Origin of the sequence: Streptosporangium sp. NPDC001559, assembly GCF_042893955.1 — a bacterium.
Classification (GTDB): Bacteria; Actinomycetota; Actinomycetes; order Streptosporangiales; family Streptosporangiaceae; genus Streptosporangium.
On sequence record NZ_JBIAVG010000010.1, the window covers coordinates 57060 to 167886 of the forward strand.

Annotated in this window: 110 protein-coding genes and 1 tRNA gene (2 of these 111 only partly in view); 54 read left to right on the top strand and 57 right to left on the bottom strand. The window is 70.7% G+C overall.

What is annotated here, in order from left to right; genetic code table 11:
- Positions 1–40: the 3' portion of a hypothetical protein gene (locus ACFYY8_RS22410; protein ID WP_390043799.1), read on the top strand. Its footprint begins 584 nt before the window's first position; the window shows 40 of its 624 coding nt (coding positions 585–624); its start codon lies beyond the left edge, outside the window; its stop codon occupies positions 38–40.
- Positions 41–66: 26 nt separating this feature from the next.
- Here the strand turns inward: ACFYY8_RS22410 and ACFYY8_RS22415 are convergent, their stop codons facing one another.
- Positions 67–555 carry a MarR family winged helix-turn-helix transcriptional regulator gene (locus ACFYY8_RS22415; RefSeq protein WP_390043801.1) on the bottom strand — a complete coding sequence of 163 codons (489 nt, stop codon included), beginning with the start codon at positions 553–555 and terminating at the stop codon, positions 67–69.
- An 83-nt stretch (positions 556–638) separates the two neighbouring features.
- Between ACFYY8_RS22415 and ACFYY8_RS22420 the strand changes: the two genes are divergently transcribed.
- From ACFYY8_RS22420 to ACFYY8_RS22465, 10 genes are all read left to right on the top strand, one after another.
- A complete protein-coding gene (locus tag ACFYY8_RS22420; RefSeq protein WP_390043803.1) occupies positions 639–980 on the top strand; it encodes a rhodanese-like domain-containing protein in 342 nt (113 codons plus the stop codon).
- A gap of 31 nt (positions 981–1011) precedes the next feature.
- A complete protein-coding gene (locus tag ACFYY8_RS22425) occupies positions 1012–1587 on the top strand; it encodes a YceI family protein (RefSeq protein ID WP_390043805.1) in 576 nt (191 codons plus the stop codon).
- A 1074-nt stretch (positions 1588–2661) separates the two neighbouring features.
- The gene (locus tag ACFYY8_RS22430) at positions 2662–3537 is read left to right on the top strand and encodes an aminotransferase class I/II-fold pyridoxal phosphate-dependent enzyme (protein WP_390043807.1); all 876 of its coding nucleotides are present in this window, start codon (positions 2662–2664) and stop codon (positions 3535–3537) included.
- On the top strand, positions 3527–4042 hold the full coding sequence (locus ACFYY8_RS22435; protein WP_390043809.1) for a DUF6190 family protein: 516 nt from the start codon (positions 3527–3529) through the stop codon (positions 4040–4042). Before ACFYY8_RS22430 ends, ACFYY8_RS22435 begins: the two co-directional genes overlap by 11 nt.
- Before the next feature lie 14 nt (positions 4043–4056).
- Positions 4057–4878, top strand: a complete 822-nt coding sequence (locus ACFYY8_RS22440; protein ID WP_390043810.1) for a dihydrodipicolinate synthase family protein — start codon at positions 4057–4059, stop codon at positions 4876–4878.
- The gene (locus ACFYY8_RS22445; protein ID WP_390043812.1) at positions 4875–5717 is read left to right on the top strand and encodes an iron-containing redox enzyme family protein; all 843 of its coding nucleotides are present in this window, start codon (positions 4875–4877) and stop codon (positions 5715–5717) included. The genes ACFYY8_RS22440 and ACFYY8_RS22445 overlap by 4 nt, the downstream gene beginning before the upstream one ends.
- Complete coding sequence (locus ACFYY8_RS22450) at positions 5714–5995, top strand: Rieske (2Fe-2S) protein (RefSeq protein ID WP_390043814.1); 282 nt, start codon at positions 5714–5716, stop codon at positions 5993–5995. The genes ACFYY8_RS22445 and ACFYY8_RS22450 overlap by 4 nt, the downstream gene beginning before the upstream one ends.
- A complete protein-coding gene (locus ACFYY8_RS22455; protein WP_390043815.1) occupies positions 5992–7056 on the top strand; it encodes a methyltransferase domain-containing protein in 1065 nt (354 codons plus the stop codon). The genes ACFYY8_RS22450 and ACFYY8_RS22455 overlap by 4 nt, the downstream gene beginning before the upstream one ends.
- Positions 7057–7072: 16 nt before the next feature.
- A complete protein-coding gene (locus ACFYY8_RS22460) occupies positions 7073–10879 on the top strand; it encodes a multicopper oxidase domain-containing protein (protein WP_390043817.1) in 3807 nt (1268 codons plus the stop codon).
- Positions 10876–11598, top strand: coding sequence for a DsbA family protein (locus ACFYY8_RS22465; protein ID WP_390043820.1), 723 nt, complete (start codon positions 10876–10878; stop codon positions 11596–11598). Before ACFYY8_RS22460 ends, ACFYY8_RS22465 begins: the two co-directional genes overlap by 4 nt.
- A 233-nt stretch (positions 11599–11831) precedes the next feature.
- On the opposite strand, the gene ACFYY8_RS22470 is transcribed toward ACFYY8_RS22465, so the two are convergent.
- The 14 genes from ACFYY8_RS22470 to mtnA form a co-directional block, all read right to left on the bottom strand.
- The gene (locus ACFYY8_RS22470) at positions 11832–12566 is read right to left on the bottom strand and encodes a polyphosphate kinase 2 family protein (protein ID WP_390043822.1); all 735 of its coding nucleotides are present in this window, start codon (positions 12564–12566) and stop codon (positions 11832–11834) included.
- A 42-nt stretch (positions 12567–12608) separates the two neighbouring features.
- Complete coding sequence (locus ACFYY8_RS22475) at positions 12609–13007, bottom strand: hypothetical protein (RefSeq protein WP_352012019.1); 399 nt, start codon at positions 13005–13007, stop codon at positions 12609–12611.
- A gap of 68 nt (positions 13008–13075) precedes the next feature.
- A complete protein-coding gene (locus ACFYY8_RS22480) occupies positions 13076–13705 on the bottom strand; it encodes an ATP/GTP-binding protein (protein WP_390043824.1) in 630 nt (209 codons plus the stop codon).
- Positions 13686–14075: a DUF742 domain-containing protein gene (locus tag ACFYY8_RS22485; RefSeq protein WP_390043826.1), complete on the bottom strand. Its 390-nt coding sequence runs from the start codon at positions 14073–14075 to the stop codon at positions 13686–13688. The genes ACFYY8_RS22480 and ACFYY8_RS22485 overlap by 20 nt, the downstream gene beginning before the upstream one ends.
- A complete protein-coding gene (locus ACFYY8_RS22490; protein WP_390043828.1) occupies positions 14072–14500 on the bottom strand; it encodes a roadblock/LC7 domain-containing protein in 429 nt (142 codons plus the stop codon). Before ACFYY8_RS22490 ends, ACFYY8_RS22485 begins: the two co-directional genes overlap by 4 nt.
- A 98-nt stretch (positions 14501–14598) precedes the next feature.
- Entirely contained in the window at positions 14599–17025 is a 2427-nt protein-coding gene (locus ACFYY8_RS22495) for a nitrate- and nitrite sensing domain-containing protein (RefSeq protein WP_390043830.1), read from the bottom strand.
- A gap of 327 nt (positions 17026–17352) precedes the next feature.
- On the bottom strand, positions 17353–19083 hold the full coding sequence (locus tag ACFYY8_RS22500) for a prenyltransferase/squalene oxidase repeat-containing protein (protein WP_390043832.1): 1731 nt from the start codon (positions 19081–19083) through the stop codon (positions 17353–17355).
- Positions 19080–19979, bottom strand: a complete 900-nt coding sequence (locus tag ACFYY8_RS22505; protein WP_390043834.1) for a terpene synthase family protein — start codon at positions 19977–19979, stop codon at positions 19080–19082. The genes ACFYY8_RS22500 and ACFYY8_RS22505 overlap by 4 nt, the downstream gene beginning before the upstream one ends.
- Positions 19976–21358 carry a cytochrome P450 gene (locus ACFYY8_RS22510; protein WP_390043836.1) on the bottom strand — a complete coding sequence of 461 codons (1383 nt, stop codon included), beginning with the start codon at positions 21356–21358 and terminating at the stop codon, positions 19976–19978. Before ACFYY8_RS22510 ends, ACFYY8_RS22505 begins: the two co-directional genes overlap by 4 nt.
- A gap of 414 nt (positions 21359–21772) precedes the next feature.
- Positions 21773–22750 (bottom strand): methylmalonyl Co-A mutase-associated GTPase MeaB, encoded by a 978-nt coding sequence (gene meaB, locus ACFYY8_RS22515; RefSeq protein ID WP_390043838.1) that lies wholly within the window; start codon positions 22748–22750, stop codon positions 21773–21775.
- Complete coding sequence (gene scpA, locus ACFYY8_RS22520; protein ID WP_390043840.1) at positions 22734–24914, bottom strand: methylmalonyl-CoA mutase; 2181 nt, start codon at positions 24912–24914, stop codon at positions 22734–22736. Before scpA ends, meaB begins: the two co-directional genes overlap by 17 nt.
- Complete coding sequence (locus ACFYY8_RS22525) at positions 24911–26677, bottom strand: methylmalonyl-CoA mutase subunit beta (RefSeq protein ID WP_390043842.1); 1767 nt, start codon at positions 26675–26677, stop codon at positions 24911–24913. The genes scpA and ACFYY8_RS22525 overlap by 4 nt, the downstream gene beginning before the upstream one ends.
- A 194-nt stretch (positions 26678–26871) precedes the next feature.
- Positions 26872–27648 (bottom strand): N-acetylmuramoyl-L-alanine amidase, encoded by a 777-nt coding sequence (locus ACFYY8_RS22530; protein WP_390043844.1) that lies wholly within the window; start codon positions 27646–27648, stop codon positions 26872–26874.
- Positions 27649–27801: 153 nt separating this feature from the next.
- Complete coding sequence (gene mtnA / locus ACFYY8_RS22535; RefSeq protein WP_390043846.1) at positions 27802–28782, bottom strand: S-methyl-5-thioribose-1-phosphate isomerase; 981 nt, start codon at positions 28780–28782, stop codon at positions 27802–27804.
- 46 nt (positions 28783–28828) lie between these two features.
- Between mtnA and ACFYY8_RS22540 the strand changes: the two genes are divergently transcribed.
- The 3 genes from ACFYY8_RS22540 (at position 28829) to ACFYY8_RS22550 (ending at position 32119) form a co-directional block, all read left to right on the top strand.
- Positions 28829–30343, top strand: coding sequence for a protein kinase (locus tag ACFYY8_RS22540; protein ID WP_390043848.1), 1515 nt, complete (start codon positions 28829–28831; stop codon positions 30341–30343).
- A 46-nt stretch (positions 30344–30389) separates the two neighbouring features.
- A complete protein-coding gene (locus tag ACFYY8_RS22545) occupies positions 30390–31502 on the top strand; it encodes a DUF5925 domain-containing protein (RefSeq protein ID WP_390043850.1) in 1113 nt (370 codons plus the stop codon).
- 128 nt (positions 31503–31630) lie between these two features.
- Positions 31631–32119, top strand: coding sequence for a hypothetical protein (locus ACFYY8_RS22550; protein WP_390043852.1), 489 nt, complete (start codon positions 31631–31633; stop codon positions 32117–32119).
- Between the two features lie 74 nt (positions 32120–32193).
- On the opposite strand, the gene ACFYY8_RS22555 is transcribed toward ACFYY8_RS22550, so the two are convergent.
- From ACFYY8_RS22555 to ACFYY8_RS22600, 10 genes are all read right to left on the bottom strand, one after another.
- Entirely contained in the window at positions 32194–32517 is a 324-nt protein-coding gene (locus ACFYY8_RS22555) for a hypothetical protein (RefSeq protein ID WP_390043854.1), read from the bottom strand.
- Between the two features lie 312 nt (positions 32518–32829).
- The gene (locus ACFYY8_RS22560; RefSeq protein WP_390043855.1) at positions 32830–33030 is read right to left on the bottom strand and encodes a hypothetical protein; all 201 of its coding nucleotides are present in this window, start codon (positions 33028–33030) and stop codon (positions 32830–32832) included.
- A 534-nt stretch (positions 33031–33564) separates the two neighbouring features.
- Positions 33565–33756: a hypothetical protein gene (locus ACFYY8_RS22565; RefSeq protein WP_390043857.1), complete on the bottom strand. Its 192-nt coding sequence runs from the start codon at positions 33754–33756 to the stop codon at positions 33565–33567.
- Positions 33757–34204: 448 nt separating this feature from the next.
- Positions 34205–34945 carry an ABC transporter permease gene (locus tag ACFYY8_RS22570; protein WP_390043859.1) on the bottom strand — a complete coding sequence of 247 codons (741 nt, stop codon included), beginning with the start codon at positions 34943–34945 and terminating at the stop codon, positions 34205–34207.
- Between the two features lie 68 nt (positions 34946–35013).
- Positions 35014–35898: an ABC transporter ATP-binding protein gene (locus ACFYY8_RS22575; RefSeq protein WP_390043861.1), complete on the bottom strand. Its 885-nt coding sequence runs from the start codon at positions 35896–35898 to the stop codon at positions 35014–35016.
- Between the two features lie 12 nt (positions 35899–35910).
- Positions 35911–36213, bottom strand: a complete 303-nt coding sequence (locus ACFYY8_RS22580; RefSeq protein WP_390043863.1) for a winged helix-turn-helix domain-containing protein — start codon at positions 36211–36213, stop codon at positions 35911–35913.
- Positions 36210–36836: a hypothetical protein gene (locus ACFYY8_RS22585; RefSeq protein WP_390043864.1), complete on the bottom strand. Its 627-nt coding sequence runs from the start codon at positions 36834–36836 to the stop codon at positions 36210–36212. Before ACFYY8_RS22585 ends, ACFYY8_RS22580 begins: the two co-directional genes overlap by 4 nt.
- 194 nt (positions 36837–37030) lie before the next feature.
- Positions 37031–37792 carry a hypothetical protein gene (locus tag ACFYY8_RS22590; RefSeq protein ID WP_390043866.1) on the bottom strand — a complete coding sequence of 254 codons (762 nt, stop codon included), beginning with the start codon at positions 37790–37792 and terminating at the stop codon, positions 37031–37033.
- A gap of 132 nt (positions 37793–37924) precedes the next feature.
- The gene (locus tag ACFYY8_RS22595; protein ID WP_390043868.1) at positions 37925–39061 is read right to left on the bottom strand and encodes a hypothetical protein; all 1137 of its coding nucleotides are present in this window, start codon (positions 39059–39061) and stop codon (positions 37925–37927) included.
- A gap of 412 nt (positions 39062–39473) precedes the next feature.
- Positions 39474–39839, bottom strand: coding sequence for a winged helix-turn-helix transcriptional regulator (locus ACFYY8_RS22600; protein ID WP_390043871.1), 366 nt, complete (start codon positions 39837–39839; stop codon positions 39474–39476).
- Positions 39840–39905: 66 nt separating this feature from the next.
- Here ACFYY8_RS22600 and ACFYY8_RS22605 point away from each other — a divergent pair, with 66 nt between their 5' ends.
- On the top strand, positions 39906–40553 hold the full coding sequence (locus ACFYY8_RS22605) for an NADPH-dependent F420 reductase (protein ID WP_390043873.1): 648 nt from the start codon (positions 39906–39908) through the stop codon (positions 40551–40553).
- A 56-nt stretch (positions 40554–40609) separates the two neighbouring features.
- Here the strand turns inward: ACFYY8_RS22605 and ACFYY8_RS22610 are convergent, their stop codons facing one another.
- Positions 40610–41518, bottom strand: a complete 909-nt coding sequence (locus ACFYY8_RS22610; RefSeq protein WP_390043875.1) for an SDR family NAD(P)-dependent oxidoreductase — start codon at positions 41516–41518, stop codon at positions 40610–40612.
- A gap of 148 nt (positions 41519–41666) precedes the next feature.
- Here ACFYY8_RS22610 and ACFYY8_RS22615 point away from each other — a divergent pair, with 148 nt between their 5' ends.
- Positions 41667–42518 (top strand): helix-turn-helix transcriptional regulator, encoded by an 852-nt coding sequence (locus ACFYY8_RS22615; protein WP_390043877.1) that lies wholly within the window; start codon positions 41667–41669, stop codon positions 42516–42518.
- 73 nt (positions 42519–42591) lie between these two features.
- On the opposite strand, the gene ACFYY8_RS22620 is transcribed toward ACFYY8_RS22615, so the two are convergent.
- Entirely contained in the window at positions 42592–43185 is a 594-nt protein-coding gene (locus ACFYY8_RS22620) for a TetR/AcrR family transcriptional regulator (protein ID WP_390043879.1), read from the bottom strand.
- A gap of 1 nt (position 43186) precedes the next feature.
- The gene (locus ACFYY8_RS22625; protein ID WP_390043881.1) at positions 43187–43573 is read right to left on the bottom strand and encodes a hypothetical protein; all 387 of its coding nucleotides are present in this window, start codon (positions 43571–43573) and stop codon (positions 43187–43189) included.
- Between the two features lie 91 nt (positions 43574–43664).
- Here ACFYY8_RS22625 and ACFYY8_RS22630 point away from each other — a divergent pair, with 91 nt between their 5' ends.
- The gene (locus ACFYY8_RS22630) at positions 43665–44942 is read left to right on the top strand and encodes a M20/M25/M40 family metallo-hydrolase (protein ID WP_390043882.1); all 1278 of its coding nucleotides are present in this window, start codon (positions 43665–43667) and stop codon (positions 44940–44942) included.
- Between the two features lie 4 nt (positions 44943–44946).
- On the opposite strand, the gene ACFYY8_RS22635 is transcribed toward ACFYY8_RS22630, so the two are convergent.
- From ACFYY8_RS22635 to ACFYY8_RS22645, 3 genes are all read right to left on the bottom strand, one after another.
- Complete coding sequence (locus tag ACFYY8_RS22635; RefSeq protein ID WP_390043884.1) at positions 44947–45387, bottom strand: ATP-binding protein; 441 nt, start codon at positions 45385–45387, stop codon at positions 44947–44949.
- A gap of 141 nt (positions 45388–45528) precedes the next feature.
- Complete coding sequence (locus ACFYY8_RS22640) at positions 45529–46344, bottom strand: DUF1206 domain-containing protein (protein WP_390043886.1); 816 nt, start codon at positions 46342–46344, stop codon at positions 45529–45531.
- 37 nt (positions 46345–46381) lie between these two features.
- Positions 46382–47311, bottom strand: coding sequence for a Ppx/GppA family phosphatase (locus ACFYY8_RS22645; RefSeq protein WP_390043889.1), 930 nt, complete (start codon positions 47309–47311; stop codon positions 46382–46384).
- A gap of 198 nt (positions 47312–47509) precedes the next feature.
- Between ACFYY8_RS22645 and ACFYY8_RS22650 the strand changes: the two genes are divergently transcribed.
- Positions 47510–48475 (top strand): NADP-dependent oxidoreductase, encoded by a 966-nt coding sequence (locus ACFYY8_RS22650; RefSeq protein ID WP_390043891.1) that lies wholly within the window; start codon positions 47510–47512, stop codon positions 48473–48475.
- Positions 48476–48555: 80 nt separating this feature from the next.
- On the opposite strand, the gene ACFYY8_RS22655 is transcribed toward ACFYY8_RS22650, so the two are convergent.
- The 6 genes from ACFYY8_RS22655 to ACFYY8_RS22680 form a co-directional block, all read right to left on the bottom strand.
- On the bottom strand, positions 48556–49437 hold the full coding sequence (locus tag ACFYY8_RS22655) for a carbohydrate ABC transporter permease (RefSeq protein WP_390043893.1): 882 nt from the start codon (positions 49435–49437) through the stop codon (positions 48556–48558).
- On the bottom strand, positions 49434–50339 hold the full coding sequence (locus tag ACFYY8_RS22660; protein ID WP_352011987.1) for a sugar ABC transporter permease: 906 nt from the start codon (positions 50337–50339) through the stop codon (positions 49434–49436). The genes ACFYY8_RS22655 and ACFYY8_RS22660 overlap by 4 nt, the downstream gene beginning before the upstream one ends.
- Before the next feature lie 81 nt (positions 50340–50420).
- On the bottom strand, positions 50421–51686 hold the full coding sequence (locus ACFYY8_RS22665) for an extracellular solute-binding protein (protein WP_390043896.1): 1266 nt from the start codon (positions 51684–51686) through the stop codon (positions 50421–50423).
- 746 nt (positions 51687–52432) lie between these two features.
- Positions 52433–53251 (bottom strand): phytanoyl-CoA dioxygenase family protein, encoded by an 819-nt coding sequence (locus ACFYY8_RS22670; RefSeq protein WP_390043898.1) that lies wholly within the window; start codon positions 53249–53251, stop codon positions 52433–52435.
- A gap of 167 nt (positions 53252–53418) precedes the next feature.
- Entirely contained in the window at positions 53419–54438 is a 1020-nt protein-coding gene (locus tag ACFYY8_RS22675) for a coiled-coil domain-containing protein (RefSeq protein ID WP_390043900.1), read from the bottom strand.
- 220 nt (positions 54439–54658) lie between these two features.
- Positions 54659–55018, bottom strand: coding sequence for a BlaI/MecI/CopY family transcriptional regulator (locus ACFYY8_RS22680; protein WP_390043902.1), 360 nt, complete (start codon positions 55016–55018; stop codon positions 54659–54661).
- Between the two features lie 478 nt (positions 55019–55496).
- On the opposite strand from ACFYY8_RS22680, the gene ACFYY8_RS22685 reads away from it, so the two are divergent.
- The 4 genes from ACFYY8_RS22685 to ACFYY8_RS22700 are packed head-to-tail and all read left to right on the top strand — an operon-like array spanning position 55497 to position 59967.
- A complete protein-coding gene (locus ACFYY8_RS22685) occupies positions 55497–56702 on the top strand; it encodes an ABC transporter substrate-binding protein (protein ID WP_390043904.1) in 1206 nt (401 codons plus the stop codon).
- The gene (locus tag ACFYY8_RS22690) at positions 56695–57552 is read left to right on the top strand and encodes a branched-chain amino acid ABC transporter permease (protein ID WP_352011981.1); all 858 of its coding nucleotides are present in this window, start codon (positions 56695–56697) and stop codon (positions 57550–57552) included. The genes ACFYY8_RS22685 and ACFYY8_RS22690 overlap by 8 nt, the downstream gene beginning before the upstream one ends.
- Entirely contained in the window at positions 57539–59257 is a 1719-nt protein-coding gene (locus ACFYY8_RS22695) for an ATP-binding cassette domain-containing protein (protein ID WP_390043905.1), read from the top strand. Before ACFYY8_RS22690 ends, ACFYY8_RS22695 begins: the two co-directional genes overlap by 14 nt.
- A complete protein-coding gene (locus ACFYY8_RS22700) occupies positions 59254–59967 on the top strand; it encodes an ABC transporter ATP-binding protein (RefSeq protein WP_390043907.1) in 714 nt (237 codons plus the stop codon). The genes ACFYY8_RS22695 and ACFYY8_RS22700 overlap by 4 nt, the downstream gene beginning before the upstream one ends.
- 58 nt (positions 59968–60025) lie before the next feature.
- Here ACFYY8_RS22700 and ACFYY8_RS22705 read toward each other — a convergent pair whose 3' ends face one another.
- Positions 60026–60586 (bottom strand): MarR family winged helix-turn-helix transcriptional regulator, encoded by a 561-nt coding sequence (locus tag ACFYY8_RS22705; protein ID WP_390043909.1) that lies wholly within the window; start codon positions 60584–60586, stop codon positions 60026–60028.
- A 307-nt stretch (positions 60587–60893) separates the two neighbouring features.
- On the opposite strand from ACFYY8_RS22705, the gene ACFYY8_RS22710 reads away from it, so the two are divergent.
- A complete protein-coding gene (locus ACFYY8_RS22710) occupies positions 60894–61601 on the top strand; it encodes an SDR family NAD(P)-dependent oxidoreductase (RefSeq protein ID WP_390043911.1) in 708 nt (235 codons plus the stop codon).
- 10 nt (positions 61602–61611) lie between these two features.
- On the opposite strand, the gene ACFYY8_RS22715 is transcribed toward ACFYY8_RS22710, so the two are convergent.
- Both ACFYY8_RS22715 and ACFYY8_RS22720 read right to left on the bottom strand, forming a co-directional pair.
- Positions 61612–62310, bottom strand: coding sequence for a dienelactone hydrolase family protein (locus tag ACFYY8_RS22715; RefSeq protein WP_390043912.1), 699 nt, complete (start codon positions 62308–62310; stop codon positions 61612–61614).
- A gap of 37 nt (positions 62311–62347) precedes the next feature.
- Positions 62348–63010 carry a phosphoribosyltransferase gene (locus ACFYY8_RS22720; protein ID WP_390044352.1) on the bottom strand — a complete coding sequence of 221 codons (663 nt, stop codon included), beginning with the start codon at positions 63008–63010 and terminating at the stop codon, positions 62348–62350.
- 407 nt (positions 63011–63417) lie between these two features.
- On the opposite strand from ACFYY8_RS22720, the gene ACFYY8_RS22725 reads away from it, so the two are divergent.
- Positions 63418–64176 (top strand): BTAD domain-containing putative transcriptional regulator, encoded by a 759-nt coding sequence (locus ACFYY8_RS22725; protein ID WP_390043914.1) that lies wholly within the window; start codon positions 63418–63420, stop codon positions 64174–64176.
- Between the two features lie 60 nt (positions 64177–64236).
- Here ACFYY8_RS22725 and ACFYY8_RS22730 read toward each other — a convergent pair whose 3' ends face one another.
- Positions 64237–65634, bottom strand: coding sequence for an MFS transporter (locus ACFYY8_RS22730; protein WP_390043915.1), 1398 nt, complete (start codon positions 65632–65634; stop codon positions 64237–64239).
- A 138-nt stretch (positions 65635–65772) separates the two neighbouring features.
- Here ACFYY8_RS22730 and ACFYY8_RS22735 point away from each other — a divergent pair, with 138 nt between their 5' ends.
- The 12 genes from ACFYY8_RS22735 (at position 65773) to ACFYY8_RS22790 (ending at position 78755) form a co-directional block, all read left to right on the top strand.
- Positions 65773–66360 (top strand): TetR/AcrR family transcriptional regulator, encoded by a 588-nt coding sequence (locus tag ACFYY8_RS22735; protein ID WP_390043917.1) that lies wholly within the window; start codon positions 65773–65775, stop codon positions 66358–66360.
- 370 nt (positions 66361–66730) lie between these two features.
- Positions 66731–67876 (top strand): four-carbon acid sugar kinase family protein, encoded by a 1146-nt coding sequence (locus tag ACFYY8_RS22740; protein WP_390043919.1) that lies wholly within the window; start codon positions 66731–66733, stop codon positions 67874–67876.
- Between the two features lie 30 nt (positions 67877–67906).
- Positions 67907–68506 carry an isochorismatase family protein gene (locus tag ACFYY8_RS22745; RefSeq protein ID WP_352011967.1) on the top strand — a complete coding sequence of 200 codons (600 nt, stop codon included), beginning with the start codon at positions 67907–67909 and terminating at the stop codon, positions 68504–68506.
- 20 nt (positions 68507–68526) lie between these two features.
- Positions 68527–69420 carry a polysaccharide deacetylase family protein gene (locus tag ACFYY8_RS22750; protein WP_390043922.1) on the top strand — a complete coding sequence of 298 codons (894 nt, stop codon included), beginning with the start codon at positions 68527–68529 and terminating at the stop codon, positions 69418–69420.
- 1 nt (position 69421) lies between these two features.
- Positions 69422–70342 (top strand): polysaccharide deacetylase family protein, encoded by a 921-nt coding sequence (locus ACFYY8_RS22755; protein WP_390043924.1) that lies wholly within the window; start codon positions 69422–69424, stop codon positions 70340–70342.
- The gene (locus ACFYY8_RS22760; protein ID WP_390043926.1) at positions 70339–71259 is read left to right on the top strand and encodes a hypothetical protein; all 921 of its coding nucleotides are present in this window, start codon (positions 70339–70341) and stop codon (positions 71257–71259) included. The genes ACFYY8_RS22755 and ACFYY8_RS22760 overlap by 4 nt, the downstream gene beginning before the upstream one ends.
- 2 nt (positions 71260–71261) lie before the next feature.
- Entirely contained in the window at positions 71262–72926 is a 1665-nt protein-coding gene (locus ACFYY8_RS22765) for an ABC transporter substrate-binding protein (protein ID WP_390043928.1), read from the top strand.
- Positions 72927–72991: 65 nt separating this feature from the next.
- Positions 72992–73999 carry an ABC transporter permease gene (locus tag ACFYY8_RS22770; protein ID WP_390043930.1) on the top strand — a complete coding sequence of 336 codons (1008 nt, stop codon included), beginning with the start codon at positions 72992–72994 and terminating at the stop codon, positions 73997–73999.
- Positions 73972–74904, top strand: coding sequence for an ABC transporter permease (locus ACFYY8_RS22775; protein ID WP_390043932.1), 933 nt, complete (start codon positions 73972–73974; stop codon positions 74902–74904). Before ACFYY8_RS22770 ends, ACFYY8_RS22775 begins: the two co-directional genes overlap by 28 nt.
- Positions 74905–74909: 5 nt before the next feature.
- Positions 74910–75941, top strand: a complete 1032-nt coding sequence (locus tag ACFYY8_RS22780; RefSeq protein WP_390043934.1) for an ABC transporter ATP-binding protein — start codon at positions 74910–74912, stop codon at positions 75939–75941.
- Positions 75938–77086: an ABC transporter ATP-binding protein gene (locus tag ACFYY8_RS22785; RefSeq protein WP_390043936.1), complete on the top strand. Its 1149-nt coding sequence runs from the start codon at positions 75938–75940 to the stop codon at positions 77084–77086. The genes ACFYY8_RS22780 and ACFYY8_RS22785 overlap by 4 nt, the downstream gene beginning before the upstream one ends.
- 73 nt (positions 77087–77159) lie before the next feature.
- Entirely contained in the window at positions 77160–78755 is a 1596-nt protein-coding gene (locus ACFYY8_RS22790; protein ID WP_390043938.1) for a PucR family transcriptional regulator, read from the top strand.
- 238 nt (positions 78756–78993) lie between these two features.
- Here the strand turns inward: ACFYY8_RS22790 and ACFYY8_RS22795 are convergent, their stop codons facing one another.
- Together ACFYY8_RS22795 and ACFYY8_RS22800 are read right to left on the bottom strand one after the other, a co-directional pair.
- Positions 78994–79371, bottom strand: a complete 378-nt coding sequence (locus ACFYY8_RS22795; protein WP_390043940.1) for a peptidase inhibitor family I36 protein — start codon at positions 79369–79371, stop codon at positions 78994–78996.
- Positions 79372–79563: 192 nt separating this feature from the next.
- A tRNA-Pro gene (locus ACFYY8_RS22800) sits at positions 79564–79640 on the bottom strand.
- Positions 79641–79739: 99 nt separating this feature from the next.
- Between ACFYY8_RS22800 and ACFYY8_RS22805 the strand changes: the two genes are divergently transcribed.
- From ACFYY8_RS22805 to ACFYY8_RS22820, 4 genes are all read left to right on the top strand, one after another.
- Positions 79740–80162: a hypothetical protein gene (locus tag ACFYY8_RS22805; protein ID WP_390043942.1), complete on the top strand. Its 423-nt coding sequence runs from the start codon at positions 79740–79742 to the stop codon at positions 80160–80162.
- Positions 80163–80332: 170 nt separating this feature from the next.
- Positions 80333–80938, top strand: coding sequence for a hypothetical protein (locus ACFYY8_RS22810; RefSeq protein WP_390043944.1), 606 nt, complete (start codon positions 80333–80335; stop codon positions 80936–80938).
- A 6-nt stretch (positions 80939–80944) separates the two neighbouring features.
- Positions 80945–81511 (top strand): hypothetical protein, encoded by a 567-nt coding sequence (locus ACFYY8_RS22815; protein ID WP_390043946.1) that lies wholly within the window; start codon positions 80945–80947, stop codon positions 81509–81511.
- A gap of 2 nt (positions 81512–81513) precedes the next feature.
- Entirely contained in the window at positions 81514–81693 is a 180-nt protein-coding gene (locus tag ACFYY8_RS22820; RefSeq protein WP_390043948.1) for a hypothetical protein, read from the top strand.
- A gap of 209 nt (positions 81694–81902) precedes the next feature.
- Here the strand turns inward: ACFYY8_RS22820 and ACFYY8_RS22825 are convergent, their stop codons facing one another.
- Positions 81903–82358 (bottom strand): ATP-binding protein, encoded by a 456-nt coding sequence (locus ACFYY8_RS22825; protein ID WP_352011952.1) that lies wholly within the window; start codon positions 82356–82358, stop codon positions 81903–81905.
- 121 nt (positions 82359–82479) lie between these two features.
- Positions 82480–83256 carry a SigB/SigF/SigG family RNA polymerase sigma factor gene (locus ACFYY8_RS22830; protein WP_390043950.1) on the bottom strand — a complete coding sequence of 259 codons (777 nt, stop codon included), beginning with the start codon at positions 83254–83256 and terminating at the stop codon, positions 82480–82482.
- 191 nt (positions 83257–83447) lie between these two features.
- On the opposite strand from ACFYY8_RS22830, the gene ACFYY8_RS22835 reads away from it, so the two are divergent.
- Positions 83448–83819 (top strand): STAS domain-containing protein, encoded by a 372-nt coding sequence (locus tag ACFYY8_RS22835; protein WP_390043952.1) that lies wholly within the window; start codon positions 83448–83450, stop codon positions 83817–83819.
- Between the two features lie 29 nt (positions 83820–83848).
- Here ACFYY8_RS22835 and ACFYY8_RS22840 read toward each other — a convergent pair whose 3' ends face one another.
- Entirely contained in the window at positions 83849–84553 is a 705-nt protein-coding gene (locus ACFYY8_RS22840; RefSeq protein WP_390043954.1) for an ANTAR domain-containing response regulator, read from the bottom strand.
- Positions 84554–84686: 133 nt separating this feature from the next.
- Here ACFYY8_RS22840 and ACFYY8_RS22845 point away from each other — a divergent pair, with 133 nt between their 5' ends.
- The 3 genes from ACFYY8_RS22845 to ACFYY8_RS22855 all read left to right on the top strand — a co-directional run bounded on the left by ACFYY8_RS22845 (position 84687) and on the right by ACFYY8_RS22855 (position 88554).
- Positions 84687–86546, top strand: coding sequence for a SpoIIE family protein phosphatase (locus ACFYY8_RS22845; RefSeq protein ID WP_390043956.1), 1860 nt, complete (start codon positions 84687–84689; stop codon positions 86544–86546).
- Positions 86547–86694: 148 nt separating this feature from the next.
- Positions 86695–87846 carry a glycosyltransferase gene (locus tag ACFYY8_RS22850; protein ID WP_390043958.1) on the top strand — a complete coding sequence of 384 codons (1152 nt, stop codon included), beginning with the start codon at positions 86695–86697 and terminating at the stop codon, positions 87844–87846.
- A gap of 90 nt (positions 87847–87936) precedes the next feature.
- Positions 87937–88554, top strand: coding sequence for an FMN-binding negative transcriptional regulator (locus ACFYY8_RS22855; RefSeq protein ID WP_390043959.1), 618 nt, complete (start codon positions 87937–87939; stop codon positions 88552–88554).
- A gap of 10 nt (positions 88555–88564) precedes the next feature.
- Here the strand turns inward: ACFYY8_RS22855 and ACFYY8_RS22860 are convergent, their stop codons facing one another.
- Entirely contained in the window at positions 88565–88981 is a 417-nt protein-coding gene (locus ACFYY8_RS22860) for a VOC family protein (RefSeq protein ID WP_390043961.1), read from the bottom strand.
- Between the two features lie 57 nt (positions 88982–89038).
- Here ACFYY8_RS22860 and ACFYY8_RS22865 point away from each other — a divergent pair, with 57 nt between their 5' ends.
- The gene (locus ACFYY8_RS22865; protein WP_390043963.1) at positions 89039–89503 is read left to right on the top strand and encodes a MarR family winged helix-turn-helix transcriptional regulator; all 465 of its coding nucleotides are present in this window, start codon (positions 89039–89041) and stop codon (positions 89501–89503) included.
- Positions 89504–89576: 73 nt separating this feature from the next.
- On the opposite strand, the gene ACFYY8_RS22870 is transcribed toward ACFYY8_RS22865, so the two are convergent.
- A complete protein-coding gene (locus tag ACFYY8_RS22870; RefSeq protein ID WP_390043965.1) occupies positions 89577–90644 on the bottom strand; it encodes a PucR family transcriptional regulator in 1068 nt (355 codons plus the stop codon).
- Between the two features lie 93 nt (positions 90645–90737).
- Here ACFYY8_RS22870 and ACFYY8_RS22875 point away from each other — a divergent pair, with 93 nt between their 5' ends.
- Positions 90738–91664, top strand: coding sequence for a proline dehydrogenase family protein (locus tag ACFYY8_RS22875; protein ID WP_390043967.1), 927 nt, complete (start codon positions 90738–90740; stop codon positions 91662–91664).
- Complete coding sequence (gene pruA / locus ACFYY8_RS22880) at positions 91664–93289, top strand: L-glutamate gamma-semialdehyde dehydrogenase (RefSeq protein ID WP_390043969.1); 1626 nt, start codon at positions 91664–91666, stop codon at positions 93287–93289. Before ACFYY8_RS22875 ends, pruA begins: the two co-directional genes overlap by 1 nt.
- Positions 93290–93376: 87 nt before the next feature.
- Here the strand turns inward: pruA and ACFYY8_RS22885 are convergent, their stop codons facing one another.
- Together ACFYY8_RS22885 and ACFYY8_RS22890 are read right to left on the bottom strand one after the other, a co-directional pair.
- Complete coding sequence (locus tag ACFYY8_RS22885; protein ID WP_390043971.1) at positions 93377–94765, bottom strand: MFS transporter; 1389 nt, start codon at positions 94763–94765, stop codon at positions 93377–93379.
- A gap of 96 nt (positions 94766–94861) precedes the next feature.
- Complete coding sequence (locus ACFYY8_RS22890; RefSeq protein WP_390043974.1) at positions 94862–95503, bottom strand: TetR/AcrR family transcriptional regulator; 642 nt, start codon at positions 95501–95503, stop codon at positions 94862–94864.
- Positions 95504–95554: 51 nt separating this feature from the next.
- On the opposite strand from ACFYY8_RS22890, the gene ACFYY8_RS22895 reads away from it, so the two are divergent.
- The gene (locus ACFYY8_RS22895; protein ID WP_390043977.1) at positions 95555–96859 is read left to right on the top strand and encodes a M14 family zinc carboxypeptidase; all 1305 of its coding nucleotides are present in this window, start codon (positions 95555–95557) and stop codon (positions 96857–96859) included.
- A gap of 65 nt (positions 96860–96924) precedes the next feature.
- Here ACFYY8_RS22895 and ACFYY8_RS22900 read toward each other — a convergent pair whose 3' ends face one another.
- The 3 genes from ACFYY8_RS22900 to ACFYY8_RS22910 all read right to left on the bottom strand — a co-directional run bounded on the left by ACFYY8_RS22900 (position 96925) and on the right by ACFYY8_RS22910 (position 99223).
- On the bottom strand, positions 96925–97974 hold the full coding sequence (locus ACFYY8_RS22900) for a hypothetical protein (RefSeq protein WP_390043979.1): 1050 nt from the start codon (positions 97972–97974) through the stop codon (positions 96925–96927).
- A 178-nt stretch (positions 97975–98152) separates the two neighbouring features.
- A complete protein-coding gene (locus tag ACFYY8_RS22905) occupies positions 98153–98416 on the bottom strand; it encodes a hypothetical protein (RefSeq protein WP_390043981.1) in 264 nt (87 codons plus the stop codon).
- A 30-nt stretch (positions 98417–98446) separates the two neighbouring features.
- Positions 98447–99223 carry a L,D-transpeptidase gene (locus ACFYY8_RS22910; RefSeq protein ID WP_390043983.1) on the bottom strand — a complete coding sequence of 259 codons (777 nt, stop codon included), beginning with the start codon at positions 99221–99223 and terminating at the stop codon, positions 98447–98449.
- 90 nt (positions 99224–99313) lie between these two features.
- On the opposite strand from ACFYY8_RS22910, the gene ACFYY8_RS22915 reads away from it, so the two are divergent.
- Positions 99314–100000 carry a response regulator transcription factor gene (locus ACFYY8_RS22915; protein WP_390043985.1) on the top strand — a complete coding sequence of 229 codons (687 nt, stop codon included), beginning with the start codon at positions 99314–99316 and terminating at the stop codon, positions 99998–100000.
- A complete protein-coding gene (locus ACFYY8_RS22920; RefSeq protein WP_390043987.1) occupies positions 99997–101814 on the top strand; it encodes a sensor histidine kinase in 1818 nt (605 codons plus the stop codon). Before ACFYY8_RS22915 ends, ACFYY8_RS22920 begins: the two co-directional genes overlap by 4 nt.
- Here ACFYY8_RS22920 and ACFYY8_RS22925 read toward each other — a convergent pair.
- From ACFYY8_RS22925 to ACFYY8_RS22940, 4 genes are read right to left on the bottom strand one after another with little or no spacing between them, the layout of a single operon-like run.
- Positions 101811–102578 carry an SDR family NAD(P)-dependent oxidoreductase gene (locus ACFYY8_RS22925; protein WP_390043989.1) on the bottom strand — a complete coding sequence of 256 codons (768 nt, stop codon included), beginning with the start codon at positions 102576–102578 and terminating at the stop codon, positions 101811–101813. The two genes, ACFYY8_RS22920 and ACFYY8_RS22925, sit on opposite strands and share 4 nt — an antisense overlap.
- Complete coding sequence (locus ACFYY8_RS22930) at positions 102575–103402, bottom strand: aldose 1-epimerase (protein ID WP_390043991.1); 828 nt, start codon at positions 103400–103402, stop codon at positions 102575–102577. Before ACFYY8_RS22930 ends, ACFYY8_RS22925 begins: the two co-directional genes overlap by 4 nt.
- Positions 103399–105219, bottom strand: coding sequence for an ABC transporter permease subunit (locus ACFYY8_RS22935; protein ID WP_390043992.1), 1821 nt, complete (start codon positions 105217–105219; stop codon positions 103399–103401). Before ACFYY8_RS22935 ends, ACFYY8_RS22930 begins: the two co-directional genes overlap by 4 nt.
- Positions 105220–105234: 15 nt before the next feature.
- The gene (locus ACFYY8_RS22940; protein WP_390043993.1) at positions 105235–106629 is read right to left on the bottom strand and encodes an extracellular solute-binding protein; all 1395 of its coding nucleotides are present in this window, start codon (positions 106627–106629) and stop codon (positions 105235–105237) included.
- 275 nt (positions 106630–106904) lie between these two features.
- Between ACFYY8_RS22940 and ACFYY8_RS22945 the strand changes: the two genes are divergently transcribed.
- The 4 genes from ACFYY8_RS22945 to ACFYY8_RS22960 all read left to right on the top strand — a co-directional run.
- Positions 106905–108065, top strand: coding sequence for an ROK family protein (locus ACFYY8_RS22945; protein WP_390043994.1), 1161 nt, complete (start codon positions 106905–106907; stop codon positions 108063–108065).
- Between the two features lie 156 nt (positions 108066–108221).
- Positions 108222–109448 (top strand): ROK family protein, encoded by a 1227-nt coding sequence (locus tag ACFYY8_RS22950; protein ID WP_390043996.1) that lies wholly within the window; start codon positions 108222–108224, stop codon positions 109446–109448.
- A gap of 138 nt (positions 109449–109586) precedes the next feature.
- Positions 109587–110777 (top strand): CaiB/BaiF CoA transferase family protein, encoded by a 1191-nt coding sequence (locus ACFYY8_RS22955; protein WP_390043998.1) that lies wholly within the window; start codon positions 109587–109589, stop codon positions 110775–110777.
- On the top strand, positions 110774–110827 hold the beginning of the coding sequence (locus ACFYY8_RS22960) for a carboxyl transferase domain-containing protein (protein ID WP_390044000.1). 1365 nt of this gene lie beyond the right edge of the window; the window shows 54 of its 1419 coding nt (coding positions 1–54); it begins with the start codon at positions 110774–110776; its stop codon lies beyond the right edge, outside the window. The genes ACFYY8_RS22955 and ACFYY8_RS22960 overlap by 4 nt, the downstream gene beginning before the upstream one ends.

Here is a 110827-nt window from a genome sequence, read left to right on the forward strand (position 1 = left end):
CCTCCGTGACCGCTTCGCCCCCTCGGACCTGGACCTGTAACCACCCCGACCGCGGCCGGCGGCCGGTCACGGCCTTGGCGTTCTTGCGGGGTCCAGGCGCCAGTAGACCTTGTTGTCGTACCGGGCGACCTTGAGCAGGGCTTTGGCGATCGTCTCGGCCTCCTCCTCTGTGAGGTGCGCGGCGAAGTGGCGGTGAATACCCTGCAGGTACACCGGGGCCGTTTCGCGCAGGGCCGTACGGCCGGCGTCGGTGATGACGGCCCACACCATTCGCTTGTCCGTGGCATCCGGCCTCTTGCATGTCAGGGCCGCCCGGGCCATGTCGTCGACCAGGCGGCTGACCCGCGTCCGGCTGAGCACGACGCGTTCGGCGAGTTCGTGCATGCGCAGGCCCTGCTCGCCGGCGGCGTTCAGTTCCAGCAGGACGTCGTACCAGGTCAGGGGGATCTGGCCGTCTCGTTGCATCTCGCCCTCGATGGCGCGGACGGCCGCGTTGTGCGCCAGCAGCAGCGCTCTCCAGGCTTGGAGCCGTACATCGTCCCTGTGACCGTTCACAGCCGAAGTGTATGCCGTACTTGTGTGCGTGCGCACACACTGGTTAAAGTGTGTGCGCACGCACAGATTTGAGGGGACACGCCATGGCAAAGATCATCACGCGCGACGAGGTCAGGAAGAAGATCGACGGTGGCTCGGTCACCCTCGTGGAGGCGCTGCCCGCCGTCTACTACGAGGACACACATCTGCCCGGAGCGCTCAACCTGCCGCACGACCAGGTGGACGAACTCGCCGCCGCCCTGCTGCCCGACAAGCGCGCCGAGATAGTCGTCTACTGCTCCAACTCCCCCTGCCGCAACTCCGGCATCGCCTCGCGGCGCCTCACCGAGCTGGGCTACGAGAACGTCTACGACTACGACGAGGGCAAGGAGGACTGGGTCAACGCCGGTCTGCCGACCGAGTCGGGCCCGTCGGCCAGGGACTGACAGATCCACCTCACCGTCACAGGAGACGACAATGAGTGACACGACTTCACCCACTCGCGAGATCAACGGAGTACGGCTGCCCGCCGCGGGGAGATGGCGGGTCGACCCCGGGCATGCCGAGGTCGGCTTCGTAGGCCGCCACTTCATGCTCACCAAGGTGCGCGGGCGCTTCACCGGCGTCGACGCGGTGATCGAGATCGGCGAGCGTCCCGAGGACAGCCAGGTCAAGGCGGTCATCGACGTGGCCAGTCTCAACAGCGGCGACACCACGCGGGACGACCACCTGCGCTCCCCCGACTTCTTCGACGCGGAGAAGTTCCCCAAGATCACCTTTGTCTCGACCTCGGTGACCTGGGATGGGACCGGCGGAACCCTGACGGGCGATCTCACGATCAAGGACGTGACGCGGCCGGTCACGCTGGCGGTCGAGTATCTCGGGTACGCCCACGATCCGTGGGACAACCACCGCACGGTCTTCTCGGCCTCCGGCAGGGTCAACCGCGAGGACTGGGGTCTCACCTGGAACATGGCCCTGGAGGCGGGCGGCGTCGTGGTCTCCAAGGAGATCGAGCTGGTGCTCGAACTGGAGGCCCTGCGGGAGGGCTGAGCCCGCGGACGCCGGGAGAACCAAGGAGGTTCCGGGAGGATCGCGCCCCCGGAACCTCCTTGGCATTGGCCGTGAATCGCCGATCCGGCGACGGGGCTCGCCCCGGGCGATGGATTCCAATCTTCCGTCCGAGGTTCCCGGCGGATTGCGCAGAAACATTTTCCGCATTCTCAGACGGCTTCCAAGATTGTTCACCGATTTCACGGCCCAGCCCTCTCCCGCGCCGCGGACCGTCTTATCGTTCGGGGCCCTAACCGGCGGACAGCGCGTCCGAAAAACCAGATGCGACCCGGACCGAACCGAGTCGAAACAATCCTTGCCGCACAGCGAATCCGATGGCTATAGTAAATTCCGGGGAAAGGTTCATCCACGGGGAGGCCGCCGCGCGCGGCCTGAGCCGGATTCGGGGGAATAACATTGGTCAGCACCCTCTCATGCGCTTGTTCTTCTGTGAGTACCTCCAGCGAAAGCGCATAACGTTTCAGGGAGATAAGGGAACCGCCGCCTGACGCATCGGAACCGATCGCCATCGGTTCACCGATCCGGCCCGTTCCCGCCTCCCGGTGTGTTTTGGCACGGTGAACGGCCTCCGGGGCCGGTCCATGGTCGTTTCGCCGACGCCACATGTCCGCATGGCCGTTCGACGCGCCGTCACAGCGCGCGCCCCGGTGAACCGCCATGCCTCCGGCTGCGCCCGTCCGGTGTCAGCCCCTCGTTCCCATATCCATGACCGATCGACGCCGATCGGCAAGGAATCCAGAGGAAAAAATGAGTTTCCATGGCACCGTCATCGGCGCTGGGTCGCCGGTAGACTTGACGCAGCACGAGATTCAGGCGCTTCGCACCACCTTCAATCTCGCTGACGCCCACACCCACCAGCGGCAGTCAGTCAATCAGCAAATGATCGTGTCCAGGCTCCCAGAACTGTGGTACGAAGCAGAAAAGGGCCTTCAGGAAACTTACGAGAAACGCTTCGTCGAAGCGTTCTTCCGCCTGCACCGCCAGCCAACGGCGCTCGCCAGGGGGAAGACATTCATCTCTTATGCGGCCTCCATATCAACAATGGTCGCCGGCATGTTCCTCAAACAACAGCGAATGGCCGTCACACTGATCGAGCCATGTTTCGACAACCTTCACGACGTTCTGGGAAACCTGGGCGTCCCGCTCTACCCGATAGACGAGTCGGCGCTGTACGACCCTGACTGCATCTACGAGGAGCTGCGGCGCAGGGTCAGAACCGAGGCGCTGTTCCTCGTCGATCCGAACAACCCCACCGGCTTCAGCCTCCTCAAGCACGGGCGCCGAGGCTTCGAGGAGGTCGTACGGTTCTGCAGGGACCACGACAAGCTGCTGCTCATCGACTTCTGCTTCGCCTCCTTCACGCTCTTCGATCCGGCGCTGACGCGTTTCGACGTCTACGAGCTGCTGGAGAACTCCGGGGTGCGGTACCTGGCGATCGAGGACACCGGAAAGACCTGGCCCGTCCAGGACGCCAAGTGCGCGTTGCTGACCCCGAGCGACGACATCAAGGAAGCCGTTTACAACATCCACACCAGCGTGCTGCTGAACGTGTCACCGTTCGTCCTCAACATGCTCACCGAATACGTCGAGGATTCCGCGGGCGACGAGCTGTTCTCGGTACGTGACGTGCTCACCCGTAACCGCGAGGCCGCGCGCGGGACTCTGCACGGCTCGGCCCTGCGCTACCTGGAACCGGTGGTGAAGTCGAGCGTGGCCTGGTTCCACATCGACCACCCCCACCTGACCGCCACCGACCTGCACCGCCTGCTCGTCGCGGAAGGCGTGTACGTGTTGCCCGGCCGTTACTTCTACTGGAGCCAGCCGAGCAAGGGCGAGTCCTACGTCCGGATCGCGCTGGCGCGTACCCCGGAGATGTTCGCCGACGCCATGACCCGCACGCGCGAGGTGCTCGACAGCCATGACCGCTGACCTCCGCCCCTCACCCACCGGACCGGAGGCGTACGTTGACGCCGCGCTGTTCATGGGGATGAACAGCGCGGACGAGGCGACACGCATCGCCTGCAAGTCCTTCTTCGCGGCCCGGCTGAACGAACGCGTCGTGATGAGCCTGGAGCAGGTGGGACGCTGCGACGACCTGGTGTGGCGTTTTCCCCGCGAGGTCCAGGACGCCTACTACCCGTTCATGGACAACCTTCACACGGACATGAACATCGAGCGGCGCGGCTACGAACCGGCCGACCTACGGGAGGACCTGGGGAAGAGCACCGGCTCCCTGCCCGCCCACGAACGTCTGCTGCTGGGCATGGTCGTCAACCGCGGCGGGGTGCTGCACTCGGCGAGCCCCCGGCTGCTCAGCCTGACAGGGGTGCCGGTCCTGGCTCCCGTGGACAGCGCCGAGCTGTCCTTCCCGGAACCGCTGGAACGGCTCTACCAAGCCTCACTCATGTTGCGTGTGCCCGTCACCCGGTTGTGAAGGGAGCGTGCCGGATGTACCGAGGGTTGATCGCCGCGCTGGTGACGCCGCTCACCGGCGACGGTGAGGTGCCTGAGCACGACATCGCCCGCCTGATCGCGTCGCTGCGGCCGTACGTGACCGCGTTGCTGCCCGCGCTGAGCACCGGTGAGGGTTGGGCCCTTTCGGAGCGGCAGTGGCTGGCGATGGTCGGCGGCACGGTCCGCCACGCCGGCGGGCTGCCGGTACTGGCCGGTGTCATGCGCCCGACGACGGCGGGCGCCCTGGAACGAGCCCGTACGGCGGCGCGGCTGGGTGCCAAAGCCGTCGTCGCGACCACGCCGTACGGGCCCGGCCTCTCCCAGGAGGAGATGTACCGGCATTACGCGTCTCTGAGCGGCGGAGCCGGGCTGCCGGTGGTCGTCTACCACGAGTCGCAGGTCTCCGGGAACCGGTTGAGGCTGGACACGCTGCTGCGTGTCTGCGCCCTGCCGGGAGTGGCCGCCGTGAAGGACTCGGCCGGAGACGCCGAATTCACCCGCCGGCTGGTCGCGGCCCGCCCCGGTGTCCCGGTCCTGCAAGGACTGGAGTCCCTGGCCCTGGAGCCGACGGGCGTCGAGGGCCATGTCCTCGCGCTGGCCAACGCCGAACCCGAGCTGTGCGCGGAATTGTGCGCCGCGATGGCCGCCGCGTCCCCGGTCGAGGACACCGCCGGGTGGAAGGCCCGGCTGGGCGAGGCCGTCGAACGCTACGGCCTGGCCCGGCCCGACTGGTACCGCATGCTCAAAACCGAGTTGTACCGCCGTTCCGTTCTGACGACCGACCAGGTCGCCGAGACGAAAGAAGCGTCGCCATGAACACGCAGACCGACACCACGGGCAGCGACCTGAAACGGCTGTTCATCCACAACCGCTCGGTATCCAGCGCCCACACCCTCGCCACGATCGAGAAGATCGAAAGCGGCTGGATCCTGCCGCTGGTCACCGGACTGACCGCGCGGACCCCCGCGCTCGGCTCCAGGGAGCAGTGGGTTCAGGCGTTGGACGACCTGCTGGCCGAAGAGCGCCGGGGCACCGACGCCGGACGCTATCTGGCCGAAGAGGCGAGCCGCGAGGAGTTCGTCCTGGTGGTACGTGAATTCGCCTTGGACGGGCTGACCGAGGCGCAGAACTTCTTCCCCGCGATCCCGCGGCTGCCCATCAAGGCGCAGATGGCGGTGATGCGCGTCCTGATCGACGAGTTCGGCTGCGGCAACCTGCGGCGGGCCCACTCCACGCTCTACCTTGACCTGCTGGCGGAGCTGGGCCTGCCGCAGGACCTGGACAGCTTCCTCGATTGCACCGCCGACGAGACGTTCGCGTTTCTCAACGTCTTCTACTGGCTCACCCAGCGGGCCCCGCACATGGAGTACTTCCTCGGGGCGCTGGCCTACCTGGAGGCGAGCATCCCGGACGCGTTCACGGTCCAGGCCAGGGCGTGCCGGCGCCTGGGAATCGAGAACAGCCGCTACTACACCGAGCATCTGCACATAGACGCCTTCCACATGAAGGAAATGCGGCTGGCCGTCCGGGAGTACGAGGCGGTTCACGGCCTGGACCCGACGAAGGTCTGGATCGGCACGCTCCTGCTGTCGAGCCTGATCGGCTCCGCCTTCGGCAGCGCCGTATGGCGGGCCAAGAGGCAGGCGGCGGCGTGAACGGCCGGTGTGAACCGGTTCTGACGGAACTGGATGAGGGCCGCCTGGTCCGCGTCCGGGTCGCGGGCAGGGAGTTCGTCATCGACGCAGCCTGCCCGCACCGCGGAGGACGCCTGGTGCACGGTTATGTCAACTCCCGGACGCTGCGCATCACCTGCCCGTTGCACCGCACCGCGTTCGACCTGACCACCGGCCTGCCGGTCGGCGGACCGGCGGACCGGTCCCTGACGGTTCACCGGTGCGGGACCGCTCCGGACTCCGAGGAAGGCACATCATGACGGCGACCGCGGACCACGAACCGGAGCGGGTCTGGCTGCCCGCCTCCGAACGGCTCCTGGAGTGGGACAACGGGTTCCACGACCTCATGCTCGGCGACACGCTGCGGATGAACGCCTTCCGCGCCGCCATCGCCGAAGCGGTGCGCCCCGGAGCCCGCGTGCTCGACCTCGGCACCGGCACCGGCATCCTGGCCCGCTGGGCGCTCGAAGCCGGAGCCCGTCACGTGTACGGCATCGACCTCAACGAGCACGTCCTGCGCACCGCGACCGGACGCCTGACCGCCGCCGGATTCGGCGGCGACCGCTTCCTGCCGCTTCACGGCCTGTCCTTCGACATCGAGCTGCCCGAACCCGTCGACGTCGTCATCGCCGAGATCATCGGCAACCTCGCCGACAACGAGAACATCGTCGCGATCCTGCATGACGCGCACCGGCGTTTCCTCGCCCCCGGCGGCGTCATGATGCCGCGGCACGTGGAAAGCTACCTGGTGCCGGTCGCCGCCAAGCGGGCGCACGACCAGTTGAGCGGTCACGGCCCCCACGACGCCGCAGGCCCGTCGGCCTTCGCGAAACTCCTGCGTGACAGGAACACGCCCAGCCGCTACGACCTCTACTACGACGCGGTCATCCCGATCAGTCGCCACCTGGCCGCTCCCCGGATCGTCCGGCGCCACGAGCTGCAGGAGCCCGCCGGAGAGCCGCAGCTCTCCTACCGGGTGCCGCTCGTCTACACCGCACGGTGCGACGGGCTGCTCACCGGCTTCAAGGGCTACTTCGTGGCGACGCTGTCGGACACGGTCGCTCTGGACATCTCCGGCGACGACATCGCCTCCCGTACCGCTTCCGATAGCTGGAAGCACTGCTACCTGCCCATCGCCGAGCCGGTGCCGATCCGTCAGGGAGACCGCATCCTCCTGACCTTCGGCCGCTCCCTGCCCGACGGCGCGGACCTGACGTTCGCGCAGAGCTACCAGTGGTCGGGGCGGGTCATCCGCGGTGAGCGGACCGTGGCCCGCTTCGCGCACAGCACGGGCTCCCCCCACCTTCCCGCCCCGGCCTGACAAGGAAGTCCCCGCCATGACCGACCAGGCACCGCAATCGTCGGCGACCGGTATCCGCACCTACGACGTCGTCGCGCTCTCCACCCCGATCGCCTACAACGCCTTCGGCGACCACGACCGCAACGGTGCGCTCTACGTGTTGGCCGAGGACGCCGAGGAGCTACGCCGGCTCGCGGCCTCCTGGCCCGTCCCCTTCCCCAACTACCTGAGGGAACCCGACCGGGTTCCGAAACCGCATCCGCTGGCCCGCCCCCTGGTCCTGCGCGCCCGCAAAGGCGAGCGCCTGAGGGTACGGCTGGCCAACGAGCTGCAGTGCGCCGTGGGGATCACCATGCAGGGGGTACGTTACGACGCCCGCACGATGGACGGACTCGCGGCCGGGGCCAACCCGGACAGCAGCGTGCCACCGGGCGGAAGGCGCACCTTCGAGTGGACCTGTGAGCACGAAGGGGTGTTCCACTTCGGCAACATGGCGGACCCTCGCGGTGAGGGAACGCAGAGCCACGGCCTGGTCGGCGCCCTTGTCGTCGAGCCACCCGGCGCCACCTGGACCGACCCCGAGACGGGCGATCCGCTGACCGGCGGGCCGTACGCCGACGTTCACCTGCCGGACCGCAGCTTCCGCGAGTACGTCATCGTCATGATGGAGTATCCGAGCAACGACAACCCCGCCGTGCCTCCTCCCATGCATGGGCACGGGCAGGCTCAGGGCCGCCCGGGCCTTCCCGTCGCGGCGGCGACCGGCGCCGCCTCCCTCGCTCCCGCGGGCCCCGGCCCTGACAGCCTTGCCGACCTGACACCGCCCAACAACGCCATGCTGCCGGTCAACCTGCGGATCGAGCCCATGGAATGGCGGATGTACCAGTACCACCGGATGCTCGACCAGGGCCTGCTCGACCCGGTGCGGGACGCCCAGACCGGCGAGGAGATGCACCACAGTTCGTGGATGTTCGGCGACCCGTCCACACCCGTGCTGCGCGGTTACGCCGGTGACCCCGCCGTGATCCGCCTTCTGCACGGCGGCATGCGCGACACCCACGTCTTCCACACCCACCTCCACCAGTGGCGCGCAGATCCCGCGGACCCCGCTTCGCCGATCGTGGACTCGGTCAACATCAGCCCGCAGGAGGGCATGACCTTGGACCTCATCGGCGGTCTGGGGTCGGCGCAGCACGCGGCCGGGGACTCAATCTGGCACTGCCACATGTACGTCCACTTCCACATGGGCATGTGGGGCATGTTCCGTATCTTCGACACCCTCCAGGACGGGACGGGGACCTACCCGGACGGCAGCCGGATCGCTCGGCTGCTTCCGCTGCCGCACCGCGCGGTCCCGTCCCGGCCCACCCCGGAGCGTCCCGGCTTCCCCGGCTTTCTGGCGCGCTCGGCGGCCTTTCCGCAGAAGAACCCCCGGCCGCCGCGTACCCCGCATCAGCCTCCCGGCATGGGACGCGCCCCCACCCCGCTTGAGGAGGCCGCCTTCTGCCGGGACCCTCAGCCGGGGGAGGCGTTCACAAAGATCGGTCCCCCCGGCGCGCCGGTGCGCCGCTTCCACGTCGTGGCCATGTCGGGAACGCTGTACTACCACGGTTCCCCCCAGGACGAGCGCGTCGTCCCCTGGCACGACCACGGCGGACTGTTCTACGTCCTGGCCGAGGAGATCGACGAGGCGGGCGGGCTCGCCGAGTTCCAGCGCCGCCTGGCCAGGGGCGAACGCACGGTGGAGCCCCTGGTCATCCGGGCGCACAAGGGTGAGATCGTGGAGATCACCCTCACCAACGCCCTGCCCGCCGGGCCGCAGCAGGAGACGCCGTTCGACCCGGCGCTGCCTTTCCAGCCCGAGGTGGGGCTCCACACCCATCTGGTCAAATACGACCCACTGATCTCCGACGGCTCCGGCATCGGCTGGAACTACCTGTCCGGAACCACCACGGCCGATCAGGGGGCCGAGGCGTTCGCCCAGTACAACTCCTGGACCTACCGCTGGTACCTGGACGAAGACTTCGGCACCGTCTTCTTCCACGACCACCTGCTGGCCAACCGCCGCCAGCGGCACGGGCTGTTCGGGGCGCTGATCGCCGAGCCCGAGGGCGCGCTGTGGGTGTCGCCCGCCGATCACACGAGGGAACTGCGCCGCGGCACGCAGGCCGTCATCCGGCTTCCCGACGGCACCTCCCACCGCGAGGCGGTGCTCATGATCGCCGACTTCGTCCCCATGGTCGAACACACGATGCCCGGCGCCGGGCACCCGCCGGACGGCGGGCAGAGCGGACCCGGCGAACACAGTGGGCACGGGGGGAACGGGGGGCACGGCGGCGGCCCGATCAATCCGCCGCCCCTCCCCGGCGGTCCGGACGACCAGGGCGCGGCCGGGGTCAACTACCGCTGTGAACCGCTGGCCAGGCGGGACGGCGATCCCGCGGACTGGTTCTCCAGCGCCGTTCACGGCGACCCCGGCACCCCGCTGTTGCGGGCCTACCCGGGTGAGGAGGTCCGCCTGCATGTCCTTCAGGGGTCGCACGACCTCCAGCACAGCTTCACCGTCCACGGGGCGCGCTGGCGCGAGTGGCCGGGCCGCCGCGACACCGTGTGGCGCAACCAGCAGACCCTGGGCATTTCCAACACCGCCGAATTACGGCTTGAGGGTGACCTCGGAGCGGGCGATCACCTGTGGGCCTTCTGCGCGAGCAACGACCTGTGGCTGGGGTGCTGGGGCCTGCTTCGCCTGCACCCGGACCACCAGCCCGACCTACCGGCGCTGCCCGCGGCCGCCCCCGGCCGCGACCTCCTACCGATCGGGCGGCCGATCCGTCGCTTCACCGTCCGTGCCCGTCCCCGCACCCTCGCCTACAACGAGCGGCGCTTCGATCCGTACGGGCTGACCTACAGCGTCGACGGCGCACCCGCAGGCCACGGCCCGCTGGTACTGCGCTGCCGTGCGGGCGAATGGGTCGAGGTCGAGCTGGTCAACGAACTGGACGGTCCCCCGCCTGCCAGTGCTCTCGACCCCGGGTTGATGGGAGAGCAGGACCCGGGTGCGCGCGTCGTGTCCGGCCGGGTATCCCTCCACCCCACGCTGCTGCGTTACGACGTGCGGGCCGCCGACGGCGCCTTTGTGGGCCACAACCCGGACAGTACCGTTAAGCCCGGCGATTCCCACATCTACCGCTGGTACGCCGACACTCCCGGGGTCGCCCTTCTGCGCGATGTCGCCGATGTGATCACGCATATGCGCCGCGGACTGGTCGGAGCCCTGGTGGTCGAGGAGTCCGACTCCACCCCTCATGACCCGGCGACCGGCGGTGAGCGCTGGACCGGAGAACAGGCCGTGGTGCGCCGCCCCCGCGCGGCACCGGTTCATGAACTGGTCCTGATCTGCCAGGACGGCCTGCGGATGTATCACGACGGCGACTTGACGCAGCCGGTCACCGACCTGTTCTCCGACAGCCCGGACGACGCGGGGCAGAAGGCGTACAACTACCGCACCGCCTCCCTGCACCCGCTGCGCCCGAAGCTGTCGGACGCGCACCCGCCGACACCGATACTGCGCTGCCGTACCGGCGACGAGGTCGCCGTCCACCTGGCCATCGGTGCCTCGCGCAGTCGCAACCAGTGCTTCACCGTACACGGCCAGGTCTGGGATGCCTCCGAAAGCGGCCTTGGCCGCCACGTGTCAACCATCGGGGCGCTCGCCTCGGCCGCGACCCGCACCGTCCGCTTCCTGGCCGGGCGCCCGGGCGACTACGTCTACCGTACCGGCAACCTGCACTGGGGCCTCAGCGAAGGTTGGTGGGGGCTGGTGCGGGTGGAGGAGAGACCATGACATCGACCATCGCCAACGACCCCCGGCTGCCGGCCACCGCCGAAACCATCGTGGTCTTCTCCGACCTCAACTGCTCGTTCGCGCACGTCGCGGTGCATCGCCTGCACGAGACCCGGCGGCGGCTCGGCCTTGACGGCCGCATCTGGTTCGACCTGCGTGCCTTCCCTCTCGAACTGTTCAACGAAGAGGTCAATGCCCGCCCTGGTGTCGACTCGGAGATCTCCGTCCTCGGTGCCATCGAGCCTGAGGCCGGTTGGCGGCTGTGGCAGGGCCCCGACTGGACGTACCCGGTCACCACGCTGCCTGCGCTGGAGGCGGTGCACGCGGCCAAGGCGCAGAGCTGGCATGCCAGCGAACAACTGGACCGCGCCCTGCGTCGCGCGTTCTGGGCCCAGGGCCGGTGCATCTCGATGCGGCACATCATTCTGGCGGTCGCCGGGGAAACCGGGGCGGTGGACGTGACGGCGCTCGCCGCCGCACTGGACACCGGCTCGGCCAGGGCCGCCATCATGGACCAGTACCAGGCCGCCCGGCACGGCAGGGTCCGATGCAGCCCCCATCTCTTCTTGCGCGACGGGACCAACAGCGCCAACCCGGGCATCAGTGCCCGCTGGCTGAACGGCGACTTCGGCACCGGCTACCCGGTCGTCGACGACGACCGGGCGCAGGTCTACGAGGAACTGCTCATCCACGCGGCGCGACTCGCCGAGTCCGGATAGCGCCGGGTGCTCTCTCCGCCGCCCCTGTGGCTTTCGGGCCCACGCCGCAGGGGCGGCTCACCGGACGTTTCGCGTGCCGGCGATATGGGCCGGTCGGCGACCGTTGAGAAACCCCTCGGCACCGGGTGCCCGCCCAGCGCTTCCAGCGGACGAACGGCGAGGAAGACACCGGCCAGAAAGCGCCCAGGCCCGCGGCACCGCTAGGCGCCGCAGAACAATACGACCCGGTGCGATCAGCACATCCCCTTTTCCATCGCGGCGCAGACCGTTTCCACCACCACGACGCGGGCCAGGCGTTTGTCGTCGCCGGGGACGACGTGCCAGGGGGCCTGGGGCTGGTCGGTGCGGGCGAGCATCTCCTCGACGGCGGCCTCGTACTGCGGGCGTTTGTCGCGGTTGCGCCAGTCCTCGTCGGTCAGTTTCCAGACCCGCAGCGGGTCGCCCGCCCGGTCCTCGAAGCGCCGTAGCTGCTCCTCCGGCGAGACGTGCATCCAGAACTTGACCATGATCATGCCCTCGGCGACGAGGGTCCGCTCGAACTCCACGATCTCGTCGTAGGCCCGCGACCACTGTTCCTCGGTGGCGAACCCCTCGACCCGCTCGACCAGCACCCGCCCGTACCAGGAGCGGTCGAGCACGGTCATCCCGCCCCAGCCGGGCAGCGCCGGCCAGAACCGCCACAGGAAGTGGTGCCGTTTCTCGTCGTAAGTCGGCGCGGCGAACTGGGCGACCCGTACGTGCCGGGGGTCGAGGGGACGCACGAGGCGTTTGATGGCCCCGCCCTTGCCTGAGGCGTCCCAGCCTTCGAACACCACGCACACCGGCGGGCCGATGCGGCGCTCGCCGATCTGCCCGCCCAGCATGAGTCTCAGCCGCAGCAGCCGTTCGAGGGCGGCGTCGAGCCGCTCCGTGGCCTCCTTCTTGGAGAGCTTCTGGGAGAGATCGACATCGGACAAACGGTTGTTCATGACCCCAAGCCTGACATCGAAGGCGGCGGGGCCGCCACCGGCTCAGGTAACGGTGATCTTGAAGGTCGCCTGTTCCCGCCCGCCGTCCGCGCAGTCGGCGCAGGCGAGGAGGGTGATGGTGGCCGTGCCGCGATACTTGGCGTTGAACACGAAGTAGCGGGTCGCGCGCCCGTCCTCGGTCCGCCGCTCCTGGCTGATGAAGGAGGCGACCCTGGCGTCCGGCAGGGCCGCGAGCCGCCAGCCCGCGGCGCCGTCGGTCACGGCGAGGGAGAAGCGCCTGCCGAGGGGGAGGCCGACCTCGACGGTCCTGCCCGCCTCCCCGCGCACGACGGTGCCGAAGTTGTAGACGGCGCCTCCGGCGCCGCAGCCGGTGACCAGACCCGCCAGGCCGGTCAGCAGAACCGTCAGTACGGCCGCGACGGCCCGCGTTCGGTGAACCACGCAGGCCACACTAGCGACCGGGGCCGCCGGTGCCGCACCTGGCCGTACGGCTCGCCGGGCGGGAGTCCTCACTGGGAGGCCGTGCCCCCGTGAAGGTCCCCTCCGACCGTCGCGCCGAGACGCGTCCGCATCGCGTGCTCGACCAGGGCGATCAGCACCTCCTTGCCCGACTCCCGCTGCCTGGCGTCGCACATCACGATCGGGATGTCCTCGTGGAGGGTGAGGCCGAGCCGTACCTCCTCCAGGTCGTAGCGGCGGGAGCCGTCGAAGCAGTTCACCGCGACGATGAAGGGCGTCTGGCGCCGCTCGAAGTAGTCGAGGGAGGGGAAGCAGTCGGCCAGCCTGCGGGTGTCGGCGATGACGACCGCGCCGAGCGCACCGAGCGCCAGCTCGTCCCAGAGGAACCAGAACCGCTCCTGGCCGGGGGTGCCGAAGAGGTAGAGCCGGTAGGCGTCGCCGATGGTGATGCGGCCGAAGTCCATCGCGACCGTGGTCGTCCGCTTGCTCTCGACGCCGGACAGGTCGTCGATGCCGACTCCCCTGTTGGTCAGCGTCTCCTCGGTGCTCAGCGGCGCTATCTCGGAGACGGAGCCGACCAGGGTCGTCTTCCCCGCGCCGAAGCCTCCCGCGACCAGGATCTTGATCGCCCTGGGCAGCTTGATCCGGCCCGCGTCGCGGCTAGAGCGCACGGAGTCCATCGAGCACCGCCCTGTACAGCCTCTCGTCTTGCATGTCGGTCTCCGAATGCGGCTCTTGCAGGGCGATGTAGCCCTGGTCGAGCAGGTCGCCCAGCAGGACACGGACCGTGCCCGCCGGAAGGTTGATGTGCGCGGCGATCTCTGCGACCGACTGCGGCTGCAGGCAGAGCCGCACGATGGCCAGGCACTCCGGATCGAGCCCGGTGTCCCGCTGCGACAGGGCCCTGACGGCCACCGCCAGCGTGACGAGGTCGAATCTGCCGCTGGCCGGTTCCGTCCTGCCGCGGGTCAGGACGTACGGCCGGACGATCGCCCCGGCCTCGTCGCCCACCCACTGCGTGTCGGGCGGTTCCTCGAAGGGGTCGTTCATCGTGGTACGTCGTCCTTGAGCGGCTCCGCCGTTCTGGCGGGCGAGATGAGGTACTGGCCGACCCGCGCGACGAGCATGGCCATCTCGTAGGCCACCAGGCCCACGTCGGCCTCGTTCGTGCAGAGCACCGCCAGGCAGGCGCCCTGGCCCGCCGCGGTCACGATCAGGTAGGCGGAACGCATCTCGATGATGGTCTGACGTACCGCGCCGCCGTTGACCCGGTCGCTGACGCCCTTGCCAAGGCTCTGGATCGCCGATCCGACGGCTGCCAGGTGTTCGGCGTCCGACCGGTCGAACTCCGCCGAGGTCGCCAGCAACAGACCGTCGGTGGAGAAGACGATGCCGTGCTCGGCCTCTCCGACCCGCTCGATGAGATCGTCCAGCAACCAGGCCAGGTCGGTGGAAGATCCTGTTCCCTGCACCACTCGTAGTCCTCTTTCTGCCGGTGGGCGTTCGATCGTCTGTCTCTGGCGGCCCGTCTGCACCGGATCGGCGCGGCGGAGATCCGGGACGGTCCCGGTTCTCACCCGCGAGATCCGCCCCCGTCGGCGCGGTCATCCTCCTTGTCGAGCAGCTGTGCCGCGTCCGAACGCCCCCGGCGGGTGCCGTCCTGGAAGGACGCCATGGCCGTGCGGATCATCTCCGGGGAGCGCTCGTCCGGATCTTCGGTGCCCGGCCCCCGCGGCGCGGGCTCGTCCTCCTGCAGCGGTGCGGCGAGGTGTGTCTGCGGTACGCGCCGCGGCAGGCCGCCGGGCGTGTGGCTGGTGTCGGGGGGAGGCAGGACGGGGGGCAGCGCCGTACCGGGACCGCCCTCGCCCACCTGGGGCTCCTGCACCCCTCCCGGGATCCTCCGGTGCGTGACCGGGCGCGTCTCGCGCCGCCCGATGCCGTCCGTCTGGCCGGTGCCGTGACCCGTCAGCGGGTCGGCGCCCCGGCTCCGCGGCCCCTGAGGTGCCGCCTGGGGCCCTCCCTGAGGCCCGTCTTGAGGCCCGTCTTGAGGCACCGTGCGGGGTCCCGCGTGCGGGGCCGGCTGGGCCAGCGGTCCTCCCAGGCCTCCCGCGCCGACCATGCGGGGCTGCGGCACCGCGACGGCGGGTTCCGGCTCCCGCTCCGCCTGTTCCTTGATGAGCTCCTGGGGCAGCAGGACCACCACGGTCGTGCCGCCGTACGGCGAGGCCTTGAACGTCACCCGGATCTCGTGCCGTTCGGCCAGGCGGCTGACCACGTAGAGGCCGAGGCGGGCGTTGCCCGACAGCTTGAGCTCCGGCGGGTTCGCGATCCGCTCGTTGGCGGCGTCGATGTCCTCCTGGCTCATGCCCAGACCCCGGTCTTCGATCTCCAGGGCGTGCCCGTGGGCCACGGAGTATCCGCTGACCTGCACCGTCGTGTAGGGCGGGGAGAAGGCGGCGGCGTTCTCCACCAGCTCGGCGACCAGGTGGATGACGTCGCCGACGGCCCGCCCGTCCAGCGCGACCTCGCCGAGCGGCAGCACGTCGACCCGGGTGTAGTCCTCGATCTCGGCCAGCGCGCCGCGGACCACGTCGATCATCGGCACCGAGTCGCGCCAGGCGCGTCCAGGGGCGGCCCCGGACAGCACCAGGAGGTTCTCGGCGTATCTCCGCATGCGGGTCGCCAGGTGGTCGAGGCGGAACAGGTCACGCAGTTCCTGCGGGTCGTCCTCCCGCCGTTCCATGATGTCCAGGACACTCAGCTGCCGGTGGACCAGCGACTGGGTACGACGGGCGAGGTTACGCAGGATGTCCGCGATGTCGCGCCGTAGCTGCGCCTGTTCGGCCGCGACCTTGACGGCGGTGCGCTGCACGGCGTTGAAGGCCTGGCCGACGTGGCCGATCTGGTCGTTGCCGAACTCCAGCGGCGGCGCCTCCGCCGCGATGTCGACGTCCTCGCCGTGGCCGATGCGCTCGACCACGGAGGGCAGCCGCTCGTTGGCCAGGTCCCAGGCGGCGACCCTGAGCTTGTCGAGCTGCTGGACCAGGGTCCGTGCGGTGGTGATGGACAGGACGATCGAGGCGATGACGGCCAGCAGGCCGAGTCCGCCCGCGAGCGAGAGCCGTACGATCACGCCGGTGGCGACGGGGGTGGCCCGCTGGACGACGCCGTCTCCCGCGCTCAGCACCACGTCCTGGAACTTGGCCAGCACGACCTGGGTCGAGGCGGCCCACTGCCGGGCGTCGACGGGCTCGGTGGGGGCGGGCGCGCCGCCCCGCATGAGCTGCTCCTCCATGACGCGCATGCGGGTGAAGGGCTCACTGCCGATCAGGCTGTCGCAGATGGCCCGGTCCGCGGCGGGCAGCTCGGTGAGGGCGTCCTGGAAGAGGAAGCGCCGGGTGCCGACGGTCTGCGCGAACAGGGCGCGTTCGGCGTCGGTCAGGCGGCCCGCGGTCAGGCCTCCCGCCGCGACGGCGTCCTCCAGGGCCAGAAGGTCCCTGGCCCTGCTCAGCTCGATGACCGTCCGGGTGTCCTTGGCGATGGCGGCGTCGTCGAGCGTCGCCATGGAGTCGTAGATCCGGTAGAGGGAGTCGACGACGTCGGTGAAGACGTCGGCCGCCTTGAGCCGGTCGATGGTGCCCGCGTCGATGGCCTTGCGGCCCTGCCGCAGGCCGTCGAGTCTCTGGACGGTCTCCGTGATGCGCCGGTTGAGGGCGGCGTCGCCGAGCCACTGGACGTCGCCGCCCTGGGCGAGGGTCCTGAAGTTGGCCACCGCGTCCTCGGTGCGCCTGCGCTGGGCGCTGAGGGTCTCGCGCTGCTGGCGGGCGGAGCCCGAGGTGCCGAGGTAGATCAGGCTGAGTCTGCGCTCGTTCTGCAGCTCGACCAGCAGCTTCTCGCTCGGCTCCGCGACGCTCGCGTCGAGCCTGGCCACGCCCAGCATGTTGAAGCCCTCACGTAGGGTGACCCATGCGGTGAAGGCCCACAGCGCGATAAGTGACACCAACAGTGCCGTGACCTTGGTCCGCAAACGCGCATTGCGCAAGCGCATAGCACCCATCCCGGCAAAAGTGAGAGAAAGTCACATTATCGTTTCACGACGATAAATACGTGTGAATGAATAGACGCCACATTACGCCGGACGACGGCATCCGGCCATGGCACCCGGAGAACCTTAGCAATATAGCCAATTACACTCAAGGCAACATTGACCAGATGTGGGCTTCTGTCCTTTTCGCAGATCAATATTCTGCGTTGAATTCCGGTCACCGTCCGCTGTCAGAGACGCGCCGGCCGGACCGGCCCGCCGTGACCGGTGTGCCACGGCAGGTCATGGGCGGTGGTGACGCGCCAGGTGAAGGGCACCCAGGACGGCCGCCCTGACGATCGCCGCCGGGTAGTAAAGGTCCTTGTCGTGCCAGAGGGCGGGTCTGTCCAGCGGTTCCCCGAACCCGGTCACCATGGTCAGCAGCCTGCGGTGCCCGCGCTCGACGGCCGCCGCGCGGCGCTCCGCCTCCACGGCCGTCTCCGTGGCCCCTGCTGTGGCCCCTGTCGTGGCCTGCGGGTCGGGGCGCGTCAGCAGCAGGGTCTGCAGGGCGTAGGCGGTCTCCTCCGCCGTTCCCGTCCAGCGGCCCCACGAGCCGTCCTCACGCTGGGTGTCCAGCAGCCAGCGTGAGGCGCCGCGCACCGCGTCGGCCGACTCCGCGCCGCCGTACTCGCCGAGGGCCAGGGCGCAGCAGGCGGTCGCGTAGTACGGCGAGACGTGCCAGCGGTCCAGCCAGCTGCCGTCGGGGAGCTGGCGCCCGCGCAGCCAGGCCGACAGCTTGCCCGTGGCCGCCGCGTAACGCGCGTTCCGCCCGCCCCCGCCCGCCAGCCGCAGATACTCGCCGAAGGCGTCCAGCACGTGCGCGTTGACCGTCGGCGACGCCCCCTCCTCCCCCTGCCAGGTGCAGAAGTGGGTCTCGGTCTCGTAGGCCCACAGGGCGTCGGGCTCCCGGGGCGCGCGCAGCAGCGCCAGCGTGTACAGGCCGACGGAGGTGGTGTCGGCGTCCGGAGGCAGCCCCGGGCCCGCGGCGACGCCGCCGGGGCCGATGGCGGCGGCCAGCCCGGCCGTCAGCTCCTCCGGAACGGTCACCGGGACGCCCGCGCGCCGCAGCCAGCTCAGCGTCCAGCCCCGCTCGAAGACCGTCACGGGAGCCGCGCAGGGCACCGGGCCCGCGTAACGGTCCACGACCGCCTCCAGGTAGTGGCGCACGGGCGAGTCCTCCCCCGCGCCGCCGAGCCACGCGGCGCCCGCGGCGGGCGAGGCGCCGATCGCGGCGGCCCGCCCCTCACGAAGAGGCGTCGGGACGACTCCCGGGGCCTTCGACGCCGCCTCCGCGGCGACCTCCAGCGCGTGCAGCATCTTCTGCGGGACCGTGGCGCCCGCGGCCAGCCCGGTCCTGACCAGCGCCAGCTTCCCGCCGTTCATACCCCGGGGAGGCGGGAGCGGCTCCCCCTCCCCCAGCGCCGCCAGGTGCCCGTTGAGGCGGCCAAGCAGGTCGGGCACGATGAGCTCGACCGCCGGCATGTCCGGCAGTTCCCGCAGGTCGTAGGGGACGCGCGGATCGCCGCCCCGGCCCGCTCCCGTCTCCGTACCGGCCCAGCGGCGCAGCGCGGCCAGGCCACGCCGTACGGCTCCGCCGACCGCCGCCTCGTCCGCGAAGGGAGTCCCCGAGGCGCCGGGGACACGCCCCAGTTCGGCGGCCAGCGCCTCGACCGCGGCGAGGGTGGGCACCAGCGCGTAGCCGCCGGGGGCGCCCCAGCCGCCGTCGGGGCGCTGGGCGGCGAGCAGGAACCGCACGCGTTCCGTGTGGCCCGTGAGCCAGGGGGCCAGGCTCACCAGCCGTCCCGTCTCGTAGACCGAGACGGAGACCTGGCCCCACGGCTCGGCCGTCAGGCTCGCGACCAGTTCGGCCGCGGCCGCGGCCACCCGGCCCTCCTCGCGGGGAGCGCCCGGCTCCGGCGTCGTGTTCCGGCCCCGCCGTACGGCGCTGGGCAGCCGCAGGTCCTCGACGGTCACAGCGCACCCCAGTAGTCGGTGACCTGGTAGAAGCCCGCGCAGAAGTCCATCTGCCGCTCCAGGTAGCCCGCGAGTTCGGGGGCCCTGTCCCGCAGCGGGGCGATCAGCTCGCGGCTGCGCGCGGCCAGTTCGGCGACCCACCGTTCGACCTCGGCGCGCTCCGGTCCGAGCAGCAGGGCGTTGAGGTCGCCCCAGACGACGTCGCGCCCGTAGGTGCCCAGGTCGTTGATGAGGCGGATCACCCGCTGCACCGATCTCGACGCCTCCGCGACCTCGTCGAGAATCTCGCCGAGGCCTTCGACGGGGCTCTCGGCGGAGCCCGCAGTGTACAGCCAGTGGGAGGCGAAGGCGAAGCAGAAGCCAAGGTTGTCGGCGTTGCCGAGGTAGTCGTCGAACCCGGGGGTGACCTTGTCGGCCTTCCAGCGGGCCTCGCGCAGCATCGCCTCCAGCATCCGCCCCAGCTCCGCACGCCAGAGCGGGCCCAGCACGGGGTGGGCGGGTGAGGCGGCCAGTTCGTCGCGGATTCCGGCGAGCATCAGGGTGAGGTCGTCGCCGTCCTCCGGCGCCGCGCCGCCGGCCACCTCCAGGCAGCGCCGTACGACGTCCTCCACCTCCTCGGGGGAGGACGCGACGTAGTCGACGAGCCAGTCGAGGCCGAAGGCCCACAGGCAGACCTTGTTGGCCATGCGCAGCTGCTCGGCGGTGAACCAGGGCCCGCTGAAGGCCATGGCCAGCGACAGGGTGCTGTAGAGGGCCGCGTCGAACGGCTTGGCGGAGAACAGGCCGGGGTAGGCCTCGGCCCACTCGCGCATGTCCCGCTGGGCCCGGCCCGCGACGGCGCAGATCGTCCCGCACTCCACGGCCTCGGGCCGGGGTGCGGCGCCCGCGCGGATCACGCCGCCACGCCGGGGGCGTGCCTGAGCGGGAGAAGGTTCACCATCACTCTCTCCCTGGGCCTGAGCGAGGCCGCGGGGAAGGGGGTGTACGGCCCCGCCGCGACCTGGATGCGGAAGCGGCTCAGCACGGCGGCCACGATGAGGGGCGCCTCGACGTGGAACAGGTGCTTGCCCAGGCACTGGTGCGGCCCGCCCCCGAAGGGGAAGTAGGAGTAGCGGTGCGCGCCGTCCCGCGCGCCGGGCGCGAAGCGCTCCGGGTCGAAGTCGAGCGGGCGCTCCCAGAACGCGTCGAGCCGGTGGGTGGCGTAGGGGCTGATCAGCACCTGGGCGCCCGCCTTGATCCGCGTCCCGCCCAGCTCGGCGGTCCTGGCCGCCATCCTGGGGAAGATCCAGCCCGCCGGGTACAGGCGCAGCAGTTCCTGCAGGACCATGCCGGTGTAGCGCAGCTCGGGCAGGTGCTCCGGCGCCACGGGGCCGGCGCCGACGACCCGGTCGATCTCCTCCTGGAGTCTGGCCGCGACGTGCGGGTGGGCCTCCAGCAGCGGCCACAGCCAGGTCAGGGTCATGGCCGTCGACTCCGAGGCCGCGCCGTAGACGCTGACGAGGTTGTCGCGGATCTGCTGGTCGTCGAGCGGCGCGCCGCCGTCCTCCTGACCGACCCGGCAGAGCGCGGAGATGACGTCGTGGCCGTCGTCGCGTTCGGCCCGCGCCTGGCGGATCACCGGGAACACCACGTCGTCCACCGTCTTGACGGCCCTCATGAAGGCCCGGTCGCCGGGGACCCGTACCGAGTAGGGCATGAACGGCATGAGCAGCCGGAAGTTGATCGAGGTCGCGGCCGTGTCGTAGGCGGGGGCCAGGAGCTCGCCCTCCTCGGGGGTGATCCGGTCGCCGAACAGCACCCGGATCACGGCCCTGTTCACGATCCTGGACATCTCCTCCATGATGTCGACGGACCGTCCCGACGTGGCGTACGCGTCGAGACGCGAGACACAGTCCGTGATCACCTTCGCCATCTCCCCGGCGAGCGTGGCGATGTAGCGTCTGGTGAAGAGGGGCTGCAGGACCTTCCTGCTCGACTCCCAGGGCTCGTCCTCGCCCAGGACGCTGGCACCGGTCATGCGGCGCAGGGGGCGCCAGAACATGCCGTCGCGGCGGTAGCCGGTCCACTCGGCTCTCAGCACCTGCTGGACGTGGTCGGGATGGGTGACCAGATAGGGGCGGAAGAGCCCGAGGTCAAGCCGGACGACCTCGCCCTTCACCCGTCTGCCCATCTCGGCCAGGGCGTTCACCGGGTCCCTCATCAACCCGGGAAGGGCACGGTGAACGGGGACGGTCCTGCTCCGCCGGAATGTTCCCGCGGTCGCGTCGATCGACATTGCTACGCTCTCCCACCTCGCATGACGCGAACACACGCAGCGTGACCGCCGCCCGCGGCGATGCCGGGGCGGTCGAACGCAATCAGGGACCGCGGCCACTCCGGTGTGACCCGTCCCACACGGGAAACAGTCAGGGCCGGTCGACCGGCGGCCCCTCTGTGTCCTTCCCGCGCCTCACCATGCGCCTTCTCACGCTCACATGACTAAAGGGGTTTAATACGCCTTTCACAACCCTTTGGGCGAAGTATCACATGATTGACGGTGAGCGATCAAGGTCGCAGCCAAATAATCGTTTTACCATAACTGTAATGAATCAGTTTCTTAAGCAAGGATTCATGTAATGTGGGCAGAATTCGCAAATCAGTTCCCACCTGTGGTCGCTCAGCGTGACCGGGATCACATGGCCTCGCGCGGTCACGCGGGCCGGTGCCCGAAGGCGTCCAGGATGCGGTCGGCCGCCAGGGACGGCGTCAGCTCCCCCGTCTGCACCAGCCGCTCGACCTCCGGGGCGATCGCGGCCACCTCCGGATGCCCGTGGAGCCCGGCCAGCAGGCGTTCGGTCACCAGCGCCCAGGTCCAGCCGACCTGCTGCGCGCGGCGGCGGTCGGACAGCTCGCCCGAGACCTCCATGGCCTCCTGGTGCGCCACGACCTGACGCCACAGCTCCTCCATCCCCGCGCCTTCGAGTCCGCTGCAGGTCAGCACCGGCACCGTGCGCTCGGAGCGCAGCAGCCGCAGCGCCCCGGCCAGCTCCCTGGCCGCCCTCCTGGCGTCCAGTTCGTGCGGCCCGTCGGCCTTGTTGACCGCGATCACGTCCGCCAGCTCCAGCACGCCCTTCTTGATGCCCTGGAGCTGGTCGCCGGTCCTGGCCAGCGCGAGCAGCAGGAAGGTGTCCACCATGTCGGCGACCGCGGTCTCCGACTGGCCGACCCCCACCGTCTCGACGAGCACGACGTCGTAGCCCGCCGCCTCGACCACGACCATCGCCTCACGGGTCGCCTTGGCCACCCCGCCGAGCGTGCCCGAGGTCGGGGACGGGCGGATGAAGGCGGCCGGGTCGGCCGCCAGCCTGGACATCCTGGTCTTGTCGCCCAGGATGCTGCCTCCGGTCCTGGTCGACGACGGATCGACGGCGAGCACCGCGACCCGGTGCCCCCTCCCGGTCAGGAGGGTGCCGAGCGTGTCGATGAAGGTGGACTTGCCGACGCCGGGTACCCCGGTCACCCCGACCCGGCGGGCCCTGCCCGCCAGCGGGGTCAGCTCGACCAGCAGCCGCTGGGCCATGGCCCGGTGGTCGGGCCTGGTCGACTCGACCAGCGTGATCGCCCTGGCGATCCAGGCCCGGGAGCCCTCCTTGACCCCCCGGGCGTAGTCCTCAAACGTCCTGGACATGGCCGAGCCGGGTGCGCAGTTCGGCCAGCAGCTCCCCGGCGGCCCCGGCGATCACGGTCCCGGGCGGGAAGATCGCCGAGGCCCCCGCGGCGCGCAGCGCCTCGAAGTCTCCCGGCGGGATCACCCCGCCGACCACGATCATGACGTCCTCGGCGCCCAGCTCGGCCAGCGCCGTCCGCAGCGCGGGCACCAGCGTCAGGTGCCCGGCGGCCAGCGAGGAGACCCCGACCACGTGCACGTCGGCCTCGACCGCCTGGCGGGCGACCTCCTCGGGCGTCTGGAACAGCGGGCCGACGTCCACGTCGAACCCGAGGTCGGCGAAGGCCGTCGCGATCACCTTCTGCCCCCGGTCGTGGCCGTCCTGGCCCATCTTGGCGACCAGGATGCGGGGACGACGCCCCTCAAGCCGCTCGAACTCGGCGCAGGCCGTACGGACCTCGTCCACGCCCGGACCCACCTCCTGCCGGTAGACACCGGAGATCGTGCGGATCTGGCCCGCGTGCCTGCCGAAGACCTTCTCCAGCGCGTCGGAGATCTCCCCGACCGTCGCCATGGCCCGCGCCGCCTCGATGGAAAGCGCCAGCAGGTTGCCGTCCCCGGCCGCGCCCTTGGTCAGCGCCTCAAGGGCCCGCTCGACCCGAACCGGGTCGCGCTCCTGGCGCAGCCTGCGGAGTTTGTCGAGCTGCTGGGCGCGTACCGCGCTGTTGTCGACCTTGAGGACCTCGATGGGCTCCTCGGCGTCGGGCCGGTACTTGTTGACGCCGATCACCGGCTGGCGCCCGGAGTCGATGCGGGCCTGGGTCCGGGCCGCGGCCTCCTCGATGCGCAGCTTGGGCAGGCCCTGGTCGATCGCCCTGGCCATGCCGCCCGCCGCCTCGACCTCCTGGATGTGCCCCCAGGCCCTGACCGCCAGCTCGTGGGTGAGCCGCTCGACGTAGTAGGAGCCGCCCCACGGGTCGATCACCCGGCAGGTGCCCGACTCCTGCTGCAGCAGCAGCTGGGTGTTGCGGGCGATCCTGGCGGAGAAGTCGGTCGGCAGCGCCAGCGCCTCGTCCAGGGCGTTGGTGTGCAGCGACTGGGTGTGCCCCTGGGTCGCGGCCATCGCCTCGACGCAGGTGCGCACCACGTTGTTGAAGACGTCCTGGGCGGTCAGCGACCAGCCGGAGGTCTGCGAGTGGGTCCGCAGCGACAGCGACTTGGGGTTCCTCGCGCCGAACCCGGAGACCAGGCGCGCCCACAGCAGCCGGGCGGCGCGGAGCTTGGCGACCTCCATGAAGAAGTTCATGCCGATGCACCAGAAGAACGACAGGCGGGGCGCGAACCTGTCGACGTCGAGCCCGGCCGCGGTGCCCGCCCTGAGGTACTCGACGCCGTCGGCCAGGGTGTAGGCCAGCTCCAGGTCGCACGTGGCGCCGGCCTCCTGGATGTGGTACCCGGAGATCGAGATGGAGTTGAACTTCGGCATCCGCTCGCTGGTGTAGGAGAAGATGTCGGAGATGATCCGCATCGAGGGAGCGGGCGGATAGATGTAGGTGTTGCGGACCATGAACTCCTTGAGGATGTCGTTCTGGATGGTCCCGGCCAGCTGCTCCGGCGCCACCCCCTGCTCCTCGGCGGCCACGATGTAGAGCGCGAGCACCGGGAGCACCGCGCCGTTCATGGTCATCGACACGCTCATCCGGTCGAGGGGGATGCCGTCGAACAACTGCCGCATGTCGTAGATGGAGTCGATGGCGACCCCCGCCATGCCCACGTCCCCGGCCACCCGCGGATGGTCGGAGTCGTAGCCCCGGTGGGTGGCCAGGTCGAAGGCGACCGACAGGCCCTTCTGCCCGGCCGCCAGGTTGCGGCGGTAGAAGGCGTTGGACTCCTCGGCCGTGGAGAACCCGGCGTACTGCCTGACGGTCCACGGCTGGTTGACGTACATGGTCGGGTACGGCCCGCGCAGGTACGGCGCCGCCCCCGGGTAGGTCTCCAGGAAGTCGAGCCCCTCGAGGTCGGCGGCCGTGTACAGCGGCTTGACGTCGATGCCCTCCGGCGTCCGCCACGTCAGCTCGTCCGGGTTCTGACCGGTCGCCCGCCGTACGGCCCGCGCCCAGCCCTCCCGGTCGGGGGGCGTCGCGGGCTCCCCGGTCAGTCCGATTCCGGAGAAGTCGGGAATCAACGAGCCACCTCCAGGTCGTCGAAGATCGTGCGGAGCACGCCGAGCGCGTCGCACCCGGCGTGGACGGTGGCGTCCACGCCCGCGTGGTCCCCCCTGCCCGCCAGCCACACCTTCGCCGCCCCGGCCTCGCGCAGCGCGGCGGCCACGGCCTCGGCGTGCTCGCCGTACAGCCGGTCGCTTGAGCACAGGCAGGCGATCCTGGCGCCGCTCGCGGCGAAGGCCGCGGCGATCGCGGCCGGATCGACCGTGCCTCCAGGCGGTACGGGGGCGGTGAGGGCCGCGACGCCCCCGGCGTTGAACAGGTTGGCCGCGAAGGAGGCCCTGGCGGTGTGCGCGGCGACCGGGCCGATGACGGCCAGGAACACCGCGGGCCTGACCTCCTGGGCGTCCGCCAGGTCGCGCAGCGCCTCGAACTCCTGGGCGTAGCGGACACCGGACCGGGGGTGCGGCCTGGGCGGCCTGCTCAGCGGGCGCTCACCGAGGTCGGGGAACTCGCTCACCCCGGTGATCGGGTCGCGGCGGTGCGCGATGTTGCCGGAGCGCTCACGCCAGGTGGCGGCGATCCGGCCCGAGACGAGCCCCGACTCCACGGCCGCGGCCATGCCCCCGGCGCGTTCGATCTCCTGGAACCACTCCCAGGCCTTGCCCGCCAGGTCCTCGGTGAGCCGCTCGACGTACCACGACCCGCCCGCGGGGTCCGTCACCCTGGCCGTCCCCGCCTCCTCGACGAGCAGCGCGTGGGTGTTGCGGGCGATCCTGCGGGCGAAGGCGTCGGGCAGCCCCAGGCAGGCGTCGAACGGCTGCACGGTCACCGCGTCCGCCCCGCCCGCCCCGGCCGCGAAACAGGCCAGTGTGGTGCGGAGCATGTTCACCCAGGGGTCGCGGGCCGTCATCATCGCCGAGCCGGTCACCGCGTGCTGGCGCTGCCCCGCGTTCTCTCTCGCCCCGCACACCTCGGCGACGCGCGCCCAGACCCGGCGCGCGGCGCGGAGCTTGGCGATGGTGAGGAACTGGTCGGCGGTCGCCGCGTAGCGGAACTCCAGCTGACCGAACGCCTCCTCGACCGGCAGTCCCGCGCCGGTCAGCGTCCGCAGGGCCGCCACCCCGGCCGCCGTCGCGCAGCCGAGCTCCTCGGCGTCGCCTCCCCCCATGTCGTGGTACGGCGTGCCGTCGACCACGACCGCGCGCAGCCCGGGGAAGTCAGCCGCGCAGCGCCGGGCCAGTTCGGCCGCGGTCGCGGGGTCGCGGACCGGATCGGCCCCCAGGTTTCCGGTCAGGCCGCCCCGGGCGACTCCGCGCCGTTCGGCCAGCGCGAACAGTGTCCCGGCCGCCTCCGCGGTGCGTTCCCCGGCGTCCAGGACGATCGGGACCAGGTCCAGGTAGATCTCCTCGCCGAGGACGCGCGGCAGGTCCTCCGGCTCCAGCGTGAGCCACAGTGAGGTGACGCCGTTCTCCAGATCGGCCAGGACCGCCTCCCGGTCGGCCACCTCGTGGCGCTGCCTGACGTCCCAGCCCCCCACAGGCCGGGCCCCTCTGACGTACGGCGCCGCACCGGGCAGGCCCGGATCGCCGGGTAGGTCGGAGGAGTCGTAGAGCGGCGCGATGGTCACACCGTCGTAGGTGGTGGAGGACAGCGCCTCCTCCGGTGAGTCGGTCTCGATCCCGGACTTGCGCAGGACGCCGAGCGCGAGCTCACGCCACCGCTCCCGCGTGGTCGGCGGGAAACCGTCGGCCGTTCGAAGTTCCTCAGGCGGCACCGTCATGAACCGGATAGTAAGCCCACCCTCCAAACCGCCTTCCCTCCCCCCGGGCCCGCGGCGGCCGGTTCCCGCCCGCACCTCGCCTGTCTGGGGTTACCCGAGCCGATCCGGGGTCACACGAGGAAAGACCCCGTCCTCCCGGCGGAGGGGCCGGGAGGACGGGGCCTTCCGGTGGGCCGGGCGCCCACCGGGGTGGATCAGGTGACCGGGGCCTTCCAGGTGGCGTCCCAGGTGGCGCGGTCGACGGCGCCGGTGACCGGCAGGCTCTTCTCCTCCTGGAAGGCGCGGCACACCTCACGGGAGCCCTCGCCGTACAGGCCGTCGACGTCGATGTCCCAGCCCCGGGACTTCATCTTGGCCTGCCAGGTGCGCACGTCCTCCCCCTCCAGGAGGGGCGGGTACTTCAGGACGCGGCCGGGGAAGGCGGGCGGGGACGGCTCCTGGGGCTCGCCGGGGGTCTGGCCGCCGGGGCGGGGGGCGCCCCTCCTGACCCAGGCGTACAGCGCGTCTCCCGGGCAGTCGGTCGAGTAGCCGTCGCGGTGGCCCTTGATCTCTCTGCCCGCGCCGCCCTTGAGGCGCAGGTAGTCGACGGCGTCGAGGATGGCGTTCAGGGTGTCGTCGGTCGGCTGGACCAGACCGGCGTTGCCGACCAGGCCGAGCACGGCGTAGTGGGCGCTGTTGAGACCGGCGCCGTTGGCCGCGGGCAGGTGACCGGGGCCTCGGCCTTCGAACACCTTGCGGTGCGGGCAGGCGATCATCGAGTAGCCGATGTCGATCCAGCCGTTGCCGTCCATGTGGAAGTTCTGGATCGACCTGACCATCGCGACGCACTTGGCGTGGTCGTTGACGATGTCCGGGCTCACCTGGCCGCCGGTGTAGTGGACCTTGACGCCTTTGGTCGAGGTGAGCCTGCCGTAGGAACCGCGCGGTTCCCGGGCACCCCACTCTCGACGGGTAACAAGATCGATGGCCACGAGGGTTCTCCACGGTTTGGGTACAGGGGGTTAATCGGAGCGTAGTCGTTGACGCTTCGCCTGATCCCGTGGTTTACGAACTGATCTCCTGAAGAAACGGGACTCTGGCGACCGATCACCCTCGCCTACCCATAGAAAGCCCCCCAAACCCATTCAGGGCCGTTCCCCCAGGTCAGGGCGGATCACCCTGCGCTCGGTGACGATGGCCGTGACCAGATCGTGCGGGGTGACGTCGAAGGCCGGGTTGGCCGCGCGGGCCCCCGCGGGCGCGAGCCGTGTCCCGCGCACGCCGAGCACCTCGTCCTGGTCGCGTTCCTCGATCTCGATCCCGGCGCCGGTCGGGGTGGCGGGGTCGACGGTGCTCTCCGGGGCGACGACGACGAACGGCACGCCCGCCCGGCGGGCGCCCAGCGCCAGGGCGTACGAGCCGATCTTGTTCGCCGTGTCACCGTCCGCGGCGATCCGGTCGGCGCCGATGAGCACCGCGTCCGCGTACCCCCTGGCCAGCAGGAACGGTCCCGCCGAGTCGGCGATCAGCCGGTACGGCGCGCCCATCCTGTCCAGCTCCCAGGCCGTCAGCCTCGCACCTTGCAGCAGCGGCCTGGTCTCCATGGCCAGCGCCTCGGTCAGCTGTCCCCGCTCGTGCAGGGTCTGCACGACGCCGAGGGCGGTGCCGCGCTCGACCGCGGCCAGGCCCCCGGTGTTGCAGACGGTCATGATCCGCACCCGGTCACGCCCGGTGAGCTCGCGTACCAGGTCGGCGCCCCGCTCCCCCATCGCGCGGCAGGCCGCGATGTCGTCGTCCCTGATCCGCAGGGCGTGGGCGAGGACCGCCTCGAACCCGCCGTCCAGCCGGCCGAGCGCGGCGTCGACGGCCCAGGCGAGGTTGACCGCGGTCGGCCTGGCCGCGCGCAGCCTGGCCGCGACAGCCACGGGGTCGGGTTCGTCGCGTACGGCGAGCGCCACTCCGAGCGCCCCGGCGACCCCCAGTGCGGGCGCCCCCCGTACGGCCAGCCGCCGGATGGCCCCGATGAGCTCGTCCACCGTGCCGATCCTGAGCATGTCGCATCTGTCGGGAAGCGCCGTCTGGTCCACGAGTTCGATGGCGTCGTCCACCCAGTCGATCGTCCGCATGTCTCAAAATATGCCTATATAAGGCGGGCATCGCTAGCCTTGCCCCGTGAGCACCACCCCCCTGTCCCAGGACGACCCCCGCAGCCTGGGCGCCTTCCGGCTGACCGGAAGGCTGGGCGAGGGCGGCCAGGGCGTCGTCTACCTGGGGCAGACGCCCGGCGGAGAGCGGGTCGCCGTCAAACTGCTGTTCGGCGCCGACGCCGAGACCCGCGCACGACTGGCCAGGGAGCTGTCGGCGCTGGAGAGCGTCGCCCCCTTCTGCACGGCCCGCGTGCTGGCCGCCTCGGTCGACGGGCCCCGGCCTTACGTGGTGAGCGAGTTCGTCGACGGGCCGTCCCTGCAGCAGCGGATCAGGGAGCGCGGGCCGCTGCGGGGCGGTGAGCTGGAGCGGCTCGTGGTCGGCACGGCGACCGCGCTGGCGGCGATCCACGCGGCCGGGGTCGTGCACCGGGACTTCAAGCCCGCCAACGTGCTGCTCGGTCCCGACGGCCCCCGGGTCGTGGACTTCGGCATCGCCAGGGCGGACGGCGCGGCGACGATGACCTCGGGCATCGTCGGCACCCCGGCCTACATGGCGCCCGAGCAGATCGGCGGCTCCCCGGCCTCGCCCGCCTCTGACGTGTTCGCCTGGGCGGCCACCATGCTGTGCGCGGCGAGCGGGCGTTCGCCGTTCGGGGCCGACACACTGCCCGCCGTGCTGAACCGGATCCTCAACCACCGGCCCGATCTTTCGGTGCTGCCGGCCAGGCTGGCCGGGCTGATCGGCGCGTGCCTGGACAAGGACCCGGCGCGCAGGCCCACGGCCCGTTCCCTGATGGTGAGCCTCGTCGACCCGGGCGGGCAGGCTCCGCCACCCGGGGAGCCGGTGAGCGCGGCGGTGACCGGAGAGGCGAAGGCCGGGGAGAGCACCGGTGAGGGCGGTTCTGGTCTGCGCACCCAGGCGTCCCGGCGGCGTTCCGGGACCGTGTTCGGCGCCGGTCTGGCCGCCGTGGCGCTCGTGACCGCCGGGGGTGTCACGGTCTGGTACCTGGCCGGCGGGGCGGGTTCGGCCCCCGCCTCGACGGGCGGCCCCCGCGCGACGGGCACACCCGCGGGAGCCACCGCCGCGGTCTCCCCTCCGGCCGACCCCCAGGAGTCCCCGGGGGAGTACGCCGACCTGCCCGGCGACGTCTACGACACCGGGGAGCCGGTCCCCGAGTCCTCGGTGAGTCCAGGAGGTGCCGGAGTCCCCGCCGCGTTCGCCGGGACCTGGTCCGGGCACATCAAGCCGACCGACCCCACCGGCCTGTTCTCCACCCTTCGTGAGCACGACGTGACGATCGTCCTGGCCCAGGGGAAGAAGTCGGGCTCGTGGACCGAGCCGACCTCGGGGTGCTCGGGCACCCTGGTGCTCGCCAAAACCAGTGGGAAGGCCCTCGGGTTCGAGCTGAAGGTCCACGACGTCCTCCAGTGCGTCCCGGGCGACCTCACCCTCACCGGCAAGGGCGGACGGCTGGCCTACCACTGGACCGACGGCATGGGCTTCGGCACCACCTACGACGGAGTGCTGTCCAGGAAGTGAGGTAAATCCCTCGACCCGGATGGCCCTGAAGGGGATCATTGCCGACATGTCCGTTCTCAGGGAGGTCAGTATCACTCCGGAGCCGCACCCGGCGGAAGTACCGATGAACATCTGGCTCGACGACGGCGACTCGGCGGTCGACGTGATCGACGCCCTGGCGCTGTCGCCGTTCGCGACGGGCGCTCAGCCGTGGTCGCGCACCACCGAACTGGAACGGATCCGCGCCGACGCCCCGCTCGCCCCGGCGGCGGGGACGCTGGTGCGGGTCGCGCGGGAGGACGACGGGCGGGAGTCCCGGCTGATCCGCGGGGAGGGCTGGACGCTGCGGGTCGTCCGCTACCGCAACCGCTCCGCGCTGGTCAGCGTCACCGCGGTCGACGAGGGGCTGGCCCGCTCGGTGATCGAGGAGACGGTCAAGGACGCGCGGGAGGCCGTACCGGAGAGCGACCACGTCGAGATGGGCTTCTGGTGGCAGGGCCCGCACGGCGCCCGCCGTTCCGGCAAGCCCATCACCGCCGTCCCCTGGGCGGAGATCGGCGGCAACTACTCCCGGTCCCTGCGCGGCCCGCTCGACCGGCTGATGGCCCTGAACCCCGCCGACGTGCGTGGCCGCCTGGTCCTGCTGCACGGACCGCCCGGCACCGGGAAGACGACGCTGCTGCGCACGCTCGCCCGCGAGTGGCGCTCCTGGTGCCAGGTCGACTGCGTGCTCGACCCCGAGCGGCTGTTCAACTCCCCCGGCTATCTGATGGAGGTCGCGGTCGGTTCCGACTCCGACGACGAGGGCGGCAAGAAGTGGCGCCTCCTCGTCCTTGAGGACTGTGACGAGCTGATCAGGGCGGGGGCCAAGGAGGTGACGGGGCAGGGTCTTTCCCGGCTGCTCAACCTGACCGACGGCCTGCTCGGTCACGGCCGTGACGTGCTGGTCGCGATCACGACCAACGAGAACCTGTCCCGGCTCCACCCGGCGGTGGTCCGCCCGGGCCGCTGCCTCGCCCAGCTTGAGGTCGGCGCCCTCCCGCACGACGAGGCGGTCGGGTGGCTGGGCACCGCGGAGGGCGTCCCGGTGTCGGGCGCGACCCTCGCCGAGCTGTTCGCCCTGCGTGACGGGGTGGGCGAGACCCCGGCCGAGCCGGAGAGCATCGGCCTGTACCTCTGAGGGCCGTGCCCGGGGACAGGGCTGTGCCCGCGGGCATCGCACCCGGGAGATCGTGCGGTCTCCCGGGTCGTTCCTCCGCACGTGACAGGATGTCGCTCCACGAGGGGCTCGCCGTTATTGTCCGGTGGATGCGCATTCTCGGCAAACGTTCCCCCAGCCGTGGCCGGGGGCCGAAGCGGCACAGCCCGCTGAAGGCACTGGTGCTGACGGCCGTGACGGGGTTCGCCCTGGTCGCCGGGATCGGCGTCATCGGCGACCGGGTCAGCAGGGCGCACAACGCCGTCAAGGCGAGCACCCCGGCCCCCACCACCCCCACGCCCGGCCCGCCGTCCGCCGGAACGTCCGTCGGAGCATCCCCCGGCGCCTCCCCCGACGCGCGCCGGGTCCGGGCGCTGCTGGGCGCCCTGCGGGAGATCGATCCCGCGCTCGGCACCGCGCCCGGCCGGGGGGAGCCCGTCGGCCGGGCGCGGGCCTCGTGCCGGGACCTGGCGGAGGGAACGGACCGCGCGGAGGCGAGACGGCGGGTACGCGCCCGCTTCGGCGAAACAGTCGTGACCGGTTCCCGGAAGGCGGAGCGCGTCCTGACGGCCATCGAGAGGACGCTCTGCCCACCCTGAGATTTCACGACATATTGCATTTGTCATGGAATATGCGGTTAATCACCTCGGACTGTTCGAGGGGATTTCCGGACTCAGGACTCGCTGTCGGTCCAGACGCCGGTCACCCTGCCGCCTCCCGGGCACAGATAGCTCTTCGTGTGCGAGGTGTACTGCCAGGGCGAGTGGTAGTCGGCGCCGCCGGTCGTGCACCGCACGCCGAGCCGCCAACGCTCCCAGCCGTTCATGATGGTGCAGCCGCCGTACCCGATGGTCCTGGCGTCGTTGGTGTAGGACCGGCAGGTCGCCAGGGGGGCGGACAGACCGGAGGTCCCGGCCTGGGCGGGAGGATGGCCGTACACCAGTCCTCCCAGGGCCAGGACGCCCGCGGCGGCGACGGCCGCCTTTCTGGTGATCACGCGCTGGTACCTCCGATGGGAAGCGAGGGGTGGACGGGCGGGACGCCCGCACAGAGCTGCGCGACAAAAGTTATCTTTGACCTAGGAAAGAGACAAGAAAAGCCTGACATATGCGATTATGATATATACCTAAAAATGATGATATAGAGCATGGAATATCGTCCGGCCGACCGGCACGCCTGCCGCCTCCGGCGCGGCGGCCGCGGCGGACGGCCAGGGCCGCCCAGGACGAACCCCTCCCGGGCGACCCGGCCTCCCAACGACACCGCCGATCTCAGCCGCCGGTTACAACCGCCGGCTACCAGGCGGGATTCAACAGCTGGACAGAACACCGGCGCTGCCATCCTCGACGCTGGCCCTCACACATGGGCCACTCCGGGCGAGCTGGACGATGAGGGCGTCCCGGTCGCCCGGTGGCGATGTGAAAACGGCGGCCGATGCGGTTGCCGTGGTCGTCAGCATGCCGATGACGACCACGGCGGCGGCGGTGAACCCGATGACGATGCGGCGCACAATGACTCTCCTTTTCTTGCGCTTGCTAAACCATCTCGGGTTATAGCCACCCCATCCAACACGAACCGTAATCATTGGCTACACAGAGCTACCTTCGATCCAGAGGAAACCATGCGCTGCACCCAATAAGCGATAGCCCCTGTCACACAAGACAGCCCTGGAGAGGTCTTCGCGACAACGACAAACCCAAGAGGACTCCGGCCCCCGGAAAGAGGGCGAAGGCGCACAGGCGGCGGGACGGCCGAGGAAGACCGGCCAAGGGAGGAAGCACGGAGGAATACGGCACGTCATCCCAGGTCAAGGCCCAAAAGGCGGCACATCATTGCCTAAGCGAAATATGCGACAGGTCGCCAGTCGGCGTCGGCCGGTGACATCAGAATCCGTGCTCTCCGACAACCGTATGGAACCGCCCGGGACAGCGCTCAGAAGCCGGGCCGCCCGGGGCGAACCACCCCGGGCGACCCGGCTTCCCGACGGCACCACCGATCTCAATCAGCGGCTACGGCTGCCGGACCCACAGCCGAGCCGGCACGGTCAGCAATTTTTCAGGATGGCAGTGAGGATTCCTGTATTACTAGCCGTTACGCACGGGTTTGAGTTGGACTCAAGAACGCCGAGCCCATTGGAGCGCGGTCCGGGGTCGGCGGCTGACGGTGCCGCCGTGGCCGCCAGCATGCCGAAGACGGTCATCCCAGCGGCAGCGAACCCGATGACGATGCGGCGCACGATGCTTTCTCCTCTTTCCTGGGGTTGTCGATCCACCTCAAGTAGTAGCCATCCCTGCGAACACGAAACGTAATCATCGGCTACACAGAGCTACCTTTGCTTGGAGAAAATCCACGTAGTCCAGGAAACGAGCGACAGTGCCTGATGTACGGGACGACTCCCGAAAAGTCGGTACAACAGGACGGAACCAAGGCGCGCGGGTGCTCGCGACGGCCGAGGAGAGGGTCCGGCGAACGTGAAACGCGTGTTCGCGTTTCTCCAATCTGCGGAAACGCTCCTCTTCCCGGACACGGGAACGGCCCGGGCCACCTGGCCCGGGCCGTTCCCGCCCTCACTGACATGGTGTTACGCGAGACCGGGGACCTTTCTCCGGTGCCGCGACGCCCTGCCGTCCCCGCCTGCCCCTGTGAGGCGGGTGAGGGCTCCTTCCAAGGTCTCTCGGGTGACCTCAGGAGAAGCGGCGCCCCTCGTCCCGGCGGTAGGCCCACACGGCCAGGCCACCGAAGACCGCGACCCACAGCGCCAGCATCGCCAGGGAGAGCGGGGCGGGCGAGAAGCCCGTGCTGGCCGCCCAGACCAGCTCGACCGCGCCCCTGGTCGGCAGGTAGGGGGCGATGGTCTGGATGAACGCCGGGGCGGTGCTGGGAGGACCGGTGAGCAGGCCGCCACCGACGGCCATCGGGAAGAACACCACCTGGGCCACGACGATGGCGGCCTTCGACGGCAGCGCGTAGCCGATGAACAGGCCCATCAGGGTGAAGGGAAGCGACCCCAGGAGCAGCGCGGCCAGGCCGAGCAGCAGCTGCCCGAGGGTCACCGTCGCCTCCGTGAGGAAGGCCGCGATGAGCAGGACGGGGATGACCGCGATCGTCATGATGCCCATCACGGTGAGGATGCGCCCGGTGAAGCGGGGCAGCGGCCCTGCGGGCAGGGTGCGCAGGTAGGGGTCCCACGGCTGGGCCCGGTCCTCGGCGACACCGATGCCGTAGGTGAACAGGCAGGAGGACATGACCGCGAAGACCAGCATCGCGCCGGTCGCGTAGGTCGCCGCGACCGGGTCGTCCCCGGCGAAGGGCACCACGAAGAACAGCATCGACAGCGCGGGGAAGACGGAGCTCCCGATCACCGTCATGGGCACACGGACGGTTTCGAGGAACTGGTAGCGGGTGTGGGTGAGGACGAGGGACATCACGGGCTCCTGTCGGGGTCCGGTTGGAGGGGTCCGTTGGAGGGATCGGGCCGCGAGGGAGGACGGCCTCAGGCCGGCTGGGGCTCACGGCCGGTGATGGCGAGGAAGGCCTCCTCAAGGGAGGTCGGCCTGACCTCGAGGCCGGAGAAGGGGACGCCGCTCAGCACCAGCTCGCGGACCAGGGCGTCGGCGTCGGCGGTGAGCAGGTGCGTACGGTCGCCCTCTCGCTCGACACCGATGACTCCGGCGAGGGCGGGCGGTTCGGAGACGGTCAGCGTGACACGGTGGACGCCCACCAGGCCGCGCACCGCCTCAACGGTGTCGTCGGTGAGCACCCGGCCCTCGCCGATCACGACGACCCGCTGGGCCAGAGCCTCGATCTCCTCCAGGTAGTGGCTGGTCAGGACCACGGTCCCGCCTCCGGCGTGGAAGTCCCTGACCGCGCCCCAGAGCGCGTGGCGGGCCTCGACGTCGAGACCGGTGGTCGGCTCGTCGAGGAAGACCAGGCGGGGGTTTCCGGTGAAGGCGAGCGCGACCGCCAGACGGCGCTTCTGCCCGCCGGACAGGCCGCCGATCTGGCGCCTGGCCAGGTCGACGAGGCCGAAGCGTTCGAGCAGTTCCCCTCTGCTCACCGCGCCCGGGAAGTGGGCGGCCACGAAGTCGACGCACTCGCCGACCCGCAGCGCGGGCGGCAGGCCGGTCTCCTGCGGGGTGACGCCGATGCCGCGGCGCCTGGCCGGGTCGAGCGGTGAGCCGCCGAGCAGCTCGACGGTTCCCGAGGTGGGCCTTCTGAGCCCGGCGAACAGGTTGACCAGCGTGGACTTGCCCGCGCCGTTCGGGCCGAGCAGCCCGACCAGTTCACCGGCCCGGATGTCCAGGCTGACGCGGTCGAGCGCCGTGACGGCTCCGTAGGCACGGGTGACCTCGACGGCGCGGGCCAGGATCTCTGTCATTGGGGTCCCCTCCTAGGACAGGTCGAGAAGTTCACGGATGGCGGCGGTGTAGTCCTCGAAGGCGCGGCGCCCCTGCCGGGTCAGAGCGACGTAGGTCGTCGGGGTGCGCCCCCGGTGGGTCTTGACGATCTCCACGTAACCGGCTTCCTCCAGCTTCCCCAGGTGTACGGACAGATTTCCCGCGGTCATCCCGAGCAGCTCCCGCAGCCCCGGGAAGGTGATCTGGTTGGCCTCGCCCAGCGTGTTGAGCGTGGCGACCACCCGGAGCCTGGCCTGGGCGTGGATGACCGGGTCGAGCTCGCGCGGTCCCGTCATGCCCCGCCCCGCTGCCGCACCCACTGCACCACTCCGACGGCGGTGAACACTCCACCGGCTCCGACGGACATGAGCAGGGCGTGGACGGTCGGTCCCGCGATGGCGCCCGCCACGTTGAGCGCCGCGAGCCAGGCACCGAGGAAGAACATCGTCCGCACCCGCCACAGCGCGCCCCCCACGGCGTAGAGGACGGCGACGACCGTCATGGACGTCACCGCCCACAGCAGGCCGGACTCCTCGGAGGGCAGCAGGGGCGAGAGCCTGACGCCGATCGCGACCACGCAGGCGAAGCCGAACGCCCAGGCGAGGCCGTACATCATGCCCCGGTCGGCCGCCTCCCCCCGCACCTGGCCGCTGACCGTCCGCTGCGCGAAAAGGGTGGTCGCCATGGAGAGGACCATCAGCGCGAACAGCACCGCCAGCGCCGTGCTCCGGGAGAGCATGCCGTAGGCGTAGTTCAGGAACAGGGCGCCGAACCCGGCGAACCAGGTGATCCCCCATGGTGTGTGGGTCAGCAGCGGGTCACCGCCGAGCCGTCTGGCCGTCGTGGCCTGCTGCTCCTCGATCAGGCGGAGCATCTCCCCCGGACTCAGTGGCCGGTCGTCGTCGTCGAGCCGATCCATCCCCCTGCCCCTCAAACTAGTTTGAATCGCAAACCTGTGGTTTGAACTGTAAACCAGATTGCGATCCAAACTCAAGGGGATTGCGCCGCGACCCCGGCGGACACGAAGGTCTGCCCTTTACGGCGCCTCACGCCTCCGGCACGACCGGTCCGAGGTCGCCGCGCTCTCCGCGACGCCCGACCGCGAAGGGTCCGTCAGCGAAATATCGCGAGTGGCCGCATCACGGGCTCTCTGGTTCCTGGCCTCGCCTCGATCTTGCCGAAGCACTGCGCGCGGAAGGGCTCCTTCGGCGCGTCTCCGTCAAGCCATTCGGAGGCGCATGTCAGGGGCACGAGCGGTCCGCGGTCCGACTCGGCCTCGTCTCCGCACAACAGGAACAAAGAAGGCGGCGACTTCCTGTCGTCAGCCGTCGGTTCCTCGGCAGGCGCCGGCTCTTCGCCGTCGGACGTCGACCTCCCGGGGCCCGGCCTGAGCCACCCGGTGAGCCAGACATAGCCGCTGAGCTCGCTGAGACGAAGCGAACCCAGGGAGTCCCTCCGGCTTCTGAGAACGCTCGGCAGCCGCCCGGCGGGTAGGGCGATCCGCAGTTTCTCAAGGTCGACCACGACGACCGGGTCAGCCCTCTCAAGGGTGTCGATGATCAAGCGAATGACCGTTGGAGGCTCACTCCTGGAAACAAAGGAAGACACCTCCTCCTCGGTGACCTTCTTTCCGACGTTCGCCTCGACCTGGCCGACACCCGCCCGGAGACCGCTTTGGAACTCACGGGTCATTGTCTTCTGTATCTCCTGCTCAAGGGACTCGCTGTACCGCCCGATGACGAACAGGTTCATTATGGCCTCGGAGTCCAGATAACAGCAGTAGTTGTAATACGGCCGCCGGGCCACGAAGCGCTCTCTTCGCGCGCGTTCCTCCTTTATCACCGTCGTGCCCAGGACGAGGAAACTGATGATCATGACAAGCCACACGAGCATCCAGGGCCAGTTCAGGCTCCACCATGTCACGCTGTACACAGCCGTGGGCCTCTCTGCGGAGGGGTTCGATTTAGACGTCTGTTCCGACGGCCGCCGGAGTCGCGCGGGAGGGGATCATCGGGTGATGTCAACGGGGCTGCACCCGCCCACCGCGACTATCATCTGCTCCAGGATTTCCGCGGGCGGCAGTTCCACCTTCGAATAGTCGGCCGACTCTCCGGGATCGGGGATGTGGGCGCCTTTGAGAACGGACGACAACGTCTCGTCCGGCCCCCCTTCGGCCGAGTCCGACCGGTATCCCAGCTCCGCGGCGCGCCGCCGCAGCTCACGGTCGTTCTTCAAGAGGTCGCCGAGCAGGCCGGCGGACGACCTGAGATCGTCGCTGCGATCCAAGGGGATGAACGCGGACCAGCTGAGGGCCGAGGGGCTCGGGTAGAGAAGCACCCGGCTCCTGTCAGGCCGTCCGTACCCGGCCTGTCGTCTCATCTGGTAGGCGAGGTACTCGTGTTCGTAGACCACGCCGACGGGGATCTCTCGTGGCCCCGCCTTACTGAGGTACTTCGACATGATGTCCCATTGGGGCATGCCCTGGGCGGTGAGGATCGGCCTGACCTTCTCGGCGACCCTCCTGGCCTCAGCGGGCTCGGCGGGCGAACCGTTGTCGTTCAGCACGAAGGCGGCAAGCGCCAGGTACGTTCCGGCGGAGTTGGACATGCAGACGTCGGAGGTGTTGGCCAGCACCCTGTTGACGGTCTCGAACCCGTGCGCTCCGATGCCGATGTCCTTCCAGCTCTTCCTGTCCCTGGTCAGCGTCAGGAACCTGAGCATGTCGATGTCGTAGTAGAGGGGCTCGCTCCCCTGGCCGGGCCGGGGGCGGGCCACTCCGTTGGCCACCAGCGTCTCGACGTAAGGACGGTGCGAGACGAGCACGAGAGGGCTGTCGAACGGCCAGGAAACGGGGTTGTGGCCCTGGGACGCTTCGAGTCTCCGGGCCAGTAGTTGCGCCGCGGGCGCGCCGGAGAGGAAGACGAAGTCATAGGTCGCGAGACCTCCGGTCAGTATCTCCCGGGACCCGGAATCGGTGACATGCGTCTGAATGCCGTGGGACAGAAGTATTCTCTGCACCTTCGCGTCCGTGAGGAGTGCCCCGGCGGAGGCCGTTTTCCCCTCCAGGACCACGGACGGCCGGAACGGCAGGAGGATGTTTCCCGACACGATCAGCGCGATCAGGCAGGAAAAGAATACGGACACCGTGACGGCGCCTCCGAGCCAGGGGCGGGGCGGTTTCGCCTCGATGGTGAGGACGGGATCCCGATCACCGACGGTCACTGTCATCGGCTGAGCCCTTCTCGGCGATTTTGTCTTGAGCGTGACATGGAGAAAGCCGCGCTTAGAACGCCGGCAATGGCACGTTCAGGCCTGAGACGCGTCCAGAATATCTTCCCCCGACGGATGTCTCACGTTTTCTCACCGATCGGCGGGGAACACCTGCCCGAGCATTTCCTGCACACTCTGTTTTTCACTTCCGTCTGTTCTTTGTTCATTCACCGGACACACCGGGCCGGCCAGGAGCGCGATCGACCCGAAAATGACGCGCGCCGGGTTTTCGAATGCCCTGAGCACGGCCGCGATCAAGTCCGGGGGCCGCCCTGCGCGTTCCTCCTCAGGTCCCGTTCCTGGTCTCCATGAGCTCCTGGGCGCGCATGACCTCGTCGCCGTGTTCGGCGGCCCACAGGCCGAACGCCTCTATCGGCGGCAGCAGGCTCCGGCCGAGATCGGTGAGGCCGTAGTCGACGTGGGGCGGCGCGCCGGGATGGACCCGGCGTTCGACCAGGCCGTTGAACTCCAGCCTGCGCAGGGTCTCGGTGAGCACCTTGGGGCTGATCCCGCCGATCCGCTCGCGCAGCCTGCCCGGCCGTACCGGGCCCTCGCGCAGCGCCCAGACGACCACGGCGTTCCAGGTGTTGGCCAGCAGGTCGAAGGCGAGCCTGGCCCGGCAGTCGGCGAGGAACCCCTGGTCGGCGGACACACACCAAATGGTGCCCGATCGGCTGCCTAGCGTCGTACCCGGGTCCGACCACAGGAAGGGACGAACATGATGAGGATCGGAATCGTGGGCACCGGCGGCATGGCGGAGGCCCTGGGCGGAGGGTGGGCGCGCGCCGGACACGACGTACTGGTCGGCGGGCGGGACGCGGGCCGGGCGGCGGCCCTCGCGGGCAGGATCGGCGCACGCGCGGGAGACCCCCGGCGGGCGGCCGGGCACGGTGTGGATGCGGTGCTGCTGGCGGTGCCGTACGGCATGGCCACCGGGGTGGTCTCCGCCCTGGCCGACGTCCTGGACGGCCGCACGCTGATCGACTGCACCAACCCGGTCGCCCCCGGCTTCCTGCTGGAGACCGCGGGCGGACCCTCCGCCGCCGAGCGTGTGGCCGCCGCGGCGCCCGGCGCGCGCGTCGTCAAGGCGTTCAACCTCTGCCATCGGAGCGTGTGGCACCTGGACCCGCCGGTCTTCGGCGGCCGTCCGCTGGCGGTCCCGCTCTGCGGTGACGACGCGGAGGCGCTGGAGACCGTACGGGGCCTGGTGCGCGACCTGGGCTGCGAGCCGTTCGACGGCGGGGGGCTGGAACGTGCGGGCCTGCTTGAGGCGACCGCGGCCTTCCTGATCGGGCTCTGGGTCGGCGAGGGGGTGGACGCCCAGGCGATCGCGCCGCCGCTGGAGTACTCCGGCCCTCACGCCTGAGCCCGCGCGGCCCGGCGTGACACCCGGGCGCGGGTCTGGCCGCGAGCACGGTGAGGCTACAGGAACCGTTCGGCGGCCTCCCAGAGGTCTCCCTCTCGCCGCGGGTCGTAGGACTCCTCCGACGAGCGGCCCACACGGTCGCGGTCGACGTAGGAACCGGTCGGCGCCCGGATCGCGCCGAGGACGACGTCGGCGAGGCGGCGGCCCGCGGTGTCGGGGCTCGTGGCGAAGGGGGTGAGGGTCATCACCGGCATGACGCGCCGCATCGCGAACCGGGAGACGGGGCCGGCGTCGCGGGCCAGACCGGTGCCGGGGACGAAACCCGGGTTGTAGGCGACGGCGTCGATCCCGGACGGCAGGCGGCGCGCGTACTCGTGAACCAGGTGGATCGCGGCCAGCTTGCTCGTCGAGTACGCGGTGCGCCCGCCGGCCGCGGTGTCCGGCCTGGCGAAGGCACCCGTGCGGGCCAGGGTGTCCGGGGACCTCCAGACCGGGCCCGGCACCATGCCCAGGTTGTGCCTGAGGTCGCCGAAGTGCGTGTCGCTGACGGTGATCACGATCCGGGCGGGGACGGCGAAGCGGTCCTGGAGCAGGCGCACGAACAGGTGGTTGGCGAGCACGTTGACCGTGAAGGTGGCCTCCAGCCCCTCGGGCCCCTCGGTGAGCGCGTTGGTGTACTGAACACCGGCGTTGCCCACGAAGCCGCGCAGCGGCGGCAGGGCGCCGCGGTCGAGCCGGTCGCGGATCCCGACGGCGGCCGCGCGGACGCTGTCCAGCGAGCGGAGGTCCGCCGGGACGTGCGAGACCGTGTACCCGCCCGAGGCGAGTTCCGCGGCGAGCCGTGCGCCGCGGGACGCGCGGGCGACGACGAGGAGGTGCGCGTCCGGTGACCGGCGCAGGATGCGCCGTGCGGCGACGCGGCCGATTCCGCGGCTCGCGCCCGTCATCACGATGGTGTGCTTCATCAGGGACTCCCTGGATGTCCGGCCTGCGGCGCCCGCCTCGGACGCGTGTCCACGTTCGCCTCAAGGGCCGCCGCCGGCCAGCGCACCGCCCGTCCCTGGGACCGGCGGTACCCAGGCTCGTCTCCCGCCGCGTGGCGAGAATGGGTCCATGACCGCCTCCCGCTCCGACTTCGCCGCGCTCCTGCGCGCCTGGCGTGACCGCCTCTCCCCGGACGACGCCGGCTTCACGGCGACAGGCGGCCGTCGCGCCCCGGGACTGCGCCGCGAGGAGCTGGCCCAGCTGGCGGGACTGTCCGTCGACTACGTTCTGCGCCTGGAGCAGGCACGGGCCAGGAACCCCTCGGCCCAGGTCGTCGGCGCGCTCGCCCGGGCCCTTCAGCTCACCCGCGCCGAGCGCGACCGGCTGTACCGGAGCGCCGGGCTCCTGCCACCGCGGGACGGGACGGTCGACACCCACGTGCCCCCGGGCGTCCAACGGCTCGTCTCGCGTCTCGGTGACGTTCCGATCGGCGTGTTCGCCGCGGACTGGACCCTGGTGTGGTGGAACACCATGTGGAGCGCGCTGCACGGCGACCCCGCCGCCCTTCCCGCCGCCGAACGCAATCTCGCCCGTGCGCTCTTCGGCGACGGCGCCGCGAGCGCCCAGATGCTCCCCGTCCGGTCAGAACGTGGACCGGACGCCTTCGCCGCGTCGATCGTCGCCGACCTCGGAGACGCCGTCTCCCGCTATCCCGCCGACGCCCGGCTCGGCCGTCTCGTGCGAGAACTACGCGAAACGTCCGGCGCCTTCGCTCATCACTGGGCCACGCGGACGGCCGCCGCCCCGCACACGACCGACGCGAAGACGATCCGGCACCCCCAGGTCGGCGACATCCTGCTCGACTGCGACGTCCTCGTCGTTCCCGGCGCCGACCTGCGCGTGGTCACCTACACGGCGGCGGCCGGAAGCACCGATGCGGGGAAGCTCGACCTTCTTCGCGTCACGGGAGGCCGCACCTGAACGGATGGCGTCGCGGCGGCGCGCACCGGCTTCGCGCGGCCGAGGTCCCGGGCGGCCGCTCGGGAACAGGGGTTCACGAGGGTTCGGCCCGTGTCGCCCTGTCGAAGATCTCGACGAGTTCGTCCGCGCAGTGGTCCGCGTCGTGGCCGTTGACGACTCGGTCGGCCGTCGCGTCGATGGCCGACCGCAGCGCCGCGCCCATCAGCTCGCCGTCGAACGTCCTGAACGTTCCCGCGCGCCGCCCGTCCTCGAACAGCGCGACCAGTCTGCCGATCGCGGCGTCGTGCTCCTGCCCGCCGACGGGCACGTGGTTGTACACGATCTGCTGTATCGCGCGCACGTGCCCGGGGTGCGCGGCGACGAAGGCGACGTTCGCCCTGATGTAGGCCTCAAGCTGCGCGCGGGCCCCGGTGGCGGCGTCGAGTCGCGGGCGCATGAAGGCGGCGGCGTCGGCGGTGACCTGGCGGACGACGGCCTCGAAGAGCTGTTCCTTGGTGGAGAAGTGGTAGGAGATCAGTCTCTTGCTGCTCAGCCCGGCGTGCTCACAGATGGCCTCGAAGGTGGTCTCCGCGTAGCCGCGCTCGGCGAGCACCGCGATGGTGGCGGAGGCGATCTGAGCCCTGCGTGCCTCGGTGGCCGCCGTCCGGCGGGTCCTGGCGATCTCCATATCACCCCAGCTTGCCACGCTTCGGAAACGCCTCACGCACGGCGCGGCGGTTGACCGTGAGCGCGGCGACGGCGACCAGGACGCCGATCACGCCCTGCTCCACCTTCATCCAGCCGGGGTAGCCACTGTCCGGCGCGAGGATGATGAGCACGATTCCGACGGGCGCGGCGAGGGTGACGAAGCGGATGCGCACGTAGGCCGACCGCCTGCCGTGCGCGGCCTGCCCGGCGAGGACGACGAGCCAGGCGGAGGCGACCGCGACGGCGGCGCCGCGCAGCCACACCACCCAGTTGCCGCCGACGACGGCGGCCACCCCGAGCGCCGCGACCGAGATGACGAGCACGGCGACGAAGAGCGCCCTGACCAGGCTCCACACTTTATTATCCATACGGATAAATTTATACACACGGATAACGAAATGCAAAGACGTCACCGTGGGTATGCACCGATGATCAGTCGGTTTCCGGGGGGCGTGTTCCATGGCTGGCGAGGTCTCGTCGATCTGCTCGAACCTGATCAGGTTCGACACCACCAATCCGGGCTCCGGGGAGCGGCCCGCGGCCGAGTACGTCGCGGAGCTGCTGGCCGAGGTGGGCATCGAGCCGGTGGTCTTCGAGTCGGCCAGCCGCAGGACCAGCGTGGTCGCCAGGATTCCCGGCGACTCGCCCGAGGCCCTGCTGGTCCACGGCCACCTGGACGTGGTGCCCGCCGAACCCGCCGACTGGCGGATCCACCCGTTCTCCGGGGAGATCACCGGCGGCTGCGTCTGGGGCAGGGGCGCGGTCGACATGAAGGGCACGCTGTCCATGACGCTCGCCCTGGTCCGCGACTGGGCAAGGCGCGGCGTGCGGCCGGCCAGGGACATGGTGCTGGCCTTCCTCGCCGACGAGGAGGCGACCGGCGAGTACGGCGCACGGTACGCGGTGCGGCGGCGCAGGGAGCTGTTCGACGGCTGCACCGAGGCGATCGGCGAGTCGGGCGGCTACAGCGTCGAGGTGCGGGGGCGGCGTGTCTACCCGATCGCGGTCGGCGAGCGCGGCACCGCGTGGATGAGGCTGACCGCCGACGGCGTCGCGGGCCACGGCTCCCGCCCTCCTGCGGACAACGCGGTCGCCGAGCTGTGCCACGCCCTGTCCAGGCTCGCCGCCCACCGCTGGCCGGTACGGCTGACGCCCGGCGTCGCCGCCCTGCTCACGAGCCTTGAGGAGATCCTGGGGGAGCGCATCGACCGCGACCGGCTCGAACAGGAGGCCGAGCGGCTGGGCCGGGCGGGCACGCTGTTCGCGGCGCAGATCCGCAACTCGGCCAACCCGACGATGCTCCAGGCGGGTTACAAGGTCAACGTGATCCCCGGCACCGCGACCGCCCACGTGGACGGCCGGTTCCTGCCCGGATACCGGGAGGAGTTCCTGGAGACGATCGACCGGCTGCTCGGGCCGAGGATCACCCGTGAGTTCCTCAGCCTGGAGGAGGCGCCGGACGCGTCGCTGAACGCCCCCTTCTTCGAGCGGCTCCGCGCGGCGATCCTCGCCGAGGACGGGCAGGCGCGGCCGGTGCCGTACGTGATGTCGGGGGGCACGGACGCCAAGTCCTTCGCCGGGATCGGCATCAGGGGGTACGGCTTCGCGCCGTTGCGGCTCTCCCCCGACCTTGACTACTTCGGCATGTTCCACGGAGTGGACGAGCGCGTCCCGGTCGAGGGGCTCGAGTTCGGCGTCCGGGTACTGGACCGGCTGCTGGCCTCCCCCGGCGCCTGAGGGCTCACCGCACGGCGGCCAACCGGCCCCCCGGCACCCCGGCGGTCTCGAGAACGAGCTCGAACCAGACCAGGTTCGTCCCCGCCTCCCGGGTGAATCCCCAGCTGTGGGACAGCGCCTCGAGCAGCGGCAGGCCTCGCCCCCCGGTGGCGTCGGCGGGGGTGTGGCACAGGCAGGGAACCTCGGCCGAGCCGTCGTCCTGGACGGAGACCCGCACGCCGCCCGCCCAGTGGGTGACGGTGACGGTGAACATGCCGCCGTCCCCCGACCTGGAGTGGACGACCGCGTTGGTGGCTATCTCACTGGTGAGCAGCACGCAGTCGTCGTGGAGGGGATGGTCCCTGCCGAGAGCCGCCGAGATCAGTTTTCTGGCCCTCCCCACCTGGTCGGGGGACCCTTCCAGGTGGAGAATCCGTTCACCGCCGTCGCGCTCCGACAAATCCATATGGCCCTCCCGATGCCATCCGCCTCCATGGAAGGACGCGGGACCCGGACAGGGCGATGTCATGGAAAAGCGCCAATAGGGTGACTTACCGGATAGGTAGGTGGGGCTTGCCACGGCGGCGCCGGGGCGCGGGGCCGTACGTCACAGCCGGTGCCAGCGCGCCTGGAGAAAACAGTAGGCCGCGAAAAGCAGCAGGCCGAAGGCCACGACGCCCAGCAGCCACGGCCCGGCGGGGGTGCCCGCCAGCGCGCGCAGCGTCGAGTCGACGCCCCTGGCCCTGTCCGGATCGTAGGTGATCGCGGCCTGGACGACGAAGACCCCGGCCGCCACCGCGATCACGCCGCGGGCGAGGTATCCGGCCGTGCCGAGCCGCTCGGCCAGACGCCGCGCGCCCGGCGGCACCTCCCCGTCGCGCAGGTCCTCAAGAAACCTCTTCTTCCATCCGCTGTGGATCCAGTGGGCCCCGAGCGCGACCACCCCGAGTCCCACCAGGCCGACCAGGACCTGCCCGCCGGGCAGGTCCATCGCCATGGCGGTCAGATCCTTGGAACTGTCGTCGGACGAGCTGCCCGGGTCGCCCCTCAGCAGCAGGCCGAGCAGCGTCGCCACCAGCAGCCCGTACGTGAACGCCCGCGCGACCGCCTCGGCCCGGTCCTTGACCTTCCCGCCCCGGTCGAGGACCGCCTCGGAGACCTGCCAGAGGGTCAGGGCCACGAAGCCGAGGACCATCAGCCACAACAGCACGGTGCCGAACGGCTGCTCGGCCACCGTCTCGACCGCCCCGGTCTTGTCGGCCTCCTTGCCCCCGTTTCCGCCGCCGAAGGCGATCCGCAGGGCCAGGAAGCCGATGAGGCCGTACAGGACGCCGCGGCAGACGAGCCCGAGGCGGGTCAGTCTCTCCAGAGTCCGGCTGCCGGCCGCTCTGCGGGCGGCGCCTTGCACCTGAGCGCTGTTCATGAAGGCGCGCTCTTACCCGACGAAGAGCCGGTAAACCTCAGACCTCGGGCATCGTGTCGAGTCTGCGCAGGATGACGCCCTCCCGCAGCGCCCAGGGGCACACCTCGAGCTCCCCGACCCCCAGCAGGTCCATCGCGGCGTCGGCGACGATCGCCCCCGCGGGCAACTGCGGCGCCCGCCCCTCGGAGACCCCCGGCAGGCCCGCCCGCGCGCGCGGGTCCATCCCGGCCAGCCTGCCGGTCCACTCCACCAGCTCGGTGTGCCTGAGCACCCGGCGGACGTTCCCCTCGCTCGACGGGGCCGCCCCGGTTATCCTCGCCAGCTGCCTGAAGGTCTTCGAGGTCGCCACCGCGTGGTCCGCCCTGCCGTACCTGGCGACGTCGCCGACCTTGCGGGCGATCTCGGCCCGCACGTGCCTGCGCAGGGCCCTGATCTCCTCCTGGGAGGGCGGGTCGGCGCTGAAGCGGTCGCGGGTGAGCCTGCCCGCCCCGAGCGGCAGCGAGATCGCGACGTCCGGCTGCTCGTCGATGCCCGAGGCGATCTCCAGGGAGCCCCCGCCGATGTCCAGCACCAGCAGCCGCCCCGACGACCAGCCGAACCACCGCCGCACGGCCAGGAAGGTCAGCCGCGCCTCGTCCTGACCGGAGAGGACCTGGATGTTCACCTCGGCCCGCGCGTTGAGGTCGGCGAGCACCTCCTCGCCGTTGACCGCCTCCCTCACCGCCGAGGTGGCGAACGCCATGAGGTCCTCGACGCCCTTGTCCTCGGCCAGGCGCAGCGCCTCCTCGACGTGCCCGCGCAGCAGCGCCGCGCCCTCCTCGGAGAGCCGCTCGTCGTCCTCCATGTACTCGGCGAGCCGGAGGTCCACCTTGTGGGAGTAGGCGGGGAGCGGCCGGGCGCCCCGGTGCGCGTCCATCACCAGAAGATGAACCGTGTTGGAACCGATGTCGAGAACGCCCAGTCGCATGCGTCGAAGTTACTACCCCTCCATAACCGGAAGATCCGGTCTACCCCGGTTCCCGGGAACGCTCTCCTGAACAGTCCGTGAACGAAAGGCGCCGGAGGTTTCCCGGAAAGGACAAGGCTCCCGCGCGGGCCCGGCGAGCGGGGTTACCCTCTGCCGCGCCGCGCCGCCCAGCGGCCACGACCGAGGAGGAGACAGAACATGACTTCCATGCGCGCCGTAAGCCAGGACGTCTTCGGCGGACCCGAGGTGCTGCGCCCCGTCCTGCTGGACAGGCCGCGACCGCTGCCGACCGAGGTGCTGGTCCGGGTCGTCGCCGCCGGGGTGAACCCCGTCGACGCCAAGACCAGGGCGGGCGGTGGCATGGCGGGTGTCCTCGGCGCCCCGCCCTTCGTCCTCGGCTGGGACGTCTGCGGCGTCGTCGAGGAGGTCGGGTACGGCGTGCACACCCTGGCCGTCGGCGACGAGGTGTACGGCATGCCGTGGTTCCCCCGGCAGGCGGGCGCCTACGCCGAGTACGTCACGGCCCCCTCGCGGCAGTTCGCCCGCAGGCCCCGCTCGCTGGGGCACGAGGAGGCGGCGGCCGTACCGCTGGCGGCGCTGACCGCCTGGCAGGTCCTGGTGGACACCGCCGACCTGCGGCCCAGGCAGCGGGTGCTCGTGCACGCCGCGGGGGGCGGGGTCGGCCACTTCGCCGTCCAGATCGCCAAGCACCTGGGGGCGTACGTGATCGGCACGGCCCGTACGGCCAAGCACGACTGGCTGAGCGGGCTCGGCGCCGACGAGCTCGTCGACTACACGGCCGTCCGGTTCGAGGAGGTGGTGCGCGACGTGGACCTGGTGGTGGACCTGGTCGGCGACGGGTACGACACCACGAGCACCCGTTCCCTCGGCGTCCTGCGTCCCGGCGGGCTGCTGGTCGCGGTGCCCTCCGGGGTCTCGCCCGAGCTGGTCGAGTCGGCCGCGGCACGCGGCGTGCGTGCGACGGGGTTCCTGGTCGAGCCGGACGGCCCGGCGCTGGCGCGCATCGGCGAGCTGGCCGACTCGGGCCTTCTCACCGTCGAGGTCGAGGAGGTCTTCCCTCTCGACCGGGCGGCCGAGGCCCACGAACGGCTGGCGGCGGGCCGTACCTCGGGCAAGCTGGTCCTGGGCGTCACCGCCCCCTGAACGTCCCGGGCGGTCCCGTGCCGGAGCGACTCGACACGGGACCGCCGCCCACCGGGCCCCCACCGCTGGGCCCGTGCGGGTCACTTGATGGAACCGGCGGTGAGACCGCCGACCACCTTCCGTTCGATGAGCGCGAACAGGATGATGACCGGGATCGTCGCGATGACCGAACCCGCGAACAGGTTCTGCCAGTCCACCTGGTACTGGCCGATGAAGGAGTTCAGGGCGACCGTGAGGGGCTGGTTGCCCGGGGTGGTGGTCAGGGTGAGGGCGACGACGAACTCGTTCCAGGCCGCGATGAAGGTGAAGATCAGCGCGGTCACCACACCGGGCATGGCCAGCGGGAGGGTGACCCGGAACAGCGCGCCGAAGCGTCCGTTGCCGTCGATGAACGCGGCCTCCTCCAGCTCACGCGGGATCGAGGAGAAGTAGGCGTTGAGGATCCACACCGCGAAGGCGAGGTTGAAGCCGCCGTTGACCAGGATCAGCGCCCAGACCGAGTCGACCAGCCCGAACTGGAAGAACTCGCGGTAGATGCCGACCAGCATCGCGGTCGGCTGGAACATCTGGGTGATCAGCACCAGGATCATGAACGCGGTGCGGCCCTTGAAGTCGTGCCGCGCGGTGTAGTAGGCCGCGGGCAGCGCCACCAGCAGCACCAGCACGGTCGAGCCCGCGGCGACCTGCAGGGTGACGCCCAGGTTCTGGGCGAGTCCGCCGGTCCAGAAGTTCGTGAAGTTCGACCATTCGAACCGCTGCGGCAGGTAGGTCGCCTGGCGCAGTTCCCCCTGCGGGCGCAGCGCCGTCAGGATCATCACCAGGTAGGGGAAGAGGAAGACGAAGGCGATCAGGTAGGCGCTCGCCGCGATGACGACGGTCTTGACGGACGGGAGCGAGCGCGGCGCCGCGACAGGGGCCGTCGTCTTCTCCGCGACCGAGGGCGCGTTCTGGGTGAGGGTCATGCGGGTGCCGTCCTCCACTTGCTGACCTTCAGGAAGACGATCGTCAGGACGATCACCATGCCGAAGTTGACGACGGACATGGCCGCCGACTCGCCGATGTCGGATCCCTTGAGGATGTACATGAAGATGGTCGAGGTCGCCGTCGAGTAGCCCGGCTGCCCGTGGGTCATGGCCCAGATGATCGGGAAGCTGTTGAAGACGTTCATCACGTTGATGAGCGCCGCGACCGTGAGGGCGGGCCGCAGCAGCGGCAGCGTGATCGACCAGTAGGTCCGCAGCTTCGAGGCTCCGTCGATCTTGGCCGCCTCGTAGACGTCGGCCGGGATCGCCGACAGTCCCGCGAGCAGCGCGTAGGTGGTGAACGGGACGGAGACGAAGACCGCGACGAAGATGAGCCACGGCATCGCGCCCGACGCGCTGCCGAGCGGGTCGGCGTCCGCGCCGCCGAGGGCGTCCAGCAGCCCGAGGTCACGCCTGAGCATGTTGATCAGGCCGACCTCGGGGTCGAGCATCCACTTGAAGATGATCGACGTCATCAGGACGGAGGCGGCCCACGGCGCGATCAGCGCCCAGCGGGCGAAGCGGCGTCCGGGGAAGCGCTGGTTGAACAGCTGGGCCAGCGCCAGGGAGACGAGCACGGTCAGCGCGACCACCGCGACCACCCACACCAGGCTCCTGGCCATGACCCCGCCGAAGTCGGGCTCGGCGAACAGCTTGTCGTAGTTGCCCGTCCCGTTTCCGCCCTGGACGACGCCGAAGCGGCTGATCTTCAGGAAGGACGACTGGACCATCACCACGACGGGCCAGACGACCACCACGGCGATCAGCGCCACGGCGGGGCCGACCCAGGCCAGCGGGGCGAGCGCGCGCAGCGCTCCGCCTCGCGCGGATGTTTGCTGCATGAGTCCTGCTTTCGGATGGACTGGTACGGCGCGCCCGCCACACGGCAGGACGGGCGGGCGCGCCGTACCCGGGGGTGAGGGTCAGCCCGCGGTCGCGACCTTCTGGATCGCACCGAGCACGGCCTTCGGGTCACCGCTGACGGCGCCGCCGATGGTCTGCTTGACCTGGGTGTTCACCTCGGACCACTTGGGGTCCTGGAAGGGGTAGAACGTCGCGTTGGGCAGCGCGTCCAGGAACGGCTTGAGCCTCTCGTCCGAGGAGAGCTTCTCGATGCCGGACTTCGTCACCGGCAGCAGCTTGTAGGTGTCGCTGATCTTCTGCGCCGCGTCACCGGAGTAGAAGTAGTCGAAGAACTTCTTGATCTGCTCCTGGTGGCCGTTCTTGTTGAAGGCCATGATCCAGTCCTCGACGCCGAGCGTGGTGTCCAGGGCCGCGGTCTTGCCCGCGATCGGGGCGACACCGAAGTTGGTCAGGCCGCCCTTCTCGAAGATCGGGATGGACATGGGGCCGCCGTTGACCATGCCGACCTTGCCCGCGGCGAAGTCCGCCCAGACGTCCTTGCGGTTCTTGGTGCCGGGGTTGGGGCTGGTCAGGCCCGCGTCGACCAGGCCCTTGACGTACTGGAGGGCCTCGACGTTGGCGGCGGAGTCGACCGCCCACGCCCCGGAGGAGTCCTTGTAGCCGCCGCCGTTGCCCATGAACCACAGGAACGACTCGGCCTGGGCCTCCTCGTTGCCCAGCGGCAGGCCGAACGGCTGGCTGACGCCGGCCTTCTTCAGCTTCTCCGCCGCGGCCTTGAGCTCCTCCCAGGTCTTGGGCGCCTCGGCGATCCCGGCCTTGGTGAACAGGTCCTTGTTGTAGAACAGGGCGCGGGCCGAGGACACGAACGGGATGCCGTAGCCGGTGCCGTCCACCTTGCCGAAGTCGGCGAACTTGGGCAGCAGGTCGGCCGAGGTGGCCGGGGACAGGACCTCGTCGGTCTTGTACAGCAGGCCGTCCTTGACGAAGCCGGAGTAGTCGCCGGTCTGCAGGATGTCGGGCACCTGGCCGTTCTGGACCATGGTCGCGACCTGCTTGTCGATGTCGTTCCAGTTGATGACCTGGACGTCGACCTTGATGCCGGGGTTGGCCTTCTGGAAGCCGTCGACGACGCCCTTCCAGAACTTCTCACCGCTGTTGTCGGCGGTGGGGCCGTCGCCGTAGTCGGCGGCGACCAGCTTCAGCGTCACGTCGCCACCGGCCGCCTTGTCACCGCCGTCGCTTCCGCTCTGCGTCGAACCGCAGCCGGTCATGACCAGTGCCGCGGACAGACCGAGCGTCAGCGCACCGACGAGCCTCTTGTTCACGTGAATTACCACCTTGATATTCAGACGATCGGAGCCGGTCCGTACCAGCTGGGGGGCCGCCGGAGTTCACCCGGCGGGTTGGAATGCTCGAAAGAGAGCCGGTGGCGGCCTGTGGGTCGCGGAGCTCCGGGCTTTCCCGTGGTGCGGACCAGAGTAGGTTCGTCCTATGGGACTGGTCTATACCGGTTGATATCGGTTTGACAACGCCGATCGAGAGAGCGTGCCACCGGTCCGTACCGGATTCTCGTCGGCCTGACCGGCTTCACTACCGCCGGTAGGAGCCATGACCGCTCTTGGGAAACGGCCGCTCACCTGGGATGACATTCAGGATGGCGTTGCCGATCGACCGACGATGAACTACGAACCTTAGTAAGTCGGCTGGAGAGATCCGTGGAATCCCGGGCCACCGCGTCCGGCCCGCCGGGCGTACCGGCCTGGGAGCGTCGGCCGTTCACGCGCCTCTTTCCGCCGCGCCGGAACCGGTGCCGGCCGCCGTTCCCGCCGGGCGCTCCCCCGAGGGAAGTGTTCTCACGTGCGCCGGAACGGCGTCTCGACGCCGTTCCTCGCCCCCGACCTGGAGACGGTCCTCATGTGTCCGAAGTGGTCTGGACCACCTCTCCGCCCAGGAGAACCGGTACGGCCGCGCGGGGACGCGCCGCCCGAACGGGCGGCCGCCTCGCCGGACGAGCCTGAGAGCGCCCCGTCCGTACACGGTCGAGAACCCGGGCGTCGCGGGCGGCGTGGTTTCAGCCCCCGGCCGTCCCCGACGCCCCCGCGCCGTGTCCCCGTTCGAGGCCCCGCCTGATCGCGGCCTCGACGGGTGAGAGATCGCTCTCCGCCCCGTCCCCGCGGAGCGGCCCGGCCGGGCTGAGCCCCGGCTGGGCCAGGAAGCGCGGGCTCCGGCCGCGGTTCGGCTGCCCGGCGTGCACCAGGAACGGGTGGCACAGGTAGACGTCGCCGGCGTCGCCGGTGGCGTGGACGACCGGACGGTCACGGCTCGCCGCCTCGGCCCGCCGGGCCAGTTCCACGGCGTCGAGGCCGTCCTCGCCCTCGGAGGCGAGCAGCCGCGCCACGTCCAGGTGGGAACCGGCGCGCAGCCGGGTCGGCGCGTCCGCCTCCCCGACGTCCGAGAACAGGAAGAGCATCAGCAGCGCGCGGTCCCTGGAGGCCGCGTTCGCCCGCCAGGTCAGGTAGTCACCCGGGACGGAGCCGGGGCCGGGAAAGCTCACGTCGACGTGCCATCCGTCCACGACGGCCGGTTCGCCCCCGGGGAAACGGATCACGAAGCCTCCCAGGGTGGCGCGGGGGGTCCAGCGCCCCCTGCCCACGAGCGCGTCGAAGGCGGCGTGCAGGCGCGGCGTGTTGGCCGCGGCCCGGAACGGCGGTTGCGCGTAGTCCGGGCGGGCCGCGACCGGTCCCGGCCACGTGGCCGGGGTGCCGGGGTCGGCCCCGAGGTCCCGCCACACGATCTCGCGGCATCTCTCGGCGGCCTCGCGGGGGAAGGCGCTCTCGATCCGGACGAAGCCGTCCTCGACGAAAGCCTCCACCTGAACGTCGGTGAGCATGTCCCCACACTGGTCACCCCGTCACGGTCGCGGCAACCCGTTTTACGGCCACGTCGTACGGCGGCGCGGCCTGTCAGGCCTCGCCGAAGGTGAGCGCGCCCGGGATGGCCGTGAAGAAGGCGGTGCCCGACCTCGCCTGACGCCCCGGCCGCGGCCGGGGCAAGCGGTCAGTGGACCGAGATGTGGACGTGGTCGTAGTGGTTGGCGGTGACGCCGCCCCGGTTGGACATGCCGCGCCAGCCGGAGCCGGTGTTGATGCGCTGGCGCCAGATGACGTACTTGACGCCGAGGCGGTCCTTGTTCTCGATGGCCCAGGCGGCCACCTCGTCGCCGAGCCTGACGTTGCCCGCGCTGGGCATGGAGCCGCCCGAGCTCATCATGAAGTCGCAGGCGCGGCCGAGCGGGTGCTCCCCGCCTCCGGCGATGCCGCCGTCCACGCGGTAGCAGCCGATGCCGAAGTGGGGGCTGAAGCGCTGCGCGACCAGCTGGCGGACCAGGCGCATCCTGGGGGTGATGTTGTCGGGGCCGGAGGGAAGCTGGGGGACCCAGGTGCCGTCGGCCCTCCTGGTGCCCGGGGTGGGGTAGAGCCGGTCGATCCTGTCCTTGATCGTGTCGATCAGCTCCAGGGTCCGCTTCTTCTGCTCGCCGAGCTTCCTCAGCGAGTCGCGCAGCTCCTTCGCGCGCTGTTCCGCCGAGGCCTTCGCCCGCTGGTAGGTGTCTTTGACCTGGGCGAACCCGTTGAGCCTGGCGTCCCGGCCCTCCATGATCTGCTGCATGAGGGCCATCTGGTTGAGCAGGTCCGCCGGATCGCTCGCACTCATCAGAACCGGGAGCGTCCCGGGGATGCCGGTGCGGTAGCGCTGGGCGGCCAGCGTGCGGACCTCCCGCGCGGCCTGGTCGAAGTCCTCCTGCGCCCCTCGCAGCTCGCCCGCGGCGGCCTTCTCCGCCTTCTCGGCCTTCTGCAGCGCGACCCGCCCCGTGTAGTACTCGGCGATCATGGAATCGGACCGCTTCTGGAGCCGTGCCAGCTCCGCGCGGAGCTGCTTGGCGGTGGGTTTCGGCGCGGCGTGGCCTTCGGCCTGGGGTACGGCGCACAGCACGAGGACGGCGGCCGAGGCGGTCAGCCCCCTGAACGCGCCCCGCCATCGGCCTGAACGGGACAGCGCCGCCACGTCTCTCCTTCTCACCGGCCCTCCCGCCGGGAGGGGCGTCCAGGGCCCCTTCCCACGGACATGGAGGGGTTTCGGAGGCGTCGCCTCCCATCCGATGGACGATAGTAGGAGATGGTGCACCGAACAGGCCGGGCATGCCAAATCAGGCGCCCAACCCCTCTTCCGAGGACCGTTCCAGCGCTCTCGCGCCCCGAAATCGGGATATTCTCCTATCTGGGGTAGTAGTGCGGCCCCACTACTCCAGGGGACACACCCTGAGCGCCGCGTCCAGCGCCGCCGACTCCTCCGGGGTGAGCCGCTCAAGGAAGTGCACCAGCGTGGCCGTACGGTTGCCGCCCGAGGCCAGGGCGTCGCGCATGAGGTCGGCGACGTATGCCTCCCTGCTGGCGACCGTCTCGTAGACGTAGGCCCTGCCGACCATCCGCCTGCGGAGCAGGCCCTTGGTGTGCAGCTTGTCCATCACGGTCATGACCGTGGTGTAGGCGATCTCCCGTTCCGCGCGGAGGTCCTCGAGCACGTCCCTGACCGGCGCGGGCCTGCGGGTCGACCACAGGCGTTCCATGATCACGGACTCCAGGTCCCCCAGACCGCGCATCGCGTGCGGCTCCCCTCTATCCGCTCCATCCGCGGATCGTCCGATGCTACCCGGCGTCGTAGATCCTCGCCCGGCCGCCGAAGGGGACGAACGACTTGAAAGCGCCCCACTCCCCCAAGATCATACGGAGCCAAAGTAAATCCTCACTCTTTACATTGATGTGACTTGTTCACCGGGGGTGAGCGCCATATGTTTTGGGACCAAACATTGAGTGTTCCTCGCCGCAGGAGGTCTCGATGCGCCTCACCCCTGACCCCGGGGTGCCGGAAACCACGACTCCGGCAGCCGATCCTGCCTCGAGCCGTGTGAGACCCGTGGCGGACCAGGGGGACCGGCGTCCCACGCCCACGACCGGATGCCGATCCGGGCGACCCCGCCGGACCGTCCGACGTGCCCACCGTCCCAACGATCCCGGACGGCGGGCCCCTGACGCCGCCGCCGATCGCAAGACCCCCCACCTCATGAAAGGCACCGTCCCATGGGAAAGATCTCCAAGGGCCTCGCGGCGGGAGCGATCGCGCTCCTGACCGTCAGCGCCGCCGCGTGCGGTTCGGGCGACACAGGGAGTTCCGGTGACGCCAAGGGCGCCACGTCCACCGACCCCATCGTCGTCGGAGCGATCAGCTCGCTGAGCGGCCCCGCCGCCTTCCCCGAGGCCTCCCAGGCCGCCAAGGCCGTCTTCGACCGCGTCAACGCCGAGGGCGGCGTCAACGGCCGCAAGATCTCCTACGTCAGCGTGGACGACAAGGGCGACCCGAGCACGGCCGCCCAGGCCTCCAGGGACCTCATCCAGAACAAGGGCGCCGTGGCGCTCGCGGGCGGCGCCAGCCTCCTCGACTGCCAGGTCAACGGCGCCTTCTACGCCCAGTCCGGGATCTCCTCGATCTCCGGGACCGGCATCGACCCCGGCTGTTTCACCTCCCCCGCCATCTCCCCGGTCAACACCGGCCCCTTCCTCGGCACGACCGTCACCCTCTACCACGCCTCCGAAGTCCTGAAGATCGACAAGCTGTGCGGCTTCTTCGTGATCCTCGGCGGCACCTCCGACGCCTACAAGGGCGCCGTCGAGCAGTGGTCGAAGATCACCGGCAAGCAGCTGCTCATCAACGACCGGAGCCTGTCGGGCAACACCACCGACTACACCCCCTACATCCTGCGGGCGCGGGACGCGGGCTGTAAGGGCGTCGTCTTCAACGGCACCGAGCCCATGTCGGTCGGCTGGGTGAAGGCCGCCCAGGCGCAGGGCGTCTCCGGCATCAAGTGGCTGGTGCTCACCTCGACCTACACCGACGCCGCGGTCAAGGCCTTCGGCGACGCGGGCAAGGACGTCGTGGCCCTGTCGGAGTTCGAGCCCTACTCCGACACCTCCTCCGAGGCCACCAAGGACTGGCGGGAGCTCATGACCCAGAACAAGGTGCCGCTCACCTCCTTCGCCGAGGGCGGCTACCTGGCGGCGACGAACCTGGTGACCGCGCTCAAGGGGATCAAGGGCGACATCACCCGCGAGTCGGTGACCGCGGCGCTGAAGGCGCTCGCGCCGATCGAGTCGCCCATGGTCGGCACGCCGTACGCCTTCGGGCCCGACCAGGCGCACTCCTCCAACCGGGCGGCCAAGTTCGTCCAGCCGGACAACGGCTCCTGGAAGGTCATGACCCCGGACTGGATCCGGCTGCCCAATGCTTGAGGGCGCCATCGCCGGCCTGACCGCGGGCGGCGCCTACGCCGTCCTCGGTCTGTGCCTGACCCTGATGTACCGCCTGGGCCGGGTGGTCAACCTGGCCCAGGCGGCGATCGGCGTCGTCGGGGTCTACACGATGTCCGTTCTGGCCGACGGCGGCGTGCCGTACGCCGTGGCGGTCCTCATCGGCCTGGCGGGGTCGGCGCTGGTCGCCGCCGCGCTCGGCTACATGATGGGGCGCTGGTTCGCCGAGGCCGGGACCGACCAGCGCTCCGCGATCGCCATCGCCTACCTCGTGGGCCTGCTCGCCGCGGAGTACCTCGTCTTCGGCACCGACCCCCGGCAGATCCCCGGTGTCCTGGGCGGCCCGCTGGCCACCGTCGGCGGTGTCACCATCACCCAGGCGGCCACGGTCTGCGTGGCGGCGGCGGTGCTCATCACCGCGGGCGTCTCGGTGTTCCTGGCCAGGACCGCGGTCGGCCTGCGGCTGCGGGCGCTGTCGCAGCGGCCGACCACGGCCGAGCTGATGGGCATCCCGAGCAGGCGGCTCGGCGTCGGACTGTGGGCGGTGACCGGCCTGCTGGCCACCGCCGTCCTGCTGGTGGTCGCCCCGCAGCAGAACAGCGACCAGCTCTCCCTCGGCCTGATGGTGATCCCGGCGTGCGCCGCGGCCCTGGTCGGCGGGTTCAGGAGCCTGGTCGGCACCGCCGTCGGCGGTCTGGCGCTGGGCGCCCTGCAGGGGGCGCTCGCGCACGTCAGTCAGCTTCAGGAGTTCCGCGACGTGGTCCCCTTCGTGGCGATCCTCGCGATCCTGCTGTGGTCCCAGCGTGGGGAGGTGTGGGATGCGGCGCGTTGAGATGACCGGGCCCGCGGCCCAGCTCGCCGGCGCGCTCGCCGCGATCGCCGTACTGGCCGCCCTCGTTCCGCAGTACTGGCTCTTCCTGGGCACGACGGCCCTGGTGACGGCGATCTCGCTGAGCGGGCTCGGGATCGTCACCGGCCGCGCGGGCATGATCTCGCTGTGCCAGATGTCGTTCATGGCGCTGGGCGCCTGGGTCGTCTGCGAGCTGAACGTCCTGGCGGCGCCCGGCGGTCTGGTCCTGTGGATCCTGCTGGGCGGTGTCGCCGCCGTACCTCTGGGCGTCCTGCTCGGCCTGCCCGCGCTGCGGCTGCGCGGGGTGCACCTGGCCGTGGTGACGCTCGGCTTCTCCGCCGCGGCCGACGTGATCATCGCGGCGGCGGGCTTCCCCGGCGCGACGACCTTCCAGCAGGTGCTCAGGCCCGCCTTCATCGCCACCGACACCGCCTACTTCGTGTTCGCCGCCCTGCTCTTCGTGGCGGGCGCGGTCGCGGTGCGGCTGCTCGGCCGCACCCGGTACGGCACGGCGTGGCGGGCGCTGCGCTTCTCCGAGCGCGCCACGGCCGCGGCGGCCATGAGCGTGCCGCGCGCCAAGCTGGCCGCGTTCGCGCTGAGCGCCTTCTTCGGCGGCATCGCGGGAGGCGTGCTGGCCGGGCAGATCGGCGTGGTCACCGCGCAGAACTTCGACACCGTTGACTCCCTCATCCTGCTGGTCGTGGCCGTCATGGCGGGCAGCGAGTACGCGGGCGGCGCCATCGCAGGAGGCGTCCTGATGGTGTTCGTCCCGGAGATCCTCCGTGGCCTGGGCGTCCCGCAGGACTGGGGCAGCCTGCTGTTCGCCGTCGGCGCCGTGCAGACGCTGTCCACCGGCCTCAGCATGAGCGAGGACCTGGTGCGCCGCTTCCGGCGCCGCAGGGCCGCCGCCGTGTCCGGGGAACCCGGCTGGCGCACGTCCCACCGGGCCTCGGATGTCACGCCGGAACGGGGCGAGCGGCCCGTCCTGGTGGTCGAGGGTCTGTCGGTCTCCTACGGCCGGGTCACCGCGCTCTCCGGGGTCGACCTGGTCGTGCCCGAGCGGACCGTGATGGGACTGATCGGCCCGAACGGCGCGGGCAAGTCGACGTTCACCGACGCGGTGACCGGCTTCGTCCGCGGCGCGACCGGCTCGGTCACGCTCGACGGGCGGCGCCTTGACGGCCTGCCCGTGCACCGCAGGGCGGCCGCGGGGCTGCGCCGTACGTTCCAGCAGGACCGGGTCCCGCCCGGCCTCACCGTCGCGGGTTTCCTGCGCTTCTCCGCGCACCGCCGGGTGAGCGCGGCCGAACTCGACGAGATGGCCGGCTTCCTGAACCTGGGCGCCCTGAACCGGCACGTCAGCGAGCTGGACGTGGGCAGCAGGCGGCTGCTGGAGGTCGCCGGGGCGCTGCTCTCCCGGCCCAAGGTGATCATCCTCGACGAACCGGCCGCGGGCCTGGCCCACGCCGAGTCCATGGAGCTCGCCGAACGCCTCACGGAGGTGCCCGGCAGGTTCGGCGCCTCGGTCCTGCTGATCGAACACGACCTGGAGATGGTACGGCGGGCCTGCGCGGAGGTCGTGGTGCTCGACTTCGGCGAGGTGATCGCGGCCGGGCCGCCCGCGACGACGCTGGCCAGGCCCGAGGTCGCCCGCGCGTATCTGGGAGACGAGGTGGCGCTGGCATGACCTCCAGCCTGGTTCTCGACGACGTGACCGTCGCGCGCGGCGGCGCCCCGATCGTCAGGGGTGTCTCGCTCACCGCGCCCGCCGGTGAGGTGACGGTGCTGCTCGGGCCGAACGGCGCGGGCAAGACCACGCTCCTGGAGTCGATCTCCGGCGTGATCCCGATCACCGGCGGCACCGTCTCCCTCAACGGCGGGCGCCTCAACGCCCTGGACCGGGTGGCCCGGGCCAGGGCGGGCGTCGCCCACGTCGAGCAGGGCCGTACGGTCTTCCCCGACCTGACGGTCGCGGAGAACATCCTCGTGGTACGGCGCGGCCCCCGCGTGATCGACGAGGCTCTTGAGCTGTTCCCCGAACTGCACAAGAGGCTCGACGTGGCCGCCTCGCTGCTGTCCGGAGGCGAGCAGCAGATGCTCGTGCTGGCCAGGGCGCTGGCGGCCAGGCCGTCGGCGTTGCTGATCGACGAGATGTCGCTCGGTCTCGCCCCGGTGATCGTCCAGCGGCTGCTGCCCGTGGTGCGGGACCTGGCCGCCTCCGGGGTTGCGGTGCTGCTCGTCGAGCAGTTCGCGACGCTGGCCCTGAAGATCGCCGACACCGCGCACGTGCTCGCGAGCGGCACGCTGACCTACTCGGGCCCGGCCGCCGGGCTGCGCTCGGCTCCCGAGCGGCTGCACGCGGCCTATCTCGGGGAGCCGCCTCCGTCCGGCTCCTGACGCCCCCCGACGTCCCACCGCTCCGGTGCCCCGGGGCGGTGGGGCTCCCCGCCCGGCCTCATGCGCCCCGGCCGGGCGGGGTCAGGGGCGCGTGAGGCCGGGCGGTGCCCTCCAGATGCTGGACGACCACCCGCAGGCTCGCGGCCAGGGCGCGGCGCCGCTGGCTGTCGAGCTCCTTGACGACGAAGGCCTCCTCCCGGTTGAACTGCGGGAAGAGGGACCGCATCAGGCGTTCGCCCGAAGGGGTCAGGGTGACCATCACCCGGCGCCTGTCCGCGGGGTTGGGCGCGCGCCGTACGTAACGGTGGGACTCCAGGGTCTTCAGGACGCCGGTGAGGGTGCCCTTGGCGATGCCGGCCTCCTTGGCGACGTACCGGGTCTCGCTCTCCCCCCAGATCCACACGACCCACATGACGACGAACCCGGTCCAGGTGAGGCCGGTGTCGCGGAGCACCGTCTGTTCGAGGTGGTTACGGATCGCGGTCGAGGCCCGGTAGATGTTGGAGACGGCCCACATCGCCTCGAAGTCGAGGTCGAGGCCGCCCAGCCGGTCACCGACGGCCTCTTCCGTGCTGCGCAGGGTGTGGTGTCCCGTCATCTCGGTGTGGTGCTCCCTCACTGTTCCGCTCCACCCTACGATCATGCTCGCCGCGGCTTCTTTCCGGGGGCACCCGAGTGGGAGACCAACTGCCGGAAATATCCGGACAACAAGGGTTTGGTCCCGAACCATATTTCAGGGAGGTGACGGGGAACAAGGCATCACAGGCCCGACTTTCCGGTAAAGCACCACGTCGTCCCAGAGCCACCCAGGACGCATGGCTTGTGCCTCACCCGCCCCCCATCTATCGTACGGAAGCAAATGAATTGCCCGCCTGCCACCGTCGGGCGAGATATCCGAAATTTAGGCACATAGCAAGGAGTCCTTGATGGATCTCGGACTGTCCGGTCTTTCCGCCCTGGTCACCGGCGGAGCCAGCGGGATAGGCCGCGCGACCGTGGACGGCCTCCTCGCCGAGGGGGCGGCCGTGACGGTCCTGGACCGGGCGCCCCGGCCGGACGGCCTGGACGTCACCTGGATCCAGGGGGACGTCACCGACGAGGAGACCGTACGGTCCGCGGTCCCGCCTCGCCTGGACGTCGTCGTCGGCTGCGCGGGGATCTCCGGCCCCATGGGCACCGACGCGCGGCTGACGGCCCGCGACGACTTCGCCAGGACCCTGGAGGTCAACCTCACCGGGCAGTTCCTGCTGGCCAAGCACGCCGCGACCGCACTCGCCGGGAGCTCCTGCCCCTCGATCGTGTTCGTCGCCTCCGACTCCAGCTTCGTCGCCGCCCCGGGCATGGCCGCCTACTGCGCCTCCAAGGGCGGCGTCCTGATGCTCACCAAGGCGCTGGCCGTCGACTTCGCGTCCGACGGCGTCCGGGTCAACTGCGTCTGCCCGAGCATCGTCGACACCCCGATGGCCAGGGGCGACCTCGGCGAGGCCTTCGACGAGCTCGACTGCCCCGTGCTGCGGCCCGAGGACGTCGCCCGCGCGATCCTCTACCTGGCCTCACCCGCGGCCAGGGGCGTCAACGGCACCGCGCACGTCCTCGACTTCGGCGGCCTGGCGACCTCGACCTTCCCCGCCTGACCTCTGTCCCTCAGCCCCCGGCCTGCGGGCCCTGTGGGTCCTGCGGGCTCCCCGGCAGGTGGCGCAGGAACCAGTTCCCCGCCAGGGCCGCGACCCTCTCCAGCGCCCCCGGCTCCTCGAAGAGGTGCGTGGCCCCCGGCACGATCTCAAGCCCCGTCCGCCCCGGCAGCCGTGCCAGCGCCTCACGGTTGAGCTCGATGACGACCTGGTCGCGTTCCCCGACGATGAGCAGCGTGGGCGCGCGGACCGCCGCGAGCGCCTCACCGGCCAGGTCCGGCCGCCCGCCCCGGGACACGACCGCCTTCACCAGGCCGGGCTTGGCGGCGGCCGCGGCGAGCGCGGCCGCCGCCCCCGTGCTCGCGCCGAAGAGCCCGACGCGCAGGCCCGCCGTCGGCTCGTGCCGCGCCAGCCACCCCGCCAGCGCGGCCAGCCGTACGGCCAGCCTGTCCACGTCGAAGCGGAACTCCCCCGTCCCGAGGTCGATCTCCTCCTCAAGGGGGGTGAGCAGGTCGACCAGGACCGTCGCCAGCCCCGCCCTCCTGAGCTCGCCCGCCACGTAGCGGTTGCGGGGGCTGTGGCGGCTGCTGCCGCTGCCGTGCGCGAAGAGCACGACCCCGCTCGCGGGCCTGGGCACCACGACGTCGGCCTCAAGCACGACGTCCGCGGCCGGGATCTCCAACCGCTCCAGGTTCATCCTGACCGCGTTCACCGTTCCCCCTCCTGTCCCCTCTTGCCCTCCTCGACGGTCACGCCCGCACCCGCCTGGCGGCCGCGGCGCGCAGGAGGTCCCGTACCTCCTCGTCCGTGGTTTGCTCGAAGTCCCGGTAGGAGAACCCGACGGCCGAGAAGAGAGGCGGGGTCGAGGCGCAGACCACCTGGTCGGCCAGCTCGCGCAGCTCTCCGAGGGCCGGCTCCGGCGCGGTCGGGACGGCGACGACGATCCCGGCGGGCTCGTGGCGGCGCAGCGCCGCCACGGCGGCGCGCACGGTCGCCCCGGTCGCCAGCCCGTCGTCGACCACGACGACGGTCCTGCCCATGAGGTCGAGCGGGGCGCCGCCCTCCCGGTAGGCCCGTTCCCGCCTGGCGAGCTCCCGGCGCTCGCCGGCCGCCACCTCCCGCAGCGTCTCGGGCGAGACGCCCGCCCTCCGGACGACGTCCTCGTTGAGCACGACGACCCCGCCCCCGGCGATCGCCCCCATCGCCAGCTCCTCGTGACCGGGAAGCCCCAGCTTGCGGACGACGAAGACGTCGAGCGGCGCCCCGAGGGCCACGGCGATCTCGTAGGCCACGGGCACACCGCCCCGGGGAAGGCCCAGGACGACGACGTCGGGTCTGCCCCGGTAGTGCTCCAGGAGCCTGGCCAGGACACGGCCCGCGTCCCGCCGGTCCTCGAACACCCGCTCCGCCATGACGGCCACCCTTCGTCTCCTCCACGGGTTATGCCCACCACCAAAAACGACCTTTAGGACACAAGGCACATTTCACGACTTTTACCTAAAAGATCCCTCAGCCTTACCCTTCGGCGAGCCACATCATCACTCCACGGAACCGGAAGCGGGGAGCTCCGGACGCCAGAAGGTGACATATCCCTTATTTCCTACAAATTTTATAGGGTTTACAAGTCCGCCCCCTCCTTCCCAAGGCGCAGGTAAGAGCCGCGCGCGGGTCTCCGCAGCGGTCGGCCATACGCACTCGACGAGGGGTTCGTACGCACTTTCGCTGATTTCAGGCCGGAACCGGCTGGCAAGAATGACGCCATCGCGTAGGTAGGTGCTGATTCCGGCGCCTCCTGCCACGCAGTCGCGCGGGGAGACAGATGAGATACGAATTGCTCGGGCCACTGCGCCTGGTGGACGAGGAGACGCGCACCGTCAGCGCCCCCAAGGTCGAGACGCTGCTGGCCACCCTGCTGATCCGGGCGAACCAGCCCGTCTCGACCGACGAACTGCTCGACGAACTGTGGGGCGGCGAGCCGCCGAAACGGGCTCGCGCCGCCCTGCACGTGTACGTCTCTCAGTTGCGTAAGAACTTCGTCCAGCCCGCCGTGGAAGGGGCGGCCATCCGCACTCACGCCCAGGGATACCTGCTGGAGGTGGACGGAGCCTCGGTGGACGTGTTCCACCTCCACGCCCTGCACACGCGGGGCCGCAGCGAGATCGGCCACGCCCCGGAGCGAGCGTTGGAGAACTTCACCGCGGCCGCTCGGCTGTTCCGGGGGCCGGTGCTCGGCGGAATCGACAACGGGCTCATCGTCGGCACGTTCACCCGGTGGGCGGAGGAGGTCCGGCTTGAGTGCCTGGAGGCGATCGCCATGTGCTCGCTGCGGCTCGGGCGGCATCGCGAGCTGATCGGCGATCTGTCGAAATGGGTCGAGGAGTACCCGCTGAACGAGAATCTGCGCGAGCAGCTCATGCTGGCGCTCTATCGCGCGGGCAGGCGCGCGGACGCGCTTGAGGTCTTCCGGTCGGCCCGCAGGGTGTTGCGTGAGGAACTCGGCCTGGACCCGCGCATGACCATGCGCAGGCTCCAGGTGGCGATCCTCGCCTCGGACGCCGACCTCGCCATCGCCGGATGACCCGGCGAGGGACGGGCCCGCCGTACGGAAGGGCCCGCCCCTCGCCGCCGGAGGGGATCCTCAGCGCCCCGCGGCGGGGCGGTACCAGACGACCAGGGCGAGAAGCAGCGCGACGACCAGCGCGCCACCGGCCCAGACGAACACCGACGAGATGGTGCGGGCGATGTCCCCGGTCCCCTGGGTCAGCGGGATCAGCAGGGTGGCCAGGCCGAGCGAGCCGCCCACGGTGAGCGCGGTCTGCAGCACCCCCGCGGTGACCCCGGCGTACTCGCTCGGAGCCGTGGTCAGCACGATCATGTTGAGCGGGATGATCGCCACGCCGACGCCGAGTCCCATGACCACGAGGGCCGGGAGCACGCCGCTCGCGTAGGCGCTGCCACCGTCGAGGCGGGTCAGCCAGGCCACCCCGGCCAGCACGACCGCGAGACCGGCGATCGCCCGCGTCTTGAGACCGAACGCGGCGATGCGCCCGGTGAGGAGCTGGGTCGTGGCCAGCAGCGCCAGACCGAAGGGCAGGATGGCCAGGCCGCTCTGCAGCGCGTTGAAGCCGAGCACCCCCTGCAGATACTGGACCAGATAGATCAGGAAACTGGTCAGGACCGCCGCCAGTAGCAGCAGGCTCAGGAAGGCGCCGACCCGGTCCCGCCCGGTGAGAACGGCGGCGGGCAGCAGCGGTTCCGCGGCCCGCCGGTCGACCAGGAGCAGTACCACGACCAGCACGGCCGCGGCGCCGAGGGCCGTCAGGGTCCAGCGATCGCCCCAGCCGCTCTCCGCGGCGTGCACGAGGCCGTACACGGCGGTGGTGAGGGCCGCGGTGCTGAGCAGCGCGCTGGGCAGCCCGAGCGGGCGGGAGCGGGTCGTCTCGTCGCGCAGGCCCAGCGCCCTGACGGTGATCGCGATGAGGACCAGCCCGATCGGCACGTTCACCAGCAGGCTCCAGCGCCAGTCCCCCGCCCAGGTCAGCACCCCGCCCAGCACCATCCCGGCCGAGGCTCCGAGGCCGGTCACGGTGGAGTAGAGGCCGAAGGCCCGCTGCTGCCGTTCCCCCTGGAAGACGATCGCGAGCAGCGCCAGGCCGGTGGGGCCGGCGACGGCCGCGCCCGCGCCCTGCAGCACCCGGCCGGCGAGCAGCACCTCCAGGTTCGGCGCGAGGCCGGCGACCAGCGAGGCCACCACGACCAGCGCGATCCCCGCGAGGAAGACCTTGCGGTGCCCCAGCACGTCGCCGAGGCGGCCCGCGAAAAGCAGCAGGCCGCCGAAGGCGAGGAGGAAGCCGTTCGGTACCCACGACCCTCCGGACACCGACAGGTGGAGATCGGACTGCAGGGCGGGAAGCGCGACGTTCACGATCGTGCCGTCGAGCTGGAGCATGAACTCGGCGCCGACGATCGCCGTGAGCACGAAGGCCCACGCGCGGTCGCTCCGCGGGAGACCGGGCGGGACGCTTTCCTGGGTCATGGAACCTCCACGGTTCACCGACAGGGCGCACAGTGAGGCACCCTCAGGTTAATGGGCACGGTTATACTGAGGCGATCTCAGGTTAAGTGGCAGCATTCAAACTGAGGGTTCCTCAGGTTGTCAAGCGGGAGGTAGCCGGTGGACGACAGGCCATACATCGCCCAGCGCCCGAGGAGGGCCGACGGGCAGCGTAACTACGACGCCATCCTCACCGCGGCCCGCAAGGCGTTCGAGTCCTCCGGCTCCGACGCCTCCCTGGAGGAGATCGCAAGCCAGGCCGGAGTGGCGATCGGCACGCTGTACCGCCACTTCCCCACCCGCGCCGCGCTCGTCGAGGCCACCACCCGCGACGGCCTGGAGAACCTCGTCGCCCAGGCCGGACGGCTGGCCTCGGAGCGGGACCCGCTCGACGCGCTGGCCGGGTGGATGAGCGAGGCCGTCGTGCACTTCAGCACCTTCCGCGGACTCGTCGGCATCCTCACCCGGAGCATGTACGACGAGGGAACCCCCTCGCACGCCATGTGCGCCGCCATGCACCGCAGCGGCGCCGACCTGTTGCGCGCCGCCCAGACAGCGGGTGACGTGCGCTCCGACCTCACCCCCGAGGAGCTGTTCGACCTTCTCAGCGGCGTCGCCTGGGTGCGCGAGCAGACCGTCTCCCGAGGGGACGCCAGCGCACGCCTGCTCCGCCTGGCGCTGGAGGGCATCACCACCCGCGAATCCTGACCTTCGGCGGAACCGCGCGCCTCGGAGCCGAGGCGGAGTCCGTCACGGCTCGGCCAGCTCCCGTACGGCCGGGCCGATCATCCATGTCCGCGGCCACATGGACGGCCTCGCCGCCGCCCGGACTCTCGGCCGTACGGCGTGGCGCACGAGACTCCGGAGGAACGACGCGGCCCGGCCCGCGTCGCCAGGGCGTCATCGGCCCGGCCGGAGCGGCTCCGTTCCCCGTCCCGGCCCTGCCGGGCAACGTGCGACATTCGTCGAATGACTGCCGGTCATCGGCTCAATACTCTCGGGGGAGTTGCCGACGTCGAGAACGGAACCCCCATCGATGGCCCCCTCAAAGCTGCCGCGTCCCCCTCGTGCACCGGCCATGGGCATCCTCGCGGAGGACCTGCAGGGGTCCGTCGCGGTCGCCTGCCGGCTGCGCCAGCGCGGGCTCGACCCGGTGATCGTGCGTCACCCCGCAGCCGTCGTCTCCGACGCGGACGCCATCGTCGTCGACCTCGACCTGCACCACGCCGCGGGTGCCGCCGAGGCGCGTATCCGCGAGTGGGCGGCCTGGCTCGACGACCACGGCTGCGAGCGGGTCGAGGCGAAGCTCAACGCCGAACTGCGCGGCTCTCCGGACGCGCTGGTCGCCGGGATCGACGCGGGACAGGACGAGAACGGCATCCTTCTCGTCGTCCCGGCCTATCCGACCGCCGGCCGTGTCTGCGTCGACGGCCACCTGCTCGCCCCCATGCCGGTGGGCGCCGGGCTCGACGTCGACGTGCGGTCCGCGATCCGCACCGAGAACGCCGAGCTGATCAGGCTCACGACGCTGGACCAGGGTGCCGACGCCGTCACCGCGCGCATCCTTGAGGCCTGCGCCCGCGGCGTCCGGCGGTTCGTCCTCGACGGCACGGTCGAGGCGCACCTCGGCACCGCCGCGCAGGCCGCGACCCGGCTTCGCGAGGAGGGGCACGCCGTCGCGACCGCGAGCACCGGCGGCTGGCTGAGGTTCTACCCCGACCTCGGCCGCGACGGCTTCGTCGTCGTCGTCACCCCCGGCAACCACGAAACCGACCTCGCGCAGCTGCGCAGGCTCGGAGCGGCCTACGGCTCCCGCGCGCTGATCACCACCGCCGCGGAAGCCGCGAGCTGGGGGACGGACGCCGCGCACGAGGTGCTCGCCTCGCATCGGATCCTCGCCCTGCACGAGACCGACCGTGACGACCCCGACCGCTGGGTCGTCGCCGAACAGCTCGCCAGCGCGGTGCGCGGCCTGCTCGACGCCTCGGCCCACAGCAAGAACAAGTGCCTCGGCGTGGTCGTCAGCGGTGGCCTGACGACCACGGCACTGGTCCAGCAGCTCGGCGGCACGAGTCTGAGCGCGGGGCTCGAACTTGAGCCGCTGTGCCCGACCGCACGCATCACCGGGGGCGACTTCGACGACCTGCGACTGCTCTGCAAGGCCACCGGGACCGGCTCCGAGGAGACCCTGCTCCGCATGACCCGGCAGATCCTCGGGGCCTGATCCCACTCACATCCCATGAAAGGACATCGTGTGACCCACCTCGATCCGCTGCGCACCGCGCTCGTCCTCATCGACCTGCAGGGCTCGAACGCCGACCACCCCGTGCACCCGCACCCCGTGGAGGACGTCTTGGAACGTTGCATTCGGCTGATCGACGCGACCCGGAACGCGGGCGGCCTTGTTGTGCACGTGCGCACCAGCTTCCTGCCGGACGAGGGTGACTCACTCGGCGGCAAGCTGCTCACCGACGTCGAACGCCCCGCGCGCCCGGTACGGCGGCCCGGCTGGGACCACTTCCTCTCCGGCGTCGATCCGCTGCCCACCGAGCCGGTGATCGTGAAGCGCAGCTGGAACGCCTTCCACGGCTCCGACCTCGACCTGCAACTGCGCCGGCGCGGGGTCACCACCGTGATCATGGCGGGGATCTCCACCGGATTCGGCGTCGAGGGGACCGCCCGCGCGGCCTACGACCACGCCTACAACGTCGTCTTCGTTCCCGAGGCGATGTCGGCCTACACCGCCGAACAGCACCATCACTCGGTGCGCGCGGTCTTCCCGCAGCTCGGCCGTGTCCGCGGCCTGGACGAGGTCGTCGAGGCGCTGGCCCCTCAGCCCGCGACCGTGCCCTGAAGCGAATACGGAAAGAACCAATGATGGACGAGTTCCTCAGCTATCGGCCCCTCGACCGGCGGAAGAGCCTGCCCCTGCCCGACGGCAAGCGCGTCGCCGTGAACGTGGTCATGAACATCGAGCACTACGAGTATCTTCCGCCGACGAACCCGCACCGGGACTACTTCTACCGCGTGCCGGCGAAGCCGGACATCGTCGGCTACGCGTTCCGCGACTTCGGCAACCGTGTCGGCTTCTGGCGGATGCTGCCGGTGCTCGACGACTCCCCCGTGCAGGTCACCTGCTCGCTCAACTGCGAGGTGCTGCGCCTGTACCCCGACATCGCGGAGGCGATGGTCGACCGGCGGTGGAGCTTCATGAGCCACGGCACCTACAACAGCCGTCTCCTGTTCGGTGAGTCCGAGAGCGCGGAGCGCGAGTTCTACGACTACACCGTCTCCACCGTGCGGGAGCTCACCGGCTACCGCATGCGGGGGATGCTGGGGCCCTCGTTCAGCGCGACCCCGGCCACCTACCGGCTGATGGCCGAGGCGGGGATGACCTACACGACCGACTGGTTCATCGACGACCAGCCGTTCCGGCTCGACGGGCCGAGCGGCGGGGGGCTGATCGGCGTGCCCTACTCCCGCGAGGTCAACGACGCGCTGCTCTTCCCCGGGTCGCCGATGTTCGGTCTGGACAGCGACTACTTCGCCGAGATCGTCCAGTCCCAGTACGAGGTGCTCTCCGCCGAGGCCCGCGAACGCGACACCGCGTACGTCATGACGATCGCGCTCCACCCCCTGTACATGGGCATTCCACACCGGATCGGCCACCTGGCGCAGATGTTCGAGCGGCTGGGCTCGCGGGACGACATCTGGTGGACCACCCCGGAGCAGATCGCCGCCCACGTCGACGCGATCGGATGGTGCTGACATGCAGCTTGTGAGACCGTTGCACGAGACCGAGGGCGGATCCCGCCTCGCCCCGAACCGCGGCTGGCCCGGCGGAGCGCGCCTGGCCGTGGTCGTGCTGATGCACCTCGACCACGTGCCCGCGCTCCCCGGCTCCGCGCCCGGCCTCCCGCCGTCGAGCGTGGCGGTGCGCGGCCCGTACCCGCAGATCATGGACGTGCACTCCACGTCGCAGCACGAGTACGGGCTACGGGTCGGCGCGTTCCGCGTCCTCGACCTCCTCGACGAGCTGGGGATCGCCCCGACGGTCGCGATCGACGCCTTCTCCGCCCGGCACCGTGCCCGCCTGGTGGAGCGCGTCGCCGAGTCCGGCGCGGAGTTCGCGGCGCACGGGCTTGACGGCGCCGGCATCCTGCACGACGGGATGGACGCCCAGGAGCAGCGCGCCTACCTCTCCGAGTCGATCGACGCCGTGGCCGAGGCCTGCGGCGTCCGGCCGACCGGCTGGAGCGGCCTGGACTACGCGCAGTCCACGACGACCCTGGAGGATCTCGCCGACCTCGGCATCCGCTGGACCGCCGACTGGCCCAACGACGAGGCGCCGAACATCCTGGCCACGTCCCGCGGCGACATCGTCGACATCCCGGTGAACATCCACCTCGACGACGTGTTCTCCCACCTCAAGCGCGGCACGCCGATCGGCAGGTGGGCCGACGACATCACCGTGTCCGCACGGCGGCTGCTCGACGAGGACGCGCCGCGCACCCGGACGCTGGTGCTGGGGCTCCACCCCTGGCTCATCGGCCAGCCGTTCCGGTTCGCGCACCTGCGCGAGACGCTGCGCGCCCTGCGCGGCATGGACGGCCTGTGGTGGGCGCGCGGCACGGACGTCGTCGCGCACCTGGACGGCGAGGCACGGCACGACGAAGGAGACCGACGATGACCCTCAACCTGCTGGCCCGTGAGCTCGGGGCATCCGTGGTGGACTGCTCGGACGAGTTCTTCGGCGCGGCCGACGCCCTGCTCCTCTCCACCCCGCCGCAGCGCCCCGGCACCTACGGACTGCGCGGAGCGGACGTCGACGGGTGGGAGAGCCGCAGGCACAACCCCGACCACGACTGGGTCGTGATCCGCGCCGCCCATCCGGGCCGGATCGAGCAGGTCGAACTGGAGACCACCGGGTTCCGTTTCAACGCCCCTCGGAGCATCAGCGTCGACGTCTCCGACACCGCCGAAGGCCCGTGGCAGGAGATCCTCACCGACGCCGAGGTGCGGCCGAACTCCGTGAACGAGTACCCGGTCGCCGACGCCGGACGCTCGGCCTCCTTCGTCCGGCTGCGCGTCTTCCCCGACGGCGGGGTCGCCCGCTTCCGCGCGCACGGCGTCGTCGACGTCTCCCGCAGCCGCCCGCCGGAGGGTGTGCGCCTGTCGGACATCCGGCTCGGATGCCGTGTGCGCGCCTCGGAGGGCTCCTTCGGGGACCCGTGGTCGGTGATCTCTCACGCGATGCCGAGGAACACGCACGACGGCTGGGAGACCCCCCGGCGGTCCGACGCCGATCGGCATTTCGTCGAGCTCTCCTGGCCGGACCCCGTCCGGCTGCGGACGCTTGAGGTCGTCGCCACGCCGTTCCGCGGTAACTGCGCGGCTCGGATCACCGTCGAGGCGTGGGCGGACGACGCGTCCGGCTGGGCGGCGCTGGGAACCTTCGAGATCACCTCCGGGGCGACGACCGTCATCGAGCTCGCCGCCACCGACGCGCGGCGGGTCCGCGTCCGCGCCCTGCCCGACGGCGGCTTCTCCCGCCTCTGGTTCTACGGCGCTCAACTCCCCCTCACCCACCCCCAAGGTCAGGAGTGACAATGAAGTTCAAGAAGACCGGGGTCATCACGGTCGCCGGCGTGATGCTCCTGACATCGTGCTCGTCGGAAGGCGGCGCTCCGGCCAAGGGCACCGGTGACGGATCGGGCTCCAAGGTCCTCGTGTTCGGCGCCGCGGGCGCTCCGTCGCTCTTCGACCCGTTCTACACCTCGGACGGGGAGTCCGCCCGGGTGAACAACCAGATGTTCGAAGGGCTGCTCAGCCTCAAGCCCGGCACGGCCGACCCCGCACCCGGCCTGGCGGTCTCCTGGGAGCAGAGCAAGGACGGAAAGCAGTGGACGTTCCAGCTCCGCGAGGGCGTCAGCTTCCATGACGGCACGGCCTTCGACGCCGCCGCCGTCTGCGCGAACTTCGAACGGTGGTACCGGCAGCCCAAGATCGCGCGCACCTCGGCGGTCAGCCACACCTGGGTGAACGACTTCGGAGGCTTCGAGGGCGACAAGACTCCCTCGCTGTACGCCGGATGCGAGGCGCAGGACAAGTCCAAGGTGGTGCTGAGCCTGACCAATCCGAGCTCGAAGTTCCCCACCATCCTCGCGCACGGCACCTATGCCATGTCGAGCCCGACGGCGATGGAGAAGTACAACGCCAACGGGGTCGAGGCCAAGGGCGAGGGCTTCGCCTTCCCGGAGTACGGCCGCCTGCACCCGACGGGAACCGGCCCGTTCACCTTCGCCTCGTACGACGACTCGACCGGTACGGTCAAGCTCGCCCGCAACGACAAGTACTGGGGCGAGGCGCCGAAGATCGCGGGTGTCGAGTTCCGGACGATCCCGGATGAGACGGCGCGCCGGCAGGAGCTGGAGGCCGGCACCATCCACGCCTACGACCTGCCGGCCCCTCGCGACTGGCAGAGCCTGAAGGACCAGGGTTTCCAGGTCGTCACCCGGCCGCCGTTCAACGTCATGTACCTCGGCCTGAACGCGACCACCGTGCCCGAGCTCAAGGATCTCCGCGTCCGTCAGGCCATCGCCTGGGCGGTCAACAAGCAGCAGATCGTCGACACGCTGCTGCCCGAGGGCTCCGAGACCGTGACGCAGTTCGTCCCCCGCTCCGTCGAGGGCTACGACGACGCCGTCGAGGGCTACCCGTACAACCCGGACAAGGCGCGCGCCCTGCTCGCCGAGGCCGGTGTGCCGAACCTCAAGATCCAGCTGTGGTACCCGACCGAGGTCACGCGCCCGTACATGCCCGAGCCGAAGCGCTTCTTCGATCTGATCAAGGCCGATCTCGAGGCGGTCGGCATCCAGATCGAACCGGTCGCGAAGCCGTGGGCCGGTGGTTACCTCAGCGGTCGTGAGGCGGGCGAGGCTCCGGTCTACCTGCTCGGCACCACGGGCCACTACAACAGCGCCCAGAACTTCCTGGGCATCCTGTTCGGCGCCACCGACAACGCCTTCGACACCGGCCTTCTCGGCTTCGGCCAGGAACTCGTCGACGACCTCAAGGAGGCGGACAGCGAGCCGGATCCGCAGAAGCGCGTCGGCATGTACCTCGAGATCAACCGCAAGATGTCCAAGGACTGGCTGCCGTCGATCCCGATCGCGAGCAGCCCCTCCGCCCTGGTGCTCCACGGCAGCGTGCGCGGCATCGTCACCAGCCCGGTCGGCGGCGAGCCCCTGGCCACGGCCACGTTCGGCGAATAGCTCCACCCGGGGTGCGGGCCGCGCGCAGGCGCGAGCAGGCGCGCGCCCGCACCGATTGGATAGACATGTTCCGGTTCATCCTTCGAAGGACACTCCAGGCGGTCGTGACCTTCGTCGCCCTCACGGCGATCCTGTTCGCCTGGCTGCGCAGTCTCCCCGGCGGACCGCTCGACGCGCTGCTCGGTGAGAACGCCAGCCCGCAGGACCGCGCGAAGCTCGTCGAGTCGCTCGGCCTGGACGCACCGCTGTGGACGCAGTACCTGCGCTACCTGGGGCGGTTCTGGACCGGTGACCTCGGCGTGTCGACGGGCGTCTGGCGCGGCGCGCCGGTCACCGAGGTGCTCCTCACCCGGGCGCCCGCCACGATCGAGCTCGCCCTGTGCGCGCTGATCGTCGGCGCCGTGCTCGGCGTCGCCGCCGGTTACTGGGCGGCGACGAGACGCGGCGTGTTCGACGTCACCTTCCTCGGCTTCTCCGTGCTCGGCCTCGCCGTACCGGTCTTCTTCACCGGGTTCATCCTCAAGTACGTCTTCGCCGTCCGCGCGGGATGGCTGCCGCCGTCAGGACGGGCCGACCTGAGCGGATCCATACCGACGCCGACGGGGCTGACGCTCCTGGACTCGCTGCTCGCCGGGAGCGGGACCGCGTTCGTCGAGAGTCTCCGCTACCTCACGCTGCCGACGATCGCCCTGACGATCATCCCCTTCGCCGTGATCTTCCGGCTGACCCGGGCGTCCGTCGCCGAGACGCTCCAGCAGGACTTCGTCCGCACGGCGAACTCCAAGGGCCTGCGGAACCCGACGATCGCCGGGCGCCATGTGCTGCGCAACTCGCTGCTGCCGGTGATCACGGTGATCGGGCTGCAGGCCGGCGGCCTGTTCGCCGGAGCCGTGCTCACCGAGACCGTCTTCAACTACCGCGGGCTGGGGCAGTCGATGGCGCTGGCCTTCTCCACACGCGACTACGCGGTACTGCAGGCCCTCATCATGATCGCCGCCGTCCTGTACCTGGTCATCAACATCGTCGTCGACATCGCCTACGCGCTGTGCGACCCGAGAGTGAGGACGCCGTGACCACCGCCCCGGCCGTTCCGCGCCGCCGTACCGCGACCGCACGACCGGGCGCGCAGACCCTGAGGCGGCTGCTGCGCCAGCCGGCGTTCCTGATCGGCTCGGTGATCACATTCGTGTTCGTCCTTGTCGCGATCACCGCTCCGGTGCTGGCGCCGCACGACCCGGCCGCCCCGTTGCTGCTCGATCAGGTACGCGCCCAGTCGAACCCCGTTCCGCTCCCGCAGGAGGGGTTCCCGCTGGGCGGGGATCCCGCCGGCCGTGATCTGCTGTCCCGGCTGATCGCCGGGGCCCAGCAGACCCTCATCGTCGGGGTGATGGCGACGCTCGGCGGTTTCGTCGGCGGCATCGCGCTCGGTCTCGTCGCGGGCGTGTTCGCCGGCAAGGTCGACATGCTCGTGATGCGGGCGGTGGACGTGATGCTGGCGATCCCGTCGCTGCTGATGGCCTTCTCGATCGCGGCCCTGTTCGCCCACCCCAGCGAGTGGACCCTGATCCTCACCATCGCGATCGTGCAGGTTCCGGTCTTCGCCCGGCTCATGCGCGGATCGATGCTGGTGCAGCGCGAGACCGACCACGTACTGGCCGCGCGGGCGCTGGGCGTGAAGCCGGGGGCCATCGTGTTCCGGCACATGGTCCCCAACGCGCTCGGGCCGGTGATCGTGCAGGCGACCCTGAGCCTGGCCGTGTCCATCCTCGACGCCGCCGCCCTGTCCTTCCTCGGGCTGGGCAACCCCGACGACGGCCGGCCGGAGTGGGGGCAGATGCTGGGCGGCGCGCAGCAGTACTTCAACTCGTTCCCGCACCTCGCGATCTACCCGGCGCTGTGCATCATCGTCGTCGCCCTGGGCTTCACGCTGATGGGCGAGTCGCTTCGCGAGACCCTCGACCCCCGTACCCGGAGGTGACGGAGATGAACGCGCGTGCACACGGGGCCCGGCCCGGAGCGGATCCGCTGCTGGTGGTCGAAGACCTGTCGGTCACCTTCTCCCGACCCGGCCAGGAGCCCTTCACCGCCGTGGACGGGGTCGGGTTCGAGGTCCGTCCCGGCGAGGTCGTCGGCCTGGTCGGCGAGTCGGGCTGCGGCAAGTCCGTGACCTCGCTCGCCATCATGGGGCTCCTGCCCCGCCGAGGGACCCGCGTCGGCGGCAGGGCGGTCTTCGACGGCGTGGACCTGCTCTCCCTGCCGGATCGGGAGCTGCGCGACCGTCGTGGCACCGACGTGGCGATGATCTTCCAGGACCCGTTGTCCTCGCTGAACCCCGTCGTGCCGCTGGGGGTGCAGGTGACGGAGGTCATCCGGCGCCACCGCCGGATGAACCGGTCCCAGGCGACGCGGCGGGCGCAGGAGATGCTGGAACGCGTCGGCATCCCCGATCCCGCCCGGCGGATGCACGAGTATCCGCACCAGGTCTCCGGCGGCATGCGCCAGCGCGTGCTGATCGCCATCGCCCTGGCCTGCGAACCGCGGCTGCTGATCGCGGACGAGCCGACCACGGCGCTGGACGTCACGATCCAGGCCCAGATCCTCGCGCTCCTGAAGGAGCTCGTCATCGGCTCGGGCACCTCGTTGATCATGATCACCCACGACCTCGGCGTGGTCGCCGGCCTGTGCGACACGGTCAACGTGCTCTACGGCGGACGCATCGTCGAGCGGGCGGACCGCTATTCGCTGTTCGACGCACCCCGGCACCCCTACACCGGGGGGCTGCTGGAGTCCGTGCCGTCGTTGGACGACGGGGAGAATCGGCTGCGCCCAATCCCGGGTTCCGTCGCCGACAACATACCCTGGTCGCAGGGGTGCGCCTTCGCGCCGCGCTGTCGCGTCTCCACCGACCTCTGCTTCCAGGAGGAGCCGGCCTGGTCGGCCGACGGCGAGCGGCGATCTCGCTGCCACCACCCGCTGCCCGATCCGATCATCGTGGCGAAGGAGAAGACTCCATGACGACGGCCGCCGTTCCGGCCCGACCGGACGCCGGGGAACAGCCTCTCCTCGACGTCCGCGGCCTCAAGGTCCACTTCCCGATCCGCCGCGGGACACTCGTCGACCGGACCGTCGGCCACGTCCACGCGGTCGACGGCGTCGACCTGAGGATCATGCGCGGGGAGACCTACGGCCTGGTCGGGGAGTCGGGGTGCGGCAAGTCGACGTTCGGGCGCGCCGTGCTCCAGCTGACCCCCGTGACCTCGGGGGAGATCCGTTTCGGCGGGGTCGACCTGCGGTCGCTGCGCGGTGAGGCGCTGCGCCGCCAGCGTCGCCACATGCAGATGGTCTTCCAGGATCCGCTGGGAAGCCTGGACCCCCGGCAGAGCGTCGAGCAGATGTTCCGTGAGGGGATGGCCGCGCACGGGCTGGCGAAGGGAGACGTCTCCGGGCGCCTTGACGAGCTGCTCGACTCGGTGGGGCTGCCGCGGACGGCGCTGCACAAGTACCCGCACGAGTTCTCCGGAGGGCAGCGTCAGCGCATCGGCATCGCCCGGGCGCTCTCGGTCGAGCCGCAGCTGATCGTCGCGGACGAGCCTGTCAGCGCCCTGGACGTGTCGGTCCAGGCGCAGGTCATCAACCTTCTTGAGGACGTCCAGGCGGCGTACGGACTGACCTACCTGATCATCGCGCACGACCTCGCCGTGATCCGGCACGTGAGCGACCGGATCGGGGTGATGTACCTCGGCGGGATGGTGGAGGAGGCGCCCACCGCGGAGCTGTTCGCCGAGCCGCTGCACCCCTACACGCGGGCGCTGCTCTCCGCCGTGCCGCAGCCCGACCCCCGGTACGAGGACTCTCGCGAGCAGATCCTGCTCCACGGTGACCTGCCCAGCCCGGCGGACCCGCCGCCCGGATGCCGGTTCAGCACCCGTTGCCCGTGGAAGCAGCAGACCCGCTGCGACACCGAGCGCCCGCGGCTGCGGACCATCGGGGTTCCGGGGACGACCGCCGCCCACCGGGTCGCCTGCCACTGGGCGGAGGGCATCCACGACGGTGCGATCCGGCCGACGCGGTCGACCCGCGTCGACGCGGCCCTGTCCGCCGGTGTGGCCGCGTCGTCGAGATCGGCGTCCGGCACCCCGCCTGCGACCGGCGGGAGCTGATCTCCGTGCCGGCGACCCGGGTCGGAACAGGGCGGAGGGCTCCCGGAAGGGCTCTCCGGCGGAAGGGGGCGGAGTGAACGGCGTCCTCACGCAGCACCTCCACGAACTCGTGCATTCTCTCGGCGCGTCGCTGGACGTGCCGGTCGAGGTCACCGATGTGCAGTTGAACCGGATCGCCCGGTCGATGCCGAGTTCCTCCGCGGACGAGCACCTCGCCGAGGCCGTGTCGCCCCGGCATCTCGGGCTGAGCGCGCGCTCCGTGGCCCTGATCTCCGAGCCCGCCTACATCGGCGGGAGCGCCGACCTCGGGACGCCCCTGATGCTGGTGATCCCGGTGCGATCACCTGGTTCGGCGCCGTCGCTGCTGCTCTGGATCACCTGCGCGAGAGGGCCGCTGTCTCCCGAGCGGATCGAGAGCGTGGGACGGATCGCGGAGGCCACCGTCTGCTCGCTGGAGGCGGCCGGGCTGCTCGTGTCTCCCGAATGGGCGGACGACCACGTCGGCCGTGCCTTCGCCTCGGGGGATCTGGACGGGCTGGACTCGCTGCTGGGCCAGGCCATCGGCGGCGGAAGGCTGCTGCACGACGGAACCTTCGTCTGCCTCGCGCTCTCGATGCCCGCGGCGCTTGCCCCGGACGCGTCGGGATCGGCGGCGCAGCGACGGCTGACCGCCGTCATGAACCGCTTCGCCGAGGACCATCTCCGCGACCGGTGTCTCATCGCGTTCAGCGGCTCCGTCAGCTTCGCGCTGCTGGCACCTCACCCGCGCGACGTCCAGACGACCCTGCCGGGACGGCTCGCGACGAAGACCGTCGACCTGATCTTCCGGTCCCGGCGCAACGGCGCCGACCTCCCGTGGCTCGTCGCCGTCAGCACGATCGTGGCCGATCGCGCGAGCGTCGCCGTCTGGCAGGCCAGGCAGAGCCTGGACCTGGCCGAGGGCATGGGCTGGAAGCACCAGGTCGTCCACTGGGAGAGAACCGCGCACATGCGCGGGCTCGCCGCGGTGCCCACGGACGTCCTCATGTGCCACTTCATCAGCCCGTCCCTGCGGCGGCTTCTCGAAGACGAGTCGGCGGAGGACCTCGTCCGGACCCTCAGAGCGTTTCTGACCACGGCGGGGAACGTCAAGCAGGTCGCCGCGGACCTGTATCTCCACCGTGCGACCGTCTACCACCGGATCAGAAGGGTCGAGACGAGGCTGGGGGTGGACCTGTTCAGCGGCGCGGGCCGTCTGGAGGTCCACGCCGGTCTTCTCGCCGCGGAGATCGTCGCGAGCCGGACGACGGCCGGACGAGAGCCACCCGGCCGCCCCGCCCCGAGGCCGAGCCCCTCCCCTCCCGCCTCGGCACGTGCGGGATCGTACGGTGTGCCCGCCCGGCCGGGCGGTACGCCGGAGGGCGAACCGGCGGGCGAGGACGAACACGAGCGGCTCTCAGACTGCGGCCCCGGCGGCTCCGGCGGCTCCGGCGTTCCGCGTGCCGACGGCCATGGCGAGGCGGCGCAGGCCGACGCCGGCCCCGTCCGCGTGGATCGCGCCGTGTGCCAGCCGGTTCGCCCGCAGTCGGCCCGGGACCCGCAACGTCGCGCGGTTCTCCACGAGCGCGGTGCCGTGGACGCCGGGCGCCTTCGGGCATCCGACCCCCGGTCGATCCATCGGACGACGTAGCCGGGGACCGCATCGGTTGCCCACGAGGATGATCCGGCGGGCTCGGCGGCGAGCATCTCCCCGTCCCGTGCGGCGCCCTCGACTCGGCAGGAAAATGGAGCCGACGCGGACGGCGATCCCCTTCGGACGCCACCCCTCCCCTGCCTTTGCGAGTACGGCGCCTGCGAGTACGGCGCCGCAGACCCGTCGGCATCGGCCGGGAGTCTGCGGCGCCGCGAATCCAGGTGAGGCGGGTTTGTTACTGGGCGCAGTTGCCGGGCTTGGCGGAGTAGGCGTCGAAGCCGAAGTCCTCGACCTTCTCGAAGGGGGAGACCTCGCGCCGGTCGCCTCCGAAGCCGCGCTCGGAGTAGAAACACCAGGTGTCCGGGGTGTTGTTGGCCGCGCTGCGCAGGGGCGGAACGATGACGGCGCGGGCGCCGGTGAACAGGACGCGCTGGCCTATGCCGCCAGGCTGGGCGAAGCCGCAGACCGCGAGGATCAGCGGACAGACGAATCCGTCCCGGGCGGCGGGGGCCTGAGTGGTGGGGGCCGTCGCGGCGGACGCGGGCATGGCCAGTCCGGTGCTGACGGTGACGGCGGCGGCCGTGAGCGCCGCCCATCGGGTGAACCTGTTCATGGTCACTCCTTGCTGGGGGGTGTCGGCGGGATGCAGACGCCCCCTTAATAGCAACGAGTAGCCGTTCGACAGCAGACAGTGAACACTGTTGTGTCCTCCGGGCCAGCCCCCGGTTGGTACCTCAATTAGTGCCTCAGTACGCGAAAAGGGTGCCTCCCGTGTGAGAGACACCCTCGCTGACCAGTGGAAACCTGGTCGGGACGACAGGATTTGAACCTGCGACCCCTTGACCCCCAGTCAAGTGCGCTACCAAGCTGCGCTACGTCCCGGTTTGTCGGCCCTGCGGGCTGAACATCAGGTAGCTTACCTGAGATCAGACGGGATCGCGCACTCAAAGCGAGCGTGGACGGGTGAGGGGCTGACTACGGGTGGGGCGGAAGGCGCTGATCGACCATGAGGAACTGCGGCGGCTGGCCGGGCGGGGGTTGTCCAACGCGGAGCTCGCGGCCCACTTCGGGGTGAGCGAATCGGGGGTCCTGCAGGCCAAACGGGCCGCGGGCCTGTCGAAGCCGATGCTCGACCACTCGCGGGCCATCCCGTGGAAGCTGGAGCGCGCGCACGGCCAGTCCGGGCCCGCGACGAACCTGCGCAACCTCTCGTCGATCGCGCAGGGGCGCGCGATCCCCGCGGAGAAGCGCAACACGGCGCTGCGCTGGGCGGACCGGCTGGTCGCGGCGGGGCTGGACGTCGATTACGACCCGGAGACGGGCTTCACCGAGGTGCCCGCGCCCCCGGAGGGCTCGCTCGTCGGGCGGCTCGCCACCGAGGCACGCGCGGCCCTCGACGCCTGACGACGCCCGGATCACCGCTCTCTCGCAACCGGCACGGAACACTCTTACCTGCCCGATAAATCCATATAAAACGTGTTTTCTGCGGCGAATCACAAACGACCGTGGCCGGTTTTGGCGTGAATCCCTGGGGCAGCGCACGGGGACAGACGCTTACACAACCGGAGGCAGACATGTCCACCGTGATCTGGGTGGTCGTGATCGTGGTCGCGGTGGTGGCGGTCATCGCAGTCGGCTTCGCCGTACTGCAGCAGCGGCGCCGGCACCGACTTCGTGATCGATTCGGCCCCGAATACGACAGAACCGTACGGGAGCGCGACAACCGGCGCGAGGCCGAGCAGGAGCTTCTGGCGCGTGAGCAGCGTTTCAGCGGCCTTGAGATCCGCCCGCTCGCCCCTCAGGCCCGCGACGGTTACGCCAGGAAGTGGATGGAGGTCCAGGAGCGCTTCGTCGACGCCCCCGGATTCGCCGTGACCGAGGCCGACCATCTGGTGACCTCTGTGATGGCGGAGCGGGGATACCCGACCGAGGACTTCGAGCAGCGGCTGTCCGACCTGTCGGTCGCGCACGGCCGTACCCTCGACCACTACCGGCAGGCCCACGCGATCAGCGGCAGGGCCGCGCACCAGGAGGCCTCGACCGAGGAGCTCAGGCAGGCGATGGTGCACTACCGCGTCCTGTTCGAGGAGCTGCTCGAAACCCCCGGCGGCGGTTCGACGCGACCGGCCGTGCGGACTCCCCAGGACCAGACCGCCCGACGCGACGTGCGAGGACAGTGATCTGAGATGAAGAACCGACCAGGAAACGACCAGGACCGTCTCGTCCACGGAGGCGCCGGTGAGACGGCGGGTGTCCCCTCCCAGCGCGCCGAGGAGGTGACCTCCGTGTTCCGGGCGCCCGAAGGACTCCCCGGCGCGGACGGCCGTCCCCTCACCGATGACACGTCCGACCCGGCCCACCCGGCCGATCTCTCGCCGGAGGCCGGACCCCCGGCCTCGGAGACGCCCCGGGCCCGGGCCGAAGGGGCGGCGCGGGAAGGCGCGCTGCTCGACCAGGACCCCGACGAGGTACGGCGTCGCTGGCAGGAGGTTCAGGCGGGCTTCGTCGACGACCCTCGCGACTCGGTCGAGCGTGCCGACTCCCTCGTCGCCGAGGTCGGCGACCGCCTGCGCGCCGCGCTGGAGGCCCGCTCCGCCGGCCTGCGGGAACGCTGGAAGAACGCCGAGGGGGCGCGGGGGAACGACACCGAGGACCTGCGCACCGCCCTGCGTGACTACCGCGCGCTGCTCGACCGGCTGCTCGACATGTCGTCTGCGGGAAGCCCCGAAGGCCTGCCCGCTGGGAGGAGGTGACCATGTTGGCGATCGCCGCCGCCGTCGTCTTCGGTCTCGGCCTGCTGCTCGACCTGATCAACACCAGGATCGGCGGCGTCACCGGCACCACGTTCATCCTTGGCGGCCTGCTGCTTCTCGCGCTCCATCAGGGCGGGGTGGGAACGGCGGGTGGAGGTGGAACCTGGCGCCGCAGGCGCTGACCCGCGTTCCCGAGCCCGTGGCCCCGGTCGTCCGGGGTCACGGGCTCGGGCCTGTTCCCCCTGCCGGACCCGCACACGGTCGCGCGGGTGAACGGCCTCCTCGGGGCTCTCGAAGCCGGCGCCGTCCCGGGGCGGCCCCCTGAACGGACAGGGCGGGGATCGGAGCGCGGACGGAGTCAGCCCTGAACGGGCGCGGCCGGAAAGCCGCCTCAGACCTTGAAGGACATCGTGATGAACGTGCCCGCGGCCCCGGTCTCGAACTTGATGTCGGAGCTGACCATCCGGGCCACCCACAGACCCATGCCGCTGGTGGCGTAGGGGGCGGGGGCCGTCTCACCGGGGGGTGTCTCGGGGGTCCACCGCCCCTCGTCGTGCACCTCGACGACGAGGGTGCGGCCCGTGGACCATATCCGCATCACGGCCTTGGCGGTGGGGTGGCCGTGTGTGACGGCGTTGGTGGCCACCTCGTTCACCGCCACGAGGAAGTCGGCCAGTCTCTCCCGGGCCATCCCGCCCTGTACGGCCTGCACGGCGGCGAAGTCCCGAACGTCGGGCAGGTCGGGCAGGCAGAAGGCCAGTTCCGCCACGGGGGCTCCGGCGGGGGGAAGCCGGGAACGGTCGCCGCTCGCCAGAAAGCGAGCCGGACGAACACCGTCCTCGTTCACGCGAGATCCGCCTCCCCTGTCCCACCGCGCCGTCTTTCTCAGCACCTGGGGATCATTTCAACCGCACCCTATGCCACATCGCTCCGTCGCCGATTTGGGTGCCCGGTGAGGGCCGGTGTATTCAGCATTCGGCGACCAGGTCGGCGCGGAGCCGGTCCAGGACCTTCCGCAGGATACGGGAAACGTGCATCTGGGAGATTCCGAACTCGGCCGCGATCTCCGCCTGGGTCATGTTCCCGAAGAAGCGCAGCAGCAGGATGTTCTTCTCCCGCTGCGGCAGCTTGTCGATCAGCGGCATGACCGCCTCGCGGTCGACGAGCATGCCCACGGCGTCGTCCTGGTCGGGGATGACGTCACCGAGCGCGGCGGCGTCGTCGTCCGCCCCGAGCGGCGCGTCCAGCGACAGCGCGCTGTAGGCGGCGGAGGCGTCCAGGGTGAGCAGGACGTCCTCCTCGGAGATGTTCATCTTCGCCGCGAGCTCGGCGACCGTCGGAGAACGGCCGAGGTCCTGGCTGAGGTCGGCGACCAGCCGGTTCAGCTCGGCCCTGCGCTCCTGGTAGACGCGCGGCACCCGGATCGCCCAGGTGCGGTCGCGGAAGTGACGCTTGACCTCGCCGGTCATCGTGACCACCGCGTAGCCGCGGAAGGCGTGGCCGAGGGTGGGGTCGAATCCGTTGATCGCCTTCATCAGTCCGACGTAGGCGGCCTGCAGAAGGTCTTCGAGCGGTTCGCCGCGGTAGCGGTAGCGGCGGGCGATCTCCATGGCGAGCGGCCGGTGCATCTCGACGAGGCGTTCGCGCAGCCGCTCGGCGCGGTAGCCGGAGACCTCGGGAAGCGCCATTTCGGCGAGGAGATCCTCGGCGGTCATCTCGGTGATTTCGAGGGCCTGGACAGACATCGCTGCTCCCTGGTGGGACTGTCGAGCGACGCCACACGCGGAACAGCGTCCGGGCAGACGGCATCGCCTCGACGTTTCTCAAGGCGAGGCCCTCTGCTGGACCTCGGTTCTAGTATTACCCCGATTCCGGGAGTATTGCTCGCCCGCAGGTAACAGTAAGGTTGCTAAACGAACGGGCTAGGAGGACCTGAGTGACGGTGTCGGAGAACGGTGAGAGAGCGGTGGCGCTGACCCTGACGTCGGCGCTTGTCGGCGGAATCAACGTGATCCGGGTGACCGGCCTGCTCGACGCGACGACCAGGGACCAGTTCGCCGACTACCTGGCCGCCGAGGTGAGCGAGCACGGCCCCGAGATGGCGCTGGATCTGAGTGGGGTGACCTTCATGGACTCCCGCGCCCTCGGCCTGATCGTCCATCACTGGCAGCTCAGCACGAACGCCGAGGTCAGGTTCGCGCTCATCGGCGTCGAGTACGCCAAGACCAAGGTGATGTGGATCACCGGGCTGGCCCAGCGGCTGCCGCTCTACGACACGGTCGAAGACGCGCTGGCCGCGTTCGGCTGAGGTTTCCCGCCTTCGCGGGCCCTACGGCCTCACGGGGAGTGCTGGTTGCGCTGGTGCTCCTCGACCAGCAGCCTGGCCAGGTCGGCCACCTTCACCTGGTGGTGCTGGGAGATCCTGCGCAGCTCGTCGAAGGCGGCCTCGGCCGAGCAGCCGCTGGACTTCATGATGATGCCCTTGGCCTGGTCGATGACCGCCCGGCCCGCCAGCGCCTCCTGCATCTGCGCCGCGTCGGTCCTGACCTCGTCGTAGTCCCACATGTTGGCCAGAGCCACGGTCACCTGCTCGGCGAGCATGTCCGCCAGCGGGGGGACGTTCCTGGCCGCGAACACCCCGGGGAGCACGCCGTACAGGCCGAGGACCAGGACGGAGCGCTCGACGGTGATCGGCATGGACAGCACGGTGCGGACGCCGCAGCGGACCGCCATCCCGGCGTAGGCGGGCCAGCGGGAGTCGCGCAGCACGTCCTGGACGATCACCGGGCGGCCGGTCTCGCGGACCTCCGCGGAGGGCCCCTCCCCCAGGTCGGCCTCGCTGTCGACCAGCAGGATGAGCTCGCTGTGCGAGGCGGAGACGACCACGCGTTCCCCCCGCCACAGCTCGGCTGAGCCGCCCGCGCATCCGGGGACCCCGCCCGCGAGCGTGGTGGTCAGCCCGCGCAGCACGCTCTCACTCGACGTCTCCTCGCTGACCCTGCCGAGGGCGGCGAGGTCACGGGCGAGAATGGGAGTGACCATGTCCATGGTGCGGGTCCCCCTATCTGTTTCGCTAACTTAATCACTATCCGACCGCGCATCGATCCGACCCCGCCGGGTGACGTACCGTCTACGACGGGGCCGCCCGGTCCCCGGCCGCCGACGAGGACGAGCATTGACCGACGCCATTGGCCTCAACACGCTGGAGCAGGCGCTGAGCGCGCTCGCCTCCAGGGTTTCCTCCCTGCGCGAAGCTAGGTCCGCCTACCCCGCCGACCCCCGGTCCACACTCGACGCGGCCCTGGCGGAGCTCGACACCGCCCGTGAGCTGCTGGAGTCGGCCCTGCGCGAGCTGCGTAAGGCCCCCAGGCGCTCCGGCGACCGGGAGAGCGGCTCGCAGCGGGAGCTCAAACTGCTGCGGCAGGTCTTCCGCGCCTTTCCGGTGCCGGTCGTGGTGCTCGACGCCTCGGGGGTGGTCAGGCGGATCAGCGCGGAGACCTCACGGATGCTGGGCAGCCCGGCGGGCTACCTGATCGGCCGGCCCTTCCCGCTGCTGGTCGACGTCTCGCGGCGGGCGGCCTTCCGCTCGCACCTGACGGCCGTGCAGCAGGGAGGGCAGAGCGCGACGTTCCAGACCCGGCTGACCCACCAGGGCCGCGCGCACACGGTGCAGCTGGCGGTCATCCGGCTGACCATGCCCGGTGAGCCGCAGGAGATGACCGCGGTCGTGATCCTGCCGCTGGAGGCGCACATCGCGGGCGATCCCCCGGGGCCGGTCGACCGTTCGGACGCGTCCCTGGTCATGGCCGCCGCGCGCCGCCAGGAGCTGCTGGCCAGGATGACCCGCCTGCTGCTCGACGAGGAGAGCCTGCGCCAGCCGGTGACCGTCACCAGGGCGGCACGGCTGCTGGCCGCGGAGACCGCCGACTGGGTGATCGCCGACGTGGTCCGTGACGGGGTGCCCAGGCGCGCGGTCGTGCTGGGGCCGAGCGACAAGCCGGTGACCGAGCTGGTCCGTCTCGTCGAGGGGCTGACGCCGCTGACCGCGCCCGCCGTGGCCCACGTGCTGACGGGGGGCTCGGGCGTGGTCCACGAGATGCTTGAGGACGAGTCCCTGCTCGGCGAGGTCCCCGGCGGACCGCCGCTGCTGCGGGTCATGGGCGCGGCCTCGCTGCTGGTCGTGCCGATCCAGGGCGAGGCGGGCGCGCTGGGCGCCCTCACCCTGGTACGGCTGCGCGACCGCGAGCCGTTCTCCCTGGCCGACCTGGGGCTGATGGAGGAGATCGGCGCTCACCTGGGGCTCGCGCTGCGCGCCAGGCGCAGTTTCCAGACCCGTTCCCAGGCGGCCGACGCGCTGCGCACCAGCGTGGTGCCCAGGAGCCTGCCGGACATCCCGGGAGTCGAGGCGGCGGCGATCTACCACGCGGGGTCGAGCCCGGTCGGCGCCGAGTTCTACGACGTCTTCCCGGTGCGGGACGGGTGGGGCTTCGCGCTCGGGGGAGCCGCGGGCAAGGGTGAGGAGGCCGCCTCCGTCACCGCCATGGTGCGCAACGGGCTGCGGGTGCTGAGCGTGTGGGAGTCCGATCCCGTCGAGGCCATGCGCAGGCTGAACCACGCGCTGGTCGCGCAGAACAGCGGGATGTTCGTGATGGCCGTCGCGGGGTTCGTCAGGGCCCGCAGGATCATGCTGGCCGGGGCCGGGCACCACCCGGCGGCGTTGCTCCAGGCGGACGGCGGGGTGCGTTTCACCGCGGGGGGCGGCGTGCCGCTCGGCATCGCCCCCGAGGCGGAGATCCTCACCGAGGAGATCACGCTGACCTCGGGCCAGACCCTGGTGTTCTACTCCGACGGGCTGGTCGCCTCGCAGAACGACCAGGGGGAGGCCTACGGCGAGACCCGTCTGGCGGACGTGCTGGCGCGCTGCGCGGGTCAGGCGCCCGCGACCGTGGTCAAGGCGGTCGAGGAGGACCGGCACGCCTTCTCCGGCGGCCGGGTGTGGGACGAGATCGTGATCCTCGCGCTGCGCGTCGTATGACAACCCCATGGAATTCAGGGCAATTCAGAGGTTTGCCCGAGTCTGGGAGTTGGGTATGGTGATGGGCGTCGCAGATGAGTGCCTAAGAAGCAGGCACCCCTGAAGGATTCCAGGCTTTTCCATGCCTATCTCCTCCCAGAGGTGTGCCGTGAACATCGCATTCGTCTCCTCGGACACTCCCTCCGCCCCCCAGGGCAAGGACGACCTCGCCTCGCAGCGGGCCTACCTGATGGCCGTCGCCCGTGAGCTCGGCCGCGAGCACAAGGTCACGATCTACACCCGCAGGCACTCCGACGCCGACAGGCCGAAGGTCCGCCTCTCCCCCGGCGTCACGCTGGAGTACCTCCCCGCGGGTCCCGCGCAGGACCTCCCCGAGGACGGCCTGCTGCCCTACCTGTCCGACCTGGGCGAGCAGCTCATGCGGCGCTGGGGCCAGGACCGTCCCGACGTCATCCACGCGCACTCCTGGACCGGCGGGCTGGCAGCCATCGCCGGGGCCAGCGGCCTCGGCGTGCCGTTCACCCAGACCTTCGGCGGCGAGGACGGCCAGGACGCCAGGAAGGTCAAGCTGCGGCGGGCGATCGGCCGCCGGGCGAGCGCGGTGATCGCCGGATGCGGCGACGAGGAGTCAACGCTGATCCGCATGGGCGTGCCGCGCCGCAACATCGCGGTGATCCCCTGCGGCGTCGACGTCGAGCGCTTCCGGCGCCAGGGCCCGGCGGCGGCCAGGGGCACCCGGCCCCGGCTGCTGCACGTCGGGCCGCTGAGCCCGTACAAGGGCGTGCACACCGCGGTGCGCGCGCTGGCGGGGATCCCCGACGCCGAGCTGGTCGTCGCGGGCGGGTCCGCCGCCGGCGATCTGGAGCACGACGCCGACGCGCACCGGGTGATGCTGCTGGCCAAGGAGGTCGGCGTCGAGGACCGTGTCACCCTGCTGGGCCAGGTGCCGCACTCCTCGATCCCCAAGCTGATGCGCAGCGCCGACGTGGTCGTCTCGCTGCCCCGGGAGGCACCGTCCGGGGTCGTGGCGATCGAGGCCATGGCCTGCGGCGTCCCGGTCGTCGCCTCCGCGGTCGGCGCCCACCTGGACTCGGTCGTGGACGGGGTGACCGGGTTGCTGGTGCCCGCCGACCGGCCCGCGCAGGTCGCCCGCCTCACCCGTGAGCTGCTCGCCGACTCGACCCGCCGCACCGCGATCGGCTTCGCGGGGGCGGACCGGGCGCGTTCGCGTTACTCCTGGGAGCGGATCGGCCAGGAGCTGGTCCAGGTCTACGAGAACGCGATGGCCGTCCAGCGCTGAGACCGCCGCACGACACGGGCCGGGACCTCCGGAGGGGGAGGGTCCCGGCCCTTCTTGCCCCGCCCATTGGATAGGCATACGTTTATCCGCATGTTGATTCATCCATGGGACGCGGCGACCGAGGACGAGGCGCTGGAGTTCGTCAGGGCCAACGAGTTCGGCCATCTGATCGCCGCCGGGCGGGGGCGTGAGGTCCCGGTGGTCGTGCCGACCCAGTTCCTGCTCACCGGCGAACGCACGGTCCTGCTCCATCTGGCCAGGCCCAACCCGATCTGGGCCGCCGTCGAGGAGAACCCCGCCGTGGTGCTCTCCGTCGCCGGCGACTGGGTCTACGTCCCCGGAGCGTGGAAGGTCCTGCCCGAGGACGGGGAGGATCCCCGCATGGGCATCCCCACCACCTACTACGCCGCCGTCCAGCTCGTCTGCGACGCGGAGATCGTCTCCGGCGCGGAGGAGAAGACGGAGATCCTCAGGGCCCAGCTCGCCCGCCTCGAGGCGGACGGCGCGCTCGTGGACCCGTCCGTGCACGGGCGGCGCCTCAGGGGCATCCTCGGCCTGCGGCTGAGGATCAGGGAGATCAGCGGCAAGTTCAAGTACGGCGGCAACGTGGACGAGCCGCACCGCCGCCACGTCGCGGAGCGGCTGGCCGAGCGGGGCGGCCCCGGTGACACCCCCGCCCGCACCCGCCTCCTGCGCGGACTCGGGTGACCCTCTCCGGTCAGTACGACTGGAGCTCGACCAGGTTGCCCCCGGGGTCTCGCAGGTGGGCGGCGCGCAGTGTCGGCCCCCAGCCGGGACGGGCGCGCGCGGCCGCCACGAGGGTGCCGCCGTGGCGCTCACAGGTCTCGGCGGCGGCCTCCAGGACGCCCTCGCCTGCGGGCACGCGCAGCACCAGGACCGTCACGTCCTGGCCCGGTGAGCGCGGCGCGGGGGCGGGGGCGCCGACGTCGGCCGCCATCGCCGCGCGGTCGTACAGGGAAAGGAGGGTCTGCCCGTCCAGGTCCCAGCTGGCGTAGGGACCCTCCTCGGCGCCCCTGGCCGGGGCCGCCCCGGCGACCTCCTCAAGAAGGCCCCGGTAGAAGCGGAAGGTTCGGGGGAAGTCATCCACGAGCAGTCGCGGATGGAGTGCGTCCATGGCCGTGCCTCATTCGTTGGTAACCACCAATGATTGGAACTATCCTACGGTATGGGCATGACAGTTCCACCCTTCTCCCAGAGCCTCCTGGAGCAGGACGTCTTCGTCCTGTCCAACCTCGCCCTGGCCGTGCGCAGACGCCTGACGGAACGGTTCGCCGAACTGGGCCTGAACCGCTGGGACGTGGCCGTGCTCGCGGTCCTGACCGACCACGGCCCCATCGTGCAGCGGGCCGCGGGCACCCTTCTGGGCGTCGATCCCAGCGACATGGTGGACATGGCCGAGCGGCTCGTGGCGGCCGGATGGGCCGGGCGGGAACGCGACCCCTCCGACCGCCGCCGCTACCTGCTCACCGTGACGCCCGAGGGGCGGGAGGTGTTCGAACGCGCCCGCCGGGAGGAACTGCGGGTGCGCGAGGCCCTGCTGGCACCGCTCGGCGAGGAGGACCGGGAGCGGTGGAGCTCACTGCTGCGCCTGCTCCACGGCCACCTGCGCTCGGGCTCCCTCGACGCCCTCCTGTGAGCGGGGCCCGGCCCGGTACCGGGGTGACCGTCCAGGTCCCGGTCCGGCGCCCTCCTGGGAGCGGGGCCCGGGGTCAGAGCAGGTGGGCGGCCTTGAGGGCGAGGTGGACCAGCAGCCGTTCCTGCCCGTCGGCCAGGTCACGGCCCATGAGCCGCTCGGCCTTGCCGAGGCGGTAGTAGAGCGTCTGGCGGTGCACGCCGAGCGCGGCGGCGGACTCCTGGACGTGACCGGCCCGATCGAGGTACCCCTCGACGGTCCTGGCCGCGTCCGGATCGCCGAGCAGCTCGGTGACCTCCTCCGCCAGCTCCCCCAGGTCGGCCCGGGACAGGCGGGTGAGCATCCGGTAGACGCCCAGCCCGGACCAGGCCGCGACCGGGGCGAACTCGGGCACCCGCCCCGCGACCCTGAGCGCCCGTACGGCCTCCTGCCAGCTCCGCCAGGCCTGGGCCGGGTCCTCCCGCGAACCGCCCACCCCGGCGGCCGTGCCGTACATGCCCTGGACCCTCGACGCCAGCTCGATCGCCTGCCCCGAGGGGACGAGCAGGGCGGCGGCGGGCTCCCCCGAGGTGAGCGGCCCCGGGTCGGCGAGCACGGTCCTCGGCAGCGTCCAGAGGGCGGCCACCCTGTCGGGCGAGGTCCTGACCGCGACCGCCGTCACCGGGCCCGTCACGTCGAGCCGTGCCAGCGCCTGCGCGCGCTCCTCGGCGTCGGAGGAGAACAGCTCCCGCAGGCTCCTGCCCAGGTGCTGACGGCGGCGGGCGTCCTGGGCGAGCGTGGCGGCGGCCTGGGCCACGAGGCCGGAGATCGAGGCGAGCGTGCCGTCGTCGAGGGTGCCGTCGTCGAGCAGCCACAGGTAGCCGTAGGTCACGCCGTGGTAGCGCAGCGGCACGCAGACCCTGGCCAGCACGCCGAGCTCGGCGTCGGCGGGGATGCGCACCGGCCCCTTCGCACCCGCGATGCCGTACCCCTCGAAATAGGCCCGTACCTCCGGCGTCGCGCGGCGGCGCAGGATCGACTCCTGACGGACCGTGTCGATGTCACCGCTCTGCGCGGCGTAGGCGAGAAGCTGCAACGAGCGGTCCTCAATGGTGGCCGAGGCCCCGACCCGGTCGGCGATGTCGTCGACTGTCTCCTGTAGCACTCCCCCATTGTTGTACATCTGTATGAAATACGATCACACCGGTCGTGGCAGATGCACATGGGGTTGACGAAACATCCGTTTTAGTCTAGAAGCATGCTCGGTTCCCTTCTTCTCGCCGGGTCGCGGATGCCGCTGGTACGGCGCGCGGTCTCCGGCGTTCCGCTGACACGCAAGGTCGTCGACCGCTTCGTGGCGGGTGAGGACGTCCAGCAGGCCGTCAAGGCCATCCGGCGGCTGACCGACGCCGATCTCGCCGTCACCATCGACCATCTGGGCGAGGAGACCCGGGACGCCGACGCCGCGGCCGCGACCGCCGGCGCCTATGTCGTGCTGCTCGACGCGCTGCGTGAACTCGGCCTCGGCTCCCGCGCCGAGGTCTCCGTGAAACTCTCCGCCGTCGGCCAGGCACTCGGCGCCGACGGCGACAAGATCGCCCTGGAGAACGCCCGCCGCATCTGTGAGGCCGCGGCGGGCGTGGGGTCGAACGTGACCTTCGACATGGAGGACCACACCACGGTCGACTCCACCCTCTCCATCCTGCGGGCGGTACGCGGGGACTTCCCGTCCACGGGGGTCGCCCTGCAGGCCTACCTGTTCCGCACCGAGGACGACTGCCGCGACCTGTCCCACGAGGGGTCGCGGGTCCGCCTGGTCAAGGGCGCCTACGCCGAACCCGCTTCGGTGGCCCACCAGGACAAGGGCGAGGTCGACAAGGCCTACGTCCGCTGTCTTCGGATCCTGATGGCCGGGCAGGGATACCCCATGGTGGCCACGCACGACGACCGGCTGATCTCGATCACCGAGACGCTCGCCGACCGCTTCGGCCGCTCACGGGGCGGCTACGAGTACCAGATGCTCTACGGCATCCGCACCGACAAGCAGCAGGCCCTGGCCGGCGCCGGTCACACCATGCGCGTCTACGTTCCCTACGGCGACGACTGGTACGGCTACTTCATGCGCCGCCTCGCCGAACGCCCGGCCAACATCGCCTTCTTTCTTCGCGCCCTTGGAGGCAAGTGATGGATGCCATCTCCAACGTCCCGGCACCGGTCAACGAGCCCGTCCTGGGCTACGCCCCGGGAAGCCCAGAACGCTCCGCACTGGAGAACCGCCTCAAGGAGCTGACCGGGGCCCAGCTCGACCTGACCATGACGATCGGCGGCGAGCAGCGGATGGGCGGTGGCGCCCTCCTCGACGTGGTCCAGCCGCACAACCACGCCTCGGTGCTCGGCCGTACGGCTGAGGCGACCGCCGGCGACGTGCGGGCCGCGATCGACGCCGCGCTGGCCGCCGCGCCCGCCTGGCGGGCCCTGTCGTTCGACGAGCGGGCCGCGATCTTCCTCAAGGCGGCCGACCTGCTGGCCGGGCCGTACCGCAAGACGCTCAACGGCGCCACGATCCTCGGCCAGTCGAAGTCGGTCCAGCAGGCCGAGATCGACTCGGCGTGCGAGCTGATCGACTTCCTGCGCTTCAACGTGGCCTACGCGCGTCAGCTCTACAGCGACCAGCCCGCCTCCTCGCCCGGGGTGTGGAACCGGATGGAGTACCGCCCGCTTGAGGGCTTCGTCCTGGCCGTCACGCCGTTCAACTTCACCGCCATCGCCGGGAACCTGCCGACGTCGGCCGCCCTGATGGGCAACGTCGTCGTCTGGAAGCCCTCCCCCACCCAGCAGTTCGCCGCGCACTTCACCATGCGCCTGCTCGAGGAGGCGGGCCTGCCGCCCGGCGTCATCAACATGGTGACCGGCAACGGCTCCGCCGTCTCCGAGGTCGCGACCACCCACCCGCAGCTGGCGGGCATCCACTTCACCGGCTCGACCGCGACCTTCCAGCACCTGTGGGCGACGGTCGGCACCAACATCGCCTCCTACCGGTCCTACCCCCGGCTGGTCGGCGAGACCGGCGGCAAGGACTTCGTGCTCGCGCACCCCTCCGCCGACCCGGCGGTGCTGACCACCGCGCTGGTCAGGGGCGCCTTCGAGTATCAGGGGCAGAAGTGCTCGGCGGCCTCGCGCGCCTACGTCCCCCGGTCCGTCTGGGCGGCGATCCGTGACGACCTCGTCGGCAGGGCCGAGTCGCTGACCATCGGCGACGTGGCCGCCGACCTGTCCACCTTCATGGGCGCGGTCATCGACGAGCGGGCCTTCGCCAAGCACAAGGCCGCGATCGACCGGGCCCGCGAACTCGACTCGATCGAGGTGCTGACCGGCTCCTACGACGACTCGACCGGCTACTTCGTCAAGCCGACCGTCCTGGTCTCCGGCGACCCGACCGACGAGATCTTCGTCAAGGAGTACTTCGGGCCGATCCTCGGCGTGCACGTCTACGACGACGCCGACTTCGACACGGTCCTCGACCAGATGGAGAGCGTCTCGCCGTACGCGCTGACCGGCTCGGTCATCGCCCAGGACCGCTACGCGATCGCCTCGGCCTCCGAGCGCCTGCGCTTCGCGGCGGGCAACTTCTACGTCAACGACAAGCCGACCGGGGCGGTCGTCGGCCAGCAGCCCTTCGGCGGCGCCCGCGCCTCGGGCACCAACGACAAGGCCGGGTCGATCTTCAACCTGATCCGCTGGGTGAACGCCCGCACGATCAAGGAGACCTTCGTCCCCCCGACCGACCACCGTTACCCGCACCAGGGCTGACCTTTCACGCGAGACGGCGCCCGGGACTCACCCATCCGAGTCCCGGGCGCCGTCTTCGTAAGCCAGCGGACGGCCGTCGCGAGGCGCTCATCCCCGGGGGGCGGCGGCCTTCGCCGCCGGGCCCGGATCCGGACGGCCGTCCCGGGTGTGCCGCGCGGCGGCGGGGATCATCAGGGCCGCGCCGACGGCGAGCAGGCCGAGCAGCGCGGAGAGCAGATAGGTCTTGAGGAAGCCGCTCTCCGCGGGGACCCCCGCGACGGCGCCGGACGCCAGCACCATGCCGCCGAGCTGCGCCCCGAAGGTGCCGCCGACGCTCTTGGCGACGAAGACCACGCCGCTGACCCCGGCCGCCCGGTCGGCGGGCACGTCGGCGGCCACGACGTTGAGCGCGGAGGTGAGACCGATGGAGACGCCCAGTCCCACGACCGTCACCCCGGCCACGATCTGCCACGGGGAGGAGTGCCAGAAGGCGAGCATGGCGGTGCCCGCCGGGACGAGCCCGCTTCCGAGCACCAGCACGGCGCGCCGCCCGAGCACCCTGGTCATCGGCCCGACCAGCGGCGCGACCAGGGTGCCCGCGACGCCCAGCGGGAACATGTAGAGACCGATCCGCAGGGTGTCGGCGCCCAGGCCGTAGCCGGTCTCCACGGGCAGCGACAACATCATCGGCAGCGCGACCGCCAGCCCGAAGGAGGAGAAGCCGAACACGAACCCCATCGCGGTCACCCCGGCCGGGGAGCGTCCGGCCAGCAGCCTCAGATCCACGAGCGGGTCGCCGGAGCGGAGCTCGACGACCGCCCACAGACCCAGCGTCAGCACCGCGGCCGCGAGCAGGGCGATGGTGGCGGGGGCCGCCCAGCCCCAGCTCGCGGAGGTGGTGAGGCCCAGCATGAGGAGGGCGAGCCCGCCCCCGAGCAGCAACCCGCCGGCCCAGTCGACGCGCCCGGAGGTCGTGCGGGGCGTGGCGGGTACCGTGCGCCAGGCCCACAGCGCCGCCACCAGCGCACCGGCCAGGGTCAGCAGGAACAGCCACCGGTAGCCCAGCGCCGAGGTGAGCGGCCCGGCGAGGACGAGGCCGAGCGCGCTGGCCAGGGCCCCGACGCCGATGACCAGGCCGTTGCCGGTGGCGCCCTGCTCGGGTGCGAGGGTGTCGCGGAACAGGCCGACGGTCAGCGGCAGCACGCCGAGCCAGACGCCCTGCACCGCCTGGCCGAAGATCAGCACGAGCGCGTTGGGCGCCAGCGCGGAGACGAGGGCTCCGGCACTGGTGACCGCCATCAGGGTGAGCAGCAGGGCGCGCTTGTCGTAGGTGTCGGCCAGACGGCCGACGATCGGGGTGCTGATCGCCGAGCTGATCAGCCCGCCCGTGAAGATCCACGCGATCTCGGTGGGTGAGGCGGCCAGCTCCCGCTGGATGAGCGGGAGCGCCGGCGACAGCATCATCTCCAGCAACTGGAAGACGCCGATGAACAACACCGGCGCACCGATGATGCCAAAGCCGGATCGGGACATGGTCGTGCCTTTCGGGTGGGGGGTGGTGTACGGCCGCGCGTTCCCCGACCCGCGACCTGGCTAGGCGGGGCCGAGCACCTTCGGCGTGATCAGGGCGTGCGCGACGTCGACGAAGAACTCCTCGGAGCCTTCGTGGACACCGAGCACGACGCTCTGCCCGAGCCCGGACAGCAGGCCCTTGAGCGCACGGGCCAGGCGCACGGCCTGCTCTTCCGTGACAGGTGCCCCGTCGTGCTCGCGACCGGTGAACAGCGCGGCGAGGCCGACCTCGGTCGACCTGATCGAGGCGTTGAGTTTGCCCAGCAGTTCCGGGTCGTTGAGCACGAGGTCGAGCACGCGCGTCTCGAACAGCAGCCTTCCCACGGCGTCCGGATCGGCCGACATCCGCTGGAACCGGCGGGCGACCTCCGCAACGACCTCCTCCAGTGACAGCCCCGGGCCGCAGTCCTCGATCGGCCGCAGGTCGAGCGGGCCGGTGTAGTCCTCGACCATGGCGACCATCAGGTCGTTCTTGCCGCCGAACAGCGAGTAGACCGCCCCCGTCGTCAGGCCGGCCAGCTCGGCGATGTGCTCCAGCTTCGCCTGTGAGCCCTCCTTCCCGACGACCTCGCGCGCCGCGTCGATCAGCGCGCGCCTGTTGGCCGCCTTGCTCTCCGCCCTGGTCAGCCGCATGGCGTCGACCTCTCCTCGTCTGCTGTCCACCAAACAATAATCTGGTTTACTAGAATAATCCAGATTATCAGGAGGCCGAAGATGAACGTCGACCTGTACATGAGCCGGGTGCCCGACCACACCGCGTTCCCGACCGTGGACCAGATGCACGCCGAACTCGACGAACTCGCCGCCGCCCACCCCGACCTGGTACGGCTGCGCCGCATCGGCACCTCCCGCCTGGGCGAACCGCTGCGCGTGGCGACCGTCGGCTCCGGTCCCCGCGACGCCGTGATCATCGGCGGCCCCCACCCCAACGAGCCCATCGGCTCGCTCACCGTCAGCAACCTGCTGCGCCAGCTCGTCGAGGACGCCTCACTGCGTGAGGGCCTCGGCTACCGCTGGCACCTCATCCCGTGCGTCGATCCCGACGGGGCCCGGCTCAACGAGGGCTGGTACGCACGGCCGAGCGACCGCCGCGCCTACGCCGAGCACTTCTACCGTCCCGCCGAGGCCGACCAGGTCGAGTGGACCTTCCCGCTGACCGGCGAGGACTACTTCTTCGACCGCACGCTGCCCGAGACCGAGGCGCTGATGCGGCTGATGGACGAGGTCAGGCCCACCTTCGTCTACTCCCTGCACAACGGTGAGCTCCAGGGCGCTTTCTACTACCTCAGCAAGGACGACCCCGCGCTCGCCGCCCGCCTGACCGCCATCGCGACCGCCCAGGGCCTGCCCCTGCACATGGGGCCGCCCGAGGTGCCGAGCGCCGTCCCGATCGGCCCCGCCGCCTACCGGACCCCCAGAGGCGCCGAGCTGGGGCCGGTCTACGGCATCGGCGGCGGAAGCGTCGACTACGCCGAACGCTTCGGCGCCCTGCACCTGGTGACCGAACTGCCCTACTGGGCCGACCCCCGCGTCGCCGACGAGACCCCGACCGGCCAGAGGTACGGCGAGACGATCCAGGCCGGTCTCACCGCGCAGCGCGCCCTGATCACCGAGCTGGCGCGGTCCATGTCGGCGGTCAGGGCGGACCTGACGGTGCCCTCGCCGTTCCGCCGCGCCCTGCAGGACTTCCTCGACACCTACGACGACTTCCTCGCCGAGTGGGACTCCTTCCCCGGCGCGGACCGGCCCGCCACGGTGGCCGAGGCGGTCGGCAACCGGCAGATCGCGCACAGCATGCGGCTGAGGTACGGCGGAACGTTCCTGCGCCTGCTGAACGCCGAGATCGCCGCGGGAAACGTGACCCCTGCCATCCGGGCCGAGCACGCCCGCGTGAAGGCGCTCTTCGACGCCTGGTTCACCGAGGCCGAAGCCGACGCGACGGCCACCCCGATCCCGATCCGCGCGCTGGTCGCCGTACAGCTCGGGGCGGCCCTGCTCGCGGCGGAGTCGGCGAGGTGATCGGCGGCCCGGAGGCTCCTCCGGGCCGCCCGGACCCCGGCCCGTCGGCCGAGGAGGTGAAGGACTCAGCGGCGGTAGGTCCAGACCAGACCGTCGCGGCCGGAAGGTGCCGCGCCGACCGCCCAGACGGAACCGCCGCTCTCCAGCTGGAGCGCGAGGTCGCGGACGGACGCCTTCCGGTTCGGCGGCGCCGGGAAGACCCCCGGCTCGACGCCGTCGACGCCGATGTGCAGGAACGCGCTGCCTCCGCCCTTGGCGTCGTAGACGACCCAGGCCCCGCCTCTGCCGTCGGGCTCCGCCTGGGCGCGCGGCTGGACACCCGGTTCGCCACGAACCTCGAAGTTCCAGCTGCCCGGATAGCCGGACAGCAGCAGGGTCTCACCGCAGAACCTCGCGCCGCCGCACGGCCAGGCGGCCCAGCCGACGGCCATCACCCGGCCGGTCTCGCCGTCCATCGCGACATCCGTCAGCTCCGAGATCTGGCCCGGGTGCGCGGACGGGAGCGCCGGAAGCCCGACCGCGCGCCAGGCCTTACCGGTCCAGTGGGCCAGAGCCGCCGTGCCCCGCGCCGAGCCCGCCGCCCACGCGCCGTCGAGTCCCTTGACCACGATCGGCGTGGGGACCTTACGCCACACCGACCCGGTCAGGCGCCGCAGTGTGGACCGCGCCTTCCACCCGGCGGCGCCGGCCCGCGGGAACGCGTTGGCGTTCTCGACGACCCACAGGTTCTCACCGATGGAGTACGCCTGGTCCACCCGGCCGTGGCTCCATGGCCTGACCTGCCAGCGCCTGCCGTCCCACCGGGCGTATCGCGACGCGCCGAACGCCCAGACCCTGGTGTCGGACGCCGACGTCAGCCGCTTCACCCGGAAGCCCGGCCCGGTGACACGTTTGAAGGCGGACCGGCCGCCCTTCAGCAGGAGCGGCTCGGAGTTCCTCGTCCCGGCGACCCAGACCGCCCCGCCCGGCGTCACCGTCACCGCGTCGTAGGAGGCGCGGCGGTCGTTGTGGACGACACTCCACTGTCCGGCCGGCGCCGCGGCGTGGGCGGCGGCCGGCTCTGCGGCGACGAAGAGGGCGACGACTGCAGCGGTGCCGCGAAACAACAATCCCATAAGGGTGAGACGCGCCTTCGAGGAGAAAAGTTGCATGCCGACGGGGCGCGGGCCGAACGGCGAAGGCCCGCGCCGGGCCTGCCGGGGAGGGCCACGGCGGCGACGCGGGGCAGCGGCGAGACCCGCGGACGCCGGGGCGCGGCGCCGCGGACCCGGTGGCCGCGGCGCCGCGCTTCGATCAGCCGGTGTAGGACGGCCTGACGACGACGGGCTCCTTCGGACCGGCCTTCCTGGCCGTGGGCCGTTCGTCGGCGGGCGCCGGGGCGGGCGTGGGCTGGTCCTCTGCCGGTGCCGGGGCGGACGTGGGCCGCTCCTTGGCCGGTGCCGGGGCGGACGTGACGGACGGCTTCTGATCGGCCGCGGCCGCGCCCGCGAGGCCCCCGAGACCCGCGGTCAGGGCCAGCACCGCGCCGATGCCGACGAGCGTGGCTTTGATCTTCATAGGTTTCCCCTGTTCATTTCGAGTCGGGCCTCAGCCCCTTACGACGACCGGAGTACCGATCGCCAGGTTCTTCGCCATCCAGGTGATGTCGGCGTTGCCGACCCGGACGCAGCCGTGGCTGGCCCGTGTACCGATGGCGGAAGGCTTGTTCGTCCCGTGGATCGCCAGCTGGCCCGGGCCGCCCGCGAAGCTCCTCAGCACCGGTGAGAAACCGCTCAGCCCGAAGGCGTAGGCGCCGTAGGCCCCGTCCTGGTCGACGGGCTTCACCAGCTCGGTGAAGAAGTACCGGCCCGGAGGCGTCGGTGTGCCCGCTTCGCCCGTCGCGACCCTGCCCGTCCTGACGACCCTGTCCCCGTCGTAGACCGTGAACCTGAACGCCCCGCGATCGATCTCCACCCGGTGGGCGGTCTCCGCGAGCGTCACGTCGGCGGCCTTGATCCAGCCCTTGCTGCCGTTCGGCCGGATCGGCAGCAGTACCTGGAGCCACTCGCCCTCGTCACGTTCCACCAGGAAGACACGCGTCGCGCCGTAGTCGTTGGGGCTCGTGATCGTCCTCTTCCGCGCCCCCTCCTTGGCTCCGTAGACCGTGATCCGGGATCCTTTGACGCTCGCGATCTTCGAACCGACGCCGCCCGCCGGTCCGGGCCGTGTGGCACGGCTCACGTCGCCCATCGGCTCGGACCGTGTGGCACGGTTCACGCCGCCCACCGTTTCCGGCCGTACGGCGCTGCTCGTGTCGCCCGCGCAGCCGGTCAGCAGGAAGGCGAGCGCCGCCGCGGCGGCCGTACGAAGCAGGTTGGTTCTCACCTGCCGCAGCTTGGCGACAGAATGTGTGAAACCTGTTTGGTTGTCATGCGAATCCCATATGCACCCCCGACAGGGACATAACCTCAGCCCATGTGCGCGTACGTGCTGGTCGCCGAGGATGACCCCAAGCAGGCCGAACTGCTCAGCCGGTATCTGGAGCAGGAGGGCCACGAGGTCCTCGTCGTGCACGACGGGCGTTCCGCGATCGACGAGGCACGCCGGACGGATCCCGGCCTCGTGGTGCTCGACGTGATGATGCCGAAGGTCGACGGGCTGGACGTCTGCCGGGTGCTGCGTGCCGAGTCCGACCTGCCGATCCTGATGCTGACCGCCAGGTCGACCGAGGACGACCTGCTGCTGGGGCTCGACCTCGGCGCCGACGACTACGTCGCCAAGCCGTACAGCCCGCGTGAGCTGATGGCCCGCGTGCGGACCCTGCTGCGCCGTACCGGGAGGTCCCACGGCGCCGATCGGCCGGTGTTCCAGGCTGGTGACCTCCTCGTGGACCCGGTCAGGCACGTCGTCACCTCGGCGGACACGCCGGTGGACTGCACACCCGTCGAGTTCCGGATCATCGAGACGCTGGCCGCCGAGCCGGAGCGGGTGTTCACCAGGAAGCAGCTGCTGGAGCGCATCCACGGCTTCGACAGGTTCATCACCGAACGCACGGTCGACGTGCACGTGATGAACCTGCGCAAGAAGATCGAGCCTGACCCGCGCCGCCCGGTCCGGCTGCTGACCGTGTACGGAGTCGGCTACAAACTGACCCGCGCATGAGGTCGTTGTTCGCCAGGTTGCTCACGAGTTCGGCCGTCGTCGCGGTCTGCTCGATCACGGCGACCGCGTGGCTGGCCGCCAACAGCACCTCAGGCGCCATCCGGCAGGAGCAGGGCCAGACGCTGGCCAGCGACGCCCGGATCAACAACAGCCTGCTCGGTTACGCCTCCCGTCATTCGGACTGGTCGGGCGTCGCCACCACCTTGCGCGATCTCGCCGCCCAGAACAACCGCCGTATCGCGCTGGTCACCGAGAACGGCGCCCTCATCGCGGACTCGGCGGCCGCCGGGACCCCGCTGCCCGCCAGGGTCTCGGCCGTCGTCGACCCGCTGGCCGTGGACGTGACCCTGGTACCGGAGGCGGCCAAGGACCGTATCGATCCACGCGCGGTGGGGCCCTTCCTGCTGTCGGCCCGTGATCGCGCCCGGCTGAGGAAGACCGCCGACGCCTACGCCGTCTGTGCGGGCCGTACCGGGCAGGCCGTACGGGTGGACGTCTCGAACTCCGGCAGGCCCGTCGTCACCACGCTCGACCAGGGGGGCGGTCAGGAGCCGACCCCGGCACCGAGGCCCGCGCCGACCGAGGCCCCGACCGTGATGGTTCCCTGCGACGCCACCGCCCTCAGCACGCCGACGCGCGGCGAGAAGGCCGCGCTGAAACAGCTCAACCTCCTGGTCGGCAGGTGTCTCAAGGGCAAGACCAAGGAGAGGGGCTCGGTCGGCCTTGACCTCACCTGGGTCTCCCAGGAGAGACAGCCGGCGCGGTCCGCCGCCAAACCCGATCAGACGATCTCCTCCTGCATCGTCAGCGCCCGCAGGGAACAGCTCGATCCCTACGTCGCCCCCGCGGCGTACCTGTACATCGGCTCCCCCGCCGAGGGCGCCGGCCAGCGCATCCCGCTGCCCTCGATCGCCGGCGCCGCCCTCCTCGTGCTCGTGCTGACCGTGGGCGTGAGCGTCATGGCGGCCAGACGCCTGGTCAGGCCGGTCAACGCGCTCACCCACGCCGCGCAGCGGATGCGCGACGGGGACAGCTCCGCACGCGTCACGGTCAGGACCACCGGCGAGATCAGCGAGCTCGCCACGGCGTTCAACGAGATGTCGGAACACCTCCAGCGCATGGAGGAGCAGCGCAAGGCCATGGTCAGCGACGTCTCCCACGAGCTGCGCACACCGCTGAGCAACCTCAGAGGCTGGCTGGAGGCCGCCCAGGACGGCGTCGCCGAACTGGACCCCGCGCTGATCGCCTCGCTGGTCGAGGAGACCCTGCTGTTGCAGCACATCGTCGACGACCTCCAGGAACTCGCCCTCGCCGACGCGGGCAAGCTCCGTCTGCACGTCGAACCCGTCCACCTCGGCGACCTTCTCGACCAGGTGGCCACCGCTCACCGTGGCCGGGCCGAGGCCGCGGGGCTCACCCTGACCACGACCGTCACCGGCGACCCCCCGCTGACCGCCGATCCGGTACGGCTCCGCCAGGCCGTCGGCAACCTGGTGACCAACTCCCTGCGTTACACACCACCTGGCGGGCGCGTCACGCTGGGCGCCCGCCAGGACGGCGACCAGGTCGTCGTCGAGGTGACCGACACGGGGATCGGGATCAGCGCCGAGCACCTCCCCCATGTCTTCGACCGGTTCTGGCGGGCGGAGAAGTCCCGTAACCGCCAGACCGGCGGCAGCGGGCTCGGACTCGCCATCGTGCGCAACCTGGCCGAGGCGCACGGTGGCACGGCCACGGTCGCCAGCGTGCCGGGCGTCCGCACGACGTTCGCGCTGCGTCTCCCTCACGGTGGGGTCTGTGAGGGCCCGGCCTAGAAGAGGGTGAATCCGCCGTCCATCACCATCACCGAGCCCGTCATGAAGCTGGACGCCTGGCCGGCCAGGAAGACCACCGCCGGGCCGAGTTCCTCGGGCAGGCCGTACCGCTTCATCGCGGCGGGCTCGACGCACCATTCGCGGTACTCCGGCTGGTCCACGGGGGACGCCTCGGTGAGGATGTAACCGGGGGCGAGCGCGTTGACCCGTATCCCGTACGGTGCCCACTCGGCGGCCAGGGCCTTGGTCAGCTGGTGCACCGCCGCCTTGGAGGCCAGGTACGCGGGCTGCCACCGGGGCCGGTTGACGATCATGGCCGACATGGAGCCGATGTTGACGATGCTCCCGCCGCCCCGTTCGGCCATCCGCGCGCCGACCGCCTTGCTGCAGTACCAGACCCCGTCCAGGTTGGTGGCCAGCACCTCGCGCCAGAGCTCGTCGGGGGTGTCCAGCGCGGGGCGGCCGATGCTGATCCCGGCGTTGTTGACCAGTACGTCGATCGGACCGAGCCGGTCACCGACCAGCTCGACCATCTGATCGACCTGAGCCGGGTCGGTCACCTCAAGGCCGACGGGCAACGCGGTGATCCCGGACGCCTGAAGCTCGTCGGCCGCTCGCTCGGCCGCCTCGACGGTGCGGGCGGTCACCGCGACCGCCGCCCCCGCCTCGCCCAGCGCCTGGGCCAGGGCCCGGCCGATGCCGCGGCTGGCTCCGGTGACCACGGCCACCTTGCCCTGCAACGAGAACTTGTCCAATACGGTCATGTCGTCTTCCTGTCGGTTGGCTGTCGTGCGGTCCAGCGCAGCGTCATCGAGAATCGCAACGGTGCTCCGGGTTCGACGATCCGGTAGTGGTCGGTGTTCAGGCCGTTGACCGGTCCGGACAGTGGTTCGACGCAGACGGCGTCGGCTTTCGTCTCACAGACGATCCAGTGGCCGGCCGCGCTGTCGACGGTCAGGTCAAGGGTCGGCCAGCGAAGGACCGGGGGGCTCGCGACGGCGGTGAAGGAGTCGTCCCATGGCCGTGGCCCGGTGGAGGCGGACAGATACCGCGGGATGCCGTCCTCGTCACAGACGTAGCGCAGGCCGGGTTCGAAGTCATAGGTGAGCTCGGGCCCGCCGGCGACCCTGCGGGCGAACCACGGGTGGAATCCGACGATCGCCGGCATGGCGCGGCGTTCGTTGGTCACCGTGGCGCGTACCGTCAGCGCGTCCGGTGTCAGCTCGAACTCCTGCCGTACGGCGCCGCCGAACGGCCATCGCCCGTCCAGCTCGATGTCGATGGCCGCGCCGACGGTCGTGGAGCCGTCCACGGTCCAGGGGCGGTCGAAGACGAGGCCGTGCAGGGCGTGCGGGGCCAGATTCGCCGGTACCGTCCACTCCCGCCCGGCGAACGTGAACCGGGCCCCTTCCAACCGGCCGACGAACGGCGCCATCAGGAAGCTGCCGTGCATGATCTGGTCCAGGCCGGACGGGCCGGCGCCACCGGCGCCCAACAGTTCCGCGTCGCCGACGCGCAGGGACGTCAGGCGGCCTCCGTCGGCGGGGTCGACCCGGACGGCGGCGTTCCCGGCGGTCAACTCGATCATTTGACGCTCCCCGCGGTCAGTCCTCCCACCAGGTGCCGTTCGACGGTGATGAACAGCACGACGACGGGCACCGTCGCGATCAGTGAGGCGACGAAGAGGTACTGGTAGTTGGTCTGGTTGAGGCCGACCAGCTGCTGGATGCCGACCGGCAGGGTGACCCGGCCGTGGGTCGGATCGTTGAAGACGGTCAGCGAGATGACGAACTCGTTCCACACCTGGATGAAGGTGAAGACCAGCGCGGTCACCAGTCCGGGGCGCACCACCGGCAGCATGATGCGCAGCATCCGGCGCATCGGCCCGAGCCCCTCCATCATGGCCGCCTCCTCGATCGCGATGTCGACGCCGGCGAACTGGCCGTTCATGATCCAGGTGACGAAGGCGAGGTTGAACGCCGCGTTGACCACGACGATCGCCCAGTACTGGTTGACCCCGTCGACGTAGACGACCTCCTGGTAGATGCCGACGACCAGGGCGACCGGGGCGAGGACCTGCGTGATCAGTACGAGGTTCAGGAAGCCCGTCCGGCCGGTGAACCGGTTACGAGCGGTGTAGTACGCGGCCGGCACCGCGATCACCATGACCAGCGCGGTCGAGGCGGCCGCGATGATCAGGCTGTTGCGCAGCAACATGGTGAGGGGCAGCACGTCCCACACGTTCGCCCAGTTGCTCCACTCCCAGTGCTGGGGCAGGTAGGTGGCGGGCACCGCGTAGAGTTCGGCGCCGTCCTTGAACGAGGCCAGGAACATCACCGCGTACGGGGCCAGGAAGAACGCCGCGACGGCCAGTCCCACCAGCGGCAGCGCCACCGGACGCACCCGAGGCCACACCCTCCGGCGCGCCCGGCCGGACACCACGACCGGAGCGGGAACCGCCGGACGCCGCCCGCCCCACCGCTCGCCCAGCCGGTCGGCCAGCGCCGCCCAGGCGCGGCCCAGCCATGTCCGCCGTTCCCGGTCGCCGTTGACCGCGCGCAGGTACAGCAGCACCACGACGATGAGGATGAGGACGTTGAACACCGACAGCGCGGCTCCCTCACCGGTGTTCAGCTGCTGCCGGAAGGCGATCTTGTACGCCCAGGTGAGGGTGATGTCCGAGAAGTTCCCCGGGTTGCTTCCGGTGATGACCCAGATCACCGGGAACGAGTTGAACACGTAGATGGTGACCAGGATCGTGGCGATCACCAGGGCCGGGCGAAGCAGGGGCAGGGTGATGTACCGGTAGGTCTTCCAAGGCCCGGCGCCGTCCAGCTTTCCGGCCTCGTACACCTGCGGATCGATCGCCTGCAGCCCGGCCAGCAGTACATAGGTGGTGAACGGGATGGTCACCACGATGCCCACCGCGACCACCGACCAGAAGGCGTACCGGGGGTCCTGGTACCAGCCGATCGGCGCGCTGATCACACCGAGGTCCATCAGGAACCGGTTGACGATCCCGTTGCCGCCTTCGAGCATGTACCGCCACACGGTCGAGGTCATCACCAGCGAGGTCGCCCACGGCACGATCAGCGCCCAGCGCACCAGGCGCCGCCCGAAGAAGCGCTTGTTCAGCAGCTGTGCCAGGCCGAGCGCGACAACGATGGACACACCGACCACGAGCAGCACCCAGACCACCGTGTTGCTCAGAACGTTGACCAGCGCCGGTTCGGCGAGCAGACGGCTGTAGTTGGCCAGCCCGGCGAACCCGTGACTCACCCCGGTCTCATCGGTGAGCTGCAGAGACGTCCACACCATGCGCAGCGCGGGCAGCGTGATCACCGCGATGATGAGCAGGACGCTCGGCGAGATCCAGGTCAGCGACCGCCATGTGCGGTGACGCATCCTCGGTGCCACCGCTCAGCCGCCGTTGCCCTGCGTCGCCGCGGTCTGGACCTGGTCCAGGACTGCCTTGGTGTCCGCGCCCGGCGTCAGCGCGGTACCGAGCTGCGCCTCAAGGGTGCCCTGCGCCTTCGGGAAGCCGGGGTCGGTCGACGGGTAGAACTTCGCGATCGGCAGCAGGTCCAGATACGGTGCGAAATCGGGCTCGCTCTTCAGGGCGGCGGACGCCGTCTGCGTGGTCGGCAGGAACCCCTGGCTTGTCAGGAAGCGCACGTAGTTGTCGGTCTGGTAGAAGAAGTTCAGGAACTTCGACACGGCCTCGGTGTTGCCCGGGTTCTTGAACGACACCAGGTAGTCCTGCACTCCCAGGGTGAACGGCTTGGTGCCGTGGTTCACCGGGATGGGGGCGATGCCGTAGTTGACGGTGGAGTTCCACTGCTTGAACAGGCTGGGAGCGAAGCTGGCGCCCATGATCATGCCTGTCTGGCCGTTGGCGAACGGCCGGAAGACACCGTCGGTCCGGTTCGTCTGACCCGGGTTGGGCTGCGTCACCTGGTAGACGTTGGCGAGACAGCTGAGGAAGTTCAGGCTCTCGACGTTCCGCTCGCTGCTGACGCTCCACTGGTCGTTCGACTTCCAGTCGCCGCCGTTGGACCACATCCACAGGGACCACTCGCCCTGGTTCTCCTCGCCGCCCAGAGGCAGGCCGTACCCGGTGTACCCGGCCGCCTTGATCTTCTGGGCGTCGGCCACCAGCTCGGCCCAGGTGGCCGGGGGCTTGTCGATTCCCGCCTTGGCGAAGATGTCCTTGTTGTAGAACAGCGCGCGGGTGCTGGCGATCAGGGGCAGGCCGTACTGGCTGCCCTGGTAGTAGCTGTTCTCCTTGAACGACGGGATGAAGTCCTTCCCGATCTCCGGGGAGACCAGGGAATCGATCGGCTGGAGCAGTCCGTTCGCGGCCCATCCGGAGAACTTGTTCTGGTTGAGGACGTCCGGGTACTGCTTGGTCTGGATCATCGTGCTGACCTGCTGGTCGATGTTGTTCCAGTCGATGATCCGGACGTTGACCTTGTATCCCGGGTTGGCCGCCTCGAACTTGCCCGCGAGATCCTTCCAGTACGCCTCGGTGGTCCCGGTGTAGGCTCCGCCGACGAAACTGATGGTCTTGGTGCTCGTCGCGGCCGTGGGCGGCCGGGTTTCGAGCGCCGCCGACCGGACGTGGAGTCCCTGGCCGCCCCCGCTCGGCTGCCTCAGCGACGCGCCGGCTGCGGCCCCATTCGTGATCTTGTCGCAGCCCGCCTGGTCAAGGGTGGTCCCCGAGGCGGAGGGACCACCCGCCGCGCAGCTCGTGGCCGTCAGCACCGTGCAGACGCTCATCAGCGAGAACAGCTGAGCCCTACGCCTTACTTTCATGTCACACCGTTTCCTGCTTGAAGCTCTACCTCGCCAGGGGTGGGTCGGAGTCGCGAGGTTAGTTAAGGTTAACTACATACCTTCCCCTGTCAATAGGTTTCGGTCCGTAGTATCGGCTGACCCATATATCAACACACAGGCAGATCGTTTGAGTTACGGCCACTTGTCGCCCACACTCCAATCGGTATGTCAGAATCCCGTACATACCTAGTGAGGGCGGTAGTGCGGTGTGGCCACCTAGCGAGACACCCAGGCGCGGGCAGCCGACCGTCCTGATGACCGCGGTCAAGGCCGGACGGGTCAATCAGGGCCGGGTACTGCAGGCGCTTCACGACCTGGGGCCGCTGTCCCGGGCCGACCTGGCCCGGCTGACGGGGGTCAGCCGGGCCACCATCGGATCGATCGTGCAGCCCCTCCTTGAGGGAGGGCTGCTCGTGGAGGGCGACCCGCAACGGGGCACCACCCCCGGCGGCAAACCGGCCCGTCCGCTGTGGTTCGCTCCGGACAGCCCGCCCCTGGCCGCGGTGCATCTGGTACCCGGCTGGGTCGAGGCCGCGCTGGTGAGGGCGGACGGCAGAATCCTGGCCGTCGCCGGCGAGCGCTTCCGGGCCACCGCCCCCGCCGCCACGGTGGTCGACTGCGTGGTCGACCAGCTCAACACGGTCCTGGCGGGCAGTACGGCCCGGCCTCTCGGCGTGGGCATCGCGGTCGGCGGCATCGTCGAGTCGACCAGCGGAACCGTCGTCGCCTGCAACCTGATGCCGGAGCTCTCCGGCCTTCCGCTCGGGCCTCTGGTCTCCGAGCGTGTCGGCCTTCCGGTCCACCTCGATCTGCACCCCCGGGCCCAGGCCATAGGCGACCGCTGGTCCGGCCCCGGCCGGGGCGAACAGTCCTTCGCGTCCATCTACATCGGCGAGGCGATCGGCGCGGGCCTGTTCCTCAACGGCGCCATCCACTGCGGACCGGCCGGGGCCGGCGGCGAGATCGGGCACACCGTCGTCGACGTCCGGGGACGAACCTGCCGATGCGGCCAGCGCGGCTGCTGGGAGACCATCGCCACGCACGACTGGCTGCGCGAGGAGGCCGCCCGGCTCCGCCTACCGGCCGCGCGGGCGATGACCACGGCGCTGCTCGCCGACCTGTCGGCCGCGGGCAACGCCGACGCCACGAGACTGTTCGAGCGGTACGCCCACAACCTCGCCCTCGGTGTGGTGAACCTGCAGCAGATCCTCGCCCCGGGCCTGTTCATCCTGCACGGCGACGTGACCGCCGGTGGTGAGGCGCTGCGCGGCCACGTCGAACGGCAGGCTCGCAGCTACCTTCCGGCGCGGTCGACGGCGGTGCCGCAGATCACCTTCGGCCCCGCTCACGACCGCACCACCCTGCTCGGCGCGGCCGGTCTGGTGCTGTCCCAGTCCTTCCCGCTCGTCGGGTGAACCGGCATCCGGAGGAGGACGGCATGGCAGCGATCACGTGTCACAACGATCACCGGCACGACCCGTATATTGGGCCGGGGGAAAGATCACGTACGACCACGCCCTCTTTGGGCGCGCCGCATCGGGTGTTCCGTCTAGATCGAGAGGGACTGTAGCGTGCAATCGGAGTGGACGCGCCCGGAGGCACCGGCTCCGCTGCCCCGGCCTTACTCACCGCTGATCTCCCCGAACACGGTCAGCCAGGTGAACCGCGCCCGGGTGCTGCAGGCGCTCTACGACGTCGGCCCGCTGTCCCGGGCCGACCTGGCCCGGCTCACCGAGGTCAGCCGGGCGACGATCGGCTCCATCGTGCAGCCGATGATCGACAGCGAGATGCTGGCGGAGGGCGATCCCCAGCCCAGCAGCGCTGCCGGCGGCAAACCGTCACGCCCGCTGTGGTTCTCCCCCAACAGCCCGCCCATCGCCGCCGTCCACCTGCTGCCCGGACATGTCGAGACCGCGCTCGTCAGCGCGGGCGGCACGATCCTGACCACGGCGAGACGCGAGTATCCCGCCGACACCCACGACGCCGACCTGGTCGTCGACGCGGTCTCCGACGCCCTGGACGAGCTGTTCACCCCGAACCGGCCGGCCGCCCTCGGCGTGGGCATCGCGGTCGGCGGCATGGTCAACACCGACAGCGGCACCATCGTGCAGGTCAACCTGGCTCCCGGCCTGGCGGGCCTGCCGCTCGGCCCGCTCATCGCCGACCGCACCGGCCTGCCCGTCTACGTCGACCTGCACCCGCGCGTCCAGGCTCTGGGTGACCGCTGGTTCGGGCAGGGACGCGGGCTGTCCACCTTCGCCTCGCTCTACGCCGGGGAGGCGCTCGGCGTGGGGCTGGTGCTGAACGGTTCGGTGCACCGTGGGCCGGGCGGCGCGGGCGGCGAGATCGGGCACAGCATCGTGCAGGTCGACGGTCTCCCCTGCCACTGCGGACAGCGCGGCTGCTGGGAGACCATCGCCACCCACCGCTGGTTACGCGAGGAGGCGGCCCGGCTCAACCTGCCCTCGGCGTCCACGTTGACGGTCGGGCCGCTGACCCGTCTCGCCGCCAAGGGCCATCCCGGAGCGGCCCAGCTGTTCGACCGGTACGTCGACAATCTCGCCGTCGGCATCACGAACATCCAGCAGATCCTCGCCCCCGGACTGTTCATCCTGCACGGCGACGTGGTCACGGGTGGTGAGGCGCTGCGCGGCAAGATCGAGGGACGCGTACGGCAGCGCACCGCCGCCCATCCGGGCAGTCAGCCGCAGATCGCGTTCTCCGCGCTGCACGACGACTCCACCCTCCTCGGCGCCGCCGGACTCGTGCTCTCCCACTTCCTCCAGCTCACCCCCTGACACGGCCGCCCGAGTAAGGGCCGTGGCGCCGCTTGGCGCGTTCACCGTCCACGAGCACGAATTCACCGGACCGTAAGGCCCCGCTCTCGCGGGATCCACCCCTGGCCATCGAGTTCTATATTCAATAGGCTGCATTGTGTGATTGGCTCAACAGGCCCCCTCGCCGGGCTACTCGTCGTCGACCTCTCCCGCGCCCTCGCCGGACCGCACGCCTCGATGATGCTGGGCGATCTCGGCGCCCGCGTGATCAAGATCGAGAACCCCGGCGTCGGCGACGACACCCGCGGCTGGGGTCCGCCGTTCGTCACGCCGGAACCGGGCGGTGACCGCGAGTCGACGTACTTCCTCTCCGCCAACCGCAACAAGGAGTCGGTCGAACTCGACCTGAAGGACCCCGACGACCTCGCGACGCTGCGCGGGCTCGTCGAACGGGCCGACGTGCTCGTCGAGAACTTCCGCACCGGCGTGCTCGACAGGCTCGGCCTCGGCGACGACGTGCTGCACGCGCTCAATCCGCGCCTCGTCGTACTGTCGCTGACCGGTTTCGGTCACGACGGGCCAGAAGGCGGACGCCCCGGCTACGACCAGATCGCACAGGGCGAGGCGGGGCTGATGAGCGTCACCGGTCCCGGACCCGACGACCCGCAGAAGGTCGGTACGCCGATCGCCGACATCCTCGCCGGGATGTACGGCGCGTACGGCGTGCTCGCCGCACTGCACGAGCGCACCCGCACCGGCAGGGGCGGCGTCGTGCGCTCCTCGCTCCTCGCGGCGACGATCGGCGTGCACGGCTTCCAGGGCACACGGTGGACGATCGCCGGAGAGACCGGACGGGCACAGGGCAACCACCACGTGGCGATCTCGCCGTACGGCCTTTTCGCCTGCGCCGACGGCGCCGTGCAGATCGCGGTCGGCAGCGAGCGGCTGTGGCACTCGTTCTGCGCGGCGTTCGGCATCGACCCCGGAACCCCCGGTATGGCGACCAACCCCGAGCGCGTGGGCAACCGGGCAGAGGTGATCGCGCTGGTCGAGAAGGTGTTCGCGCCGTGGAACCGCGACGACCTGCTGGCAAGGCTCGACGAGGCCGGAGTCCCCGCCGGGAAGGTCCGCTCGATCGACGAGGTCTACGGCTGGGACCAGGTGCGCAGTCAGGGCCTCCTCATCGAGGTCGATCACGAGTCCCTCGGCCCGCTCACCCTCCCGGGTCCTCCGCTGCGCTTCTTCGACATCGCGGGGTCCGAGGTGACACGCACCGAGCACGCCGCCCCGCCGGTGCTCGGCTCGGACACCGAGCGGATCAAGCAGTGGGTGAAGGGCGGCGCCGAATGAGCCCGTCGAGCGAGGCCTACCTCGACGCCCTCCTCGACCTCGGCTCGTTC

Bases quoted from the DNA above. Each gene is read 5' to 3' on its own strand.
- ACFYY8_RS22420 (WP_390043803.1), top strand. From the start codon at position 639: ATGGCAAAGATCATCACGCGCGACGAGGTCAGGAAGAAGATCGACGGT.
- ACFYY8_RS22425 (WP_390043805.1), top strand. From the start codon at position 1,012: ATGAGTGACACGACTTCACCCACTCGCGAGATCAACGGAGTACGGCTG.
- ACFYY8_RS22430 (WP_390043807.1), top strand. From the start codon at position 2,662: ATGTTCCTCAAACAACAGCGAATGGCCGTCACACTGATCGAGCCATGT.
- ACFYY8_RS22435 (WP_390043809.1), top strand. From the start codon at position 3,527: ATGACCGCTGACCTCCGCCCCTCACCCACCGGACCGGAGGCGTACGTT.
- ACFYY8_RS22440 (WP_390043810.1), top strand. From the start codon at position 4,057: ATGTACCGAGGGTTGATCGCCGCGCTGGTGACGCCGCTCACCGGCGAC.
- ACFYY8_RS22445 (WP_390043812.1), top strand. From the start codon at position 4,875: ATGAACACGCAGACCGACACCACGGGCAGCGACCTGAAACGGCTGTTC.
- ACFYY8_RS22455 (WP_390043815.1), top strand. From the start codon at position 5,992: ATGACGGCGACCGCGGACCACGAACCGGAGCGGGTCTGGCTGCCCGCC.
- ACFYY8_RS22460 (WP_390043817.1), top strand. From the start codon at position 7,073: ATGACCGACCAGGCACCGCAATCGTCGGCGACCGGTATCCGCACCTAC.
- ACFYY8_RS22465 (WP_390043820.1), top strand. From the start codon at position 10,876: ATGACATCGACCATCGCCAACGACCCCCGGCTGCCGGCCACCGCCGAA.
- ACFYY8_RS22470 (WP_390043822.1), bottom strand. From the start codon at position 12,566: ATGAACAACCGTTTGTCCGATGTCGATCTCTCCCAGAAGCTCTCCAAG.
- ACFYY8_RS22480 (WP_390043824.1), bottom strand. From the start codon at position 13,705: ATGGACTCCGTGCGCTCTAGCCGCGACGCGGGCCGGATCAAGCTGCCC.
- ACFYY8_RS22485 (WP_390043826.1), bottom strand. From the start codon at position 14,075: ATGAACGACCCCTTCGAGGAACCGCCCGACACGCAGTGGGTGGGCGAC.
- ACFYY8_RS22510 (WP_390043836.1), bottom strand. From the start codon at position 21,358: ATGTCGATCGACGCGACCGCGGGAACATTCCGGCGGAGCAGGACCGTC.
- meaB (WP_390043838.1), bottom strand. From the start codon at position 22,750: ATGTCCAGGACGTTTGAGGACTACGCCCGGGGGGTCAAGGAGGGCTCC.
- ACFYY8_RS22525 (WP_390043842.1), bottom strand. From the start codon at position 26,677: ATGACGGTGCCGCCTGAGGAACTTCGAACGGCCGACGGTTTCCCGCCG.
- mtnA (WP_390043846.1), bottom strand. From the start codon at position 28,782: ATGCGGACGATCGACTGGGTGGACGACGCCATCGAACTCGTGGACCAG.
- ACFYY8_RS22545 (WP_390043850.1), top strand. From the start codon at position 30,390: ATGTCCGTTCTCAGGGAGGTCAGTATCACTCCGGAGCCGCACCCGGCG.
- ACFYY8_RS22550 (WP_390043852.1), top strand. From the start codon at position 31,631: ATGCGCATTCTCGGCAAACGTTCCCCCAGCCGTGGCCGGGGGCCGAAG.
- ACFYY8_RS22570 (WP_390043859.1), bottom strand. From the start codon at position 34,945: ATGTCCCTCGTCCTCACCCACACCCGCTACCAGTTCCTCGAAACCGTC.
- ACFYY8_RS22575 (WP_390043861.1), bottom strand. From the start codon at position 35,898: ATGACAGAGATCCTGGCCCGCGCCGTCGAGGTCACCCGTGCCTACGGA.
- ACFYY8_RS22580 (WP_390043863.1), bottom strand. From the start codon at position 36,213: ATGACGGGACCGCGCGAGCTCGACCCGGTCATCCACGCCCAGGCCAGG.
- ACFYY8_RS22585 (WP_390043864.1), bottom strand. From the start codon at position 36,836: ATGGATCGGCTCGACGACGACGACCGGCCACTGAGTCCGGGGGAGATG.
- ACFYY8_RS22590 (WP_390043866.1), bottom strand. From the start codon at position 37,792: ATGATCATCAGTTTCCTCGTCCTGGGCACGACGGTGATAAAGGAGGAA.
- ACFYY8_RS22605 (WP_390043873.1), top strand. From the start codon at position 39,906: ATGATGAGGATCGGAATCGTGGGCACCGGCGGCATGGCGGAGGCCCTG.
- ACFYY8_RS22610 (WP_390043875.1), bottom strand. From the start codon at position 41,518: ATGAAGCACACCATCGTGATGACGGGCGCGAGCCGCGGAATCGGCCGC.
- ACFYY8_RS22615 (WP_390043877.1), top strand. From the start codon at position 41,667: ATGACCGCCTCCCGCTCCGACTTCGCCGCGCTCCTGCGCGCCTGGCGT.
- ACFYY8_RS22620 (WP_390043879.1), bottom strand. From the start codon at position 43,185: ATGGAGATCGCCAGGACCCGCCGGACGGCGGCCACCGAGGCACGCAGG.
- ACFYY8_RS22625 (WP_390043881.1), bottom strand. From the start codon at position 43,573: ATGGATAATAAAGTGTGGAGCCTGGTCAGGGCGCTCTTCGTCGCCGTG.
- ACFYY8_RS22630 (WP_390043882.1), top strand. From the start codon at position 43,665: ATGGCTGGCGAGGTCTCGTCGATCTGCTCGAACCTGATCAGGTTCGAC.
- ACFYY8_RS22635 (WP_390043884.1), bottom strand. From the start codon at position 45,387: ATGGATTTGTCGGAGCGCGACGGCGGTGAACGGATTCTCCACCTGGAA.
- ACFYY8_RS22640 (WP_390043886.1), bottom strand. From the start codon at position 46,344: ATGAACAGCGCTCAGGTGCAAGGCGCCGCCCGCAGAGCGGCCGGCAGC.
- ACFYY8_RS22645 (WP_390043889.1), bottom strand. From the start codon at position 47,311: ATGCGACTGGGCGTTCTCGACATCGGTTCCAACACGGTTCATCTTCTG.
- ACFYY8_RS22650 (WP_390043891.1), top strand. From the start codon at position 47,510: ATGACTTCCATGCGCGCCGTAAGCCAGGACGTCTTCGGCGGACCCGAG.
- ACFYY8_RS22655 (WP_390043893.1), bottom strand. From the start codon at position 49,437: ATGACCCTCACCCAGAACGCGCCCTCGGTCGCGGAGAAGACGACGGCC.
- ACFYY8_RS22660 (WP_352011987.1), bottom strand. From the start codon at position 50,339: ATGCAGCAAACATCCGCGCGAGGCGGAGCGCTGCGCGCGCTCGCCCCG.
- ACFYY8_RS22670 (WP_390043898.1), bottom strand. From the start codon at position 53,251: ATGCTCACCGACGTTCAGGTGGAGGCTTTCGTCGAGGACGGCTTCGTC.
- ACFYY8_RS22680 (WP_390043902.1), bottom strand. From the start codon at position 55,018: ATGCGCGGTCTGGGGGACCTGGAGTCCGTGATCATGGAACGCCTGTGG.
- ACFYY8_RS22685 (WP_390043904.1), top strand. From the start codon at position 55,497: ATGGGAAAGATCTCCAAGGGCCTCGCGGCGGGAGCGATCGCGCTCCTG.
- ACFYY8_RS22690 (WP_352011981.1), top strand. From the start codon at position 56,695: ATGCTTGAGGGCGCCATCGCCGGCCTGACCGCGGGCGGCGCCTACGCC.
- ACFYY8_RS22695 (WP_390043905.1), top strand. From the start codon at position 57,539: ATGCGGCGCGTTGAGATGACCGGGCCCGCGGCCCAGCTCGCCGGCGCG.
- ACFYY8_RS22700 (WP_390043907.1), top strand. From the start codon at position 59,254: ATGACCTCCAGCCTGGTTCTCGACGACGTGACCGTCGCGCGCGGCGGC.
- ACFYY8_RS22710 (WP_390043911.1), top strand. From the start codon at position 60,894: ATGGATCTCGGACTGTCCGGTCTTTCCGCCCTGGTCACCGGCGGAGCC.
- ACFYY8_RS22720 (WP_390044352.1), bottom strand. From the start codon at position 63,010: ATGGCGGAGCGGGTGTTCGAGGACCGGCGGGACGCGGGCCGTGTCCTG.
- ACFYY8_RS22725 (WP_390043914.1), top strand. From the start codon at position 63,418: ATGAGATACGAATTGCTCGGGCCACTGCGCCTGGTGGACGAGGAGACG.
- ACFYY8_RS22730 (WP_390043915.1), bottom strand. From the start codon at position 65,634: ATGACCCAGGAAAGCGTCCCGCCCGGTCTCCCGCGGAGCGACCGCGCG.
- ACFYY8_RS22740 (WP_390043919.1), top strand. From the start codon at position 66,731: ATGGGCATCCTCGCGGAGGACCTGCAGGGGTCCGTCGCGGTCGCCTGC.
- ACFYY8_RS22750 (WP_390043922.1), top strand. From the start codon at position 68,527: ATGATGGACGAGTTCCTCAGCTATCGGCCCCTCGACCGGCGGAAGAGC.
- ACFYY8_RS22755 (WP_390043924.1), top strand. From the start codon at position 69,422: ATGCAGCTTGTGAGACCGTTGCACGAGACCGAGGGCGGATCCCGCCTC.
- ACFYY8_RS22760 (WP_390043926.1), top strand. From the start codon at position 70,339: ATGACCCTCAACCTGCTGGCCCGTGAGCTCGGGGCATCCGTGGTGGAC.
- ACFYY8_RS22765 (WP_390043928.1), top strand. From the start codon at position 71,262: ATGAAGTTCAAGAAGACCGGGGTCATCACGGTCGCCGGCGTGATGCTC.
- ACFYY8_RS22770 (WP_390043930.1), top strand. From the start codon at position 72,992: ATGTTCCGGTTCATCCTTCGAAGGACACTCCAGGCGGTCGTGACCTTC.
- ACFYY8_RS22780 (WP_390043934.1), top strand. From the start codon at position 74,910: ATGAACGCGCGTGCACACGGGGCCCGGCCCGGAGCGGATCCGCTGCTG.
- ACFYY8_RS22785 (WP_390043936.1), top strand. From the start codon at position 75,938: ATGACGACGGCCGCCGTTCCGGCCCGACCGGACGCCGGGGAACAGCCT.
- ACFYY8_RS22795 (WP_390043940.1), bottom strand. From the start codon at position 79,371: ATGAACAGGTTCACCCGATGGGCGGCGCTCACGGCCGCCGCCGTCACC.
- ACFYY8_RS22810 (WP_390043944.1), top strand. From the start codon at position 80,333: ATGTCCACCGTGATCTGGGTGGTCGTGATCGTGGTCGCGGTGGTGGCG.
- ACFYY8_RS22815 (WP_390043946.1), top strand. From the start codon at position 80,945: ATGAAGAACCGACCAGGAAACGACCAGGACCGTCTCGTCCACGGAGGC.
- ACFYY8_RS22820 (WP_390043948.1), top strand. From the start codon at position 81,514: ATGTTGGCGATCGCCGCCGCCGTCGTCTTCGGTCTCGGCCTGCTGCTC.
- ACFYY8_RS22830 (WP_390043950.1), bottom strand. From the start codon at position 83,256: ATGTCTGTCCAGGCCCTCGAAATCACCGAGATGACCGCCGAGGATCTC.
- ACFYY8_RS22840 (WP_390043954.1), bottom strand. From the start codon at position 84,553: ATGGTCACTCCCATTCTCGCCCGTGACCTCGCCGCCCTCGGCAGGGTC.
- ACFYY8_RS22855 (WP_390043959.1), top strand. From the start codon at position 87,937: ATGTTGATTCATCCATGGGACGCGGCGACCGAGGACGAGGCGCTGGAG.
- ACFYY8_RS22860 (WP_390043961.1), bottom strand. From the start codon at position 88,981: ATGGACGCACTCCATCCGCGACTGCTCGTGGATGACTTCCCCCGAACC.
- ACFYY8_RS22865 (WP_390043963.1), top strand. From the start codon at position 89,039: ATGACAGTTCCACCCTTCTCCCAGAGCCTCCTGGAGCAGGACGTCTTC.
- ACFYY8_RS22875 (WP_390043967.1), top strand. From the start codon at position 90,738: ATGCTCGGTTCCCTTCTTCTCGCCGGGTCGCGGATGCCGCTGGTACGG.
- pruA (WP_390043969.1), top strand. From the start codon at position 91,664: ATGGATGCCATCTCCAACGTCCCGGCACCGGTCAACGAGCCCGTCCTG.
- ACFYY8_RS22895 (WP_390043977.1), top strand. From the start codon at position 95,555: ATGAACGTCGACCTGTACATGAGCCGGGTGCCCGACCACACCGCGTTC.
- ACFYY8_RS22900 (WP_390043979.1), bottom strand. From the start codon at position 97,974: ATGGGATTGTTGTTTCGCGGCACCGCTGCAGTCGTCGCCCTCTTCGTC.
- ACFYY8_RS22905 (WP_390043981.1), bottom strand. From the start codon at position 98,416: ATGAAGATCAAAGCCACGCTCGTCGGCATCGGCGCGGTGCTGGCCCTG.
- ACFYY8_RS22915 (WP_390043985.1), top strand. From the start codon at position 99,314: ATGTGCGCGTACGTGCTGGTCGCCGAGGATGACCCCAAGCAGGCCGAA.
- ACFYY8_RS22920 (WP_390043987.1), top strand. From the start codon at position 99,997: ATGAGGTCGTTGTTCGCCAGGTTGCTCACGAGTTCGGCCGTCGTCGCG.
- ACFYY8_RS22925 (WP_390043989.1), bottom strand. From the start codon at position 102,578: ATGACCGTATTGGACAAGTTCTCGTTGCAGGGCAAGGTGGCCGTGGTC.
- ACFYY8_RS22930 (WP_390043991.1), bottom strand. From the start codon at position 103,402: ATGATCGAGTTGACCGCCGGGAACGCCGCCGTCCGGGTCGACCCCGCC.
- ACFYY8_RS22935 (WP_390043992.1), bottom strand. From the start codon at position 105,219: ATGCGTCACCGCACATGGCGGTCGCTGACCTGGATCTCGCCGAGCGTC.
- ACFYY8_RS22940 (WP_390043993.1), bottom strand. From the start codon at position 106,629: ATGAAAGTAAGGCGTAGGGCTCAGCTGTTCTCGCTGATGAGCGTCTGC.
- ACFYY8_RS22945 (WP_390043994.1), top strand. From the start codon at position 106,905: ATGACCGCGGTCAAGGCCGGACGGGTCAATCAGGGCCGGGTACTGCAG.